This window comes from Streptomyces panaciradicis, assembly GCF_023516615.1.
Classification (GTDB): domain Bacteria; phylum Actinomycetota; class Actinomycetes; order Streptomycetales; family Streptomycetaceae; genus Streptomyces; species Streptomyces panaciradicis.
The window spans coordinates 1-85,665 of the sequence record NZ_JAMGBF010000008.1 but is presented as its reverse complement, the minus strand read 5'-3'; the positions used below and the strand labels follow the sequence as shown (position 1 = coordinate 85,665).

General features: G+C 72.6%; 74 protein-coding genes and 1 pseudogene. 39 read left to right on the top strand and 36 right to left on the bottom strand.

Annotated features, from left to right (window positions below; all coding sequences use genetic code 11):
- The 15 genes from M8J74_RS04085 to M8J74_RS04015 form a co-directional block, all read left to right on the top strand.
- Window positions 1-2,902: hybrid sensor histidine kinase/response regulator (locus M8J74_RS04085; protein ID WP_249835111.1), on the top strand; the 2,902-nt coding region annotated here is incomplete at its 5' end.
- A 77-nt stretch (window positions 2,903-2,979) separates the two neighbouring features.
- Window positions 2,980-5,433 (top strand): SpoIIE family protein phosphatase, encoded by a 2,454-nt coding sequence (locus M8J74_RS04080; RefSeq protein WP_249835110.1) that lies wholly within the window; start codon window positions 2,980-2,982, stop codon window positions 5,431-5,433.
- Between the two features lie 114 nt (window positions 5,434-5,547).
- Complete coding sequence (locus tag M8J74_RS04075; RefSeq protein ID WP_249835109.1) at window positions 5,548-6,615, top strand: glucose-1-phosphate thymidylyltransferase; 1,068 nt, start codon at window positions 5,548-5,550, stop codon at window positions 6,613-6,615.
- Window positions 6,616-6,685: 70 nt separating this feature from the next.
- Window positions 6,686-7,285, top strand: coding sequence for an acyltransferase (locus M8J74_RS04070; RefSeq protein WP_249835108.1), 600 nt, complete (start codon window positions 6,686-6,688; stop codon window positions 7,283-7,285).
- 251 nt (window positions 7,286-7,536) lie between these two features.
- Window positions 7,537-8,706, top strand: coding sequence for a hypothetical protein (locus M8J74_RS04065; protein WP_249835107.1), 1,170 nt, complete (start codon window positions 7,537-7,539; stop codon window positions 8,704-8,706).
- Window positions 8,703-9,473 (top strand): WecB/TagA/CpsF family glycosyltransferase, encoded by a 771-nt coding sequence (locus M8J74_RS04060; RefSeq protein WP_249835106.1) that lies wholly within the window; start codon window positions 8,703-8,705, stop codon window positions 9,471-9,473. Before M8J74_RS04065 ends, M8J74_RS04060 begins: the two co-directional genes overlap by 4 nt.
- The gene (locus M8J74_RS04055; protein ID WP_058921557.1) at window positions 9,473-10,732 is read left to right on the top strand and encodes a nucleotide sugar dehydrogenase; all 1,260 of its coding nucleotides are present in this window, start codon (window positions 9,473-9,475) and stop codon (window positions 10,730-10,732) included. The genes M8J74_RS04060 and M8J74_RS04055 overlap by 1 nt, the downstream gene beginning before the upstream one ends.
- A gap of 3 nt (window positions 10,733-10,735) precedes the next feature.
- Complete coding sequence (gene wecB, locus M8J74_RS04050; protein WP_249835105.1) at window positions 10,736-11,893, top strand: non-hydrolyzing UDP-N-acetylglucosamine 2-epimerase; 1,158 nt, start codon at window positions 10,736-10,738, stop codon at window positions 11,891-11,893.
- Window positions 11,894-11,944: 51 nt separating this feature from the next.
- On the top strand, window positions 11,945-12,841 hold the full coding sequence (locus M8J74_RS04045; RefSeq protein WP_249835104.1) for a Wzz/FepE/Etk N-terminal domain-containing protein: 897 nt from the start codon (window positions 11,945-11,947) through the stop codon (window positions 12,839-12,841).
- Window positions 12,804-14,357 carry an oligosaccharide flippase family protein gene (locus tag M8J74_RS04040; RefSeq protein ID WP_249835103.1) on the top strand — a complete coding sequence of 518 codons (1,554 nt, stop codon included), beginning with the start codon at window positions 12,804-12,806 and terminating at the stop codon, window positions 14,355-14,357. Before M8J74_RS04045 ends, M8J74_RS04040 begins: the two co-directional genes overlap by 38 nt.
- A 10-nt stretch (window positions 14,358-14,367) precedes the next feature.
- Window positions 14,368-15,465 (top strand): right-handed parallel beta-helix repeat-containing protein, encoded by a 1,098-nt coding sequence (locus M8J74_RS04035; RefSeq protein ID WP_249835102.1) that lies wholly within the window; start codon window positions 14,368-14,370, stop codon window positions 15,463-15,465.
- Window positions 15,462-16,250 carry a glycosyltransferase family 2 protein gene (locus M8J74_RS04030; protein ID WP_249835101.1) on the top strand — a complete coding sequence of 263 codons (789 nt, stop codon included), beginning with the start codon at window positions 15,462-15,464 and terminating at the stop codon, window positions 16,248-16,250. Before M8J74_RS04035 ends, M8J74_RS04030 begins: the two co-directional genes overlap by 4 nt.
- Before the next feature lie 65 nt (window positions 16,251-16,315).
- Window positions 16,316-16,987 carry a class I SAM-dependent methyltransferase gene (locus M8J74_RS04025; RefSeq protein WP_249835100.1) on the top strand — a complete coding sequence of 224 codons (672 nt, stop codon included), beginning with the start codon at window positions 16,316-16,318 and terminating at the stop codon, window positions 16,985-16,987.
- Window positions 16,987-17,970 (top strand): class I SAM-dependent methyltransferase, encoded by a 984-nt coding sequence (locus M8J74_RS04020; protein ID WP_249835099.1) that lies wholly within the window; start codon window positions 16,987-16,989, stop codon window positions 17,968-17,970. Before M8J74_RS04025 ends, M8J74_RS04020 begins: the two co-directional genes overlap by 1 nt.
- Window positions 17,971-17,982: 12 nt before the next feature.
- The gene (locus M8J74_RS04015) at window positions 17,983-18,336 is read left to right on the top strand and encodes a VOC family protein (RefSeq protein ID WP_249835098.1); all 354 of its coding nucleotides are present in this window, start codon (window positions 17,983-17,985) and stop codon (window positions 18,334-18,336) included.
- Window positions 18,337-18,346: 10 nt separating this feature from the next.
- Here M8J74_RS04015 and M8J74_RS04010 read toward each other — a convergent pair whose 3' ends face one another.
- Both M8J74_RS04010 and M8J74_RS04005 read right to left on the bottom strand, forming a co-directional pair.
- Window positions 18,347-19,246, bottom strand: a complete 900-nt coding sequence (locus tag M8J74_RS04010; protein ID WP_249835097.1) for a glycosyltransferase family 2 protein — start codon at window positions 19,244-19,246, stop codon at window positions 18,347-18,349.
- Window positions 19,243-21,267 (bottom strand): O-antigen ligase family protein, encoded by a 2,025-nt coding sequence (locus M8J74_RS04005; protein ID WP_249835096.1) that lies wholly within the window; start codon window positions 21,265-21,267, stop codon window positions 19,243-19,245. The genes M8J74_RS04010 and M8J74_RS04005 overlap by 4 nt, the downstream gene beginning before the upstream one ends.
- 68 nt (window positions 21,268-21,335) lie before the next feature.
- On the opposite strand from M8J74_RS04005, the gene M8J74_RS04000 reads away from it, so the two are divergent.
- Window positions 21,336-22,007: a hypothetical protein gene (locus tag M8J74_RS04000; RefSeq protein ID WP_249835095.1), complete on the top strand. Its 672-nt coding sequence runs from the start codon at window positions 21,336-21,338 to the stop codon at window positions 22,005-22,007.
- A 17-nt stretch (window positions 22,008-22,024) separates the two neighbouring features.
- Here M8J74_RS04000 and M8J74_RS03995 read toward each other — a convergent pair whose 3' ends face one another.
- From M8J74_RS03995 to M8J74_RS03960, 8 genes are all read right to left on the bottom strand, one after another.
- Entirely contained in the window at window positions 22,025-23,071 is a 1,047-nt protein-coding gene (locus tag M8J74_RS03995; protein WP_249835094.1) for a glycosyltransferase family 2 protein, read from the bottom strand.
- An 88-nt stretch (window positions 23,072-23,159) separates the two neighbouring features.
- Window positions 23,160-26,708 carry a DUF4082 domain-containing protein gene (locus M8J74_RS03990; protein WP_249835093.1) on the bottom strand — a complete coding sequence of 1,183 codons (3,549 nt, stop codon included), beginning with the start codon at window positions 26,706-26,708 and terminating at the stop codon, window positions 23,160-23,162.
- Between the two features lie 118 nt (window positions 26,709-26,826).
- Window positions 26,827-27,945 carry a DegT/DnrJ/EryC1/StrS family aminotransferase gene (locus M8J74_RS03985; RefSeq protein WP_249835092.1) on the bottom strand — a complete coding sequence of 373 codons (1,119 nt, stop codon included), beginning with the start codon at window positions 27,943-27,945 and terminating at the stop codon, window positions 26,827-26,829.
- Window positions 27,942-28,631, bottom strand: a complete 690-nt coding sequence (locus M8J74_RS03980; protein WP_249835091.1) for an acetyltransferase — start codon at window positions 28,629-28,631, stop codon at window positions 27,942-27,944. The genes M8J74_RS03985 and M8J74_RS03980 overlap by 4 nt, the downstream gene beginning before the upstream one ends.
- Window positions 28,628-29,767 carry a DegT/DnrJ/EryC1/StrS family aminotransferase gene (locus M8J74_RS03975; RefSeq protein WP_249835090.1) on the bottom strand — a complete coding sequence of 380 codons (1,140 nt, stop codon included), beginning with the start codon at window positions 29,765-29,767 and terminating at the stop codon, window positions 28,628-28,630. The genes M8J74_RS03980 and M8J74_RS03975 overlap by 4 nt, the downstream gene beginning before the upstream one ends.
- Window positions 29,764-30,738 carry an NAD-dependent epimerase/dehydratase family protein gene (locus M8J74_RS03970; RefSeq protein ID WP_249835089.1) on the bottom strand — a complete coding sequence of 325 codons (975 nt, stop codon included), beginning with the start codon at window positions 30,736-30,738 and terminating at the stop codon, window positions 29,764-29,766. Before M8J74_RS03970 ends, M8J74_RS03975 begins: the two co-directional genes overlap by 4 nt.
- 31 nt (window positions 30,739-30,769) lie before the next feature.
- A complete protein-coding gene (locus M8J74_RS03965; RefSeq protein WP_249835088.1) occupies window positions 30,770-31,819 on the bottom strand; it encodes a Gfo/Idh/MocA family protein in 1,050 nt (349 codons plus the stop codon).
- Window positions 31,820-31,857: 38 nt separating this feature from the next.
- Window positions 31,858-33,264, bottom strand: a complete 1,407-nt coding sequence (locus M8J74_RS03960; protein ID WP_249835087.1) for a sugar transferase — start codon at window positions 33,262-33,264, stop codon at window positions 31,858-31,860.
- Between the two features lie 318 nt (window positions 33,265-33,582).
- Between M8J74_RS03960 and M8J74_RS03955 the strand changes: the two genes are divergently transcribed.
- Genes M8J74_RS03955 through M8J74_RS03945 form a run of 3 tightly spaced genes read left to right on the top strand, consistent with a single transcriptional unit; the run spans window position 33,583 to window position 36,800 of the window.
- Window positions 33,583-34,434, top strand: coding sequence for a glycosyltransferase family 2 protein (locus M8J74_RS03955; RefSeq protein WP_249835086.1), 852 nt, complete (start codon window positions 33,583-33,585; stop codon window positions 34,432-34,434).
- 30 nt (window positions 34,435-34,464) lie between these two features.
- Window positions 34,465-35,745 (top strand): MFS transporter, encoded by a 1,281-nt coding sequence (locus M8J74_RS03950; protein WP_249835085.1) that lies wholly within the window; start codon window positions 34,465-34,467, stop codon window positions 35,743-35,745.
- A 32-nt stretch (window positions 35,746-35,777) separates the two neighbouring features.
- Complete coding sequence (locus tag M8J74_RS03945) at window positions 35,778-36,800, top strand: TolB family protein (RefSeq protein WP_249835084.1); 1,023 nt, start codon at window positions 35,778-35,780, stop codon at window positions 36,798-36,800.
- Between the two features lie 12 nt (window positions 36,801-36,812).
- Here M8J74_RS03945 and M8J74_RS03940 read toward each other — a convergent pair whose 3' ends face one another.
- The 3 genes from M8J74_RS03940 to M8J74_RS03925 form a co-directional block, all read right to left on the bottom strand.
- Window positions 36,813-39,437 carry an alpha-L-arabinofuranosidase family protein gene (locus M8J74_RS03940; protein ID WP_283947759.1) on the bottom strand — a complete coding sequence of 875 codons (2,625 nt, stop codon included), beginning with the start codon at window positions 39,435-39,437 and terminating at the stop codon, window positions 36,813-36,815.
- 161 nt (window positions 39,438-39,598) lie between these two features.
- The gene (locus M8J74_RS03930; protein WP_249835082.1) at window positions 39,599-40,648 is read right to left on the bottom strand and encodes an alpha/beta fold hydrolase; all 1,050 of its coding nucleotides are present in this window, start codon (window positions 40,646-40,648) and stop codon (window positions 39,599-39,601) included.
- A 119-nt stretch (window positions 40,649-40,767) separates the two neighbouring features.
- Complete coding sequence (locus M8J74_RS03925) at window positions 40,768-42,156, bottom strand: glycoside hydrolase family 43 protein (protein ID WP_249835081.1); 1,389 nt, start codon at window positions 42,154-42,156, stop codon at window positions 40,768-40,770.
- Between the two features lie 245 nt (window positions 42,157-42,401).
- On the opposite strand from M8J74_RS03925, the gene M8J74_RS03920 reads away from it, so the two are divergent.
- The 5 genes from M8J74_RS03920 (at window position 42,402) to M8J74_RS03900 (ending at window position 46,846) form a co-directional block, all read left to right on the top strand.
- The gene (locus M8J74_RS03920; protein WP_249835080.1) at window positions 42,402-43,826 is read left to right on the top strand and encodes an amidase; all 1,425 of its coding nucleotides are present in this window, start codon (window positions 42,402-42,404) and stop codon (window positions 43,824-43,826) included.
- Between the two features lie 26 nt (window positions 43,827-43,852).
- The gene (locus tag M8J74_RS03915; protein WP_203237631.1) at window positions 43,853-44,080 is read left to right on the top strand and encodes an NfeD C-terminal domain-containing protein; all 228 of its coding nucleotides are present in this window, start codon (window positions 43,853-43,855) and stop codon (window positions 44,078-44,080) included.
- A gap of 158 nt (window positions 44,081-44,238) precedes the next feature.
- On the top strand, window positions 44,239-45,726 hold the full coding sequence (locus M8J74_RS03910) for an SPFH domain-containing protein (protein ID WP_249835079.1): 1,488 nt from the start codon (window positions 44,239-44,241) through the stop codon (window positions 45,724-45,726).
- A 131-nt stretch (window positions 45,727-45,857) separates the two neighbouring features.
- Window positions 45,858-46,304 (top strand): type II toxin-antitoxin system PemK/MazF family toxin, encoded by a 447-nt coding sequence (locus M8J74_RS03905; protein WP_249835078.1) that lies wholly within the window; start codon window positions 45,858-45,860, stop codon window positions 46,302-46,304.
- A gap of 188 nt (window positions 46,305-46,492) precedes the next feature.
- Window positions 46,493-46,846, top strand: a complete 354-nt coding sequence (locus M8J74_RS03900; RefSeq protein ID WP_249835077.1) for a carboxymuconolactone decarboxylase — start codon at window positions 46,493-46,495, stop codon at window positions 46,844-46,846.
- A 67-nt stretch (window positions 46,847-46,913) separates the two neighbouring features.
- Here the strand turns inward: M8J74_RS03900 and M8J74_RS03895 are convergent, their stop codons facing one another.
- Both M8J74_RS03895 and M8J74_RS03890 read right to left on the bottom strand, forming a co-directional pair.
- Window positions 46,914-47,345, bottom strand: a complete 432-nt coding sequence (locus M8J74_RS03895) for a hypothetical protein (RefSeq protein WP_249835076.1) — start codon at window positions 47,343-47,345, stop codon at window positions 46,914-46,916.
- Window positions 47,345-48,025 (bottom strand): helix-turn-helix transcriptional regulator, encoded by a 681-nt coding sequence (locus tag M8J74_RS03890; protein WP_249835075.1) that lies wholly within the window; start codon window positions 48,023-48,025, stop codon window positions 47,345-47,347. Before M8J74_RS03890 ends, M8J74_RS03895 begins: the two co-directional genes overlap by 1 nt.
- Window positions 48,026-48,150: 125 nt before the next feature.
- Between M8J74_RS03890 and M8J74_RS03885 the strand changes: the two genes are divergently transcribed.
- Entirely contained in the window at window positions 48,151-48,537 is a 387-nt protein-coding gene (locus M8J74_RS03885; RefSeq protein ID WP_372500104.1) for a cupin domain-containing protein, read from the top strand.
- A gap of 130 nt (window positions 48,538-48,667) precedes the next feature.
- Here M8J74_RS03885 and M8J74_RS03880 read toward each other — a convergent pair whose 3' ends face one another.
- Window positions 48,668-49,495 (bottom strand): TIGR02452 family protein, encoded by an 828-nt coding sequence (locus M8J74_RS03880; protein ID WP_249835073.1) that lies wholly within the window; start codon window positions 49,493-49,495, stop codon window positions 48,668-48,670.
- A 290-nt stretch (window positions 49,496-49,785) separates the two neighbouring features.
- On the opposite strand from M8J74_RS03880, the gene egtA reads away from it, so the two are divergent.
- From egtA to egtD, 4 genes are read left to right on the top strand one after another with little or no spacing between them, the layout of a single operon-like run.
- Window positions 49,786-51,096: an ergothioneine biosynthesis glutamate--cysteine ligase EgtA gene (egtA, locus tag M8J74_RS03875; protein ID WP_249835072.1), complete on the top strand. Its 1,311-nt coding sequence runs from the start codon at window positions 49,786-49,788 to the stop codon at window positions 51,094-51,096.
- Window positions 51,093-52,427 carry an ergothioneine biosynthesis protein EgtB gene (gene egtB, locus M8J74_RS03870; RefSeq protein ID WP_249835071.1) on the top strand — a complete coding sequence of 445 codons (1,335 nt, stop codon included), beginning with the start codon at window positions 51,093-51,095 and terminating at the stop codon, window positions 52,425-52,427. The genes egtA and egtB overlap by 4 nt, the downstream gene beginning before the upstream one ends.
- Complete coding sequence (egtC, locus tag M8J74_RS03865; RefSeq protein WP_249835070.1) at window positions 52,427-53,218, top strand: ergothioneine biosynthesis protein EgtC; 792 nt, start codon at window positions 52,427-52,429, stop codon at window positions 53,216-53,218. The genes egtB and egtC overlap by 1 nt, the downstream gene beginning before the upstream one ends.
- Window positions 53,215-54,177 carry an L-histidine N(alpha)-methyltransferase gene (gene egtD, locus M8J74_RS03860; protein WP_249835069.1) on the top strand — a complete coding sequence of 321 codons (963 nt, stop codon included), beginning with the start codon at window positions 53,215-53,217 and terminating at the stop codon, window positions 54,175-54,177. Before egtC ends, egtD begins: the two co-directional genes overlap by 4 nt.
- A gap of 43 nt (window positions 54,178-54,220) precedes the next feature.
- Here the strand turns inward: egtD and M8J74_RS03855 are convergent, their stop codons facing one another.
- Entirely contained in the window at window positions 54,221-55,471 is a 1,251-nt protein-coding gene (locus M8J74_RS03855; RefSeq protein ID WP_249835068.1) for an extracellular solute-binding protein, read from the bottom strand.
- A gap of 230 nt (window positions 55,472-55,701) precedes the next feature.
- On the opposite strand from M8J74_RS03855, the gene M8J74_RS03850 reads away from it, so the two are divergent.
- Entirely contained in the window at window positions 55,702-55,920 is a 219-nt protein-coding gene (locus M8J74_RS03850; RefSeq protein ID WP_249835067.1) for a dodecin, read from the top strand.
- Window positions 55,921-55,972: 52 nt separating this feature from the next.
- On the opposite strand, the gene M8J74_RS03845 is transcribed toward M8J74_RS03850, so the two are convergent.
- On the bottom strand, window positions 55,973-56,464 hold the full coding sequence (locus M8J74_RS03845; protein WP_249835066.1) for a phosphatase domain-containing protein: 492 nt from the start codon (window positions 56,462-56,464) through the stop codon (window positions 55,973-55,975).
- Window positions 56,465-56,627: 163 nt separating this feature from the next.
- Here M8J74_RS03845 and M8J74_RS03840 point away from each other — a divergent pair, with 163 nt between their 5' ends.
- Window positions 56,628-57,122 carry a hypothetical protein gene (locus M8J74_RS03840; RefSeq protein ID WP_249835065.1) on the top strand — a complete coding sequence of 165 codons (495 nt, stop codon included), beginning with the start codon at window positions 56,628-56,630 and terminating at the stop codon, window positions 57,120-57,122.
- A 55-nt stretch (window positions 57,123-57,177) separates the two neighbouring features.
- Here M8J74_RS03840 and M8J74_RS03835 read toward each other — a convergent pair whose 3' ends face one another.
- The 3 genes from M8J74_RS03835 to M8J74_RS03825 form a co-directional block, all read right to left on the bottom strand.
- Complete coding sequence (locus M8J74_RS03835) at window positions 57,178-57,468, bottom strand: DUF1876 domain-containing protein (protein WP_249835064.1); 291 nt, start codon at window positions 57,466-57,468, stop codon at window positions 57,178-57,180.
- Window positions 57,469-57,588: 120 nt separating this feature from the next.
- On the bottom strand, window positions 57,589-58,290 hold the full coding sequence (locus tag M8J74_RS03830) for a CBS domain-containing protein (protein ID WP_249835063.1): 702 nt from the start codon (window positions 58,288-58,290) through the stop codon (window positions 57,589-57,591).
- Between the two features lie 54 nt (window positions 58,291-58,344).
- Window positions 58,345-59,292, bottom strand: coding sequence for a universal stress protein (locus M8J74_RS03825; RefSeq protein ID WP_249835062.1), 948 nt, complete (start codon window positions 59,290-59,292; stop codon window positions 58,345-58,347).
- 547 nt (window positions 59,293-59,839) lie between these two features.
- Here M8J74_RS03825 and M8J74_RS03820 point away from each other — a divergent pair.
- Window positions 59,840-60,262 carry a (2Fe-2S) ferredoxin domain-containing protein gene (locus M8J74_RS03820; RefSeq protein WP_249835061.1) on the top strand — a complete coding sequence of 141 codons (423 nt, stop codon included), beginning with the start codon at window positions 59,840-59,842 and terminating at the stop codon, window positions 60,260-60,262.
- Window positions 60,263-60,272: 10 nt separating this feature from the next.
- Here the strand turns inward: M8J74_RS03820 and M8J74_RS03815 are convergent, their stop codons facing one another.
- Entirely contained in the window at window positions 60,273-61,064 is a 792-nt protein-coding gene (locus tag M8J74_RS03815; protein ID WP_249835113.1) for an SDR family oxidoreductase, read from the bottom strand.
- A 94-nt stretch (window positions 61,065-61,158) separates the two neighbouring features.
- Here M8J74_RS03815 and M8J74_RS03810 point away from each other — a divergent pair, with 94 nt between their 5' ends.
- Both M8J74_RS03810 and M8J74_RS03805 read left to right on the top strand, forming a co-directional pair.
- Window positions 61,159-62,199: an LLM class flavin-dependent oxidoreductase gene (locus M8J74_RS03810; RefSeq protein WP_249835060.1), complete on the top strand. Its 1,041-nt coding sequence runs from the start codon at window positions 61,159-61,161 to the stop codon at window positions 62,197-62,199.
- A 49-nt stretch (window positions 62,200-62,248) separates the two neighbouring features.
- On the top strand, window positions 62,249-64,591 hold the full coding sequence (locus M8J74_RS03805) for an ATP-binding cassette domain-containing protein (RefSeq protein ID WP_249835059.1): 2,343 nt from the start codon (window positions 62,249-62,251) through the stop codon (window positions 64,589-64,591).
- Here M8J74_RS03805 and M8J74_RS03800 read toward each other — a convergent pair.
- The 5 genes from M8J74_RS03800 to M8J74_RS03780 form a co-directional block, all read right to left on the bottom strand.
- A complete protein-coding gene (locus M8J74_RS03800; RefSeq protein ID WP_249835058.1) occupies window positions 64,555-64,956 on the bottom strand; it encodes a hypothetical protein in 402 nt (133 codons plus the stop codon). The genes M8J74_RS03805 and M8J74_RS03800 overlap by 37 nt on opposite strands.
- A 90-nt stretch (window positions 64,957-65,046) precedes the next feature.
- Complete coding sequence (locus M8J74_RS03795; RefSeq protein ID WP_443744575.1) at window positions 65,047-66,213, bottom strand: right-handed parallel beta-helix repeat-containing protein; 1,167 nt, start codon at window positions 66,211-66,213, stop codon at window positions 65,047-65,049.
- A 126-nt stretch (window positions 66,214-66,339) separates the two neighbouring features.
- Window positions 66,340-67,536: an alanine--tRNA ligase-related protein gene (locus M8J74_RS03790; RefSeq protein WP_249835057.1), complete on the bottom strand. Its 1,197-nt coding sequence runs from the start codon at window positions 67,534-67,536 to the stop codon at window positions 66,340-66,342.
- Between the two features lie 736 nt (window positions 67,537-68,272).
- Complete coding sequence (locus M8J74_RS03785) at window positions 68,273-69,196, bottom strand: lysophospholipid acyltransferase family protein (RefSeq protein ID WP_249835056.1); 924 nt, start codon at window positions 69,194-69,196, stop codon at window positions 68,273-68,275.
- Window positions 69,193-69,966, bottom strand: a complete 774-nt coding sequence (locus M8J74_RS03780) for a GNAT family N-acetyltransferase (RefSeq protein ID WP_249835055.1) — start codon at window positions 69,964-69,966, stop codon at window positions 69,193-69,195. The genes M8J74_RS03785 and M8J74_RS03780 overlap by 4 nt, the downstream gene beginning before the upstream one ends.
- Window positions 69,967-70,123: 157 nt before the next feature.
- Here M8J74_RS03780 and M8J74_RS03775 point away from each other — a divergent pair, with 157 nt between their 5' ends.
- The 3 genes from M8J74_RS03775 to M8J74_RS03765 are packed head-to-tail and all read left to right on the top strand — an operon-like array spanning window position 70,124 to window position 70,994.
- The gene (locus M8J74_RS03775; protein WP_308405999.1) at window positions 70,124-70,459 is read left to right on the top strand and encodes a GvpL/GvpF family gas vesicle protein; all 336 of its coding nucleotides are present in this window, start codon (window positions 70,124-70,126) and stop codon (window positions 70,457-70,459) included.
- Window positions 70,456-70,704 (top strand): gas vesicle protein, encoded by a 249-nt coding sequence (locus M8J74_RS03770; protein WP_249835053.1) that lies wholly within the window; start codon window positions 70,456-70,458, stop codon window positions 70,702-70,704. Before M8J74_RS03775 ends, M8J74_RS03770 begins: the two co-directional genes overlap by 4 nt.
- Complete coding sequence (locus M8J74_RS03765) at window positions 70,701-70,994, top strand: gas vesicle protein K (protein WP_249835052.1); 294 nt, start codon at window positions 70,701-70,703, stop codon at window positions 70,992-70,994. Before M8J74_RS03770 ends, M8J74_RS03765 begins: the two co-directional genes overlap by 4 nt.
- Before the next feature lie 132 nt (window positions 70,995-71,126).
- On the opposite strand, the gene M8J74_RS03760 is transcribed toward M8J74_RS03765, so the two are convergent.
- Genes M8J74_RS03760 through M8J74_RS03750 form a run of 3 tightly spaced genes read right to left on the bottom strand, consistent with a single transcriptional unit; the run spans window position 71,127 to window position 74,492 of the window.
- Window positions 71,127-71,876: a succinate dehydrogenase/fumarate reductase iron-sulfur subunit gene (locus M8J74_RS03760; protein ID WP_249835051.1), complete on the bottom strand. Its 750-nt coding sequence runs from the start codon at window positions 71,874-71,876 to the stop codon at window positions 71,127-71,129.
- On the bottom strand, window positions 71,873-73,819 hold the full coding sequence (locus M8J74_RS03755) for a fumarate reductase/succinate dehydrogenase flavoprotein subunit (RefSeq protein WP_249835050.1): 1,947 nt from the start codon (window positions 73,817-73,819) through the stop codon (window positions 71,873-71,875). The genes M8J74_RS03760 and M8J74_RS03755 overlap by 4 nt, the downstream gene beginning before the upstream one ends.
- A gap of 1 nt (window position 73,820) precedes the next feature.
- A complete protein-coding gene (locus tag M8J74_RS03750) occupies window positions 73,821-74,492 on the bottom strand; it encodes a succinate dehydrogenase (RefSeq protein ID WP_249835112.1) in 672 nt (223 codons plus the stop codon).
- A 120-nt stretch (window positions 74,493-74,612) separates the two neighbouring features.
- On the opposite strand from M8J74_RS03750, the gene M8J74_RS03745 reads away from it, so the two are divergent.
- Complete coding sequence (locus M8J74_RS03745) at window positions 74,613-75,500, top strand: LysR family transcriptional regulator (RefSeq protein WP_249835049.1); 888 nt, start codon at window positions 74,613-74,615, stop codon at window positions 75,498-75,500.
- Window positions 75,501-75,732: 232 nt separating this feature from the next.
- Here M8J74_RS03745 and M8J74_RS03740 read toward each other — a convergent pair whose 3' ends face one another.
- From M8J74_RS03740 to M8J74_RS03715, 6 genes are all read right to left on the bottom strand, one after another.
- Window positions 75,733-76,512, bottom strand: coding sequence for an SDR family NAD(P)-dependent oxidoreductase (locus M8J74_RS03740; RefSeq protein ID WP_249835048.1), 780 nt, complete (start codon window positions 76,510-76,512; stop codon window positions 75,733-75,735).
- Between the two features lie 36 nt (window positions 76,513-76,548).
- Entirely contained in the window at window positions 76,549-77,373 is an 825-nt protein-coding gene (locus tag M8J74_RS03735) for an alpha/beta hydrolase (RefSeq protein WP_249835047.1), read from the bottom strand.
- A 122-nt stretch (window positions 77,374-77,495) separates the two neighbouring features.
- The gene (locus M8J74_RS03730; RefSeq protein WP_249835046.1) at window positions 77,496-80,192 is read right to left on the bottom strand and encodes an ATP-binding protein; all 2,697 of its coding nucleotides are present in this window, start codon (window positions 80,190-80,192) and stop codon (window positions 77,496-77,498) included.
- A gap of 672 nt (window positions 80,193-80,864) precedes the next feature.
- Window positions 80,865-83,000 (bottom strand): putative bifunctional diguanylate cyclase/phosphodiesterase, encoded by a 2,136-nt coding sequence (locus M8J74_RS03725; RefSeq protein WP_249835045.1) that lies wholly within the window; start codon window positions 82,998-83,000, stop codon window positions 80,865-80,867.
- On the bottom strand, window positions 82,997-83,809 hold the full coding sequence (locus tag M8J74_RS03720; RefSeq protein WP_249835044.1) for an SAM-dependent methyltransferase: 813 nt from the start codon (window positions 83,807-83,809) through the stop codon (window positions 82,997-82,999). The genes M8J74_RS03725 and M8J74_RS03720 overlap by 4 nt, the downstream gene beginning before the upstream one ends.
- Before the next feature lie 250 nt (window positions 83,810-84,059).
- On the bottom strand, window positions 84,060-85,022 hold the full coding sequence (locus M8J74_RS03715; RefSeq protein WP_249835043.1) for an SCO0930 family lipoprotein: 963 nt from the start codon (window positions 85,020-85,022) through the stop codon (window positions 84,060-84,062).
- Window positions 85,023-85,282: 260 nt separating this feature from the next.
- Here M8J74_RS03715 and M8J74_RS03710 point away from each other — a divergent pair.
- Window positions 85,283-85,665 (top strand): annotated as a pseudogene (locus M8J74_RS03710) (hypothetical protein); the annotation flags it as partial.

Genomic DNA, 85,665 nt, shown 5'->3' with positions numbered 1-85,665 from the left:
GGCCGGCACCTGGAAGGACCTGACGGACAACGTCAACTCCATGGCCAACAACCTCACCGGGCAGGTCCGCAACATCGCCCTGGTGACGACCGCGGTGGCCAACGGCGACCTGTCGAAGAAGATCGACGTCGACGCCCGCGGCGAGATCCTGGAGCTGAAGACGACCATCAACACGATGGTCGACCAGCTGTCGTCGTTCGCCGCGGAGGTCACCCGCGTCGCCCGCGAGGTCGGCAGCGAGGGCCGGCTCGGCGGCCAGGCAGAGGTGGAGGGCGTCGAGGGCACCTGGAAGCGGCTGACGGAGAACGTCAACGAACTGGCCGGGAACCTGACCCGGCAGGTCCGTGCGATCGCCGAGGTCACCAGCGCCGTCGCCGAGGGCGACCTGACCCGCTCGATCACCGTGGTGGCCTCCGGCGAGGTCGCCGACCTCAAGGACAACATCAACTCCATGGTGGAGTCCCTGCGCGAGACCACCCGGGCCAACCAGGAGCAGGACTGGCTCAAGACCAACCTGGCGCGCATCTCCGGCCTGATGCAGGGCCACCGCGACCTGCCGGTCGTCGCCGAGCTGATCATGGACGAGCTGACGCCGCTCGTCGCGGCCCAGTACGGCGCCTTCTACCTCGCCGAGGACACCGAGGCCGGCCACGACCTGCGCCTGGTGGGCTCCTACGGCTTCCCCGACGACGACGAGCGGCCCACCCGCATCCCCGTCGGCCGCTCCCTGGTCGGGCAGGCGGCGCGCAACCGCCGGACCATCACCGTGGAGGACCTGCCGGAGGGCTACGTCAGCATCTCCTCCGGCCTGGGCCACGCGCTCCCCCGCGCCCTGGTGGTTCTGCCCATCGTGGTCGAGGAGCAGGTGCTCGGCGTCATCGAACTGGCCTCGCTGACCCGCTTCACGCAGATCCACCAGGACTTCCTGGCCCAGCTGATGCCGACCATCGGCGTCAACCTCAACACCATCGTCGCCAACGTCCGCACCGACGAGCTGCTGGAGGAGTCCCAGCGGCTGACCGTCGAACTGCAGGCGCGGTCCGGGGAGTTGCAGGTCCAGCAGGTCGAGCTGCAGCGCTCCAACGCCGAGCTGGAGGAGAAGGCCTCCCTGCTGGCCTCGCAGAACCGCGACATCGAGGCGAAGAACCTGCAGATCGAGCAGGCCCGGCAGGAACTGGAGACCCGCGCCCAGCAGTTGGCGCTGGCCTCCAAGTACAAGTCGGAGTTCCTGGCCAACATGAGCCACGAACTGCGCACCCCGCTCAACAGCCTGCTGATCCTGGCCCAGTTGCTGGCCCAGAACCCCTCGCGCAACCTCACCCCGAAGCAGGTCGAGTACGCGGGGATCATCCACTCGGCCGGCTCCGACCTGCTGCAGCTGATCAACGACATCCTCGACCTGTCCAAGGTCGAGGCGGGCAAGATGGACGTCTCCCCCGAGCGGGTCCCGCTGCGCCAGCTGCTGGAGTACGTCGAGGCGACGTTCCGCCCGATGACGACGCAGAAGAGCCTGGAGTTCACCGTCGCCACCGCACCCGGCACGCCCGCGGACCTGCTCACCGACGACTCCCGGCTGCGCCAGATCCTGCGCAACCTGCTGTCGAACGCGGTGAAGTTCACCGAGCAGGGCGGCGTGGAGCTGCGCATCGAACCGGCGGCCGACCGGGAGGTGCCGCCCGGCGTGCACCGGGGCGGTCCCGTGGTGGCGTTCCGGGTGAAGGACACCGGCATCGGCATCCCCCAGCAGCAACTGGAGACGATCTTCGGGGCGTTCCAGCAGGCCGACGGGACGACCAGCCGCAAGTACGGCGGCACCGGCCTGGGCCTGTCCATCACCCGGGAGATCGCCCACCTGCTCGGCGGTGCCGTCACCGTCGACAGCACTCCCGGCCAGGGCAGCACCTTCACCCTCTATCTGCCCGTCGCCCGCGCCGACTTCGAGGAGCTGGCGGACGGCGGCAGGCCGGCGGAGCAGCACCGGGACCAGAGCCTCCCGGACGCGGCCTCGCCCCGGGCCCTGTCCGGTCCCACACCGCCGCCCGGGCACCGCAGGCGCCGCCTGCTGGTCGTCGAGGAGCGCCAGCGCGGTCTGCTCTCGCTCGTCGCCGAGCGGGCCGTCTCGGACATCGCGCACGACCCGGCCGACCCGCACGGCGAGATCGACATCATCACCGCCGTCGGGGCGGAGGAGGCCGCGAGCACGCTGGCGGCCGAGCCCTGCCACTGCGTGGTCCTCGAACTCGGCATGCCGCACGCCGAGGGCGCGGACTTCCTGGAGGCCATGCGCGGCGACTCCGCGCTGGCCAGCGTGCCCGTGCTGGTGCACACCGGGCACCGGGTCGACCTCTCCCAGGAGCAGGCGCTGCGGGCCCTGGCGGGCGACCGGCCGCTGGACTTCCTCTCCAGCCTGGACGAGCTGCGCGAGCGCATCACCCTGCACCTGTCCGCCGAGCAGCCGGGCGACGTGCTGTCGCTGGTGCGCGCCGAGGAGACGCAGCACACACCGGCGCAGGTCGTGGACGACTCGTTCATCGGCCGCACGGTCCTGGTCGTCGACGACGACGCGCGCAACCTCTTCGCCCTCAGCGGGGTGCTGGAGCTGCACGGGTTCGAGGTCCTGCACGCCGACAACGGCCGCAAGGGCATCGAGATGCTGCTCGCGCACCCCGACATCTCGCTGGTCCTGATGGACGTGATGATGCCGGAGATGGACGGCTACGCGGCCACCGCGGAGATCCGCTCGATGCCGCAGTACGCGGAGCTGCCGATCATCGCCGTCACCGCGAAGGCGATGCCGGGCGACCAGGAGAAGAGTCTGGCGTCGGGAGCGAACGACTACATCACGAAGCCCGTCGACACCGGCGACCTGATCGCCCGCGTCCGTCAGTGGCTGCCCTCGTGACCGGGTGCCGCATCCGCCGAGTCCCCCAGCCGACCGCGTGACGTCGCCCGGCGTCGCCGCCGCAGAACAGGCCAACCGTGAGTGATCTCCGTCAGCCGCAGGCATCACCCGCCACCGAGCACGTCCAGGCGCCCGGCGACTCCGGCACGTCCGTCGCGGAGACCGCCGGCGCCGACGGTCCCGAGCAGACGTCCCCCGTCGGGCGGCTCGCGGCGACCGTGGACCGGCTGCGCCGCGAGGTGCGGGCGGCGCAGGCCGAGGCCGACGGCCGCGCCCTGATCGAACTGGCCAAGGGCATCCTGGTCGAGCGGCTGGGCTGCGGGCCGGCGCAGGCGGCGCGGCAGCTCGCCGAGCTGACCGAGCAAGCGGGCGTGACGCCGCTGGAGTTCGCCGTCGAGGTCATCAACCAGGCCTCACGCGACCGGGTCTCGGAGGTCACCAGCGCCTTCCTCGCCGCCACCGCGGCCCGGTCCGACGCCGAGGCGTCGGCCGCGGGCACCTCGTCCGCCGTACGGCTGCGCACCGCCGAGAGCGGCGCGCTGGCCGCCGACGACACCCAGGCCGTGGCCGACTCCCTGCTGGAGCACGCCCTGACACCGCTCGGCGCGGAGGCGGTGGCGATCTGGGGGCTGGGGGCCGACGGCTCGCTGAGCCTGGCGGGCAGCGCCGGGTTCTCCACCGCCGAGGCCGGACGCTGGCGGCATGTGCCGCCGGGGGTGACGACGGTGGCGCGGCGCGGTCTCACCGAGGAGGGGGGTGAATGGATCCGCAGCCTGGCCGAGACCGGACTGCCCTCCATCGGCCAGCACCATCACCCCGAGGGCGGCCGGGTGGCCGTACCGGCGGGGACCGGCGGCCGGATCCACGGCGTGCTGGAGATCGCCTGGCCGGAACCGCTGGATCAGCTCTCCCCGCCGATCGTCCGGCAGATCGAGGCCCTCGCGGAGCTGTGCGCGCACACGCTGCAGACCTCGGCGCCGCCGGACCCCGCGTCGGACACGGGCCCGCGCATCCTGCCGGACGTCGCCGAGCTGATGGACCTCACCGACGGGCTGCACGACCCGGCCCTGGTGCTGATGCCCCACCTGGACGCCGAGGGACGGCTGGTCGACTTCCGCATCCAGCACGTCAACGGCCGCTTCCTGGACCCCGCCGGCCGGCCACGCGGCGTCATCAACGGCGCCCTGCTGCTGGAGACCTATCCCCTGGCCGCGGGGCAGAGCGAACTGTTCGAGCGGATCGAGCGCGTCTACGCCACCGGCGAGCCCTACCGCGCCCACCGCATGCGGCTGACCGCGCTGGTGGACGACGTGCACCTGACCGCGGTCGCCGACATCAACATCAGCAGGCACGGCGGCAGCGTCCTGCTGATCTGGCGCATCGAGGACGAGACGGCCCGGCTGGCCAATCTGCTCCAGCACGCCCAACGCCTGGGCCGCATCGGCGGGTTCGAGGAGAACCTGCTCACCGGCGAGATCACCTGGAACGGCCAGCTGTACGACCTCTACGGCCGGTCCGCCTCCAGTTCCCCCGTGCCGCTGGAGGACCTGGCCGCCCACGCGCATCCCGACGACGCCGTGGCCATCGGCCGGTTCCTGCGGGCCGTGCTGCACCAGCGCCGGCCCGCGTCGGCCGCCTTCCGGCTGCAGCGGCCCGACGGGGTCACCCGCCACATCCGGGTCGTGGCGGAGCCGGTCCTCGACTCCGACGGCCAGCTGTACGTCGTACGCGGCGCCTACCAGGACATCTCCGCCCACCACTGGACGGAGGTGGCCCTCGCCGCGACCCGTGACCAGCTCGCCCACACCGAGCAGCAGGCCAGTGAGCGCAACCGGCTCGCGCTGCAGCTGCAGCACGCCATCATGCCGCCGACGCAGGCCCCGCTGGAGGCGCCCGGGCTGCGGGTGGCCGTGCGCTACCGGCCCGCGGAGACCCAGCACCTGGTCGGCGGCGACTGGTACGACGCGGTCGTGCTGCCCTCCGGGCTGGTGCTGCTGTGTGTGGGCGACGTCGCGGGGCACGGCATAGAGGCGGCCACCAGCATGGTCGTGCTGCGCAACGCGCTGCGCGGGCTCGCCGTCACCGGCGCCGGGCCGGGCCAGGTGCTGACCTGGCTGAACATGGTGGCCCACCATCTGACCGGCTCGATCACCGCCACCGCGGTCTGTGCCCTGTACGACCCCGAACGGCGCACCCTGCGCTGGGCGCGCGCCGGCCATCTGCCGCCGGTGCTGGTGCGCGGCACGGAGGCGACGGCGCTGCCGCTGGTCAAGGGGCTGCTGCTGGGCGCCGTACCGGAAGCGGGCTACGAGGAGCAGGAGGTCCAACTCGCCGTCGACGACACGCTGTTGATGTACACCGACGGCCTGATCGAGCGCCGTGACCGGTCCGTGGAGGAGTCCCTGGCCCAGCTGCTGACGGCGGCGCGCGCGGTTCCGCCGACGCTGGAGCAGCAGCTGGACCGGCTGCTCACGCACAGCAGGTCCGACACGGACGACGACACCTGCATCGTCGGCATCCGGGTCGACTGACCCGTCGAGCGGTCGCCGGCGACGGACCCGGCGGCCCGGAGTGAACCGGCGGGCACCGGCCACACCTGTGCGGAATCCTTTCCTCTACAAGTGTGGCGTAAGTATGGTGATCGCGTGAAGGCACTCCTGCTGTCAGGCGGCTCGGGCACTCGTCTGCGTCCCATCACCCACACGTCGGCGAAACAGCTCGTACCGGTCGCGAACAAGCCGGTGCTGTTCTACGGCCTGGAGGCGATCGCGCAGGCCGGCATCAGCGAGGTCGGGATCGTCGTCGGGGACACGGCCGAGGAGATCCGGGCGGCCGTCGGCGACGGGAGCGCGTTCGGCCTGGACATCACCTACATCCCGCAGTCCGCCCCGCTGGGGCTGGCCCACGCGGTGCTGATCGCCCGGGAGTTCCTGGGGGAGGACGACTTCGTGATGTACCTGGGCGACAACTTCGTCGTCGGCGGCATCACCTCGCTGGTGGACGCCTTCCGCGCCGAACGCCCGGACGCGCGGATCCTGTTGACGCGGGTGGCGGACCCGTCCGCGTTCGGCGTGGCCCAACTCGACGACTCCGGGCGGGTGGTGGGCCTGGAGGAGAAGCCCCGGCAGCCCAGGAGCGACCTGGCGCTGGTCGGGGTCTACCTGTTCACCCCGGCCGTCCATGAGGCCGTGCGCGCGATCAAGCCGTCCGGGCGCGGCGAGTTGGAGATCACCGACGCCCTGCAGTGGATGATCGACGCCGGGCGGGACGTGCGCTCCACGACGATCTCCGGGTACTGGAAGGACACCGGGAACGTCACCGACATGCTGGAGGTCAACCGCTCGGTGCTGGAGAGCCTGGAGGGCCGGATCGACGGCACGGTCGACGGGCGCAGCGAGCTCATCGGCCGGGTGCGCGTCGGGGCCGGGGCGCAGGTGACCGGCAGCCGGATCGTGGGCCCGGTCGTCATCGGAGCGAACACCGTGATCGCCGACTCCTACGTGGGCCCCTTCACCTCGATCGCCGAGGACTGCCGGATCGAGGACAGCGAGATCGAGTACTCGATCGTGCTGCGCGACTCCTCGGTGCGCGGCGTCGGGCGGGTGGAGGCCTCCCTCATCGGCCGCAACGTCGAGGTCACTCCCGCTCCCCGCAAGCCCGCCGCCCACCGTCTCGTCCTCGGCGACCACAGCAAGGTGCAGATCTCCTCATGACGACCAGGACGACGGATCCGCGACGAGACGGGCCCGCGGTCGTGTGCGACGACAAGAGAGGCCCAGCCCGGTGAGCTTCAGGAAGCAGCCGACCGCCCAGGTCGACGACAAGGCCGAGATCGGCGACGGCACGACGGTCTGGGACCTGGCCCAGATCCGGGAGGACGCCCGGCTGGGCAGCGGGTGCATCGTGGGCCGGGGGGCCTACGTCGGTCCCGGCGTGCGCATCGGCGACAACGTCAAACTCCAGAACTACGCGCTCGTCTACGAGCCCGCGGTGCTCGCCGACGGGGTGTTCGTGGGCCCGGCGGCGGTCCTCACCAACGACTACTTCCCCCGGTCGGTGGACCCGGGCGGGAAGCTCAAGCGCGGCGACGACTGGGAGGCCGTCGCCGTCGTGGTGGACGAAGGGGCCTCGCTGGGCGCCCGGTCGGTGTGCGTGGCGCCGGTGCGCGTGGGGCGGTGGGCACTGGTCGCGGCCGGCGCGGTGGTGACCCGGGACGTGCCGGACTTCGCGCTCGTGGCCGGTGTTCCGGCGCGCCGCATCGGCTGGGTGGGACGGGCCGGTGTACGCCTGGTGGAACGGGAGGGCGAGCCGGGTGTGTGGGAGTGCCCGGAGACCGGTGCGCTGCACGACGAGAAGGACGGCGGGCTGGTCGAGCGCGCATGACGCGTCTTTCCGCCAAATCGCAAATCTTCGAACATTCACCGGCATAACATGTGTGCGAACTGTGCAGAGACAGCACAATGAGCACACGAACCAGTGCCCAGGGGGGGTTACCGGGTGAGGAAACCTGTGCCTGAAGCGAGGAGCGGCGTCCGCTCCGTCGCCTGACGTCCGTTGTGTCTTCCACGTCCGGCCGTGCGTGCCGCGACGCTCTCAAGTCTGCGCAAAAACAGGGGGGTTGGTGTGTCCAACCGATGACCAGTTCACGTCTCGCGGCACTCGGTGACGAGGACCCGCCGCTGCTCGCGCTCGCCCGACGCCTGCTCGCCGTGGCCGAGTCGGGGCTTCCGTCGATGCTGCTTCCCGGTGGGGAGGCCTTCGTCTTCACCATGGCCGGACAGCAGGCCCCCGACGGCTCCTGGACCCTGGAGCGGCGCGGTACCAGCACCCGCTACGCAGCCATCACCGTGCTCGGGGCCCGGTTCCTGCCGGAGGACCGCCAGCGCGCGGTGCTCGGCGGGCGCACCGCCGAGGAGTTCGCGGGGCTGCTCATCGAGTCATTGCCGGCGGTGACCAACCTCGGTGACGCGGCGCTCATCGCCTGGGCCGCCGCCGAGACCGGGCACCCCAAACTCTCCGACGCCCTGGCGCGGGTGACGGAGCTGGACGTGGAAGGGCGCCCGCAGTACACCGTGGAGGCGGCCTGGGTGCTGTCCGCGTTCGCGGCGGCTCGCGACACGGTCGACGTGGAGAGACGTTTCACCGCAGCTCGCGACCGTCTGCTTCGCTGCCGGATCGGCGACAGCCCGCTGTTCCCGCACGCCACCGCTCCCGGCCTGGTGCCCTGGTACCGGGCGCACGTCGCCTGCTTCGCCGACCAGACGTACCCGCTGCAGGCGCTGGCCCGAGCGCACGCCGGCGGCGACGGGGACGGCGACCCCGAGGCGCTGGCCGCCGCCGACGCGTGCGCGGCACGCATCTGCGAGCTGCAGGGCGAGGGCGGTCAGTGGTGGTGGCACTACGACGCCCGGACCGGCGCGGTGATCGAGGGCTACCCCGTCTACAGCGTCCACCAGCACGCGATGGCGCCGACCGCCCTGTTCGACCTCGCCGACGCCGGCGGCACCGACTTCGGCGCGGCGATCCGCAAGGGTCTGCGCTGGATGACGGACGTACCCGAACTGACCGGCTCCCGGCACCGGGAGCCGATGATCCTGGACGACCTCGGGGCCACCTGGCGCAAGGTGTACCGGGGCGATCCGAAGAAGGCCGTACGGGCCGCCCGCGGCCTGTCCACCCGGCTCGCTCCGGGCCTGCGGCTGAAGACCCTGGACCGGGTCTACCGTCCGCTGGCCGTGGACCGCGAGTGCCGGCCCTACGAGTTCGGCTGGATGCTCCACGCCTGGCAGGCGGGTGGCATATGAGCGCGAGACGCACCCTGTTCGGGGTCGAGCTGGACCCGCTGACCATGGACGAGACCGTCGCGCACTGCCTGGAGGCCGTACGCGAGGGCAGACAGCTGGAGATCGGCGTGGTCAACGCCGCGAAGCTGGTGAACATGCGCCGCGATCCGCGGCTCGCCGCGGCCGTGTCCGGCTGCGACCTGGTCCTCGCCGACGGACAGGCCGTGGTGTGGGCCGGGCGGGTGCTGCGCGCCCCGCTGCCCGAACGGGTCGCCGGCATCGACCTGTTCCTGCGGCTGCTGGGCGAGGCGGAGGCCGCGGGCATCTCCGTGTACTTCCTGGGCGCCCGGCAGGACGTGCTGGACCGGATGCTGCTGCGGGTCGCCGACCGCTTCCCCGGTCTGAAGGTCGCCGGCAGCCGCAACGGCTACTTCGACGACTCCGAGCAGGAGACGATCGCCGACGGCATCGCCCGCAGCGGCGCGCAGATGCTGTTCCTCGGCATGACCTCCCCGAAGAAGGAGATCTTCACCGCCGCCCACGGCGCCCGCACCGGCGCCCGCGTGGTGCACGGCGTCGGCGGCTCCTTCGACATCCTCGCCGGGGTCACCAAGCGGGCCCCCGCGACCTGGCAGCGGTGGGGACTGGAATGGCTCTACCGCGTGCTGCAGGAGCCGCGCCGCCTGGGCCGGCGCTACCTCACCACCAACGTCTCCTTCCTCCTCATGACGGCACGCGAGCTCATCCGGCTCACCCCGTCGACCGCTCCCGCGAACAGGAGTCACTGATGCGTGTCGTCGTGGTTGGACAGGGATACGTCGGCCTGCCACTGGCCGTCCGGGCCGCCGAGGTCGGACACGAGGTGATCGGCTACGACGTCGACGCCCGCCGGATCAAGAGCCTCGCCGCGGGCGAGTCCTTCGTCGAGGACGTCTCCTCGGAGAGAATCCGCGCAGCGCTGGACGACGGCACCTACAGACCGAGCGAGTCCGCGCGCGACTGCGGCGGCTTCGACGTCGCCGTGGTGACCGTGCCGACCCCGCTGCACGAGGGCACCCCCGACCTCCGCTACATCAAGGAGTCGGCGATCACCCTCGCCCGCTATCTGCGCCCCGGCGCGACGGTCGTCCTGGAGTCGACCACCTACCCGGGCACCACCCAGGAGCTGTTCGCCCCGATCCTGGAGGAGGGCTCGGGCCTGACCGCGGGCGCCGACTTCCACCTCGGCTACAGCCCGGAGCGGATCGACCCCGGCAACGCCGTGTGGGGGTTCAAGGAGACCCCGAAGGTCGTCTCCGGTGTCAACGAGGCCTCCCTGAAGGCGGTTCAGGACTTCTACGGCCAACTCGTCGACACCACGGTGCCGGTGCGCTCGCCCAAGGAGGCCGAGCTCGCCAAGCTGCTGGAGAACACCTTCCGGCACGTGAACATCGCGCTGGTCAACGAGATCGCGATGTTCGCCCACCACCTGGACATCGACGTCTGGCAGTCCATCGACGCCGCCTCCACCAAGCCCTTCGGGTTCATGAAGTTCACGCCCGGACCGGGGGTGGGCGGCCACTGCCTGCCCATCGACCCCTCCTACCTGTCCTGGCGGGTGCAGCGCGAACTGGGCCAGAGCTTCCGGTTCGTGGAGCTCGCCAACGACATCAACAACCACATGCCCGAGTACGTCACCCGGCGGATCACCGACCACTTCAACGCCCGACGGCGTTCGGTGAACGGCTCGCGCATCCTGCTGCTGGGCCTCGCGTACAAGAAGAACACCGGCGACGCCCGCGAGTCGCCCGCCCTGCGCATCTCCCAGCTGCTGCTCGACATGGGGGCCCAGGTCAGGGCGGCGGACCCGCACGTCGTCGAGGGCCTGCCGGCCGACACCCGGCTGGTGCGGGTCGAGCCGACGCGCGAGGAACTGGCCGAGGCCGACGTGGTGGTGCTGCTCACCGACCACGACGGCTTCGACTACGAACTCGTCGCCGAGCACGCCCCGTTCGTCCTCGACTGCCGCCGCCGCCTGCCCTCCGGACCCACGATCGAGGTGCTCTGAACCATGCCGCGCATCGTGTGCGTCGCCGGCGCCCGCCCCAACTACATGAAGATCAAACCGGTGATGGACGCCCTGGAGAGCCGGGGCGCCGAGGTCCTCCTCGTCCACACCGGCCAGCACTACGACCCGGCCATGAACGACGTGTTCTTCGCCGACCTCGGCATCCGTCCGCCCGACCGCTTCCTCGGGGTCGGCTCCGGCACCCACGCCGAGCAGACCGGCCGGGTGATGACCGCGTTCGAACCGCTGCTGGACGAGGTCTCGCCGGACATCGTGGTCGTCGTCGGCGACATCAACTCCACGCTGGCCTGCGCGCTGGTCACCGCCAAGGCCGGGCCGCTGCTGGCCCATGTCGAGGCGGGCCTGCGCAGCCGGGACTGGAGCATGCCGGAGGAGGTCAACCGGGTCGCCACCGACCGCGTCGCCGACCATCTGCTGGCCCCCTCCCCCGACGCCGTGGAGAACCTGCGCGCGGAGGGGTACCGGGAGGACCAGATCCACCTGGTGGGCAACGTCATGATCGACACACTGCTGACCAACCTGGAGCGCGCCCGCGCCTCCGACGTGCTGGCCCGACACGGGCTCACCCGCGGCGAGTTCGGCCTGGTCACCCTGCACCGCCCGGCCAACGTCGACGATCCCGCCGTACTGACGGGGCTGTTGAAGGCCCTCGGCGAGATCGCCGGGCGCTGCCCGCTGCTGCTGCCCGTGCATCCGCGCGCGGCCGGACGGCTCGCCGAGATCGGTGTCCCCGGCGGCATCCGGCTCGTACCGCCCGCCGGTTACCTGGACTTCATCGCCCTGCAGGACGCCGCCCGGGTCGTGCTCACCGACTCCGGCGGGGTGCAGGAGGAGACCACCGCACTGGGCGTGCCCTGCGTGACGCTGCGGGACAACACCGAACGCCCCATCACCGTGGAGCAGGGCACCAACGTGCTGGCCGGCCGTGACCCTTCGCGGATCGTGACCACCGTCAACCGGGTGCTCGACGCTCCGCCCGCCCCCCGCCGGCCCGCGTTGTGGGACGGCCGCGCCAGCGACCGCATCGCCGACGTACTGCTGGACGGAGGCACCGCGAGCACCCGGCCGCGGCCCACCGACCTCCCCCGGCCGAAATCCGCCGACCGGCCCAGACCCGAGGATCGAACGCTCCCCATATGATCCGCTTGCAACTGATGCTCGTCGAACGTTTGGCCGCTAGGGGGGACCGTCATGGATCTCGCTGAGATCTTCCGGGTGTTGCGCAGGCGCTGGTACGTCCTGCTGCCCGGTCTGCTGCTGACCGCCGCCCTGATCGTCGGCGTGGTCGTGCTGGTGCCGGTCAGCTACCAGTCGCAGAGCACGGTGGTCCTGCTCAACTCCCAGAAGGCGACGGTGGCTTACGACGGCAACCCCTTCCTCAGCACGCAGACCTCGCTCACCGGCATGGCCGACAGCCTGGCACGCAACCTCAACTCCGACGACTCGCTGCGGGACCTCAAGGCCCGTGGCGCGACCGGCACGTTCGAGGCGAAGCTCGCCGACAACGCGCAGGGGCCGCTGCTGTGGCTCACCGTCACCGGCACCGACAAGGCGGCCGTCCTGTCCTCGGACAAGATCCTGACCGCCTACGCCAAGGAACGGCTGGACCAGTTCCAGAAGCAGCAGTCGGTCGCGCCGAAGGCCATGATCCGCATGACGACCATCGTCTCCCCGCAGAACCCGGTGGCGCAGACCAAGACCCGGCTCGAGTACCTGATCATGGCGGGCGCCCTGGGCCTGGTCGTCACCCTCGTCGCCGCGTTCTACATGGAGGCGCGCAAGAGGCCCCGCGCGCCGGAGCAGCAGGCCCCGCCCGCCGGTCCGCGACAGCCGGGGACGACCGCCGCGGCCGGCGCCGCGTCCACGGAGGAACCGGCGGTGGAGGAGCCGTTCACGCAGGAGGGGGCCGTGGAGGAGACGCTCGCCATCCGGCGCCCGCCGAGCTGGTCACGGTCCGCCGGGGACGGCCGGGCCGCCGCCGAGACCGACGCGCCCCGGCCCGCCATGGCCGTGGCGTCCGCCGCCGAGCCGCTCGACGAGGAGTCGACCCATGGACATCGCCCGCGCACCGGACAGCGCGACCGGTGAGACGGGCGACGTACCCGCTGCTCCCGTCCCCGCACCTCAGCCCACTGCCTCCCTCGGCCGCAAGGTCCGCTCCGCGGCCCGCTGGAGCCTGATCAACACCGTCGTTCTGCGCCTGGGCAACTTCGCCACCGGCATCGTCCTGGCGCGCTTCGCCCTCGGCCCCGCGGAATGGGGCGTGTACGGCATCGCCCAGACGGTGCTGTTGGTCCTGCTGTCCGCGAACGAACTGGGCGTGGGCCTGGCCATCGTGCGCTGGGAGGGGGACGCGCGGCGGTTCGCGCCGACCGTGCTGACCCTCAGCACCCTCTCCAGCGGCCTGCTGTACCTGGCGCTGTTCGCCGCGGCCCCGACGGTGGCCGGCCTGCTCGGCTCGCCGCACGCCGCGGGCGTGCTGCGGGTGATGTGCCTGTGCGTGGTGATCGACGGGGTGGCGCAGGTCCCCGGGGGCTTTCTGACCCGAGAGTTCGCCCAGGGCAGGCGGATGGTCATCGACGGGCTCAACTTCGTGCTCGGCACGGCGGTGACCCTGCTGCTGGCCTTCGAGGGCTGGGGCGCGATGAGCTTCGCCGTCGGCGCCGTCGTCGGGAACGTCGTCACGCTGATCGGCTGCGCGCTGGCGGCGCCGGGGACCCTCAAGTTCGGCTGGGACGGCGAACAGGCCCGGGCGCTGCTGCGATTCGGGCTGCCGCTGGCCGGGGCGAGCATGCTGGCCCTGGCGGTGGTCAACGTCGACACCATGGTGGTGGGCGCGACGCTGGGCAGTGTCTCCCTCGGCTTCTACGTCCTCGCCTTCAACATCTCCGGCTGGCCCGTGCGGATCATCTCCGAGGCCGCCCGCCGGGTGTCCTTCGCCGGGTTCTCGCGGCTGGCCGACTCGCCGCAGGCGCTCGCCCAGGGCTTCAGCCGTGCCCTGGGCGTGCTGATCACCGGCACGGTCCCGCTGTGCGTCCTGCTGGCGGGCCTCGCCGAGCCGCTCATCCGCACGGTCTACGGCGACCGTTGGGCCCCGGCGGCAGCGGCCCTGCCGTGGCTGATGGTCCTCGGCCTGATCCGCATCGGCAGCGAACTCGCCTACGACTGCCTGGTCGCGGTCGGACAGCGCCGCTCGCTCTTCCTGGTGCAGGGCCTGTGGCTGGTCTCCCTCGTGCCGGTGCTCCTCGCGGCCGCCCACCTGGGCGGCATCGTCGGCGTCTCCCAGGGCCATGTCCTGGTGGCCGGCGGCCTGGTGGTGCCCGTCTTCCTGTTCGCCCTCGGCCGGGGCGGCATCGGCCTCGGCCGCATCGCCCGGGCCTGTGCCTGGCCCTTCCTCGGCGGGGCCGTGATGGCCCTGGTCGTCCTCGGTCTGGAGCGCCTGCTGGGCGACGGACGGCTCGCGCTCCTCGTCAACGGCACGGTCGCCCTTGCGTGTTACACGCTGTGCGTCCTGCCCAGCCGCCACTTCCTGCGCGGCGTGGAACGGCCCCACCGCGGACGGCACCGGTCGGCCGCACCGTCCGCCCTCCCCGACAGGACATGAGGTGAACCGCATGTCACGGCGTATCCGCCGGAGTTCGCTCGTCTGGCTGCTGCTGGCGTCCCTGCTGGCGGTGGTGGGCGCCGCCTGCTCGGGATCGCACGACTCCGCGCTGCCGGACTGCCCGGACGACGCGCTGACCTGCCCGGCGAGCGGCTCCTCGGCGGCACCGAGCGGCAGTCCGGCGAGCTCGGCGCCCGCCGCGACGCCGACGAGCCCCACCGCCTCGCCGTCCCCGTCGGGCACGCCCTCGGCGAGCGGCACATCCGGCTCCCCCGCGGCGAAGGCCGCCTGCTCCTCGCCGAGCGCCTGCGGCTTCCCCGACGCCCGCACCACCGGCCCGCGCATCGCCCTCACCCCCCACAAGACCGGCTACAAGGCCATCCGTACCAACGGGCTGACCATCCGGGGCTGGGACATCACCGGCTCGCTCGACATCTACGCCAACGACGTCACGGTCATCGACACGAAGATCACCTCGGACAACTGGTGGGGCATCAACCTGCGCCCCGGCTACCACGGCCTGCGCGTGCTGCACTCCACCATCACGGCCGTACCCGGCAAGGGGCCGGACAACGGCGGGGTGGACTACGCCGTGTCGAACATGGGCGGCAGCTCCGTCGAGGTCGGCTGGTGCGACGTCTCGGTCTTCGGCGACGCGCTGTCCATGGGCCAGGGCGACATCCACGACAACTACGTGCACGACATCGAGCCGTTCATCAACCAGGGCGGCGAGTGGCAGCACACCAACGCGGTGATCAGCGGCGGCGGGAACACCGGGCACCTGGTCATCCGCCACAACACCCTGCTGAACCCGACCGGTCTCAAACAGGGGGCCTCGGGGAGCATCGGCCTGTTCGCCGACACCGGCGTGGTCCGCAACGTCACCGTCGACCACAACTGGATCGCCGGCGGGGCCTACGCCCTGTACGGCGGGGACACCGGCGCCACCGGGATCAAGGTCACGAACAACGTGTTCTCGACGCAGTACCACCCCGCCGCCGGCGGCTACGGCGTGGTCGCCCACTGGAACCACGGCGGCGCCGGCAACGTCTGGCGCGACAACCGCATGTCCGACGGCCGCCCGATCGCCCCCGAGCCCGCCTCATGACGCGCCGCCTCGCTCGGGCGCCCTGGACGCTGCTCAAGGCGCTGTTCGGGTGGCTGGTGCTCTTCGAGGCCCGCAACAAGGTCCTGCTGGCGCCCTCGGCGCTGCGGCTGCGCCGTGTCGAGGACGCCGAGACCCGGCGGCTGTCCGCCGCGCTGCCGACGCCACCGTCGGCGCTCGTCGCCACCGTGATCGCCACGCACCGGCGCCCGGAGGCACTGCGTGCCGCGGTGCGCTCGGCCCTGGGGCAGACGGTGCGCGACCAGGTCGTCATCGTGGTCGACGACGGCGCCGGGCTGCCCGAACTCCCCACCGACCCAAGGCTGTTCGCCGTCTCCCTGGCGCACAACACCGGCGTCGCGGGCGTGGTGCGCAACGTCGGCATCCGCCTCACCCGCTCGCGCTACGTGGCCTTCCTCGACGACGACAACCTGTGGGAACCCGACCACCTGGAAAGGGCGTTGGCGGCTCTGGAGGCCCCCGGCGGGCCCGACGGCGTCTACACGGCGCTGCGCCGCGTCCTGCCCGACGGCAGCGAGAAGGACGTCCTGTCGGTGCCCTTCGACCGGCGCCGGGCGGCCCGCGAGGCCTTCCTGGACACCAACGCCTTCGTCGCCCGCCGGAACCGCTCCCTGCGCTTCAGCCGGCTGCGCCGCACACCGGAGGTGCTGCCCCGGGAGGACTGGGAGCTGATCCGCCGGTACGGCCGCGGGCACCGGGTGCTGCACCTGCCGCACCCCACCGTCCGCTACCTGGTGAACCCGGCCAGCTTCTACACGGACTGGTGACGGCCCGTGCGCCTCCGCTCCTCTTCCTCGTTCCCGTTCCGCTCCGACGTCAGGTGGTTGATCCGATGCCCCGATCCCGCGCACTGAGAAACAAGTTCGTCGACGCACCGGGCTCCCTGGGCGAACGCCTGCGCATCGCCCGCTGGGAGCGGTTCCGGCGCTGCTTCCCCGGCATCGAGAACATGAGCGTCGTCGACCTGGGCGGGACGGCCGAGATGTGGCTGCGCGCGCCGGTGCGCGCCAAGCACGTCCATCTGATCAATCTGGAGGCCCACCCGGCCGACCTGCCCGACTGGATCACCGCGGAGAACGCCGACGTCACCGACCCGGCGGTGGCCGCCGAACTGAGCGACGCCGGCGGCTACGACCTGGTGTTCTCCAACTCCACCATCGAGCACGTCGGCGGCCACAGCCAGCGTCAGAGGTTCGTCGCGGCCGTCGAGCGGCTGGCGCCGCTGCACTGGATCCAGACGCCGTACCGCTACTTCCCCGTCGAGCCGCACTTCGTGGCGCCCGGCTTCCAGTTCCTGCCGCTGGCCGCCCGGGCCCGGCTGGTGCGGCACTGGCCGCTCGTGCACAGCCGCCCCGACAGCCCTCAGTCGGCGATGAACGCCGTGATCAACATCGAGCTGCTGACCCGCACCGAGATGCGCTATCTCTTCCCCCGGTCCGAGCTGCTCAGCGAGCGGGTACTCGGCGCGCCGAAGTCGCTCATCGCCGTACGGACGGAGCGCTGATGCTGAACAACCTGGTCAACCGACACGACGCGGACCGGCTGCTGCGCAAGGTGCGCAAGCTGGACCTGGACCCGGTGCTGGCCAAGCTGCGGGTGCGCGGCGGCGCGCGGGTGGTCCAGCACTGGTCGCGGGTCGACCCCTCGCTGACCGAGTGGTGGGCGATACCGGCGGTGATCAAGCGGTGGAACCTGCTGATGACGGGAGACGCGGACACGTCGTTCCCCGAGTACGTCGCCGCCAAGCACTTCGCGCCCCGCACCGACCTGCGCGGCCTGTCGCTGGGCTGCGGCACCGGCGGCAACGAGCTGCTGTGGGCGAGGACCGGCGCGTTCTCCCTGCTGGAGGGCGTGGACGTGGCCCCGGAGCGCATCGACTTCGCCACCCGGACGGCCGCCGAGGAAGGGCTCGGGGACGTGCTGCGCTTCCGGGTCACCGACGTCAACCGGATGACCGCCGACGGGGAGCGCTTCGACGTCCTGCTGGGCCTGCAGTCCCTGCACCACTTCGACCACCTCGACGAGACCCTGCCGCGGCTGGCCCGACTGATCGAGCCGGACGGCACGTTCGTGGTCGACGAGTTCGTCGGCCCCACCCGCTTCCAGTGGACCGACGCCCAGCTCGACGCGGCGAACGCCCTGCTCGCCCTGCTCCCCGAGGAGCGGCGGCGGCTGGCCGACGGCCGGATCAAGCACCGTGTGGTGCGGCCCAGCCGGCTCTCGATGGTGCTGGACGACCCCTCGGAGGCCGTCGACGCGGCGGCGCTGCTGCCGGGTCTGCGACGGCATTTCGAGGTCGTCGAGGAACGGCCCTACGGCGGCACCGTGCTGCACATCGCGTTCTCCGGCATCGCGCACCACTTCCGCGACCAGCGGCCGGAGACGCTGGAACTGCTGGAGCGGTGCTTCGCCGCCGAGGACGCCGTGCTGCCGGACGTGGGACACGACTTCATGGCCATGGTGTGCCGGCCGCGGGGCACCGGCTGACAGGATGCCCGTATGGAACGAGTGCTGGGAATCGGCGGCTGCTTCCTGCGGGCCGCCGATCCGGCGGCCCTGACCGCCTGGTATCGCGACTGCCTGGGCCTGGACGCCGACGAGGTCGGCCTGTGGCGGCAGGAGGCGGGGCCGACGGTGTTCGCGGCGTTCGAGTCCGACACCGACTGCTTCGGGTCCCCCGCCCAGCAGACCATGCTCAACTTCCGCGTCCGCGACCTGGAGGCGATGCTCGCCCAGCTGCGTGCCAAGGGCGCGGACGTGGCCGACGAGACGCAGGACATGCCGGACGTCGGCCGGTTCGGCTGGGTCACCGATCCGGAGGGCAACCGGATCGAGCTGTGGCAGCCCGCCTGATCGCGCCCCGTCACGGCCCCGGCGTGACGTCCAGGGACCCCGGCCGGGCGAGGGCGGCCGCCGCCGCGCGGCTGGCCGGGCGGCCCAGCGCCGCCCGTGAGGTCTCCCGCAGCAGCACGGCCGCGCGGAAGGCGGCCGTGGCGAGCGGGCCGTGCCGGCGCCGGTAGAGGCGGACGCGGTTGAGGGTGAGCAGGGTCCACAGACGGGGTGACACCTGGGAGTCACCGCCCAGATGCACGGCCTCGGCGGTCGGCTCCAGCTGGGTGGCGTAGCCCAGGTCCCGGGCCCGCAGGCAGTACTCGGTCTCCTCCGAGTACAGGAAGAACGACTCGTCCCACCGGCCGCACGCGTCCAGGCACTCCTTCGACAGGGCCATCAGCGCCCCGGTCGCCCAGTCCGCGCGCGTGGGCCGCCGGTAGGCGGCGGGATCGGTGACCAGTTCGCTCAGGGCCGGGAAGCGTCCGGCGCGGGTGTTGCCGATGACGGCCTCGCCCAGCGCCCGCAGGACACTCGACTCACGGCGCAGCGAGCGGTGCGGGGTGTCGTGGCCCTCCTCGTAGAGCAGGGGTACGGCGATGCCGACGCCGTGGCCGAGGCTGTCGAGGAGGCGCTTGGCGCAGCCCTGCCGCATCCGGATGTCGGGGTTGCAGATCAGGACGGCGTCGTACTCACCCGCCGCCGCCAGCGCCGCGTTGATCCCGGCCGCGTACCCGGCGTTGCGGCCGGTCTCGACGACCGTGGCGTTGGGGGCCAGGGTGCGCAGCACCTCCACGGTGTCGTCGGCGGAGTCGTTGTCGGCGACGACCAGCCGGTGGTCGAGGCCGGCCATGCCGTCGGGCAGCGCGGCGAGGAACCCGGGCAGCACGCCGGCGCTGTTCCAGGTGACGACGATGACGGCGACGGTGCTCATCGGGACTCCGCGAGTTGGGGGACCTTGACTTCGGACGTCGTACGAGGGGCGGGGACGGCGGCAGCGGCGGCCTCGCGGCGGATGAAGCCCAGGTAGCTGCCGCCCGCGCCCAGGGTCAGGAAGAACATCCCGGCGTACATGGGGAAGCTGAGGGCGTCGAAGGTGGCGCTGATGACGAGGGCGACCAGGGCCGAGGCGAGGAAGGCCTGCCCGAGCTCCCGGTCCGTCTCCGTGCGGGCCAGGCGCCGTACGGCACCGCCCTGGTGGATGCCGGTGACGAACAGGGCGAGCAGCGCGACCGTCCCCAGGGCGCCCGTCTCGGCGAGGGTCAGCATGTACTGGTTGTCGGTGAAGAAGTACAGGTCCGGGGTGAAGGTGCCGAACCCCCGCCCGAACCAGGGGTGTTCCTCCAGGTAGGGCACGATCGCGCTGTACTTCACGGTGCGGGCCTGGGTGCTGCTGTCGGAGTTGGACAGGAAGCTGGCGAACAGGTTGGTGATGGTGCCGATCAGGCCCGGGATGATCACCTTGAAGCCGGCCACGGAACCCAGGATCAGTGCGATCGCGGCCCAGCGGCGCTGCGGCTTCCAGCGGGGCACCATCACCAGGATCACGATGAAGGCGCCGATGATGGAGGTCCTGGACACCGTCAGCGGAAGGGCGCCTCCCATGATCGCGACGGGGGCCCAGCGGCGCATCGCGCCCGCGTGCCGGCGTACCGGGTCGAAGGCCTGGTGGACGGCGAAGGGGAGCAGGATGGCCAGCATCCCGCCGAACTCCAGCGGATGGGCGGTGGTGGAGCGCGGCCGGGTGAACGAGCCGCGGTCCATGGCGCTGATCCCGGCGGTGCTGGAGTGCAGGCCCGGGATGTGGATGGAGTCGGCGATGTTCGTCGCGGCGAAGAAGTCGTAGTAGCCGATCAGGGCGACGACGGTGCCCAGGACGACGAGCCGGCGCATCAGCGTCTCCAGCCGGCTGCGCTCCTGGATGCCGGCCGAGGAGAGCACCACCAGCGCCACCCACACCCCCAGCCCGATGAGCCCGCGGTCGGCGCCGAGGACCTCCTCGTGCGAGCTGTCCCGGGTGGCATTGGCGAGGTAGGCCAGCAGCACGGCGGCGGCCAGCAGGCACATCACCACGCGGGGCAGCCTGGTGCCCTCGGCCGGCAGGATCCGGCCGCCCAGCCAGGTCGCGAGGTACCAGAGAAGTCCCAGCAGGGCGAAGACGTTGGCGGGTGTGCCGACGCCGCCCAGCGCGGGCAGGGTGAGGTTGGAGGGCACGAAGAAGGCCAGCACGAGATAGCCGGTGAGGACCGTGGTGGCGTCCAGGCGGCGCACGAGCAGGCCCTTGGGCCGCTCGGGCGGCCGGGCACGGTGGCGCCGGGGCACGTATCCGGCCAGGGCGCGGCCGCGGCGGCGGACCACCGCGACGCCCTCGGCGAGGATGGACAGCAGGAACGCCGCGACCATGCCGACGATGACCACCGCCGCGATGCCCTGGTAGCGGCCCTTGGACTGGGAGACCGGGGTCTGCGGCAGGACGACCGGCGCGGACTGCACCGCGTACACGGCCGGCACCTTGGACGCGGCCTGCAGGGCCTTGAGCTGCTCGCCGGTGAACTTGGTGAGCGTGGTGGTCTCCCGGAGCACCTTCTGACGGTCGGTGCCGGTGACGCTCAGGGTGAGCAGCGGGCTGTCGGCCTGCGGCGCGAAGCCGACCGTGTACTGGTCGGTGACGCCGCGGGAGCGCAGCTCCTTGGCCGAGTCGCTCGACTGGAGCGTCCTGATCAGCACGTCGGCGGTGACGACCAGCGAACCGCCCGCGTTCGACAGGGGGTTGCCGAAGGTCGGCGCGAGATCGGCGATCGCCGTGGAGTCCAGGAGGGTGACGGAGCTCTGCGACTCGTAGGAGACCGGGATGGTCCGGTACAGGTAGCCGCCGGCGAGGACGCTGAGCAGGGTGAGGGGCACCATGAAGTACCAGCGCCTGCGCATGATCGCCAAAAGGTCGGCAAGGCTCATGAGAACTCCCTTTTGGTGGCGAACCGCCCGTGCGCCTGCGAGGATCGGTGCCGACGGAAGGAATCCCCGTGTCGCCTCGTGACGTCGCCGAAGCGCTGCTCCGCCGCTGGTACGTGCTGCTGCTCGCGCTCCTGCTGACGGCCGCCGGAGCCTACAAGGTGCTGCACCCGGCCCCGCGCTGGCTGAGTTCGGCGGTGGTCGTGCTCAAGCCGCCGGTGACCGGCTCCCAGCCGAACCAGCTGACCAACCTCCAGCCGCCGCTCGCCACCCTGTCGTACGGCGTCATCCAGCAGGTGGAGTCGCCCGCCGGGCGCAGGGAGCTGGCGGCCGCCGGAGTGCACGGGACGTACCAGCTGATCCCGCGCAACAGCGGCACCAGCGCGACGCCGCGCTATCTCATCCCCTCGGTGCAGGTGCAGGCGCGCCGCGGTGACGCCGTCGCGGCCGACACGGCGGTCCAGCGGGTCATCGAGGTGTACTCCCGGCATGTGGCGGCCGTGCAGGAGAAGGAGGGCGTGGCCCCCGGCGCGCGGATCACGGCGTCCGTCCTGGTCGCCCCGAGTGCCGCCCCGGTGCAGGGCAACAGGTCCCGCGCCCTGGCGGGTACGGCGCTGCTGGGCGCGACCGCCGGGCTGCTGGGCGCGCTGTGGCTCGACCGGTTCGCGCTGCGCCGCAGGCGGCGCGAGGCGGAGGCGCCGGGCACGGTCCGCCGCGCCGACGAGGTCGTGGTGGCGGGCTGAGCTGAACTGATCGCGCATCAGATACCGCGGCGCTTCCAGGACTCCCACCACAGCCACTCCCGTCCGCGCTCGGCCACGGCCGACCACACCAGCGGCTGCAGGTACGGCATGGCCGTCGGCCCGATCCGTCTGCGCAGCCGCAGCGCGCGGTACTCGGGCAGCTTGCGGTAGCCGGGCAGGCACTGCTCGGCGAACGCGACGCACTCGTCGACCGGTACGACGGCGGTGCGGCCCCGGTCGTAGGCGCGGTAGGCGCGGCGCAGGGCGTAGCGGGCGAGGCGGGTGTGGACCTGGTCGGCGAGGCGGTCGGCGTGCGGCAGCCGGTCGGCGCACTTGGTGAGCACCGAGTCGAAGGCCACCAGGCGCTGGCGCAGGTCGTCCAGCTGGCCGCCGAAGTCGACGGTGGACATGTTGTTGCCGTGGACGCGGTAGAAGGCCTGGTCGGCGCCGCGGACGTAGCCGACGTCGGCGTGGGCGGCCAGCCGCATCCACATCTCGATGTCGCCGGCGTGCGGCAGGGCGGGGTCGTAGCCGCCGACCTTCCGCTGGAGCCCGGTGCGCACGACGACCTCCGGCGAGGTGATGCAGCCGGTGCCCTCGCGGAAGCGGCGCTCCAGCCACCACTGGCCGGGGTAGACGACCGAACCGGTGCCGCGTGTCCGGGCCTTGGGCAGCGGTCCGCCGTGCTGGAAGCGCAGGGGCCGGCCGTAGGCGAACCCGGCCTCGGGGTGGGCGTCCAGAAGCCGGGCGGCCCGGACGAGCGCGCCGGGGACCAGCCGGTCGTCGGCGGACAGCAGGGCCACGTAGTCGCCGTCGGCCCACTCCAGGAGGCCCTCGTTGTAGGTGGCGATGTGGCCCTTGTTGGTCTCGTGGACGTGGACCTCGATCCGCGGGTCGGCGGCGGCGAGTTTCCGCGCCACCTCCGCCGAGTCGTCGGGCGAGGCGTCGTCGATGATGAGGACGCGGACGTCAACGCCGTCCTGCTCGTCCAGGACGCTGCTCACGCAGTCGGCGAGGAAGTGCCCGTACTTGTAGCAGGGGATCACAACACTGACGCTGCTCATCGGTGGGGAAGCCAATCCCCGCCGGTGGTCCGCGCCGTGCTGGCGCGGACCACCGACGGTGTGTGGGGACGGGTCGGTGCCGGCTCCGTCAGTTCTTCTTCTTCTTGAACGTGGTCTTGCCGGTCAGCGTCCAGCTGCGGGACTTCACCGTGTGGTGGTGCTTGTCCCGGGCCGTGACCGTGACCTTGAACCGGGTGCCGTCGGGCAGCGGCGAGGACAGGTGCACGGACACCTTGTGCGTCGACCGGTTGTAGGAGACGACGGCCGTGACATGGAGCTTGCGGGCGGCCTTGGAGCCGCTCAGCACGGTCACGGTCGCGTTCACGGTCGCCACCGGGGCCTTCTTCTGCACGGCCATGACGAGGGCGTGCGCCGCGTCGGCGGTGTGCGCCACCGAGGAGGCGGTCACCTCCGAGGCCGCGGTCTCCGACGCCAGGGACGCGGTCGGGTTGTCGGCGGTGAAGACCGGGCCCACCCAGTAGTTCGAGGATCCGTAGGAACCGTTGGGGAAGGCCGAGGTGCTGCCGTACTTGTACAGCCCGTTGTGGTGGGTGGTGGTGTCGGCCGTGGCCGTGAGCGGATAGGACTTGTGGGCCGCCGCGAAGTAGCCGCCGTCCACCGCGTAGTTGCCGTTCGGCGCGTGGTAGGAGACGACGTACCCGGTGTCCGCGGTGATGGCCACCGGAGTGGCGAAGGTCAGGGTCTGCCAGCCGGAGGCGGTCTCGCCCGTGAAGGTGCCGCTGGCGAGCAGGGTGCCGTCGTCGGTCCACAGGCTGCCGGTGTGGGTGCCCGTGTTGCCGGTGCCCTTGTAGAAGGTGACACCGGTGACCCAGCCGGCCGCGGAGGACGTGAACCGGGTGCCCAGCTCGACGGAGTTGGGGTCGGCGGTCATGTCGGGAGTGGCCGGGACCGCGGAGGAACTCCACAGCGTGCAGGGGCAGGTGACCGCGGGCGGCGTGGAACTGGTGGTGAACGACCAGGCCACCGGGTCGGCCATGGCGTTGCCCCACACGTCGGAGGCCTGGACGGACGCGGTGTACGCGGTGTGCAGGTCCAGTTCCGTCGACGGGGTGAAGGTCGCCTTGTTGGAGGCGGGGAAGGTGACGGCTCCGGGCACGGTGGCGCCGCTGGAGTCCTTCAGGGTGAACGTCACGCTGTCGGTGTCGACGGCCGAGCTGAAGGTGGCCGACACCGGTGCCGTGATCGAGGCGTCGGTCGCCCCGGAGGTCGGCGAGGTGGAGGTGACGGTCGGCGGCGTGGTGCTGGCCGTCGAGGTGTCCAGGACCACGTCGACCCAGTAGTTGCTGCCGGAGGTCTGCGAGGACGGGAAGGCGCTGCTGGAGCCGTAGTGGTAGACGCCGTTGCCGCCGTCGGTGCCGGACTTCAGGGCCGTCAGCGGGGCCAGTCCGGCGTCGCCGGAGGCGAAGGTGGTGTCGTAGGAGTAGCCGCCGTTGGGGGCGAAGTAGGAGGCGACGTAGGTGGTGTTGGCCTTGACGGTGACCGGGGTGGAGAAGTTCAGCTGCTGCCAGCCGGAGGCCGTCTCGCCCGTGAAGGTGCCGGTCGCCAGGCGGGTGCCGGACGCCGTCCACAGGTTGCCGATGTGGGTGCCGGTGTTGACCGGCGACTTGTAGAAGCGGACCCCGGTGATGGAACCGGCCACCGTGGTACGGAACTTGACGCCGAGCTCGACCGAGCCGCCGTCGCCGCCGTTGACGGTGCCGGGCACGGCGGAGGCCGGCCAGATGGTGCAGGGGCAGGCCTGGGGGCCGACGGTCAGCGGGACGGTGGTGACGGCGCCCATGTTGACGCTGTCGTCGACCGCGCGGACCTTGACGGACGCCGGACCAGGAGTGGTCGGGGTCCAGCTGAAGCTCCAGGACGTCAGGCCGGTCGCGGCCTTCCAGGTGGTGCCGCCGTCCGTGGACACCTCCACGCGGGCCACGACGCCGCCGGAGTCACTGGCGGTGCCCTTGACGGTGACCGGCTTCAGGGCGGGCACGGTGACCCCGGAGGACGGGCTCGTCACGGTGACGGACGGGCCGGTGGTGTCGGTGGAGGCCGTGCCGGCGACGAGGTTGCTCTGCCGGGTCAGCGGCTGGACGCCCATGTCGGCGAGGATGTTGACCGTCGCCTGCTGCATCCGGGAGTCCTCGGTGACCACGGTGTCGGCGGGGTTGTAGGTGGGGACGTTGGTCAGGCCCCACGACCACTGCACGGTCCCCGCGCCGAACACCAGCGCCCCGGAGTCCTGGTCGCGGAACTCGACGAGGTTGTGCGTCGCGGTGCCGTTGCCGTAGAGGTTGCCCCAGTCCTGGCGGAGCTTGCCGTCGTTGATGTCGACGGTCGTGGACGACACGTCGATCGCGCCGGCGGGCCGGGTGCTGTTGTCGAGGTCGCTGTCCCACTCGTAGCCGAGGGTGCCCGTCGGGAAGGTGGCGGTCTGGCCGGAGGTGAGGTTCGCGATGGAGGTGTTGCGCCAGATGCGGTTCTTGCCGTACGAGCCGGGGACGGTGATGGCGTCGGCGCGGTAGCCGTTCACCGTGAACATGGAGCCGGTGAGGATGTTCGGCGGCTGGTAGGTCTGGCCGTAGTCGGTGCTGGCCGGGTCCATCCAGGTGCCGGTCCACACCCCGCTGGGGTCGGCGATCCCGTTGTTCTGCGCCATCTTGGTCATCTTGTAGCAGACCAGGGTGCGGTCGGCCGTGCTCGTGCCGTCGATGCTCGGCGCGAGCCGCGTCTTCCAGAACACCTCGTTGCCGCTGAAGAAGGCCTCCCGCACACCGGCCTTGCGGGCCGCCAGGACGTTGGAGTACTGGCTCTGCGTCCAGTACTCGTCATGGCCGGACGACATGTACACCTTGTGCTTCTTCAGCAGGGTGGCGCCGCCCGAGGACGACACCTGCACCCCGGAGGTGTAGCTGACGTCGTAGCCGTTGCGCTCCAGCCAGGACAGCATCATGTACTCGGAGCCGTAGATGCCGTTGTCGCCGCCGATGTCCAGCGGACGGTTGTAGCTGACCTCGTAGGCGCGGCCGTCGGGCGCGGGCCCGGTGCCGCCGTACAGGTCCTGGCCGCCGTAGTCGTTGTACGCCTGCCAGGTCTGGTCACTGGTCTGCACGACGATGTCGGAGGTGCTGGCGTCGTTGCGCACCACGAACGGGTATGGCATCAGGCCGTCGCCGTCGGTCTGCGTGATGTTGGCGATGTACAGGCCGGACACGGCGTCGCTGGGCACGGTCCAGGTCGCGGTCACCGGCCAGTTGCCGCAGTCGACCAGGCCGGTGCTGCTCTTGGTGGTGCAACCGGCGGCCTTGGAGGTGTAGTTGGCGGGGTAGGTCTGGGCGGCCTGGGCCGCGGTCGACATCTGCCGGGCGCCGTCGCCGCCGTACCAGCCCAGCCGGTAGATCTGGATGTTGTACGACACCGGCGACTGGACCTTGAACTGGACGGTGTCGCCCGCCTGGACGCTCTCCTTGGTGGTGAAGCCCTTGATGTCACCGTAGGCGTTGGGCGAGAACCAGTCGGACTTCGGGCTGCCCGTCTTGGAGTTCTCGCAGACGACGGCGTTGGAGCCCGACCCGCAGGGGTCGGATGCCGCCTGGGCGGACCCGGCCAGCGGGAGCACCGCCAGTATCAATGCCGCTATGACGGCGAGGCGACCGCCTCTGATCCGTCTGCTCCATCTTTTCATGCGTACCTCTCAGCGGTGCTGTGCAGGACCGGCCCGCGGGCCGGCGGTAAGGCGTGGGGGGCGGTCAGATGCCGAGCGCGTCGGCGAGCGCGTCGACGACCCGCTGCTGCTGCTCGGGCGTGATCTGCGGGTAGAGCGGCAGCGAGAGGATGCGGTCCGCTGCCTGCTCCGCGTTCGGGAAGTCGCCCCGGCGGTGGCCGAGATGGCGGTACGCGGGCGTGAGGTGGACCGGGGCGGGGTAGTGCACGCCCGCGCCGATGCCCTCCGCGTTGAGCTTGCCGACGATGTCGTCCCGGTCGGCGCCGACGACCTGGACGACGTACAGGTGCCAGACGTGGACGTTGCCCGGCGCGGTCACCGGCAGGACGACCCGGCCGGCGTCGGCCAGGTGGGCGAGCAGCTCGTCGTAGCGGGCGGCGGCCGCCCGGCGGGCCGCGTTGCCGTCGGCCAGCCGCGCCAGCTTGGCCCGCAGGACGACGGCCTGCAGCCCGTCCAGCCGGCTGTTGAACCCGGCTACGTCGTGGCGGTACTTGGCGACTCCGCCGTGGTTGGCGATCGCCCGCACCAGCCCGGCGCGTTCCTCGTCGTCGGTGAGCACGGCGCCCGCGTCGCCGTAGGCGCCGAGGTTCTTGCCCGGGTAGAAGCTGGTGGCCGCGATGCCGCCGCTGCCCGGCGCACGGCCGTCGCGGGTGGCGCCCTGGCACTGGGCGGCGTCCTCCACCACCGTCACGCGGTCCGGCAGTCGGTCGGTCAGGGCCGTCACGTCGGCCATCTGGCCGTACAGGTGCACGGGGACGACGGCGCGGGTGGCCGGGCCGACCGCGTCCAGCGCCGCCTGCGGGTCGAGGAGATGGCTGCCGGGCAGGCAGTCGGCCAGGACCGGGCGGGCGCCGATCCTCGCCACGGCGCCGGCGGTGGCGATGAAGGTGTTGGCGGGCACCACGACCTCGTCGCCGGGGCCGACTCCGCTCGCGCGCAGGGCGAGTTCGACGGCGTCGGTGCCGTTGGCTACGCCCACGCAGTGCGTGACGCCGCCGAACGCGGCGTACTCGCGCTCGAATCGGCGGACCTCCTCGCCGCCGACGAACGCGGTGTTCGCCAGGACCCGGTCGAATCCGGCCCGTACCTCGTCGGCGACCTCCTCATGGGCCGCCTTGAGGTCGACAAGCGGAATCTGGTTCATGTCAGCGGTCCCCCCACTGTCGGTACTGCGAGTTCGTCGAGCGCGGGCCCCTCCGCCGCGCGCAGCCGCCGGGCCGGGCTCCCCACCCAGACCTCGCCCGGCGGAACGTCGCCGAGCACGGCACTGCCCATCCCGATCAGCGACCAGGCGCCGACCGTCGTGCCCTCCCTGACCAGCGCGCCGGAGCCCACATAGGCCCCCCGCTCCAGCCGCGCGCCGCCGCCCAGGCGTACCCCGGAGGCGAGCGTCGCGAAGTCCTCGACCACGTCGTCGTGGGTGAGGACGACCTGCGGCATCACGGCGACGTGCGCGCCCACCCGGACGGCGGCGGTCAGCGCGCAGTGCGCGAGCAGCACCGAGCCGGGGCCGACCCGGGACGAGCGGGCCACCGACGCCGTCGGGTGGATCACGGTGGCGTAGCGGTCCGCGGGCAGGGCGAGCCTGCGGACCAGGCGGGCCCGGGCCGCGTAGTCCCGGGGGTTGCCGACGCAGACCACGGCCCGGGCCGCGGGCAGCCGGTGGATGAGGTCGCAGCCGCCGAGGACGGGGACGCCGTCCACCTCGGTGCCGTGCAGGGCCGCCTTGTCGTCCAGGTGGCCGAGCAGCTCGAAGCCGCCCGCGTCCCGTACGGCCTGTGCGGTCTCCCGGGCGAAACCGCCCGCGCCGATGATGACAAGTCCGGTCATCTTCGCGCCTGTTCGCGCAGGACGGCCACGACCCGGTCCTGCTGGTCCTCGGTCATGGTGTGGAACAGGGGCAGGATCAGCGAGTCGCCGGTGAGGCGTTCGGTGACCGGCAGCGGTGCGCTCGGGTGGTCCGCGTAGGCGGGTTCGAGGTGGGCGGCCATGATCCCGCGCCGGGCGGAGACGCCGGCGGCGGCGAGCGCGGCGAGGAGATCGTCCCGGCCGACGGGGAAGTCCTCTTCCAGCAGCACCCAGTAGGACTGGAAGTTGCTCTGCCCGTGCTCGGGGTCGCGTACGGGGGTGAGGCCGGGGATGTCCTGGAGCAACGCGGCGTAGCGGGCGCCCAGTTCGCGGCGGCGGGCGATCATCGTGTCGAGCTTGCCGAGCTGGACCAGGCCGACGGCGGCCTGGATGTCGGTCATCCGGTAGTTGAAGCCGACCTCCAGGTAGCTCTCCAGGACCGGCTTGTCGCTCGCGTGGCGCTGGGCCGCCGAGGCGTTCATGCCGTGCTCGCGCAGCCGGCGCAGCCGGGCCGCCCAGTCGGCGTCGTCGGTGGTGATCATGCCGCCCTCGCCGGTGGTGACCACCTTGCGGGGGTGGAAGGACCAGGCGGCGAGCAGCGCGCCGTGCCCGACGGGTTTGCCGCCGACCGTGGAGCCGATGGCGCAGGCCGCGTCCTCGACCAGGGGCAGGTCCCACTCGGCGCAGGCGGCGCGCAGGGCGTGCACGTCGGCCGGGACACCGCCCTGGTGGACGGCGAGGACGGCCCGGGTGGACGCGGTGCGCACCGCGTCCACGGTGGCCGGCGTCAGGTTGCCGGTGGCGAGGTCGACGTCGGCGAACACCGGCTCGGCGCCGACGTACCGTACGGCGTTGGCGGTGGCGATGAACGACAGCGAGGGGACCACGACCTCGTCGCCGGGGCCGAGGCCGAGCGCGACGAGGCAGAGGTGCAGGGCGGTCGTGCAGGAGCTGACGGCGATGCCGTGCTCGGCGCCCACCCGCTCGGCGAAGGCCCGCTCGAACTCGGCGACGCGGGGGCCCTGGGCGACCCACCCGGACAGCACCGCGTCCGAGGCGGCCTTGGCCTCCTCCTCGCCGAGCCAGGGGATCATCACCGGGATGCGGTCGGTGCTCACCGGGCGGCCTCCCGCTCCGCGCGCCACCACTCGACCAGGTCTCTGAGGCCCGTCCGCAGGTCGATCCGCGCGGTGAAGCCGAGGCGTTCGGCGGCGTGGGAGGTGTCGGCGAGGCGCCGGACCACGCCGTTGACCGCGCGGGCGGGCCCGTGCTCGGGCTCCAGGCCGTGGGCGCCCATCGCCTCCAGCAGGCCCTCGGCGAGTTCCTTGAGGGAAGTCTCCGTGCCGCTGGCGATGTTGAAGACCTCGTCGGTGAGATCCGACTCCGCCGCGAGGACGTTGGCGCGCGCGATGTCGCGGACGTCGACGAAGTCCATGGTCTGCGTGCCGTCGCCGAGGATCAGCGGCGCCTCGCCCGCCTCGATGCGCTCCATCCAGCGGATGAGGACCTCGGTGTACAGGCCGTGGATGTCCATGCGGGGGCCGTAGACGTTGAAGTAGCGCAGGGCCACGTAGTCCAGGCCGTACATGGCGTGGAAGCTGCGCAGCATGCCCTCGTTGAAGGCCTTGGCCGCGCCGTAGAAGGTGTCGTTGTTGTACGGGTGGTGGCGCTCGGTCGTCGGGAACTCCTCGGCCATGCCGTACACCGAGGCCGAGGAGGAGGCGACGACCTTGCCGACGCCGGCCTCGGCCGCCGCCTCCAGGACGTTGAACGTGCCGTCGACGAGCACCTCGTTGGCGAGCCGGGGCTCCTCCGCGCACTGGGTGATGCGGATCGCGGCCAGGTGGAAGACCAGGTCGGCGCCCTCGGTGACCTTCCGTACGGTCCCGGCGTCCCGGACGTCGCCCTCGACGACCTCCACGACGCCGCTGGGCAGGGCCTTGGCGAGGTTGGCCCGCCGTCCGCGCACGAAGTTGTCGAGCACGACGATCTCGCGGGCGCCGCCCTCGGCCAGGAGGTCCACCAGGTTGGAGCCGATGGTGCCCGCTCCCCCGGTGACCAGGATCTTCTTGCCTCGTACGCTGCTCAAGTGCTGTTACCTCTCAGCGAATTGGGTTCCGTCAACGCCCGGCGCGCAGGCCGACGACCGCGCCCTTGAACTCGAGGCTCCGGGACGCGGCCTCGAGGATGTCCAGCACCCGCAGGCCGGCCCGGCCGTCGGTGAGCGGCGCCCGGCCCGTCCTGATGGCGTCGCCGAACTCGTCGACCATGCTGCGCAGCGCTTCCTTCTCGCCGATCGCGGGGGCGACCATGTCGCCGGAGCGGTACGAGACGAGCATCTCCCGGCGCTCGTCGGCGCCGATCTCCTGCGGTGCGGCCATCTCCACGCCGCGGTCGTAGACGGCCACCCGCTGCAGGGGGTTGAGGTCGTCCCAGAGCAGGGTGCGCTTGGAGCCGCCGACCATGGTGGTGCGCACCTTGGTCGGGGAGAGCCAGTTGACGTGCACGTGGGCGATGGCCCCGGTGCTGAGCGTGAGCGTCAGATAGGCGACGCAGGCCTGTCCGGCGCCGATCGGGTCGGCGCCGTGGGCGGCGACGGCGACCGGCTCGACGCCCGCGGGCAGGATGAAGTCCAGGATGGACAGGTCGTGCGGGGCCAGGTCCCACAGCACGTCGATGTCCTTCTGCACGAGCCCGAGGTTGATGCGGACGGAGTCGACGAAGTGGATCTCGCCGAGGTCGCCGCCGTGGACCATCTCGCGGATACGGCCCACCGCGGGCGTGTAGCAATAGGTGTGGTCGCACATCAGGGTCAGGCCGCGTTCCTCGGCCTCGGTCACCAGACGCAACCCGTCGGCGTAGGTCGCCGCGAGCGGCTTCTCCACGAGGACGTGCTTCCCGGCGCGCAGGGCGGCCAGGGCGATGTCGAGATGGGTGCCGGCCGGCGTGGCCACGGCGACGGCGGCCACCTCGGGGTCGGCGAGGACGGCTGCGTAGTCCGCGGTGGCCTCGACCGTCGAGTAGCCGCCGAGGACCCGGCGGGCCCGCTCCACGTCGAGGTCGCACAGCCACCGCAGCCGGAACCGCTCGCTGGCCTGGAAGTTGCGTACGAGGTTGGGGCCCCAGTAGCCGGCGCCGACGACGGCGACCCCCAACGGCTCCTGCGTCACTGTCTTCCTCTTCCTGTGGTCCTTCAGTGGGCGGTCCATCAGTAGGCCCCCGTTCCCCGCACCACCGCGGACCCGGTGCGCGCCAGGATCGACAGGTCGAGGCCCATCGACCAGTTGTCCACGTATCCGAGATCGAGCCGGACGGCCTCGTCCCAGGGCAGGTCGGAGCGGCCGCTGACCTGCCACAGACCGGTGAGGCCGGGCTTGACCAGCAGCCGCCGCTTGATGTCCGAGGTGTACTCCTCGACCTCCTCGGGCAGCGGCGGGCGGGGGCCGACGAGCGACATCTGGCCCCGCACGACGTTGATGAGCTGCGGGAGTTCGTCGATCGAGCTGTGCCGCAGGAAGGAGCCGACCCGGGTGATCCGGGGGTCCTTCTTCACCTTGAACAGCAGGCCGTCGCTGTTCTGGTTGAGGTGCTCCAGTTCCGCGCGCAGCGCCTCGGAGTCGGAGCGCATCGTGCGGAACTTGAACATGGTGAACTGGTCGCCGTACCGGCCGACCCGCTGCTGCCGGAAGAGCGCGGGGCCGGGGCTGTCCAGCCGGACGACCAGGGCGATCAGCAGCATGGGCAGGGCGAGGAACAGCAGCAGCGCGGCCGCGAGGGAACGATCCAGCAGTTCCTTGGGCAGCCGGGCGACCCGGGAGAGGTTCGGGGGCTTGATCCGCATCAGCGGCACCCCGTTGGTGGGCCGTACGGCCAGGCGGGCGGCCGAGACGTCGGTCAGCACCGGGGCGAGCAGGAAGTCGACGCCCTGCACGGCCGCGGTCCAGGAGATCCGGCGCAGGACGGAGGCGTCGAGCTCGGGGGCGGGCAGCACCACCACGGTGCTGATGCCCAGGGCGCGCACGACGTCGTTCATGTCGCCGACCCCGCCGAGCGCGGGGACTCCCAGCCTGCGGATCTGCGAGGCGTTCTCCGGGTCGGTCAGGCAGACCCCGGCGGCCTGCAGCCGCGGGGTGCCGCCGCGCCGCAGGACGGCGATCAGCTCGGCGACCGCGTGGGCCGGTCCGACCAGGAGCGTCGCGCTTCCGTCGGGACTGCGCGCCCATCGCCGGTGCAGTCGGCGGCGCAGCCAGTACCGGCCCGCGAGGGCGAACACGGCAGCCGGTGCGGCCGCCATGATCATGTCATGGAGGAGTCCCGCGTCGTGCCGGAACAACCCGTACGCGAGCGCGGCCAGGGCCGGCAGCGCGACGGCCCCGCGGAGCACCCGTCGGTACTCCTCGGCGCCCAGGCCGAGCACCCCGCGGTCGTAGGACCGGTGGGCGAGCATGGCCACGATCCAGGTCGGCGGCAGCACCAGGGCGACCGCCCACCGGCCGTAGACCGCGTGGACCAGGAAGGCCGCGGCTGCGGCTGCGAAGCCGTCCGCGGCCAGGAGAAGAATCCGGTGCTTCTGTTCCCCACGTCTTCGGCGAGCTGGTGGACGTCTGTGATCCACACCAACTTGCTCATGCGTGACCTCAATGGTCATGCGCCCCCCACCACATGCGCGGTACCCCTGACCGAAGCACCCTCGAAGAGAGGGCGCTGGAAAGCGATGGGAGCTTCGGCGGTTCCCCAACCGCCTCATGCACCCAGCATGCTGGCTACTGATTGATCAAAACGTGTCACTCAGCCGTACCGTGACATGCAGTCAAGAACAAGTTCCCCACCCAAACCGGTCCGGCGGCCATCAATCTAGACCACGCGGCGCAGTGTCGGGAACAGTTGGACGAAACACATGTCGCAATAGTGACACCGGCGGCATACTGCCCGCGTGACGAGCATCGTGATCCCGGCCCACAATGAGGCGCCTGTCCTCGGCAGACTCCTCGACGCACTGTTGGCCGATTCCCTCTCCGACGACGCCCCGGACATCGTGGTCGTGTGCAACGGCTGCACGGACGACACCGCGAGCGTCGCGGCCGCCCGGGGCCCGCGAGTGCGGGTGGTGGAGATCCCCGTGCCGTCCAAGCACGCCGCTCTGCGCGCAGGTGACGACCACGCGCGCGGCTTCCCGCGCGTCTACGTGGACGCCGACGTCGTGATCACCGGCGCCGACGTGCGGACACTGACCGAGCCGCTGGAGGACGAGACCTCGGGCATCCTCGCCACCGCTCCGGAACGGCGCATTCCGCTCGCCGGCTGCGCCTGGCGGGTGCGCGCCTACTACCGGGTGTGGCAGCGACTGCCCGCCGTCCGCGAGGGGTTGTTCGGGCGGGGGGTCATCGCCGTCTCCAAGGCCGGGCACGCGCGGATCGCCGCGCTGCCCCCGCTGATGGCGGACGACCTGGCCGCGTCCCTGGCGTTCAGCGCGCCGGAACGGCGGGTGGTCGACGCCGCCGGTGTCGTGATCCGGCCGCCGCGCACCTGGCCGGATCTGATCAGGCGGCGGATCCGGGCGGCGGTCTCCACCGCCCAGGTGGAGCAGCATCGGGGACCGCAGGAGGCCTCGGCGCGCACGAGCAAGGCGGATCTGAAGGCCATCGTCCGCGAGAGACCGGGGCTCCTGCCGAGCGTCGTGGTCTTCGTCGCGGCGGCGCTCACCGCCCGGCGGGCGTCCCGAAAGGCCATCCACGCCCAGGACTTCGGCACCTGGCTGCGGGACGAGAGCAGCCGGCAGAACTGATCGCACGACCGTCGTACCAGGAGCCACCACTTGTACCTCACCGATCGCTCCGCGCCCCCGAAGGCGGGCGCCGCCGACCAGGGCCGAAGACGCGGACCGGTGTCCGGAGTCGCCCCGGTCGTCCTCGTCCTGGGCACGGTCAGCCTGATCACCGACATCTCCTCGGAGATGGTCACCGCCGTCCTGCCGCTGTACCTCGTCACCACGCTCGGCTTCAGCCCGCTCGGCTTCGGCACCCTCGACGGCGTCTACAACGGCGTCAGCGCACTGGTCCAGCTCACCGGCGGGCACCTCGCCGACCGGGTGCGCAACCACAAGCTGATGGCGGGCCTCGGCTACGGCCTGTCCGCGCTGTGCAAGCCGCTGCTGCTGCTCGCCGGCAGCGTCGGCGCGCTCGGCACGGTCCTCGCCCTGGACCGGACCGGCAAGGGCCTGCGCACCGCTCCGCGCGACGCGATGATCTCGCTGTCCACGCCCGCCGGGAGACAGGGCCGGGCCTTCGGCGTGCACCGGGCGATGGACACCACCGGCGCGCTGCTCGGCCCGCTCACGGCCTTCCTCATCCTGCGCGCGGCGGCCGACGGTTACGACGCCGTGTTCGGCGTGAGCGCGTGCGTCGCCGTCCTCGGCGTACTGGTGCTGGTGCTGTTCGTGCCGGGCAGGCGGCGGGCGCCGGACGCCCCGGGGGCACCGGAAGAGGGCACCGCCGGCCGGCAACCCGTCCGCGTCCGCGAGGCGTTGGCGCTGCTGCGGCTGCCCCGGCTGCGGGCGCTCGCCGGGTGCGCGGCCCTGCTCGGACTGACCACCGTCAGCGACGCGTTCGTCTATCTGCTGCTGCAACGGCGCGCGGGCATCGCCGAGGAGTGGTTCCCGCTGCTGCCGCTCGGCACCGCCGCCGTGTTCCTGCTGCTGGCCGTGCCCGTCGGCGCGCTGGCCGACCGGATCGGGCGCCGCACCGTGTTCCTCGCCGGGCACGCGGTCCTGCTGACCGGCTACGCCCTGCTGCTCTGGGCGCCGGCCGCACCGGCCCTTCCCTTCCTGGTCCTCGCCCTGCACGGCGTCTTCTACGCGGCCACCGACGGCGTGCTCCCGGCCGCGCTGGCCGGTGTCGTGCCGGACCATCTGCGCGCCAGCGGCCTGGCCATCGTCGGCACCAGCCAGGCGCTGGCCAGATTCTGCTGCTCCCTCGCCTTCGGCGCCGCCTGGACGCTGTGGGGACCCGGCCCGGCGCTGGCCGGCTCGGCGGCCGGCCTGCTGTGCTGCGCGGTCGCCGCCGGCGTCGTCCTGCGACCGGCCGACGAGGCCCGATGACCACCTCAGCGAACCGAACCACGGGGATCCACATGACATCGACGCGCCGCCGCCTGCTCGTACTCGTCGCGGCGGTCCTGGTGCTCGCGGGCGTGGGCACCGGCGTGGTGCTGCACGCCGCCGCCCGCGCGGACCGCCAGAACCAGCCACAGACGGGCGGACCCGCGGTGGCCGACGGTCAGTTGACGCTCCATCAGAAGAAACGGCTGGTTTTCGTCAACGGCGCCGCCGGCCCGCACCGCACCGCGGTCGCCTCCGTCGCCTCCGCCGATCCGAAGGGCCGGCGCACCGCCTCGGACCTGAAGTGCGCGCGCTTCTACGCGGCGGCCGGCACCGGCGTCTGCCTCCAGTCCACCACCGGCGTCCTCAAGCAGAGCAACCGGGCCCTGCTGCTGGACGCGAACCTGCGCACCCGGCACACCTTCGCGCTCGCGGGCACCCCCAGCCGGGCCCGGGTCTCGCCCAGCGGCCGCTTCGCCGCCTGGACCGTGTTCGTCTCCGGCGAGTCCTATTCCTCGGCGTTCTTCTCCACCCGCACCTCGGTCCTGGACACCCGCACCATGAAGCTGACCCCGAGCCTGGAGACGTTCTCCGTCGTCAGGGACGGCAAGCCCTACCACGCCTCGGACATCAACTTCTGGGGTGTCACCTTCGCCGCCGACGACGACACCTTCTACGCCACCCTCAACACCGGCAACAAGACGTACCTGGTGCGGGGTTCGATGTCCCGGCGGACGGTGACGACGCTCGTCGAGAACGTGGAGTGCCCCTCGCTCTCCCCCGACGGCACCCGCGTCGCCTTCAAGAAGCGGATCCTTTCGCGGACCGACCTGTGGCACGAGTACGTCCTCGACCTCAGGACGCTCAAGGAGACACCGCTGGCCGAGCGCCACAGCGTCGACGACCAGGCCACCTGGCTGGACGACCACACCATCGCCTACGCGCTTCCCAGCCAGGGGAAGGTCGGCACCAGCGACCTGTGGAGCGTGCCCGCGGACGGCACGGGCACGCCCCGTCTCCTCATCGCGGGGGCCTCCTCCCCCGCACCGCTCTAGCCCCGGGTGCGATCAGGTCAGGCGGAGCTCCAGAACGGTCACCGACAGCGGCGGCACGACACTGGTGAAGGACGCGGCCGCGCCGGAGACGGTGCTCGTCCTCGGGACCAGGGTGTCGGGGGCGGTCAGGGTGTTGGTGGCCGTGCGCGAGGCGCCCGTGAGGACCGTGGCGGTGGCCCGGTTCCTGACCCCCTTGGCCAGTCCCTTCAGTTCGACCGGCACCCTCAGCTTCTCCGCACCGGAGTTGACGACCGCGAGGTAGACGCGGTCACCGGAGCGGGTGGCCACGGTGGCCAGGCCCGGCAGCGCCCGCGCGGTGGCCGGCAGCACCGTCTTCCCGAGCCTGCTCGTCAGCATCTGCTGTGCCCAGTAGCTGGGCGACACATAGCTGTCGAGGTTGTCGTAGGCGATCAGGTTGGTGGCCCACACGTTGTTCTTGACGTGTGAGAAGAGCGGCGCGTAGCACTCCATGAGGACCTGGTCGGAGTTGCGGATCAGTCCGGCCAGCCAGGCGGCGTCGCCGAGCGCCGCGTTGAGGTCGGGCGTGGGGCGGCCCTCCTGCGCGGCCCACTCCCCCACGAACACCTTCGTCGAACCGCGGTCCCGGTTGTCGTACTTGTGCGTGGAGGCCTGGGCGGCGGACGGCGCGAGGTAGTAGTGCTCGTCGATCAGGTCCGGTGTGCGGCTGTGCACGGTCGTCGTGGCGATCAGCTTCAGGTGCGGGTACTTCGCCTTGATCGCGTCGTGGAAGGCCGCGAAGCGCTCGTCGTACGAACCCGAGGTGTCGAACCAGTCCTCGTTGCCGATCTCCACGAACTCCAGCGGGAACGGCTCCGGATGGCCGTCGGCCGCTCGGCGCGCGCCCCACTTGCTGGTGACCGGGCCGGTGACGTACTCGATCTCGTCGAGCGCGTCCTGGACGAACGGCTTCAGCGCGTCGCCGGTGACGTGCTCACCCCTGAGCGAGTAGCCGGCGAAGACGGCGAGGACGGGCTGTGCGCGCAGGTCCTCGGTCCACTGGAGGTACTCGAGGAGTCCGAGGCCGTCCGTGGACCAGTAGCCCCAGGCGTCGTCCATGTGGCCGGGGCGCTCCCAGACCGGGCCGATGGTGGTCTTCCAGTCGAACCGGGTCGCGATCGTGTTGCCCTCGAGGAAGTTCCCGCCGGGGAAGCGCAGGAACTTCGGCTTCAGGGCGGCCAGTTTCTCCATCAGGTCGATGCGCAGGCCGTTGGGCCGGTTGCGGTAGGTGGGCGGGAAGAGGGACACGTGCTGGAGCCACAGCGTCTCGCCCGCGGCCTTGGGGTCGGCCGTGGTGACGGTCAGCCTGGCGTCGCCCGTCACGGGCGCGCCCGGACCGGTGCGCAGGGTCAGTTCGAGCGGGCGGCCGGTGAAGGCGGTGCCGATGTGGGGCACGTGGGCGGAGGCGTACACCGTCGCGCCGTCCGCCGACTCAATGGCGACGGTGAGCGGCCCGATGCGCCGCGAGGCCTTGGCGAACAGCCGCGCGGTGTAGGTGGTGCGGGGTCGCACCGGGATGCCCCAGAAGCCGTCGTTGGCGACGCCGGCGCGCTGTCCGGCGCCCGTGCCGCCCGGCAGGACGACCTTCAGGGAGCGGTCGAGGGCGGCGTTGAGCGGGGTGGTGGTGTCCAGCGAGAGGGTGGTTCCGCCGACGGCGGACCAGTGGACGGGTGCGGTGTCGTCGGCCATCATCGAGCGGTTCTGCACCAGTTCGGCGTAGATGCCGCCCTCGCCGGAGTGGTTGATGTCCTCGAACATCAGACCGGGCAGGATCGGGGAGACGGCGTGCGCGGGGTTGCCGACGTCGACGCTGAGCAGCGGCGTCGTGTTCTCCACGGGCACTCCGGCGAGCGCCGCCACCTGCTCGGCGGTCAGGGCGGCCGGGAACAGCTGCACGTCGTCGATCAGGCCGTGCCACTGGTCGACGTGGCCGCCGCCGTAGAGGGCCCGGCCGACGGCGGTGTCGCCGCTGCCGGCCCAGCCCGCGGTGTAGGCGGTCTCGCCATCCAGTACGCCGTCGACGTAGAGGCGGATGACGCCGGCGGCGGGGTCGCTGACGCCGGTCAGGTGGGTCCAGGTGCCGGTGGTGGGCGCCGAGGCGGCGGCCGCGACCGCGGCGTTCTGGGTGGCGTCGGAGTCGAGCCGGGCGAAGGCGAAGGTGCCGGTGTCGTCCCGCAGCCCCAGGTAGAAGGAGCTGACGACCTTGCCGTCGATGCTCACGGCGGTCTGGTAGCCGCCGAGTTGGGCGAGGTTGACCCAGGCGCCCACCGAGAACGCCCGGGAGGTGTCGAGGGCCGGCCCGGAGGCGGTGGCGTTGCCGCCCGCGGTGAGGCTCAGACTGTGGGGGCCGGTCTTGCCGGTGTCCCAGCCGGCAGCGCCCTGGAGCGTGGCGGTACGGCCGTTGCCCGACGAGTCGGCGGCGGAGGTGCCGGAACCCTCGTCGAAGGTCCAGTGGGCGGCAGCGGCGGGGAGGCCGGCGGACGCGGCGCTCGCGGTGGTGCCGGTGAGTTCGGCGGCCCCGGCGGGGGCGGCGGCGAAGGTCCCGGCGAGGGAGGCGGCGGACGCGGCCCCCAGGACGGTGAGGACGGTTCTGCGGGGCACTCCGGCTTCTGAAGACATGCGGCTCTTTCCTTGGCGACAGACCGTTCGACATTTCGTACAGTGGTCGGTACTTCGAGCAGCAGGGATCTTAGGGTGTTCCCTCGGACCGTCAACACCCCTCGTACGGCAATGCTTCGGGCCGGCCGCGGAGCCCGGGACGAACCTGGTGGCGGGTGCCGTCACCCTCGACGAGGAGCCTCCGTCCCGGCACGCGCGAGGGATTCCACGGCGGCCGCGACCTGGTGCGGGCTGGAGATCATGGTCAGATGGCGGGCACCGGGGACGAGGGTGGGCGGTGGTGCGCCGATGCGCCGGGCGGTCTCCTGCGGGGTCCCCTTGCCGAACACGTCGTCGTGCGCGCCGAACACCACGGACTTGGGGATGCGGACGGCCGCCAGGCGGGCGACCCGGCTCGCCGGGAGGCCGGGTACGCCCTCGCCGAGCATGTCCCACAGCGCCGTCTCGGCGCCCGGTACCCGCAGCGGCCGCCGCCACTCGTCCACTCCGGCGGCGTTCAGGCGCGGGCAGGCCGGTCCGCACTGGGCGTCGTACACCGCGCGGATCAGCCGGTCGGTGCTCAGGCCGAGGCGCAGCAGGCTGGTGCGGTAGGGGTCGATCAGGAGGTACTTGAGGGCGGGCGGCGGTCCGGCCCCGGTGTCGAGGGCGTCCCCGTCGAGCAGCATCACGCTCCCGATCCGCCCCGGGGCACGCAGCGCCGCCTCCGTGACGACCGCGGCCCCGCTCGAATGACCCACCAGCAGGGGACGCTCGCCCGGTCCACCGAGGTGCAGGGCGCCGAGGAAGCCCAGCAGCTGCCGGGCGAAGTGGTCGACGGTGTAGGGGCCGCGGCGCCGGCTGTAGCCGTCCCCGGTCAGATCCAGTGCGTAGACCCGGTGGTCGCGTGCGAGCAGCGGTGCGAGCCGCGACCAGGTGTCGGCCTGCTCGAAGGCGCCGTGCACGAGCACGACGGGCGAGCCGGCCGTCCCCCATTGCCGGTACCGGGTGCGGATGTCGGCCGCCTGGACGTACCGCAGCCCGGCGGGCGGCGCGGCACGTCCCGCGGTGCACGCGTTGTAGGTCAGGGAAGCCGTGGTGACGACCAGCAGCAGCACCGACAGGACGAGCACCGCGCGCCGCGTCCACCGTCCGAGCCGCAGGGTGGCGCGGGGCACGGCGCCGGCATCCGCCTGCGGGGGCTCGGTCGGCCCGGTCTCGGGGTGGGTGTCCACGTGATCTTCCATTCTGCCCGGTCTCTCCGGTCACAGGATCGCCCGCCCCGGGCCCGAGATCATCCACCCACGGGCGTGTGCGCACGTACACCCACGGAAGTAGCTCCGGCCCGCCGTCCTCAGGCCCAGGCGCTCACCGGCACGAACGAGCTGTCCTGCCGGAAGAGGTCCGTGCCGTCGGTGACGTCGAGCCGCAGCTGGTAGTCGTAGTGCCGCAGGTAGTGGCCGGGATAGTTGTACGACTCGAATCTCACCGAGCCGGTCGCCGCGCCCGTCCTGGCGACGAAGGTGGCGTCCTCGGCGAACGTCGACGTGCCGTCATCGGCGTCGAACCGGCCGCGGAAGTCGTAGTGGCGCAGGTAGTTGCCGGACGCGTCACGGAAGGAGAAGGCGCCCGAGTCGGCCAGGCCGGGGACGACCGTGAAGGACGACGCCTGCTTCGCCGCGGTCGTGCTGGAGCCGGTCACCACCGGGAGGTTCAGCAGGGACGACTGCTCCTGCCAGTACCGGGTGGTGTAGTTGGCGGACCGGAACGAGCGCGAGACGTTGGCCGGGAGGGTCACGCCGCCCGGCACGGTCTCCTTGACGACCGTGAAGTGGCGTGCCGTCCCGGAGATGACCGGCAGCGCCTTGGGGGCGGTCCAGGTCGCGAACGTGTCGCGGCTGTCGCTGTAGTAGTAGGTGCCGTCTCCGTAGCCGTCGAAGAAGATCCGCCAGGCGCCGTTGTCGAGCCGGACGACCGACGGGCCCTCGCGGTAGCTGCCCCAGCCGGCCCAGTCGCCGGTCTTCGAGATCGTGTACGGGCCGGTGAGGCTCGACGCCGTGCCGTACTCGATGTACTTGGCCGTCTCGTTCTTCGTGAACGCGTGGTAGGTGGTGCCGATCCGCACGATGTACGTGTCGATGTGATTGGCGCCGATCCCCGACAGTGCGGTGGGTGAACTCCACGCGGTCAGGCCGGAGTCGGTCGCCTTCATGACGTACGGCGTGAAGATCCACTCGTTGTCGGCCGTCGAGCAGGACACGATGACGTTCACGCTGCCGTCGCCGTCGACGAACCACTCCGGTGCCCAGGCCCGGGACAGGTTGGCGATCGGCACCGTGTAGTCGTACAGGAAGGTCCAGTTGACCCGGTCGGAGCTGCGCGCGAAGCCGATCGTGGTGCTGACGTCCTGCCACGTGTGCGTGGTGTACGTCAGGTAGTAGGAGCCGTCGGTGTGCTTGAAGACGCTCGCGTCGCGGATGCGGTTGGCGGGCGGGGTGTAGGCGGAGGACCGCACGAGGCGGAAGTCGGTGGCATCGTCGGACTCGTAGACGTTCACCGTGCCGTCGTCGCTGTCGAGGAACGGCACGATGGTGTAGCGGGTGGCCGAGCCGCTCGGGGGTGCGGCGGCGGCCGCCGTTCCGAGCAGGCCGGGGAGTTCGCCCAGGACGAGCGCCGAGGCGGGCAGGGCGGCCATCGCGCGCAGCAGGGCGCGGCGGGACGGGGTGGGGGGTCGTGTGCTCACGTGCGGCTCCTTGGTCCAGCCGACACCATGGGATACGGGATTTCGAACATGGTTCGGCAAGTCGGTCAGAAAGTAAGGGTGAGACGTGAGCACGTCAATGCTTTGAACGGGGCTCGGCGATACCTGTGTGACACATGTGCCGCTGCCCGGCCGTCGCCTCGGCCGGTGATGTTCGGCATCCCGTACCGGGGCGGCCCGACAGACGTTACCGTTCAGTAGACAACCCGCTTCCGGAGGTGTCCCGTATGACGCTCGACCGTGCCGAAGGCCTGGCGGAGTCCGCGCGAGCGCTGGCCGCGGGGGAGGTGACCTCGCGGGAGCTGGTGGAGCGCGCGCTGGCCCGCATCGAGGCCACGCAGGGTTCGCTCAACGCCTTCCGGATCGTCCGTGCGGACGCCGCGCTAGCCGAAGCCGACGCCGCCGACGAGGAGTTGGCGGCCGGGGTGCGGCGGCCGCTGCTCGGCGTGCCGGTCGCCGTCAAGGACGACATGGACGTCGCCGGTCTGCCGACCGCGTTCGGCTGCGCCGGGGAGTTCCCGCCCGTCGCCCGGGACGGCGAGGCCGTACGGCGGTTGCGGGCGGCCGGGGCGGTCGTCGTCGGCAAGACCAACACGTGCGAGTTCGGCCAGTGGCCGTTCACCGAGGGGCCTGCGTTCGGCGCCACCCGCAACCCGTGGAACACCGAGCACACGCCGGGCGGTTCCTCCGGCGGGTCGGCCGCCGCGGTCGCCGCCGGACTGGTGCCCGCCGCCCTGGGCTCCGACGGCGCCGGATCCGTGCGCATCCCCGCCGCCTGGACCCACCTCGTCGGCATCAAGCCCCAGCGCGGCCGCATCTCCACCTGGCCGCGCGGCGAGTCCTTCCAGGGCATCACCGTCAACGGCACGCTCGCGCGCACGGTCGCGGACGCCGCGCTCCTCCTGGACGCCGCGAGCGGCAACCACGAGCTCGATCCGCACCGCCCGCCTGCCATCCGGGCGTCCGAGGCCGTCGGCCGCGACCCCGGCCGCCTGCGCGTCGCCCTGTCGCTCAAACCGCCCTTCACCGCGGTGCCCGCCCGCCTGCGGCCGGAGGTCCGCGCGAAGGTCGTCGAACTCGCAGAGAAGATGAGCGAGTCGGGGCACATCGTGGAGGAGGCCGATCCCCCGTACGGCCGGATCGGGCTCACCTTCGTGCCCCGGGCCACCGCCGGCATCGCCGAACGCGCCCTCGAGGCCCCGTTCCCCGCGCTCCTGGACCGGCGCACCCGTGACGCGGCACGGCTGGGACGCCTGCTCGGCGGGGCGCCGTTGCGGGCGGCGCGGCGGGCGGAAGCGGTGCTGCACCGCCGTATCGGCGGGTTCTTCCAGTCGTACGACGTCGTCCTCGCGCCCACGACCGCCGCTCCCCCGCCGCGCGTCGGGGCGATGCTGTCGCTCGGCGGTTTCGCCACCGACCGGGCCATGATCGCCGCCTGCCCCTACGCCTGGCCGTGGAACGTGCTCGGCTGGCCGGGCGTCAACGTGCCCGCCGGGTTCGTCGGCGACGGACTGCCCGTCGGAGCCCAGCTCCTGGGCCCCGCGGGCAGCGAACCGCTGCTGATCTCGCTGGCCGCGCAGCTGGAGGCGGAGCTGCGCTGGCACGAGGCGTGGCCGCCGCAGCGCCTTGCCACGAACTCCCCGGCGGCGTAGGCGGGTTCGGTGCGTACCCTGTGACCATGGACGATGCGTCGATGGTCGGGCTCATGGGGCGGGTCACCGGGACGGTCGGGCCCGGGCTCGTCGGCGAGGTGATCGTCCGGGTGCGCGGCGGCGCCGAGCACTTCCTCGCCTACCCGGCCCAGGGGACCGCGCGGATCGAGCGGGGCACGGTGGTGATGGTGGTGGAGTACCTGCCGCCGAGGACGGTCTACGTCACCGAGGCGTACGACGGCCCAGCCGTCTGACGCGGCGACAGGTGAGCCCGCTTCCGCCCAGGTGAGAGGCGTGTCGGGGGCCGCGCGTCAAGATTGCGACAAGGATGCGCCGGCGTCTTCACCCCGCGGTCGCGCGGGAGCACACTCCCTTCGTTCGGTGCCGAGAGGGCACCATTCAAAGGGGGCGTATGCCGATGATCGTCGGCGTCGTTGCGGGAGTGGTGGTCGCCGCCGTTCTCGTTCTGATCGGTCTGTTCAAGATGATGTGGCGGGTCGCCGAGCCCAACGAGGCACTCGTCATCTCCGGTTCCAAGCACCGCACCGAGGGCCTCGAGGAGGGCATGGGATTCCGCATCGTCACCGGGCGCGGCACGCTGGTGCTGCCCGGGGTGCAGGCGGTGCGCAAGCTCTCGCTCGATCTCAACGAGACCGAACTGCACGTGGACTGCGTGACGCACCAGGGCATCCCGCTGAAGGTGCGGGGCGTGGTCATCTTCAAGGTGGGCGACGACTTCGTGTCGATCGCGAACGCCTCCCGCCGGTTCCTCGACCAGCAGAAGCTGATGGCGGAGCGCGTCCACAACGTCTTCGCCGGTCATCTGCGGTCCATCGTGGGCGGGTTGACGGTCGAGGACATGATCCGCGACCGGGAGAAGCTGACCGCCCAGACCCGGGCCGCCTGCGGCACGGAGATGGAGAAGCTCGGGCTGATCGTGGACTCGCTGCAGATCCACGAGATCGAGGACCCCACCGGATACATCCAGAACCTGGCGATGCCGCACGCGGCGGCCGTCCAGCGGGACGCGCGCATCGCGCAGGCGGAGGCGAACCGGCTGGCCACCGAGGCGGAGCAGCAGTCGTACGCGCGGATGGCCGAGGCCACCCGGGACAGCGAGATCCTCCAGGCCGGCTATCAGGCCGAGCGGGACAAGGCGGCGGCGAAGTCCCGTCAGGCCGGTCCGCTCGCGGACGCCGCGGCGCGGCAGGAGGTCGTCGTGCAGGAGACGCGGGTCGCCGAACTGGAGGCGCACCGGCGCGAGCAGCAGTTGCAGGCGGACGTCCGCAAGCCGGCCGACGCCCAGGCCTACGAGAAGCGGACGCTGGCCGAGGCCGAGCGTGACGCGCGGATCTCGGCTGCGCAGGCCAAGGCCAAGGAGACGGAACTAGCGGCGGCCGCCGAGGCGACCCGGGTCAAGACGGCCGCCGGTGCCGAGGCGGAGGCCACCAAGGCCCGCGGTGCCGCGACCGCCGCCGCCACCCGGGCCACCGGTGAGGCCGAGGCGGCGGCCGCGCAGGCCAGGGGGCTGGCGCAGGCCGAGGCGGCCAAGGCCAAGGGACTCGCCGAGGCGGAGGCCATCAAGGCACGGGCGGCCGCGCTCGCCGAGAACCAGGAGGCGGTCGTCGCCCAGCAACTCGCCGAGAACTGGCCGGAGATCGTACGAGCCGGCGCGTCCGCCTTCGGCAACGTCGACAACATGGTGCTGCTCAACGGCGCCGACGGCATGACGGACATGTTCACCAAGGCGCTCACCATGGGCGGCGCGGGCCTCGGGCTCGCTCGCCAGCTGCTGGCGTCCATGAACCAGAACGGGCAGACCCAGAACGGCACTTCACCGTCCCTGAACGGGGTCACGCCGCCGCCCTCGCAGAAGGTGCCGGTGGACCGGGAGGCGTAGGCGCGAGACGGACGTCCGTCCGGGCGGTACGCCCGGGGGCCTCGGTTCCGAGAGCTCCCGGGCTCGGCCGCGTGCAGCATGGGGCGCAAGCTCCCGAACGGCCCGGCGGCGGCGACCACTAAGGTGCCTGCGTGACTGCGTTTACCGATGAGAACGTCCCGGGCCGCTTCGGCCCCACCGCCACCACCGAGGCCGACCCCCGCCGGGTCGGCCCGGTGCGCACCGAGTACTCCCCCGCGCACGACGGCGACCCCGACCCGGGCGAGATCGTGTGGACGTGGGTGCCGTTCGAGGAGAACGACGGCCGGGGCAAGGACCGTCCGGTCCTGGTGGTCGCCCGCGAGGCCGCCGGCACCCTGCTCGCGGTGCAGCTGTCCAGCAAGCGGCACGACGACGACCGGGAGTGGGTCGCGATCGGCAACGGGCCGTGGGACCGGTCGGGGCGCGACTCCTGGGTCTCCGTGGACCGGGTGCTCAGGCTGCACGAGGACGGGATGCGCCGGGAGGCGTGCGCGCTGGACCGGGGCCGCTTCAACCTGGTCCGCCACCGCCTGCACGAGCGCTACGGCTGGCGCTGAGCGCCCCCGGCCTTGCCCGTCAGGAAGTTTCACCCGCCTCGGGTGATTGAGGCTCTCGCCGTGCGGTGGATTCTGCTGTTCGGAAGCTCAGTCCAGCAGCTGTGCCCGGGCACTGGACGCTCAACTGCGCGACGAGAGCCCGGCGTGTACCCGGGGCGGCGCCTGACGACACAGGAAGGCGGTGCGCGATGACCGCTGCACCCGACACTCCCGTACTCGACACCCTCACGGCCATGACCCTCGACTCCGTCGAGCGCTGCCACATGGAACCACGCTCGCTGATCCTCGCCCGGATCTCGGCACTCGTCGCCATGGACGCACCCGCGATCTCCTACCTGGCGCACATCGACCCGGCGATCAAGGCCGACTTCACGGTCGACCAGCTGCAGGACCTGCTCGTCGCCATCGCTCCCGTCGTGGGCACGGCACGCGTCATGTCGGCCGCGGGTCACATCGCCCAGGCCTTCGGCGTCGCGATCGCCCTGGCCGAGACCGAGGCGGAGGCCATGGCCCAGGCCGAGGCGGAGAGCCGTAAGGCCTGACCGACGGCTGACAGCCGTCACCGGGCGCCCGGCGCGCCCACCGTCCGCCGCTCGTGGCCTCCGGCCGTCATGAATGGGTGAGCAGCCCGATCCCCAGTGCCACCAACGCGGCGACCTTCGCCACCTCAAGGCCGACGTAGGAGAGGTGCTCGCGGGAACGGGGTACGTCCTCGCCCGCCAGGACCCGGTCGGACCTGCGGTTGAGCCGCGGCCGCACCACGAGCAGCTGGGCCAGGAGCAGGACGACGGCCGCGACGACCGGTCCCACGACACCGACGGGCCGGTCCCCCGTGGCCACGGCCACCGCGAGCGCGAGGGCGAGGACGGCCTCGACGAGGTTCAGGGCGCGGAAGACCAGCCGCCCGATCCCCAGGCCGATGGGAACGGTCACGCCGGGGGCGCGGAACTTCAGCGGCGCCTCGAGGAAGGAGATCGCCAGCACCATTCCCAGCCAGAGGAAGGTGACCGCGACCGACGTCACGGCCCATGTGGGGTGCATCAAGGGTGCCTTTCCGCTGTCAGGTGCGGTGCGGGCGCCAAGTGGGCCAGGCACGCGCCGGGTTCGGCGAAGGGTTCGAGGCCGGTCGCGGTCAGTGGCGCCCGCAGCTCGTCCAGGGCTCCCTGCATCAGGGCGAGATGCAGGGGACAGACCAGCTGGCCGTGCTCCTCGGCGAGTTCGAGGAAGGGGCAGTGGCGCAGCCGGATGCGGGCGGGCGGTGTGCCGTCCTCGGCGTCCGGGGCGAAACCGAGGTCGTCCAGGAGGCGGACGAGACGGGCGGCCGCGTCCTCGGGGGTGGGCCGCCGGTACGGCTCCGGCTGCTCGACCAGGAAACGGCCCCAGGCCCGGCCCGTCTCCATGGCGGCGGAGCGCCCCTCGGAGCCGGTGCCCGCGAGCCGGCTCAGCAGCATCCGCGCGAGCAGCCGGTAGCCGCGGGATCCGCCGCGGTCCATGCCCGGGCGGGGCGTGTAGACGGTGCGCGGGCGCCCGCGGCCGGAGGGCTGCTGCGTGCGCCGCTCGACGGCACCTTCGTCGACGAGGGCGTCCAGGTGGAACCGCACGGTGTTGGGGTGGACGCCGACGCGCTCGGCCGTCTCGGTGACGCCGAGCGGAGCGTCGGCCGCCCGCAGCACGGCGAGGACCTCGCCGCGGCGCGGGCTGGTGGTGCGTGAGCCGGCCACGCCTCCTCACCCCTCTTCCGTCTCTGCCGCCGTGCCATTTTCTCCAAATACTACCTGTAATAATTGAGGAAACTGGAGGCGGGTCGGGAGCCGAAAGGCCCGGACGGCCGGGAGCGGAGAGAGCGATGGCGGGAGTCCCACAGGCGCACGAGGAGGAGCCGATGCCGGCTCCTCTGTGCGACGTCGAGGCGTTGGCGACGGCATCCGCGACGGGGGTGCTCTGGAAGCTCACGGAGAGCGGGCGTCAGCTCGACGCCAACCTGGTCCGGCTGGCGCCCGGCCACCACATCGCCCCGCACGCGGAACCGGACCTGGACGTCCTGGTGCTCGTCGTGTCAGGCGCCGGCACGCTCGGGGCAGGCGTCGAGGGCGAACCGCTGCCCCTCGCCGCGGGCTCCCTGTTCTGGCTCCCGCACGGCTCCACCCGCAGCATCACCGCGGGCGACGACGGCCTCGCCTACCTCACCGTCCACCGGCGCCGCCCCGGCATGCGGATCGGCCGGGCACGCTGAGGCGAAGGCCCCCGAAACAACTCGGCCGGACGGGAACGCGGACGGCCCCTCGTCCGTCTTTCTGAGTGAGGTCCCCGCGGCATCCCCCGTCCGTGGGGGCCTCACCACCTCCCGGGTCCCGCCCCGCGGCCTACGACGGCTGGAGCCGCCCCGCCGGGAACGCCCGCGCGAACGCCTCCCGTGCCGCGCTGTCCGGCCTGCGGTCGAGCACCCCGAACACCACGTGCTCGAAGTGCGCCGCGAACCGTCCGCCCGGTCCGAGCAGCGCCCGGAAGGCGGCGGCCACCTGCACCGGGTCGTTCTGGAACACGCCGCACCCCCAGGCCCCCAGCACCAGCCGCCGGTAGCCGTGGGCGGCGGCCGTCTCCAGCACCCGCTCGGCGCGCACCGCCAGGGCCCGCGGAAGCTCGGCGGCCCGCTCGGGCGCCGTGCGCCTGATGACGCCGGCGTTCGGTGCGGCGGCCGTCAGGAACCCCGCCGTGTACGGCTCGTCCAGCAGGCGGCCCCGGTCGTCGCGGAAGACGGGGACGGCCGGCGAGTGGATGACGCGGTCCGAGTAGAACGGGTCGCGGTGGGCGCGGTGATGGTCGTAGAACCCGGGGACCTCGAGCAGGCACCGGTACAGCGCGGAGGAGCGGCACAGCGCCTCCTCCTGGGCCTGGGCGCCGTTGAGGAAGCCGCCGCCCGGGTTGCGGGCGGAGGCGAAGTTCAGCACGGCCGGGCCACCGCCGAGGCGGCGCGCCGCCTCGAGGCTGCTCTCGCCGGTGACCTCGAAGAACGTCTCGGCGGGCGCGGTCTGCGGCACGGGGACGGGCTCCGGCCCGTACACGCGCGTGCCGGCCCGGGCCGCGGCCACGGGCTCCGCGATGGACACCTCGCGCCCGCCGGGCGTGCGGTAGCCGCCCGCCTCGACGATCTCCTCGGTCTCGCGCGCGATGCCGCGCAGGCGCGCGCTCATGGCGCCACCCCCGTGGACGCCATGCTCGCGCGCCGTGCGCGCTCCCCCGTCGTGCTCATGCACCGATCGTGGGTGATGCTGGAGTGACGGTGCAACAGAGTTTTCGTGTCCGAAAACGCGCAGGAAAGCCCCGGGAAACCGGGGGAAGGAGGAGATTACCGAGCCGGAACGTACCGGTACGCACCCTTGTGCGAATCGGCACGAAGGTCTTGGGTGGGACGAGTGCCGCCGTCCGGGCGCCTGACGGGCCGGGCCGGCGGCACGGTGGAATCTCAGAAAGGGATCCCGGAATGTCCGATTCAGCCACTGACTGCGGCGAGTGTACGGAGCCCCGTACCGCCCTGTCCGAAGCCGAGGTGGAGGCCCTGGTCCGGGGCATCTGCTTCAAGACCGGCCCGCCCCGGGGCATCGGGGTCGAAGTGGAATGGCTCGTCCACGAGCTGCGCCGGCCGCAGCTCCCCGTCACACCCGAACGACTCGACGCGGCGTACGCCGCACTGCGGACCGTGCCCCTGAGGTCGGCGCTCACCACAGAGCCCGGCGGCCAGCTCGAACTGAGCTCACCGCCCGCCACCTCCCTGATGGAGTGCATCGGTACCGTCTCCGCCGACCTCGACGCCGTCCGCACGGCGCTCGCCCGGCAGGGCCTCGGCCTCGTCGGCATCGGCCACGACCCCTGGCATCCGCCCCGCCGCTTCCTGCGTCAGCCGCGCTACGACGCCATGGAAGTCGCCCTGGACCGCGCCGGCCCGGCCGGGCGGCGCATGATGTGCACCTCGGCCTCCGTCCAGGTGTGCCTGGACGCCGGGTACGAGGAGCCCGGACCGCTCGGCCACGGACGGCGCTGGTGGCTCGCGCACCAGCTGGGCGCGGTGCTGCTGGCCGCCTTCGCCAACTCCCCGCTGGCCTGCGGACGGCCCACCGGCTGGCGTTCCACCCGGCAGCTGACATGGATGGAGATCGGCGCCGGCCGGGCGGGCGGACCCGTGCTGAACGGCGATCCGCGCGCGGCCTGGGCCCGGCACGTGATGGACGCCCCGGTGATGTGCGTCCGGCGCGAGGGCGGCCCCTGGGACGTCCCGGACGGGCTCACGTTCCGCGAGTGGGTCCGCTCGAAGGCGCCCCGGGCGCCGACGCGCGAGGACCTCGACTACCACATCACGACACTGTTCCCGCCGGTCAGGCCGCGCGGTTTCCTGGAGCTGCGCATGATCGACGCACAGCCGGGAGACGACGGCTGGATCGTGCCGCTCGCCGTGACCACCGCGCTGTTCGAGGACCCGGAGGCCGCCGAGACCGCCTACCGGCTGGTCAAGCCGCTGGCCGAACGCTCCACGGGGCGTCCGGCGCCGCACAACCCGCTGTGGACCGCCGCGGCCCGCGACGGCCTGGCCGACCCCGAGCTGCACGAGACGGCCGTCGGCTGCTTCACCGCGGCGCTGGAGGCACTGCCCCGGACGGGGGCCACCGAGCGGGTCACGGACGCCGTGGCCACGTACCTGGAGCGCTACGTCCGCAGGGGCCGGACCCCTGCCGACGATCTGCTGGACCGCCTGCGCGAGACGAGCCCTCGCGCCCACGGGAAGGACCCGAGCTCATGACCGACCCCGCCATCGACGAACCCACCATCGATGCGGAAGCACTCCGGGAGCGGGCGCTGACCACCCTCACCACCGCCCGTACCCGCACCACGCTGCTGACCAGTTGCGTCGAGGACCCCGACCTGACCGCCCAGCACTCCCCGCTGATGTCACCGCTGGTCTGGGACCTCGCGCACATCGGCAACCAGGAGGAGCTCTGGCTGCTGCGGGCCGTCGCCGGCCGGGACGCGATGCGCCCCGAGATCGACGGCCTCTACGACGCCTTCGAGCACCCCCGCTCCGAACGCCCCACGCTGCCGCTGCTGCCGCCCGCGGAGGCCCGCGCCTACGCGGCCGAGGTACGCGGCCGGGTGATGGACGTACTGGAGGGCGCCGACTTCCACGGCACCCGGCTGACCCAGGCGGGCTTCGCCTTCGGGATGATCGCCCAGCACGAACAGCAGCACGACGAGACGATGCTGATCACCCATCAGCTGCGCAAGGGCCCCCAGGCCCTGACCGCCCCCGAACCCGAGCCCGTGGCCCTGTTCACCGGCCCGGCCGAAGTCCTCGTCCCCGGCGGCCCGTTCACCATGGGCACGTCCACCGAACCGTGGGCGCTGGACAACGAACGCCCGGCGCACCGCCGGGAGGTGGCGTCCTTCCACATCGACACCACACCCGTGACGAACGGCGCCTACCAGGCGTTCATCGAGGACGGCGGCTACGACAACGAGCGCTGGTGGACGCCCGAGGGCTGGGCCCATGTGCGCAAGAACTCCCTGCACGCACCGCTGTTCTGGCACCGCGACGGCAAGCAGTGGCTGCGCCGCCGCTTCGGGGTCACGGAGGTCGTGCCGCCGGACGAGCCGGTCGTCCACGTGTGCTGGTACGAGGCCGACGCCTACGCCCGCTGGGCCGGCCGGCGGCTGCCCACCGAGGCCGAGTGGGAGAAGGCGGCCCGCCACGACCCGGCGACCGGCCGCTCGACGCGCTACCCGTGGGGCGACGCCGACCCGGCGCCCGAGCACGCCAACCTCGGTCAGCGGCACCTGCGCCCCGCCCCCGCCGGCAGCTACCCAGCCGGTGAGTCACCGCTCGGCGTACGGCAGTTGATCGGTGACGTGTGGGAGTGGACGGCGAGCGACTTCCTGCCCTACCCGGGCTTCCAGGCCTTCCCGTACAAGGAGTACTCGGAGGTGTTCTTCGGGCCGGAGTACAAGGTGCTGCGCGGCGGCTCGTTCGCCGTGGACCAGGTCGCCTGCCGGGGGACGTTCCGCAACTGGGACTACCCGATCCGGCGGCAGATCTTCTCCGGGTTCCGCACCGCGCGTTCCGCGGCGGACGTCTGATGTGCCGTCACCTGGCCTACCTGGGGCCCCCGGAGCCGTTGGGCACCCTTCTCGTGGAGCCCGCGCACAGCCTCTACCGTCAGTCGTGGGCGCCGCGGCACCAGCGCTACGGCACCGTCAACGCCGACGGCTTCGGCGTGGGCTGGTACGCCGACGGCGACCCGGTGCCGGCCCGCTACCGGCGTGCCGGACCGGTCTGGGCGGACCTGTCCTTCGCCGACCTCGCCCGGGTCGTGCGCACCGGCGCCCTCCTGGGCGCCGTGCGCGACGCGACGCTGTCGGGCGCCGACGCGGAGGCCGCCGCGGCGCCGTACGCCTTTGGGCCCTGGCTGTTCAGCCACAACGGCGCCGTCAGGGGCTGGCCGCAGTCCCTCGCGCCCCTGGTGCAGGGGCTGCCGGCCGTGGACGTGCTGTCGCTGGAGGCCCGCAACGACTCGGCGCTCGTCTGGGCGCTGGTCCTGGCGCGGCTGCGCGACGGCGACGACGAGGCGCAGGCGCTGGCCGACACGGTGCTGGAGGTCGCCGAGGCGGCCCCCGGCTCCCGGCTGAACCTGCTGCTCACCAACGGCGAGACGATCACCGCGACCACCTGGGGCGACACCCTCTGGTACCTGTCCCGGCCCGGCCGCAGCACCGTCGTGGCCTCCGAGCCCTACGACGACGACCCGCACTGGCAAGAGGTCCCCGACCGCACCCTTCTCGCGGCGAGCCGCACGGACGTGCTGCTCACCCCGCTCAAGGAGCCGAGCGACACCTCGGCCACCGCACTGCCGAAGGAGCCCCGTACGTGAGTCCGTTCCTTCTCACCCGCACCCTGCCCGAGGACGCCACGGACGCCGCACTGCGCGCCGACGTCCTGCACGGCCTGACCGGCAACCCGAAGACGCTGCCGCCGAAGTGGTTCTACGACGCGCACGGCAGCGAGTTGTTCGAGCAGATCACCGAACTGCCCGAGTACTACCCCACGCGCGCCGAGCGCGAGATCCTCCTCGCGCGCGCCGGCGAGATCGCCGCGGCGACGCGGGCCCGCACCCTGGTCGAACTGGGCTCCGGTTCGTCGGACAAGACGCGGCACCTCCTCGACGCGCTCACCGGACTGCACACGTACGTCCCGGTGGACGTGAGCGAGAGCGCGCTCACCCAGGCCGGTCAGGCGCTCGTGGCGGAGCGTCCCGGACTGAGCGTGCACGCCCTGATCGCCGACTTCACGGCCTCCCTGGCCCTGCCCGACACCCCCGGGCCGCGCCTCGTGGCGTTCCTGGGCGGCACGATCGGCAATCTGCTGCCCGCCGAACGGGCGGTGTTCCTGACCTCGGTCCGCTCCCTGCTCTCCCCCGGCGACGCGCTGCTGCTCGGCACCGACCTGGTCAAGGACGAGAGGGTGCTCGTCGAGGCGTACGACGACGCGGCCGGTGTGACGGCCGCCTTCAACAAGAACGTCCTGACCGTCGTCAACCGCGAACTCCACGCCGACTTCGACCCCGACGCCTACGACCACGTGGCGCTGTGGGACACGGAGAACGAGTGGATCGAGATGCGGCTGCGCTCGCGCGCGGAACAGACGGTGAAGATCCCGGCGCTGGACCTGGCCGTGGACTTCGCCGAGGGCGAGGAACTGCGCACCGAGGTGTCGGCGAAGTTCCGCAAGGACGGCGTACGCGCCGAACTGGCCGCCGTGGGCCTGGAACTGGCCCACTGGTGGACGGACGAGGCGGGACGGTTCGCGCTGTCGTTGAGCGTCGCTCGCTGAGCGACGGCAGAGGGGGGTGACGGTGACGTCACCCCCCGGCGGTTCAGCTGAGGCTGTTCAGCACGTCCGTGATGCGCCGGGAGGCGCGGCGGGCCTCGGTCGCCGGGTCGGCTCCGGTGAGCACCTTGGTCATGTACGGCTTGATCGGGTTGTCGGCCTCGACCGCGCCCCACTGGGGCGTGGCCGGGGTCGCCCGTCCCTGCGCGGCCCCGGCCGCCATGGCGGCGACGCCCTCCTCGCCGGCGACGGCCTTGGCGAGGGCCTTGCGGTTGGGCACGTAGTTCATGGTCCGGGCCAGGTCGGTGTCCCATCGGGCGCCGGTGAGCGCGGCGACGACGGCCACCGCGCCGTCCCGCTCGCGCGTGTTGTTCGGTACGACGAGGTCGGAGCCGCCGGTGAAGACGGCGCCGGGGCGGTGCGGGGTCCGGCCGGGGACGGGGAAGAAGCCGATCTTCCCCTTCAGTCCGGGATTCCGCTGGACGATCGCCCGGGCCTGTCCCGGCACCGCGACGATCTGTGCGACGCGCCCTTCGGCGAACACGCCCGCCTGCGGCGGGTGTTCCTCGTCGGAGCCGACGGGACCGCGGCCGAGCGACTGCAGGCGCCGGTAGAAGTCCATGCCGCGCAGGGCCGCCGGGGTGTCCAGGGCGCCCCGCCAGCCGCCGCCCTCCCGGTCGTCGGCGAGGTCGCCGCCCTCGTCCCAGATGAAGCCGGCCAGGGTGTACCAGTCCTGTCCGGCGAGGTAGATGCCCTGCACCGCGCCGGAGTCGAGGTGCCGTGTCGCGGCGAGCCAGTCCTCGCGGGTGCGCGGCGGAGCCGTGACGCCGGCCCGGGCGAACAGGTCCTTGCGGTAGATGACGACCCGGTTGGCCGCGTACCAGGGGATGCCGTACTGGTGGGAGGTCTGCTGGCCCGGCTCGGCGAGGCCGGGCAGCCAGTCCCGCCTGCCCCAGCGCAGGGACTCCAGCGTCAGATCGAGCAGCCGGTCCCCCTCCACGTACTGCGGGACCTGGGTGTTGCCGACCTCGATGACGTCGGGTCCGTGACCGGAGGCGGAGTCGAGGGCGGCCTGCACCTTCTGGCCGATGCCGGTCCACTGCTGGATGCGGATGTCGAGCCGGAGATCGGCGTGTTCCTGCTCGAACCGCTCGGTGAAGCGGCGCAGGAAGTCCTGGGAGGCGCTGTCCTTCATCAGCCACACGGTGACCGTGCGCCGGTCGGCCCCGCCCGGGACGAGTCCACAGGCGCCGGTGAGGCCGAGCGGGGCCAGGGCGAGCAGGCTGCGACGTCTCACGAGGGGTCCTGTTCTGTCTGCGGACAGGGAAGGGGGCCCGGCGTGGGGGGACGAGCGCGGGGCTCGTTCGGGTGTGCCCGGATTTTGGTATGGACCAATGCGGGGGGTCAAGAGGGGCAAGGGCCCCGAAGCAGACGTCTCGCGCTCCGTCGCAGCTTGGGGCACCGTGGAGTGACGCGTGACACACGTGACACTCCGGTCATCACGGCCGTACGGAGAGGAGCACCCGCATGTCGAATCACACCTATCGGGTCACGGAGATCGTCGGCACCTCCACCGACGGTCTCGACGAGGCGATTCGCAACGGCATCCGCCGTGCCTCGCAGACCCTGCGCAACCTGGACTGGTTCGAGGTCACCCAGGTGCGCGGGCAGATCGAGGAGGGCGAGATCGCGCACTACCAGGTCGGCCTGAAGGTGGGTTTCCGGCTGGAGGAGGAGTCGGACTGACGGCTTCGCGGACGACGCGGAAGGTCACCCCTTCGGCCCGGTGGGCGGGCGCTCAGGTCCGCCCCTCGCGCTCCTGTGCCACCTTCAGCTCGGTCGACGGGGTCGCCCACCGCGCCCGTACGACCCTGAACCCCGCCCGTTCGGCGTCGTCGCACACCAGCTCGTCGTCGTCGACGAACAGGCGGATCTCACGGGTGCGGGCGAGGCGGCGCAGGATCTCCAGCTTGGTGCGGCGGGCCGGCCTGCGGTCGTCGTTGCGCCGCATGTGGACCCGCCCCTCGGGCAGTGCCTGCGCGGCCAGCCAGTCCAGCGTGTCGCGCCGGCACCGCTCGGGACGTCCGGTGAGGTAGACGACCTCGCACTCCTGCGCGCTCTCCAGCACCAGCGCGATGCCCTCGGCGATCGGCGGATCGTCGGGGGCGGCCGCGAAGAAGCCGTCCCAGTCGCGCGGTGCGCGCTCCAGGAACCGCTGACGGTGCGCGGTGTCGGCAAGGGTGTTGTCCAGGTCGAACACGGCGAGGGGGCGTGCACTGCTGTCGGTCACCCGTCCACCCTAGGGCGTGCACTTCGGGGGCCGGCGTGAGCCGCCGCCGAACGGCCCCTGTGCGCAGGCCGGTCGGCCCGCGACGCGCCCGACTCGGGCCGGTAGCAAGGAAAGGGGGGAGGCGATCCCCCGTGCTTCCCGCGGGGAAAAGGAGGGGAACATCATGACGACCAGCCGTACCGCCTTACGGCGCCTGGCGCTGGGCGGGATGGTTCTGGCGCTGGGGCTGCCGGCCCCGGCGACCGCGGCCGGCAGCCGTGCGGACGCCGGCCCGACCGCCACGAGCGGCGCCCCGGGACGCAGCGGCAGTCCGCACTCCGCCGTCGACCGCGTCGCCGACTTCTACGGCAGCTACGTCGACGTGCTGCACGACTCCGGCCGCGGACAGCTCGCCGACGCCCTGCGCCGCCACTACCTCACCGCCGGCCTGCGCGAGAGCCTGGCCCGCTGGGAGGCCCGCCACCACCAGGACGGCATGCTGCGCGCCGAGGGCGTCCCGCTCGAGTGGAGCGTCGTCGTCAACGACAGCGGCATGGGTCACTGCTGGAGCCGGGTCACGCTCACCTGGAAGGCCGCCGGCCACTCGCACACCACCCACCTGATGGTGCAGTCCGACCTGTCGACCCTGCTCATCTCCGGCATCAGGACCGACGAGTAGCGGGGGCCTCGGGCGCGGAGCCCCGCGCCCCAGGCGTCGCGCGGGTGTGCGCGGCTCACATGGCCCAGCCGAGGGACGGACGGGGCTCCCGCTCGGCGCCGCCGGCCGCCGTGCCCTCGACGTCGTGCTCGGCGAGGGCCACCAGCTGCCGGCCCAGATCGTTCAGGGCCCTGCCCGCGGCCAGCTCGTCGCCGATCTCCGGCACGTCCGTGTCCACGGGGTTGCGGTGCGCGACCCCGTGGCCGGTGAGCGCCGTCGTACCGGTGTCCAGCACGGCGTGCGCCTTGGTCGTCCGCTCCTCCTCGAAGAGGTGGAGCCGTATCTTCCACTCGCTCGTGTGCGCCATGGCGTCCCTCCTCGGCCCGGCGGGCGCCGCACGGTGCGCGGGCCGCCCGCCCCGCACCTCCATGGTCGGACGCCCGCGGGAGCCTGTCACGCCGATGCCTCGCGCAGGCGACGCCACCGCCTACATGTGACCGGGCGAGACACCGGCCGGCAGCGGCCGGGAGTCGTCCAGGCGGTAGCCCAGAGCCTCGGTGACGGCCACGACCCCGTCGACACGGCGGGCGACGAGCACCGCGAGCCCGGTGTCGCTGCGCCGCTCCACGTGCCCGCGCAGCCTCACCACACCGCCGGCGACACCGACGTCCACCAGGTAGCGGGGCTGGCAGAGCGCCGCGGCCACCTGGTCGCCGACGTCACGGCGGATGTCCTCGTCCGGGCGGAGGAACACCCGCAGCAGGTCGCCGCGGGTGACGATGCCCGCGAGCCGGCCCTGCCGGTCCACCACGGGCAGCCGTTCCACGGCGTGCCGCCGCATGGTGCGCGCGGCCTGCGCCACCGACGCGTCGAGCGTCGTGGTGACGGCGGGCCCGGTCATGAGGTGTTCCGCGGTCGTGGCCCGGGCCTTGGCCGCCGCCACCCGTGCCGAGCGGCTCAGCCGGGGCAGCCTCGGGCGCCTGCCCCGCCGCGCGTCGGACTGGGCGGCCTGTCGATGGAGCAGGTCGGTCTCGGAGACCACCCCGAGGACCCGCCCCCCGTCGTCCACCACGGGCAGCCCGCTGATGCGATGCTCCGCCAGCAGCCCGGCCACCGTCTTGAACGACGCGTCACGTGGTGCGCGCACCACCTCCCTGGTCATCACGTCCTCGATCGTGCGGTGCCTCATCGTCTTTCCTCCTGCTCCTTCCGGACTTCGGTTCGGGACCTCCGCCGTCCTCGCTCAGCCGGCGGGGACGAGGTAGACCGGGCAGTGCGCGCGGTGCAGCAGCGCGTGGGTGACCGGGCCGAGGCGCGGCGCGGGCCGCCGGGCGTGCGGACGGTGCGCCGTGATCACGACGGCGTCGGCCGCGCGCGTGGCCTCCACCAGGGACTCGGCTGCGCCGCCCCACACGGTGTCGGTCTCGACCACGACCCCCGGGAACTTCTCCCGCAGCGTGGCCACGGCCCTCTGGGGCACCGCCGACTGCTTGCGGCCCTTGGTCTCCAGCTCCTCCTGCAGCCGCTCGGCGGAGACCACGGGACCGGCGCCCGACGTCGCCGGCAGGACACAGGTGTGCAGGACCCGCACCCGGGCACCGCGCTGCTGCGCCTGTTCGAAGGCGAACCGGGCCGCCTCGGTCTCGGTGTCGGTGCCCACGCCCACAAGGACCACGCCGTGGTCCAAGCCGCCGTAGGCCGCCTCGCCCCGGACCACCAGCAGCGGGCTCGAGCAGCTGCCGGCGAGCCGGCGGCTCACCGAGCCGGACACCAGTGCGGTGATCTCGCCCAGGCCGCGGCTGCCGATGACGGTCAGCGCGGCGTGCTCACCCCGGCGCGTCAGCTCCGCCACGGCCGGGTGCGGGCTCAACGTCGCCGTCACGTCCAGTTCCGGAGCCTGCTCGTGCACGCGCGCGACGGCGGACTCCAGCACGGCGTGCGCCCGCTCGAGGAGCGAGGACGTCTCCGGCTCCGGCCCGCCCGGGCGCACCTCGTGCGCGCCGTGCTTGGCCCACGGCCAGCCGTGCAGGATCTCCAGCGCGGCCCGGCGCGCCGCCGCCTCCGCGACCGCCTGGTCCAGGGCCCGCAGCGCCTCGTCGGACCCGTCCACGCCCACCAGCACATGCCCGTGCAGGGCGGGACGGGGCGCGTACCTGCCGTAGTCCCACAGACTCTCGCGCTCATGCGTCATGACCACTCCTCTCCCGGCCCCTCGGGCCCTCGAGCGCGTCCGGCACGCACCTGCCCACGCGTTGGTCCCTCTCGTCACTTCCAGCCTTGTGAGGAGGCGGCACGCCGTGCTTGGGCCCAACGGGCACGAGCCGAGCCACTCGGCCCAGGCCCGTGCGCGGACCGGCCGGGCGCCGAGCCGAAGGGGCCCCGTCGACGCCGGCGGGACGCGCGCCGGACGCAGAAGAGGGCCGAACGGCCCTCGGGGACGGCCCCCTTCGGCCCTGGTACACCCCGCGGGCAGCCGTAGGCTGGAATCAGCCTGCGGGGCGAGCGAGGGAGCGCATCCGGGACACCACCTTCAACAAGGGACACGAGCCCTTGTCAACGGAAGGGGTGACGGATGGGCTGAGAGGCCGGAAGGTCTGAGGACCGGACGGCGACCTCCACCACCTGATCCGGACCATACCGGCGAAGGGAGCCCACCTCGCAGGTTCTGTCGTGTCCAGGGGGCAACCCCGGGCGACCCGGTGGGTCGGGGTCCCGGGGCGATGGATCATGCTTCTCCCATGGCATCCCGGTTCTCCGCCCCCCGCACCACATTGATCGGCGCGGCCCAGCAGCGCCCCTGCACGCTCGTCGTCTGCCGGGGCTGCTGCTGCGGCGACCCGCGCAAACACCCGGGCAGCGACCACGCCTGGCAGCTGGAGCGGCTGCGCGCCGCGGCGGCCGAGTCCGGCTTCCAGGTCCGTACGACCGACTGCCTCGGCCCCTGCGACCAGGCCAACGTCATCGTCGTCCAGCCGTCGGCGGCCGGGCGGCGGGCCGGCGGCCGCGCCACCTGGGTCGGCTTCGCGATGGACGACGACTGCACGCAGGAGGTCATCGACTGGGCGGCAGCGGGCGGACCCGGCCTCGCCGAACCGCCGGTGACCCTGGAGCTGCAGTTCATCCGCCCGCCCCGCGACGCCCGGACGCCCGGCCGCCGCTGACGGCCGTCCGCTAGGCGAATCCGCCGTTGCTCATCAGCAGCTGGCCGTTGATCCAGCCACCCTCCGCGGAGCACAGGAAGTCCACCAGATGCGCGGTGTCCCGTGGGGTGCCCAGCCGGCCGAGCGGGGTGGCGCGCACGCACTGCTCCCGGACCTCCTCCGCCATCCAACCGGTGTCGACGGGGCCGGGATTGATGACGTTGGCGGTCACCCCGAGGCCGGCGAGCTCGTGGGCGGCGGCCAGGGTGATGCGGTCGAGGGCCCCCTTGCTCGCCCCGTACGGCAGGTTGCCGACGGTGTGGTCGCTGGTGAGGGCGATGATCCGGCCGCTTCCCGCGCCGCCGGCGAAGCGGCGCCCGAACTCGCGGATCAGCAGCCAGGTGGCGCGGGCGTTGACCGCGAAGTGCCGGTCGAAGCTCTCGACGGTCGTGTCGAGCAGTCCGGAGTCGACCGACTCGCAGTGGCACATCACCAGCGCGGCGACCCCGCCCAGCCGCCGCTCGGCCTCGTCGAAGACACGGGCCGGGGTCTGCGGATCGGCGAGGTCCGCCTCGATCGCCGCCGTGGACGCGCCGCGTCCGCTCAGGTCCGCGGAGATCGCCGCGGACGCGCCGGATTCCCGCCCCCAGGTCATGCGGTCGTCGTAGGGACTCCAGAAGGTGAAGGCGACGTCCCAGCCCGAGGCTGCGAGGCGGCGGGCGACCCCCGCGCCGATGCCGGCCGTGCGCCCCACGCCGGTGATCAGCGCGACGGGACGGGCCGCGGCCCCGCCGGGCGCGGTGTGCTCCTGATCGCTGCGCATCGTCACGGTGGGAGATCGTCCCGGGGCGGACCGTGGGCGTCAATCGCTTTTCCCGCGCAAGGAATCTCGGGGGCCGCCCGGTGTTGAACCCTGTATGAGCTCCCTGATCGCCCGGACCCCGTTCTCCGTGCTCGACCGCTCCCGCACCCGCGAGGGCCACACGCATGCCGAGGCGCTGCGGGACACCGTGCGGCTGGCGCGGGAGCTGGAGGAGCTCGGCTACCGGCGGCTGTGGGTGTCGGAGCACCACGGTGTGCCCGGGGTCGCCGGGTCCGCGCCGACCGTGCTGGCCGCCGCCGTCGCGGCCGCGACGCGCACCCTCCGGGTCGGCACCGGGGGCGTGATGCTGCCCAACCACCGGCCCCTGGTCGTGGCCGAGCAGTTCGGGGTGCTGGAGTCCCTCTTCCCGGGGCGCGTCGACATGGGGCTGGGGCGGTCGGTGGGCTTCACCGACGGTGTGCGCAGGGCGCTGGGCCGGGACAAGGAGGCGGCCGAGGACTTCGCGGGGCAGCTGGACGAACTGCTCGGCTGGTTCCGCGGCACCTCTCCCACCGGCGTCCACGCCCGCCCCGCCGAGGGCCTGACCGTGCCGCCGTTCGTGCTCGCGATGGGCGAGGGCGCCGACCTCGCCGCCCGGGCGGGCCTGCCGATGGTGATCGGCGACCTGCGCAACCGGGAGAAGATGCTGCGCGGCATCGACCGCTACCGCGCCGGATTCCGCCCCTCCCCCTGGGCGGCGGAGCCGTACGTCGTCGTCTCCGGCACGGTCGCCGTGGCCGCCACGCCCGAGGAGGCCCGCCGCCTGCTGATCCCGGAGGCCTGGTCCATGGCGTACTCCCGCACCCACGGCACCTTCCCGCCCCTGCCGCCCGCCGAGCGCGTGGAGACGCTGACGATGACCGCGAAGGAGCGCGGCTTCTACGAGGCCGGGCTCGCCGGACACGTCGCGGGCACCGAGGAGCAGGTCGCGCACGAGCTGGAGACGGTGCTGAAGGAGACGGGCGCGCAGGAGGTGCTGGTCACCACCAGCACGTACGACCGGGCGGCGCTGGTGGACTCCTACCGCAGGCTGGCGGGGATCTTCGGCGCACCGGCGGCGGGGCGTCACGCGGCGGCGCCCGGCCCGGCCGCGTAGGATCGCGGGGTTTGTCCTCTCAAGTGACGGAGCAACGGAGTTCCCGCTCATGCCCACCCCCCACGATCCCTACGTCCGTGTCCGCGGCGCCCGCGAGCACAATCTCCAGGGCGTGGACGTCGACATCCCGCGGGACGTGGTGGCCGTGTTCACCGGCGTCTCCGGTTCCGGGAAGTCGTCGCTGGCGTTCGGCACGATCTACGCGGAGGCGCAGCGGCGCTACTTCGAGTCCGTCGCCCCGTACGCGCGCCGTCTGATCCACCAGGTGGGCGCGCCGAAGGTCGGCGAGATCACCGGTCTGCCGCCCGCGGTCTCGCTCCAGCAGCGCCGCTCCGCCCCGACGTCCCGCAGCTCGGTCGGCACGGTCACCAACCTCTCCAACTCGCTGCGCATGCTCTTCTCCCGCGCCGGCACCTACCCGCCGGGTGCCGAACGCCTGGACTCGGACTCCTTCTCTCCCAACACCGCCGCCGGCGCCTGCCCCGAGTGTCACGGCCTGGGCCAAGTGCACCGGACCAGCGAGGAGTTGCTGGTCCCCGACGCGTCGCTGTCGATCCGGGAGGGCGCGATCGCCGCGTGGCCCGGTGCCTGGCAGGGCAAGAACCTGCGCGACATCCTCGACGCCCTCGGGTACGACGTGGACCGCCCCTGGCGCGAGCTGCCCGCCGAGCAGCGCCGGTGGATCCTGTTCACGGACGAGCAGCCGGTCGTCACCGTGCACCCGGTCCGCGACGCGGACCGCATCCAACGCCCCTACCAGGGCACGTACATGAGCGCCCGCCGCTACGTCATGAAGACGTTCTCCGACTCCAAGAGCCCCGCGCTGCGCGCCAAGGCCGAACGCTTCCTGGCCGCCGCCCCCTGCCCGGCCTGCGGTGGCGCGAGGCTGCGTCCGGAGGCGCTGGCGGTGACCTTCGCGGGCCGCACCATCGCGGACCTGGCGGCCGTGCCCCTGGTCGACCTCGCGGGTCTCCTGGTCGGCGAGGACGAGCCCGCCCGCGCCCTCACCGACGATCTGCGCTCGCGCATCGCACCGGTCCTCGAACTCGGCCTCGGCTACCTCAGCCTGGACCGCGCCACCCCCACCCTCTCCGCGGGCGAGCTTCAACGGCTGCGCCTGGCCACGCAGTTGCGCTCCGGGCTGTTCGGTGTGGTGTACGTCCTCGACGAGCCGTCCGCCGGCCTGCACCCGGCGGACACCGAGGCCCTGCTGACCGTGCTGGAGCGGCTGAAGGCGGCCGGGAACACGGTGTTCGTGGTCGAGCACCACCTCGACGTGGTCCGCGGCGCCGACTGGCTGGTGGACGTGGGCCCGCGGGCCGGGGAGCACGGCGGGCGGATCCTGCACAGCGGCCCCGTCGCGGAGCTCGCCGACGTCGCGGAGTCGGCCACGGCCCGCCACCTCTTCCACCGCACGTCCACGCCGGAACGCCCACCGCGCGCCGCTCAGGGGCAGTTGACCGTGGGCCCTGTCACCCGGCACAACCTGCGGGCGGTCACGGCCGAGTTCCCGCTCGGGGTGTTCACCGCGGTCACCGGCGTCTCCGGGTCCGGGAAGTCGACGCTGATCGGCGAGATCACCGAGGACCTGCCGGGCGTGCGACGGCTGGTCTCGGTCGACCAGAGGCCCATCGGCCGCACCCCGCGCTCCAACCTGGCCACCTACACGGGCCTGTTCGACGTCGTGCGCAAGGAGTTCGCGGCCACCGAGGCGGCTCTCAAACGCGGGTACGGTGTCGGGCGCTTCTCCTTCAACGTCGCGGGCGGGCGCTGCGAGACCTGCCAGGGCGAGGGGTTCGTCAGCGTGGAACTGCTGTTCCTGCCGAGCACCTACGCCCCGTGCCCGGACTGCGGCGGTGCCCGCTACAACCCCGAGACGCTCGAAGTGACGTACCGGGGACGGAACATCGCGCAGGTGCTGGACCTCACGGTGGAGAAGGCCGCGGACTTCTTCGCCGGGACCCCGGCCGTGGCGCGCAGCCTGAGCACGCTCCTCGACGTCGGGCTCGGCTACCTTCGTCTCGGCCAGCCCGCGACGGAGCTGTCCGGTGGCGAGGCGCAGCGCATCAAGCTCGCGGCCGAGTTGCAGCGCGGGCGCCGCGGCCACACCCTCTACCTCCTCGACGAACCCACCACCGGCCTCCACCCCGCCGACGTGGAGGTCCTCATGCGCCGGCTGCACGGTCTGGTGGATGCGGGCCACACGGTGATCGTCGTCGAGCACGACATGGCGGTCGTGGCGGGCGCGGACTGGGTCATCGACCTGGGGCCGGGCGCCGGGGACGCGGGCGGGCGGATCGTGGCGGCCGGACGGCCGGCGCGGGTGGCGGCGGTGCCGGGCAGCGCCACGGCGCCCTACCTGGCGCGGGCGCTCGTCCCCCACACCCGCTGAATCAGGGTGGCCAGGACCGCGGTCGCGGCCAGGCTGCCCACCATGACCATGATCACCCCGACCATGAACAGACCGCTGGAGTCGTCCGACCAGTCCAGGTAGGCGGCGAGCGTCAGCCCGGCCGTGGTGCCGGCGACGGCTCCCGCGATGTGGCCCCGGGAGGCCGCCCAGAACAGCGGCACGAGCAGGGTCAGCACCAGCCCGATCACCTGCCACGGCTGGTAGGGGCCGGTCGTCGTGCCGTCCGGCCGGACGTCGTAGTGCTGGTCCCAGCCCAGCCAGGCGGCCCAGAGCGCGAGCGCTGCACCGGCCGGCACGAGCACCGGCAGAAGTCGGGACACGGGGTTCGGGAGTCCTTGGCTCATGGCGCAAGCGTTCCGCCGCGGCCCCGTCCCGGCACAGAGCGCACGTACTCAGATCCGTCCGAGTACGTGCGCCCCGCCCGGCGAGTACGGCTACGGCGTCACCCGGACGCCGCCGAACGTCACCGCCAGGTTGCCGTCCGACGCGAAGGACCAGCCGAGAGCCCCCGAGTAGGAGGAGCAGCGGGAGCCGTTGGAGCCGGTCCAGAACTGATTCGAGCTGTCGGTGTTGCCGACGGTCTTGTCGTTGGAGCCGCTCACCGCGAAGCGGCACGAGGTGTTGTTGCGGAAGACCGAAGTGCCCGCGTCGAAGGAGAAGTTGCGCTGCGCGTTGTCGACGCTCGCGTTGTTCGAGATGGTCATCGTGCCGGGGTTGCTGTTGTACGTGAACCCGTGGTGGCCGTTGCGGTAGGCGATGCTGTGCTGGACGACGTGGTCGACCGCGATGTCGTCGCCGCCCAGCTTGTAGCCGTTGCGGTCGCCGTTGGAGTTCACGGTGCCGTTGCTGAGCGTGCCGTTGGTGTAGGACAGGGAGTACTCGATCGTCACCGGCCCGATGGCACCGGTGTCGGTCTTGGTGTACAGGTCCCAGCCGTCGTCGATGTTGTTGTGCGAGACGTCGTAGCGGAACACGTTCCCGGTGCCGGTGGTGAGCTTGGCGGCGAAGCCGTCCGCGTCCTCACCGTCGGAGTCGGCGTTGTCGTGCGACTCCGAGCTGACGATCAGGTTGTTCGACGGCCACTGGCTGCTGGGCGTGCTGGAGGAGATCCGGCCCAGCTGCAGGCCCGTGTCGCGGTTGTACGCCGTCACCACGCGCTCGACGACGTTGTTGCTGCCGCCGACGAAGATGCCGTTGTCCCCGGCGTGCTGGACGGTGATGCCGTACACCCGCCAGTAGTTCGCGTTGAGCTGCAGGCCGCGGTTGGACGAACTCTCGCTCTGCGCCGCGAAGTCCAGTACCGGCTTCTCGCCCGGATAGGCGGTCAGCGTGGTCCGGGCGCCGGAGGTGCCGTTGCTGCCCGCAGGGATCGTGACCGTCGAGGCGTAGTTGTAGGTCCCGCCGCGCAGGTAGATGGTGCCGCCCGAGGCGATGCGGCCGATCGCCGTGGCCAGCGTCGTGGGGGCGGACTGGGTGCCGGCCGCGCTGTCAGTGCCGCTCGGCGACACGTACTGCGTGGTGCTCGCGGCCTGGGCCGGCGTGCCCGACAGAGCGACGAGCGCGCCGGCCAGCAGGCTGACTGACGCGAGGACGGATCTCATGTGCATGGTGGTTCCTCCGGTTCGTCCGTGACCAGGGGTGCCGTGCATGAGAAAGCGCTTTCTCCTGTTTCCAGACGGGAACGTAAGCGCTTGCCGTGATCGCGTCAATAGCTGCGTACTTGATTCTTATTCACGGACATGAACCGGGGTGGGTTCGAGCAGACCCAGGACGAGGTCGCGGGGCAGGCCGTGGGTGTCGTGCAGGTAGCCGAAGTCCTCCTCGCTCAGCGGGTGCCGGAACTCCGGGCGGGACAGCAGGCGGCGACCGCGTTCCAGAAGCCTCGTGAACTTCCGCTCCTCCTCCAGGAGTTCACTGCGGACCAGGTCGGGGTCGCAGGTCTGGCGGAAGTGGTCGAGGGTGTGCAGAAGGGGGTGCGAGGGCAGGTCGGACAGGCCGCGGGAGGGGTCCTCGCGCCGCAGGGTGGTCAGCAGGCGGCGGATCAGACGGCGCAGGACGTATCCGCGGCCGGTGTTGGACGGTCGTACGCCGTCGCCCAGCATGACGACACAGGCGCGCAGATGGTCGCAGACCAGCCGTGTCGACGGCTCGTCGCGCAGGTCCCACAGGCCGGGCACCGTGGACGTCCACGGCTCGAACAGGTCCGTGTCGTAGACCGACCGGCGGCCCTGCAGGACCGTCACGAGCCGCTCCAGGCCCATGCCGGTGTCGACGGCGGACCGGCCGAGGGGTTCGAGGCTGCCGCCCTCGTGCCGGTGGTAGCGCATGTGAACGTGGTTCCAGATCTCCACCCAGCGGGGGTCGGTGGTGGGCGTGCTCTGGGGCGGGGTGCCCTCGTCGCCGGTCCACACGAAGATCTCCGAGTCGGGGCCGCACGGGCCGACGGGACCGTTGGACCACCAGTTGTCCTCGGTGGTCGCCTCCACCGGCAGCCCCAACTCCTCCCAGGTGCACAGGGATTCGGCGTCCGGGCCGACCTGCCCGTCGCCGCCGAAGACCGTGACGTGCAGCCGCTCGCGCGGGATGCCGAAGCCGTCACGCAGCAGCTCGTACCCCCAACGCAGGCTCTGTGGATGGCCGTAGTCGCCGAGCGACCAGGAGCCGAGCATCTCGAAGACGGTCAGATGGGTCGGATCGCCCACCTCGTCCAGGTCCGTGGTGCGCGGGCAGCGCTGGACGTTGACCAGGCGCCGGCCCCGGGGGTGGGGGCGGCCCAGCAGGTACGGGGTGAGCGGGTGCATGCCGGAGGTGGTGAACAGCACCGGGTCGCCGGGCGGCGGCAGCAGCGTGCTGCCGGTGACGGGGCGGTGGCCGCGTTCGCGGTAGAAGTCCAGGAAGGTGCGGACGGTCTGCTCGGTGTTCATCGCGGTGGTCCTTCGGTCGGGGGACCGGAAAGGACCGCGGGGCAGACGGGCGATGACGCGAGAAGGTCCCGGCGGTCCGTTTCCGGCCGCCGGGGAGAGAGGGGGAGGTCAGGCGTCGGCAGCCGGGGAGCTGGTCGCTCGCGCGGCTGCGGTACGGGTTCGCCTGATGACCTTCATGAACCCGACGCTAACAGCGCCGGGCGGGACCGTCGCGCGAATTTCCCTCGGCACCCGTCGCGTCCGCGAGCTGCGGGCGCGCCACCGCCGACCCGCGGCGTACGGATGCGGCGCCCTCGCCCCCGCGGACCGCGGCCGGTACTTCGCCGTCGCGTCCCCGGACTGCGGACACGCCTCCCCCGACCCGCGGCGTACGGATGCGGCGCCGTCGCCCCCGCGGACCGCGGCCGGTACTTCGCCGTCGCGTCCCCGGACTGCGGACACGCCTCCCCCGACCCGCGGCGTACGGATGCGGCGCCGTCGCCCCCGCGGACCGCGGCCGGTACTTCGCCGTCGCGTCCCCGGACTGCGGACACGCCTCCCCCGACCCGCGGCGTACGGATGCGGCGCCGTCGCCCCCGCGGACCGCGGCCGGTACTTCGCCGTCGCGTCCGCGGACTGCGGGCACGCCTCCCCCGACCCGCGGCGTACGGATGCGGCGCCGTCGCCCCCGCGGACCGCGGCCGGTACTTCGCCGTCGCGTCCGCGGACTGCGGGCAGGACTCCCCAGACCCGCGGCTTACGGATGTGGCGCCGTCGCCTCCGTGGACCGCGGCCGGTGCTTCGGTGGCCGTCTCGTGGGCTGCGGGTGGAGGTCCGCGTTTCGCTCGGACGGGGGCGGCAGGGGCTGGGCCGGGTGGGTCAGTAACACCGTGTGGGGCCAGGCGGGTTGGGCGGCCGTGGACGGTTGGGCCGCCTGGGCCAGGGCGCGGCGGTCGGGGTGGGTGTCCGCCGGGATGGCCTCGTGGATCTCGACCTCGGCCACCAGGCCGCGCGTCATCACGACCCGCCACACCGACGCCAGCAGCGAGTCCTCTCCGATGAAGGCGGGGGCCGTGCTGGGGGCGCCGGCGATCCGGTAGCGCAGGCGCACGGGCTGGACGGGGACGTGCGCGTCGAGGGCGGCCTGGAAGACGGCCCGGCGGAAGCTGCCCTGGGCCCGCCCGCACCAGGTGCTGCCCTCGGGGAAGACGCCGACGGCCTGCCCGGCGCGCAGGGCGTCCGCGATGCGGGCGACGGTGCCGGGCAGGGCGCGCAGCCGGTTGCGGTCGATGAACAGGGCGCCGCCCCGGGCCGCGAGGGGGCCGGCCACGGGCCAGTCACGGATGTCGGACTTGGCGAGCATCCGGGCGGGGCGGACGGCGGCCAGCAACGGGATGTCGAGCCAGGAGATGTGGTTGGCGACGAGGAGCAGCCCGCCGGCCGGCACGTCGGCGCCGGTGATACGCACCCGTACCCCGGCGGCCCGGACGATCCACCGGCACCACCGCTGCACCCAGGCGGCGGGAATCCGTCCGCCGAGCGGCGACAGCGCGATCCCCACGAGCATCAGGGCCACGACCGCGCTGATCCGGGCGAGGGCGCGCGGCAGTGCCGTCGTGCCTCCCCGCTGCTCGATGCACGCCCGCGGGGTGCAGGGCGCGCCCGGCGTCCAGACGCTCATGAGGCCGGGACCAGGGAGAGGAAGTGCCGCAGATAGCGCGGGTTGACCCGGCGCATCGACAGCAGCACGTACAGGTCGGCGACGCCGAAGTCCGGGTCGTGGGCGGGCTCGGCGCACACCCAGGCGCCGAGGCGGAGATAGCCGCGCAGCAGGGCGGGCAGCTCGGCTGCGGCGGCCGGCGCGGCGGCGGCCGGAACCCAGGGCAGCAGCGGCCGTACGCGGTACTCCTGCGGAGCCAGGTGCTTGGCCCGCACCCGGTCCCAGGTGGCCGAGGCGAGCGCGCCGCCGTCGGCGAGCGGGACGGAGCAGCAGCCGGCCAGCCACTCGTGGCCGCGGTCGATCATGTAGCGGGCGATGCCGGCCCAGATGAGGCCGATGACGGCGCCGTCGCGGTGGGCGGGGTGGACGCAGGAGCGGCCGACCTCGACCAGTCCGGGGCGGATCGGGTCGAGCGCCGTGAGGTCGAACTCGCCCTCCGAGTACAGCCGTCCGGCGACCGCGGCGCGTTCGGGCGGCAGCAGCCGGTAGGTGCCGACGACCTGCCCGCCGGTCTCCTCGCGGACCAGCAGGTGGTCGCAGTAGGCGTCGAAGGCGTCGATGTCGTACCCGGGCTGCGCGGTGGTCAGCAGGGCGCCCATCTCCCCGGCGAACACCTCGTGGCGCAGCCGCTGGGCGGCACGCACGTCGGCCTCGTCGCGGGCGAGGGAGACGGAGTAGCGGGTGGGGGCGGCGGGCTGGGCGGGACGGTCCAGGGTGGTGACGCCGGTCATGTGCTCTCTCCAGGTCGAGGGCCGGGGACGGCGGAGCGGGAGCAGACCGCTGGCGTGTGATCTGCCGCCCCTGTTCTTCCGACGCGCGCTGTCCTTCGCGTGACCGGAGCGGAGAGAACGCGTGTGAGGTTGCTGAACGGCTCGGGCGACACCCGGCATTTCGCCGGCGCGCGGTCCCGCGTCCATCCGCGGGACCCCGGCGGACCACCGGCGCGCGCGGCGTCATGCGGAGTTGCGGCGGTACGCCGTCGCCGCGACACGGCACCGGCCGCAGAGCGAGCAGCTGACCGGCAGGAACGTGCCGCAGCTGCTCAACGCGGCCTATCTGGTCGACGACGGACGGCGGGCCGAGTTCGTCCGCGCCGTCGGCCGACTGGCCCGCGAGGCCCTCGGCAGCGCCGTGCAGGTCACCATGTCCGGGCCCTGGGTCCCGTACTCCTTCGCCCGGCCGGACGAGGTGGAGTGCGGCGCGTACGAGGAGCTCCGCGCATGAGCGGGCCGGCCGCGGACGGTGGGAACCGCGCGGCGGTGCCGTGGGAGGACCCGGAATCGTACGCGCCCGTCGGGGTGCCGCTCGTCGACCTGCTCGACCGGGTGCTGGCGACGGGTGTCGTCGTCAGCGGCGACCTGGTGCTGGCCATCGCCGACGTGCCGCTGGTGCGGATCTCCCTGCACGCGCTGCTGGCGTCGGTCAGCGACCGGGTTCCCGCGCCCTGGCCGGACAGCGGGCCGCTGTGACCGCGCCGCGCGCCCACGCGGTGGACCTCGATCCCGAGCGGGTCACCAACGACCTGGCGGCCCTGGTCCTGACCGTGGTGGAACTCCTGCGGCAGCTCATGGAACGCCAGGCGGTACGCCGTTTCGACGAGGGGACGCTCAGCGACGAGCAGGAGGACCGGCTAGGTACCGCGCTGATGCTGCTGGACCGGCGCATGGACGAGCTGTGCGCGCAGCACGGTCTGCGGCGCGGCGATCTCAACCTGGACCTGGGCCCGCTGGGCCCTCTCCTCGCCGATCCCGGGCCGTGACCCCGTGGCGGGGCGGGGAGTTCGCAGGACGTGGTCCAACGGTCATGCCCCGCACATGGGGCGGGGCCGGAGAGCACCACTCCCGGCCCCGCCCGTCCGCCCCTTGTCGGCGGACGTCTTCTGTGCACCGCGCTAGCGCTTCGCAACCCTCCGAGTGGCCCGCAGCCACTCCTTGTTCATGCTCGTGATGGACACCAGCGGGATGCCCTTCGGGCAGGCGGTGGCGCACTCGCCGGTCAGCGTGCACCCGCCGAAGCCCTCCTCGTCCATCTGCGCGACCATGTCCAGCACGCGCGTCTCCCGCTCCGGCGCTCCCTGAGGGAGCACGTTGAGGTGGTTGACCTTGGCGGAGGTGAACAGCATCGCGGCCCCGTTGGGGCACGCGGCCACGCACGCCCCGCAGCCGATGCACTCGGCGTGCTCGAAGGCGAAGTCGGCGTCCGGCTTGGGCACGGGGGTGGCGTGCGCCTCCGGGGCGGACCCGGTGGGCGCCGTGATGTAGCCGCCGGCCTGGATGATCCGGTCGAACGCGGACCGGTCCACGACAAGGTCCTTGATCACGGGGAACGCCGACGCCCGCCACGGCTCGATGTCGATGGTGTCGCCGTCCTTGAAGGACCGCATGTGCAGCTGGCAGGTGGTGGTCCGCTCGGGTCCGTGCGCGTCCCCGTTGATCACGAGGGAGCATGCGCCGCAGATGCCCTCGCGGCAGTCGTGGTCGAAGGCGACCGGGTCCTCGCCCTTGAGGATGAGCTCCTCGTTGAGGGTGTCGAGCATCTCCAGGAAGGACATGTCGGAGGAGATGCCGTCCACCTCGTACGTGGACATGGCGCCTTCGGCGTCGGCGTTCTTCTGCCGCCAGACGCGCAGGGTGAGCCTCATGCGTAGCTCCGCTGGGTGGGGTGGACGTACTCGAAGACGAGGTCTTCCTTGTGCAGGGTGGGCGCCTGGCCGGTGCCGGTGAACTCCCAGGCGGCCGCGTAGGCGAACTCGTCGTCGCGGCGGGCGGCTTCGCCGTCCGGCGTCTGGGACTCCTCGCGGAAATGGCCGCCGCAGGACTCGGCGCGGTGCAGGGCGTCGAGGCACATCAGCTCGGCGAGCTCCAGGTAGTCGACGACGCGGTTGGCCTTCTCCAGCGACTGGTTGAACTCCTCGCCGGTGCCGGGCACCTTGATGCGCCGCCAGAACTCCTCGCGGATCTCCGGGATGCGCTCCAGCGCCTTGCGCAGCCCGGCGTCGGTGCGCGCCATGCCGCAGAACTCCCACATGAGTTCGCCGACTTCGCGGTGGAAGGAGTCGGGCGTGCGGTCGCCGTCGACGGACAGCAGCAGGTTCAGCCGGTCCTGGGTCTCGGCCAGCACCTCCTGGACGACGGGGTGTTCGCCGGTGACCTCGTCCTGGTGGGGGTTGCGGGCGAGGTAGTCGTTGATAGTGGCCGGCAGGACGAAGTAGCCGTCGGCCAGGCCCTGCATCAGCGCGGAGGCGCCGAGGCGGTTCGCGCCGTGGTCGGAGAAGTTGGCCTCTCCGATGGCGAACAGGCCGGGGACGGTGGTCTGCAGGTCGTAGTCGACCCACAGGCCGCCCATCGTGTAGTGCACGGCCGGGTAGATCCGCATGGGCACCCGGTACGGATCCTCGTCGGTGATCCGCTGGTACATGTCGAAGAGGTTGCCGTACTTGGCCTCGACGGCCCCCCGGCCCATGCGCTCGATGGCGTCGGCGAAGTCCAGGTACACGCCCTGTCCGCCGGGGCCGACCCCGCGGCCCTCGTCGCAGACGTTCTTCGCGGCGCGGGAGGCGATGTCGCGCGGGACCAGGTTGCCGAAGGAGGGGTAGATGCGCTCCAGGTAGTAGTCGCGCTCGTCCTCGGGGATCTCGTTCGGCGGGCGGGTGTCGCCCTTGGCCTTGGGCACCCAGATCCGGCCGTCGTTGCGCAGCGACTCGCTCATCAGGGTCAGCTTGGACTGATGGTCGCCGGTGCGCGGGATGCACGTCGGATGGATCTGCGTGAAGCAGGGGTTGGCGAAGTAGGCGCCGCGCCGGTGGGCCCGCCAGACGGCCGTCGCGTTGGAGTTCATGGCGTTCGTCGACAGGTAGAAGACGTTGCCGTAGCCGCCGGACGCCAGGACGACGGCGTCCGCGAAGTAGCTGGAGATCTTCCCGGTGACCAGGTCGCGGGCGACGATGCCGCGCGCCCGCCCGTCGACGACGATCAGGTCGAGCATCTCGGTGCGCGGGTGCATCTCCACGTTCCCGGCGGCGATCTGCCGGCTCAGCGCCTGGTAGGCGCCGAGGAGAAGCTGCTGGCCCGTCTGGCCGCGGGCGTAGAAGGTCCGCGAGACCTGTACGCCGCCGAAGGAGCGGGTGTCGAGCAGGCCGCCGTACTCACGGGCGAACGGCACGCCCTGCGCCACGCACTGGTCGATGATCTCGACGGAGATCTGGGCGAGGCGGTGCACGTTGGACTCGCGTGCCCGGAAGTCGCCGCCCTTGACGGTGTCGTAGAACAGCCGGTGCACGGAGTCACCGTCGTTGCGGTAGTTCTTCGCCGCGTTGATACCGCCTTGCGCGGCGATGGAGTGGGCGCGGCGCGGGGAGTCCTGGTAGCAGAACTGCACGACGTGGTAGCCCTGTTCGGCGAGCGTGGCGCCGGCGGAGCCGCCCGCGAGGCCGGTGCCCACCACGATGACCGTGTGTTTGCGCCGGTTGGCGGGGTTGACCAGCTTGGCCTCGAAACGGCGCTTGTCCCAGCGCTCGTTGACGGGTCCGGCCGGGGCCTTGGTGTCGGCGACGGGTGCGCCGGTGACGTAGTCGGTGTAGGTCATGTCAGCTCACCACTCCGGTCATGACGCCCACGGGTACGGCGATGAAGCCGGCCGTGAGCAGCAGCGCGAGGACGTTGGCGACGGTCTTCAGGGCGCGGTCGCGGGTGCGGCTGCCGACGCCGAGGGTCTGGGCGGCGCTCCAGAAGCCGTGCCGGATGTGCAGGCCGAGCGCGAGCATCGCGACGATGTAGATGACGTTGCCGTACCAGGTGGAGAAGGTGTCCACGACGTTCTGGTACGGGTGGCCGGGCTGGAAGCCGCCCGAGTGCACGGTGCCGGTGGTCAGGTCCAGGATGTGCCAGACGATGAAGAGGCCGAGGATGATCCCGCCCCAGCGCATGGTGCGCGTCGCGTAGCTCGCCCGGGCCTTCGTGTGCACGTACTTGCTGGGGCGCGCCTTGATGTCGCGGCGGCTGAGCTGGTACGCGGAGACGGCGTGCGCGACGACGGCGGCGATCAGCACGACGCGGATCAGCCACAGCGTCCACTCGTAGTGCATGAACGGTTCGCCGACGGTGCGCAGCCAGTGGGCGTAGTGGTTGAACTCGCCGGGGCCGAAGAAGATCTTCAGATTGCCGATCACATGGGCGACCAGGTACAGCAGCATGATCACGCCGCTGACGGCCATCACCGTCTTCTTGCCGACGGAGCTGTCCCACACCGTGCGCGCCATCGACGGCCGTCGGTCCGTCCGCGTTGCCAGAGCCATGAGTCCTGACGTTAGGGCCGTTCGGCCCCATCGGTCCAAGACATGATCGAGCTTGTTTCCATAGGCCACGGCTATCGTACGAGGATGCAGTTCCAGCAACTCCAGTACTTCGTGGCCGTCGCCGAGACCCGGCACTTCACCCGGGCCGCCGAACTCATCCACGTCGCCCAGCCGTCGCTGTCCCAGCAGATCAGGGCGCTGGAGCGGGAGCTCGGGGCCGATTTGTTCCGGCGTGCGCGGGGCAACATCACGCTCACCGACGCGGGCGAGGCGCTGCTGCCGCTGGCCCGCCGGATCCTGGCCGACGCGGACACCGCCCGGCACGAGGTGCAGGAGCTGGCGCAGCTGCGCAGCGGCCGGGTGCGGCTGGGCGCCACCCCGAGCCTGTGCACCGGTCTGCTGCCGGACGTGCTGCGCGCCTTCCACGACCGCTATCCCGGTATCCGGCTGCTGATCGAGGAGGGCGGCTCGCACGACCTCGTACGGGAGCTGGCGCGCGGCGCCCTGGACCTGGCCCTGGTCGTCCTGCCGCTGCCGACGCCGTCCCCGGCGCTGACCACGGTGGAGCTGCTGCGCGAGGACCTGGTGGTGGTGTCCTCACCGGAGTCCCCCGCCCCCGGCGGCGCCCGCCGGCGCACCGTGCGCGTCTCCGATCTGGAGGGCGAGCGCCTGGTGATGTTCCGGCACGGCTACGACCTGCGGGAGCTGACCGTGGCCGCGTGCCGTGCCGAGGGGTTCGAGCCGGAGTTCGCGGTGGAGGGCGGCGAGATGGACGCGGTGCTGGGGTTCGTGCGGGCGGGGCTGGGTGTGGCCGTCGTACCCCGGATGGTGGCGACGCGGACCGGCCGGGGGCTGCGGGTCACTCCCCTCGCCCGGCCAGGCCTGTATCGCACGATCGCGCTGGCGCACCGCAGCGACGTCGCTCCGCCGCGGGCGGCGCGGGAGTTGCAGCGGATGCTGCTGGAGCGGTGAGCGGCGCCGGCCTGGAAGCCGCCCGCCCACCGGGCGGGGACGGGCCCGCCGTCGACCGGCCTGTCGATCACCGGATCGCTGCCGGAAGGTCGCCAAGCGGTGAGCGGCCTGCCCCGAGCACCGGAATCGGCCCGCATGACCGGGGCCCCGAGCCGGAATCCGCCCGAACGACCGGCGCCCTGAGCCGCAATCCGCCCGGGTCACCAGTGTCCCGAGCCGCAATCCGCCCGGGTCACCACGTCGGGATGAACCCGCCGTCGATCACCAGGTCGCTGCCGGTGATGTTGCGGGAGTGGTCGCCGGCGAGGAAGAGGACCAGGTCGGCGATCTCGGCGGGCTGGGAGAAGCGGCCGGTGACGGCGGCCTTCGAGGCCTGTGCGACCACGTCGTCCGGGGTGATGCCGGCGGCGGCCGAGACCGTCTGCGCCACTCCCCCGCCGCCCAGCCACAGCTCCGTCTCGACCGGGCCGGGGCTGACGGTGTTGACGCGGATGCCCTTCGGGCCGACCTCCTTCGACAGCGCCTTGGAGAAGGCGACCAGGGCGGCCTTGCCCGCGCTGTAGTCGATGACCAGCGGGTCCGGGAGGGTGGCGTTGACGGAGGCGACCGTGATCACCGAGCCGTCGCCGGCGTCCAGCATCACGGGCAGCGCGGCCCGGGTGACCCGTACCGCCGACAGCAGGTTGAGGTCGATCGTGCGCCGCCACTCCTCGTCGGTGACCGACAGGAAGCCGCCGGTGCGGGCGGGTGCCGAGCCGACGTTGTTGACCAGGACGTCGATGCGTCCGCCGGCCGCCGCGACCAGTTCCCCGGCCGCGTCCGGCTCGGCGAGGTCGACCGGCACCCAGGTCACCGAGCCCTCCTTCACCAGCGTGTCCAGCCGTTCGGAGGTCGTGCGCGATCCCGCCACGACCTGGGCGCCCGCCTGGGCGAGGGCCTCCACGATCGCCAGTCCGATGCCCTTGCTGGCGCCGGTGACGACGGCGGTCCTGCCCTGCAGTTCGGTGCTCATACTGTCCAACTCCCTTGATGCGGCGGAAAAGCGTTGTCAGGCGTGCGCGGTGTCGTGGCCCTGGATGTTCTGCCGGTCCAGCCAGTCCAGGGCGTACTCGGCGACGGTCCGCCAGCCGTGGTCCACGGTGAGCGAGTGACCGCGGTCGGGGAACTGCTTGAGCTCGGTGACGGCCGGCGAGTCGCCGTAGAGCTTGTAGGCGGAGCGCGTCACCACGTCCGGGACGGTGTGGTCGGCCTGCCCGGAGATCAGCAGCAGCGGGCCCCGGTCGGGGTTGCGGACGGCGACCTCGGCGGCCGAGTGCCGGGTGAAGTTGGCGAACGCGGCCTCGAACAGCGGGCGGCCCGGCGAGGGGACGGTGAACCGCTCGTGCAGGGCGTCGGACTCGGCCTGCTCCAGCGCGTTGCCGAAGCCGTAGCGGAACTGCGCGGGCGTCAGGGACACCGAGCGCCTGCGGTTGGCCGGGTTGCCCAGCACGGGGAAGCCGGCGCGCAGCTGGGCCGGGGGAAGCGCCTTGACGCCCTTGATCTGTGCCGGGTCGACGGCGACCGCCGCCCGGGCCAGGCCCTTGCCGAGCAGCTTCTGCGCGATCAGCCCGCCGAAGGAGTGCCCGATCAGCACGGGCGGGGTGTCCAGGGAGCGGATGATGCCGGCGTAGTGGTCGGTGACGTCGTCGATGCCGAGCCCCGCGACGGCCTCCGGGTGCCGGCGCGCCTCGGCGACGGTGCCGGCCTCGCCGGGCCAGCCGGGGGCCACGGGCGCGTACCCGCGCTCGGCCGCCAGGTCGATCCAGGGCTGCCAGGACGAGGCGTGCAGCCACAGTCCGTGGATGAGGACGAGAGGGACGCGTGGTGTGGCCATGGCCGTTTCTCCTGGGCTTCGGGACCGCAGTGGGGCGGTGCGTTGCCTTCACGGTGCCGCGGCAGTCACCCCCGCCGATTGAGTCGAATGACTGTCGTCGGCGACGGCGGCCGCGCAACGCCTCAGGTCCCCTCCAGGGCGTCCCGCAGGGAGGCGCGGGAGGAGATGCCGAGCTTCGGGAAGATCCGGTACAGGTGCGCGCCGACCGTGCGCGGGGACAGGAAGAGCCGGGCGCCGATCTCCTTGTTGCTCAGGCCGCTCGCCGCGAGCTCGGCTATCTGCCGCTCCTGCGGGGTGAGCGCCGCGCCCGTCGCGGTGGGCTGCCCGGGCAGCCCGGAGGCGCGCAGCTCGGCCTGGGCGCGGCGCAGCCAGGGCGTGGCGCCGAGCCGTTCGAAGGTCTCGGCGGCCCGGCCGAGGGCCGTGCGGGCGGTGGTGCGGTCGCGGGTACGGCGCAGCCACATGCCCTGCTCCAGGCGGACCCGGGCCAGCTCGAAGGGGAAGTCGACACCGGCGGGATGGGCGACCGCCCGCTCGAACAGCGGCCCCGCCTCGGGGTCCTCCGCCGTCATCGCCAGCGCCGCCGTGGTCAGGAAGTCCAAGCGCGGGGAGACGGCCGGTAGCCCCTGGTCGCGGGCCGCCAGGGCGTGCCTCCGTGCCTGGTCGGGGCGGCCGGTGTGCACGGCCGCCTCGACCAGGTCCAGCAGTGTGCGCAGGGACTGCTGGGAGTACGGCGTGAAGGTGCCGGGCGCGGTGAGGCCGCCGGCGTAGGCGTACGCGCTCTCGTAGTCGCCGGTGGTCAGGCCGAGGGCCGCGCCGGTGGCCTCGGCGAGCTGGGTGAGGTAGCCGACGCCGCGCGGGCGGGCCCAGCGGTCGACGCGGTCGAGAGCGGCGCGGGCGGTGTCGGCGTCGCCGCGCCAGGCCGCGAGAAGGCCGAGGAAGCCGTGGTACTGGTACTCGAACAGCCGGTAGCCGTGGGCGACGGTGAGGGCGAGTCCGCGGCGGCCGGTCTCCTCGGCGGCGTCCCACTCGCCGCTGGAGATCTGGTCGAGCATGACGAGCTGCTGCAGCGTCATCGCGTTGGTGACGGCGCCGCTGCCCGTCTCCCGGTCGGCGACCCGGCGCACCAGCGTCCGGTGCTCGGCGAGCGCGTCCAGGAAGTACGCGGCCACGCCGAGCCGCATCACGTCCCAGGGCTGGCCGTCGCCTAGCTCGCCGAACGCGGCCAGCACCCGCTCGCGCGCGCCGGCGCCCCTGCGGGCGACATCGCCCCAGGCGTCCCGGTAGAGCGGGGTCGGGCCGCCGACGCGCTCGCCGTCCCGGTCGGTCAGCGCGTCGCTCACCCGCCACAGGGCGGGGTCGGCGGAGAACACGCTGATGGCCAGCAGCAGGTTCAGCAGGCGTGCGCGGATCTCGTCGTCGGCGTCCGGCGGGAGCGCCCGGAGTTCCGCGGCGACCCTGCGGTGGGCGGAGCGGACGTCGCCGTCCTCGTAGAGCGCGGTGTAGGCGTACGTGATCACGGCCGTCGGCGACTGGCCCGTCCCGGCCAGCCGGTCGGACGCCTCGCGCAGTTCGTGCGCCTGGTCCAGCAGGGCGGACTGGGCGGCGACGAAGGCGGCCTCCCCCAGGCGGCGGGAGCGCCGGGCCGCGGTGGGGCTGAGTTCGGCGGCCCGGGTCAGCAGGGTGAGGGCGGCCGCCGAGCCGCCGCGCGCGGTGGCGGAGCGGGCGGCGCGCTCCAGGACGACGGCGACGGACTCGTCCGGGTCGACGGTGGCCGCCGCGAGGTGGGTGGCGTGGCGTTCGAGTTCCTCGCGGTGCAGCCGGGCGAGGTCGGCGTGGGCGGCACGGCGTTCGTTGGGGGTGGCGGACTGCAGCAGGGCGGAACGGACGAGGGGGTGGCGGAAGACCAGGTCGCCGGTGCCGGCGTCGGTGGTGAGCAGGCCGCGGGCGACGGCGCCGTCGACGGCGCGCAGCGGATAGCGGGTCCGGCCCGGGAGCGCGGCGGCCCCGGTGCCGTCGAGGGCGGCCCGCAGCAGCTCGGCGCGCTCGGCCGGGTCGAGGCCGGCGATACGGTCGCCGTACAGGCGCTCCAGCCGCCTGGGCAGCGGCAGTTCGGGCCGGTCGGCGGAGCCGTCCACGCCGGCGGGCAGCTCCAGCAGGGCGAGGGGGTTGCCGCGGGCCTGGTCGAGGATCCGGGACCGGGCCGGCTCGGCGAGGCCGGGACTGCTGGTGTCCAGCAGCAGGGCCGAGGCCTCGGCCGACAGCGGGGGCACCGTCAGCTCGGGAAGCCCGGAGCTGTCCCACGGCGACGGCGTGTCGGCCCGCACCCCCACCGCCATCCGCACGGCGTGTCCGGACAGCCGCCGCGCGATGAACCGTGCCACCTCCCCGCTCTGCGGATCGAGCCACTGCGCGTCGTCGATCACGAGCAGCAGCGGTACGTCGCCGGAGGCCAGGGCCAGCAGATCCAGTACGGCGATGCCCAGGGCCATCACCGACGGCGGCTCACCGGTGCTCCGGCCGAAGACGATGTCGAACGCCGCCCGTGTCGCCGGGTCCAGGGCGTCGGCGCCGGCCAGCAGTGGGTGCAGCAGCTGGTGCAGTCCCGCGAACGCCAGTCCGGCCTCCGCCTCCACCCCGGCCGCCCGCACGACGCGCTGCCCCAGCTCGGCCGCGTGTGCCGCCGCCAGGTCCAGCAGCGCGCTCTTGCCCACCCCGGGTTCGCCCCGCAGCACGAGCGCCCGCCCCTCGCCGGAGGCGACGAGCCCGCCCAGCTCACCGACCTCCCCCTCCCGCCCCACGACCGTCCCCACACTCACCATGCGCACATGCTCCCCCTTACCGGCCGCAGCCGCCGCCGGAACCCCGACCACGGCCCCGCACTGCGTCCGCCGAGGAACGTCGTCCACCGCCCGGCTCCACGTCCGCAGACCGAGAGGCACTGATCCGGACCGCCCCTGACCGGCGGACCGTTCAGCGAGAAACGACCGCCGCCCCTGGACGAGCGGGGCAATGGCACGCGTGCCACCGCCGGCCGGACGAGCCAGGTGGACGAGAACAGAGTCCGTGGCCGTGCCGCGTGCTCCCGGAGCCGGGCACGGGCCACCGCCGGCCGGAGAACCGGGCGGAATCACACCGCCGTCGAACGGAAAACTCACCGCGCTGCCACCTGAGCAGGCACGGCAGCCGCCTGCGGTCCACAACCGGGAGACGGGATCAGCCCCAAATCCCATCGGGCATGGCACCGGCCCACCGTGGGCACAGCCCCGCCAATCCGGACCGGCCGAGGGACGGAGGCGCTCGCCGCTGCGCATGGGCCGCCGCCCGGCCAGAAGAACCGGGGCAGCGCAGACTGCCGCCCGGTCGGGAGGGCCGAGGGGCGCCGGGCCGTCCCGGCGGGCCGGGGGGTTCCGTCCCCGGGGCCGAGAGGCGGGGACGGCCCCCCCGGCCTCGCGCTGAATCGTCCGGCGGCGGCCCCCGATCCCGCCCCCCCCTCAGCCCGTCGCGTCGACCAGGGCCAGTTGGTGCAGGCGGTCCGGGGGGCCGGGGCGGGCGTAGTACCAGCCCTGGGCCGTGTCGCAGCCCAGTATCCGCAGCTGCTCGGCCTGGGCGCCGGTCTCCACGCCCTCGACGGTGACCGCGAGGTCGAGGCTGTGGGCGAGCGAGACGATCCCCTCGACGATCTTGAGGTCGACGGGGTCGGCCGGGAACTGCTGCATGCCCTGGGTGAAGGAGCGGTCCAGCTTCAGGATGCTCACCGGCAGGCGGCGCAGGTTGGCCAGGTTCGAGTAGCCGGTGCCGAAGTCGTCGAGGGCGATGTCGACGCCCATCTCGGCGAGCCGGCGCAGTGGCTTGAGCAGGTCGTCGTCCGCGCCGATCAGCGCCGACTCGGTGACCTCCAGGCACAGGGCGTCCGGCTCGACGCCCGCGCGTTCCAGGATGTCGACGGTGTCCTGCACCAGCCCGGGGTGGGTGAGCTGGCAGGGCGAGAGGTTGACGTTGATGCGCAGCGGCCCCGCCTGGTCGTGCCGTTCGCGCCACTTGCGGGCCTGCCGTACCGACTGCTCCAGCACCCAGCGGCCGAGCGGCACGATCAGACCGGTGTGTTCGGCGAGCGGGATGAAGCGGTCCGGGCCGAGGACGCCGTGCTGCGGGTGCAGCCAGCGCACCAGGGCCTCGGCGCCGCGGACGCTGCCGTCGCCGAGGTGGACCAGCGGCTGGTACTCGATGAAGAACTCGTCCCGCTCCAGCGCGGCCGGCAGGGCGGTGGTCAGGCCGTGCCGGGTGATGGCGCGGGCGTCGGCCTCCGGGTCGGCGAGCTCGAAGCGGTTGCCGCCCGCCGACTTGGCCCGGTACATCGTGATGTCGGCGCTGCGCAGCACCTCCGCCGGGCTGCGCTCACCGGCCGGGCCCTCGACGATGCCGATGCTGCCGCGCACGGTCAGCTCACGGCCGTCGATGCTGATGGGGGCGAGCAGCGCGCTCATGATGCGGGTGGCGAGGTCGTCGACCTCGCGCTGGGTGTCGGGGCCGGTGGTCAGCGCCACGAACTCGTCGCCGCCGAGCCGGGCCACCATCTCGCCGGGCGCGGTGGCGCAGGACTGCAGGCGGTCGGCGACCTCGACGAGCAGCCGGTCGCCGGCCGCGTGGCCGAGGCTGTCGTTGACGGTCTTGAAGCCGTCGAGGTCGAGGTAGCACAGGCCGAACCGCTGACCGCTGCCTGCGCCGAGGGCCTTCTCCAGGCGCTCGAAGAAGAAGGTGCGGTTGGGCAGCCCGGTGAGCGCGTCGTGCGTGGCCTCGTAGCGCAGACGGAGGTTGAGCAGCCGGCGCTCGGTGGTGTCCTCCATGAGCGCGAGCTGGTACTGCGGTTCGCCGTCGGCGTCGCGCAGCAGGGAGACCGTCAGGTTGGTCCACAGGACCGTTCCGTCAGGGCGGTAGAAGGCTTTTTCGAGGTGGTAGTGCTCGCGCTCGCCGCGGACGAGCTCCTCGTACAGCGTCCAGGTCTGGGGCGCGTCCTCGGGGTGCGTCCACTCCTTGACGTTGCGGGTGCGCAGGCTGTCCTCGGGGATGCCGAACATGCGCAGCAGGGCGCCGTTGACCTGGAGGATGTTGCCGTCGAGGTCGGCCATGCCGATCCCTATGGCCGCGCCTTCGAAGACCGCGCGGAAGCGGGCCTCGGTGGCGTGCAGCGCCTGCGCCACCACGCCCTGCGCCTTCAGGGCGGCGGCGGAGATGGCCTCCTGCTCGGCGAGGGTCCGCTCGCGCAGCTCCTGGGCGAACCCGGCGGCCATGGCGTGCTGCAACCGCGAGCAGCGGGCCCGCAGTTCCTCCCGGTCGCCGTCCTCGCCGCAGTACAGCACCAGGTAGGCGTCGACGCAGTCGAGGGTCCGGCTGAGCGCCTCGGGGTCGGTGCAGTGGACGGAGACGAGGGTGGCGCCCACCGCCCTGCCCTCGTCCGCGTCGAGCGGTCGCGCGTGCAGGGCCCGGCTCAACCGCCTTGCCAGCGGCAGGAGTTCCCGCTCGAACTCCGGCCGGGTCAGCGACGTGGAGGTCACCGGGAACACCGCCCGGCTCCAGATCGTCGCGAACCGACGCAGTCTGTCCTCCGGCCCGTCCGGCTCCGCGGTCACGCCGTACGCCCCACGCCGGCGAACCCGGAGAAGGCATAAGGATCCTCGTCCTCGGGCGCCGCGTCCGGCCGCCAGTGCGGCATCGGCACCAGTCCCGGTTCCACCATGTCGTACCCCTCGAAGAACCGCGCGATCTCCTCGCGCGAACGCATGATCAGCGGGTTGCGGATGTCCTTGTACACGTCGACCGTGCCCGCGGCCCGCTCCGGGGAGAGCGGGATTCCCTCGTACGAGGCATGCGTGAGGATCAGCATGCTGCCGGGCGCGAGCGCGTCGCGCAGCCGGGCCACCGCCTCGTACGGGTCGTCCTCGTCCTCCACGAAGTGCAGTATGGCAACGAGAAGCAGCGCCACTGGCCGATTCAGGTCGATCAGGCGGTCCACTTCGGCGCTGGCGAGGATCTCCTGCGGCTTGCGGAGGTCCGCGGCGACGACGCCCGCGTTGTCGTGGCCCTCGAGGACCGCCTGGCTGTGCGCGACGGCGACGGGGTCGTGGTCGACGTAGACGACGTGCGCGCCGGGGCTGGCGCTCTCGGCCACCTCGTGGACGTTTCCGAAGGTCGGGATGCCGGAACCGATGTCCAGGAACTGGGTGATGCCCTCACCGGCGGCGAACCGCACGGCGCGGCGCATGAACGCCCGGTTCGCCTGCATGATCTTGGGCAGGCCCGGCATGAACTCCATCGCCTTGCGGGCCGCTTCCCGGTCGACCTCGAAGTTGTGCGAACCGCCCAGGTAGTAGTCGTAGATCCGGGAGACGCTCGGCACCGAGATGTCGATGCTCCGTGGGGCCCAGGCGGGACGTTCCATCTATCTCTCCAGGGGCGTAGGCGATCCGGTGTTCGAGCTGAGGCTACTGATCGCCTGCCAACGGGGCGAGCCGAAACGGAAATTGACCGTCCGTTCCCGGTCACTGCCTGCGGCACGTGCCGCATTCGCCGGTCGAAAAGCGGCAATTCGCCGGGCACACACAGCGGTCCGCCCCCTCCGTGCGGTGCGGAGGGGGCGGACCTGCGATCGAACGCGCGTGGAGGTGCGGTCAACCCTGGGGAGGTGACGCCTACTTCTTCGGCGCGCCGATCGGCTTTCCGGAGGGAGCCATGACGTACCAGGTGCCGCCGACACCCTGGCCGTTGGTGTCGCCCGGCTTGGTGTCGCCCGAGAAGGTGTACGCCGGCCAGCAGTCGACGGTCATCTGCTTGACGCCGTCGGGGCGGGTGAAGCCCATCAGGCCCTTCTTCTCGATGCCCTTGGTGTCGTTGGGGGAGACCGGGGCCACGGCCGGCCACTTCTCCAGGCAGGCGCCGGCGCAGTTGGAGATCACCTTCGGCCAGGCCACGTCCTTGATGAAGCGGTAGACCGTCATGCCGTTCTTGTCGACGACGATGTCGCCGAGCTTGGGGTCCTTGCGGACGGAGAGTCCGGGCAGGCTCGCCAAAGACGCCTTCTTGCCGGTGGGGGCCAGGGCGAACCACTTGCCGCCGACGCCCTGTCCGCTGACGTCCCCGGCCTTGGCGTCCTTCGCGTAGCGGTACGCCGGCCAGCCGCCGATGGTGAGCTGCTTGCTGCCGTCGGCCCGGGTGACCTCGCCGAGCAGGGACTTGTCGATACCGGCGCCGGCGGCGGCGTCGTCGGCGGGCACGGGCGGCCAGGCCTTGGCGCAGTCGCCGTCGCAGTTGGACTTGGGCGGCTCGGCGGTGTCCTCGTCGTAGCGGTACAGGGTCAGGCCGGCGGAGTCGGTGAGGACCTTGCCGAGCTCGGCGTTGTCGCTGACGGCGAGCTTGCCGGCGGAGGTGCTCTGGCCGCCCGCGGCCTGCTGCCCGTCGGCGCCGTAGCCGTTGCCCGGGCTGGCGCTCGCGCTCGTCCCGGCGCCCACGCTGCCGTATCCGCCGGCCGGGGCCGTGGCGCCGACGTTCTGACTGCCGACCGAAGAGGTGCCGCTTTCCTGGCCGCACGCGGTCGTAAGGGCCAGCAAGGCCGCGGCGCCCACCACGAACGAGGCGCTCCGCCAGGAGGTCTTCATCGTCAACAACTCCCCATAGTCACAAGGGTGTTGCAGCGCCCTGCTGCGCCGCCGCACGAGCATGGGTACGCACGGGAGGTGCGGTTGTGTTCAATCGCGTCACATATTTCTTTCCGGAACCCGTGTCACCCCCACCCCAACTCGCACATACATGCGCATTCATGGCCGTCAGGGTGACGCCGATCAAGCCACCGCACGCCGCCGTCCCCCGTTCGGGCCAACCTGCGCACACGTCGGCGTGTGACGGCCCGGAAAGCACCATGATCCTCTTCGTGCACGGACCCGAACCGACCCAAACCGCCCTGATGGCGCGGGTGTTGGCGCTGGCCGCGTTGACCTGGCTGCTCGTCGGGGCCCCGGCCGGCACCGCGGCCGCCGACGCCTGCGCCTACGCGTCGACCGGCCCCGACGGGACACAGGCGGTGGCGGTCGCCGGAAGCCTCTCCTGGCCGACGCCCCCGGCCTGCCCGAAGCCCACTCCCCCGCCGCCCGAGCCGCCGACCCCGCCCTGCCCGACGCCGGCCCCCACACCGCCCCCGGCTCCGAGCCCGCCCCCGGCCCCCAAGCCCCCGCCGCCCCGGCCGAAACCCACGCCGAAGCCGGTCCCGCCGCCACCTCCGACCCCCACCCACGCCGCCGCCCC

Coding starts and splice junctions, on each gene's coding strand:
- M8J74_RS04065 (WP_249835107.1), top strand. CDS start 7,537: ATGACCAGTTCACGTCTCGCGGCACTCGGTGACGAGGACCCGCCGCTG.
- M8J74_RS04060 (WP_249835106.1), top strand. CDS start 8,703: ATGAGCGCGAGACGCACCCTGTTCGGGGTCGAGCTGGACCCGCTGACC.
- M8J74_RS04055 (WP_058921557.1), top strand. CDS start 9,473: ATGCGTGTCGTCGTGGTTGGACAGGGATACGTCGGCCTGCCACTGGCC.
- wecB (WP_249835105.1), top strand. CDS start 10,736: ATGCCGCGCATCGTGTGCGTCGCCGGCGCCCGCCCCAACTACATGAAG.
- M8J74_RS04045 (WP_249835104.1), top strand. CDS start 11,945: ATGGATCTCGCTGAGATCTTCCGGGTGTTGCGCAGGCGCTGGTACGTC.
- M8J74_RS04040 (WP_249835103.1), top strand. CDS start 12,804: ATGGACATCGCCCGCGCACCGGACAGCGCGACCGGTGAGACGGGCGAC.
- M8J74_RS04035 (WP_249835102.1), top strand. CDS start 14,368: ATGTCACGGCGTATCCGCCGGAGTTCGCTCGTCTGGCTGCTGCTGGCG.
- M8J74_RS04030 (WP_249835101.1), top strand. CDS start 15,462: ATGACGCGCCGCCTCGCTCGGGCGCCCTGGACGCTGCTCAAGGCGCTG.
- M8J74_RS04025 (WP_249835100.1), top strand. CDS start 16,316: ATGCCCCGATCCCGCGCACTGAGAAACAAGTTCGTCGACGCACCGGGC.
- M8J74_RS04020 (WP_249835099.1), top strand. CDS start 16,987: ATGCTGAACAACCTGGTCAACCGACACGACGCGGACCGGCTGCTGCGC.
- M8J74_RS04015 (WP_249835098.1), top strand. CDS start 17,983: ATGGAACGAGTGCTGGGAATCGGCGGCTGCTTCCTGCGGGCCGCCGAT.
- M8J74_RS04010 (WP_249835097.1), bottom strand. CDS start 19,246: ATGAGCACCGTCGCCGTCATCGTCGTCACCTGGAACAGCGCCGGCGTG.
- M8J74_RS04005 (WP_249835096.1), bottom strand. CDS start 21,267: ATGAGCCTTGCCGACCTTTTGGCGATCATGCGCAGGCGCTGGTACTTC.
- M8J74_RS03995 (WP_249835094.1), bottom strand. CDS start 23,071: ATGAGCAGCGTCAGTGTTGTGATCCCCTGCTACAAGTACGGGCACTTC.
- M8J74_RS03985 (WP_249835092.1), bottom strand. CDS start 27,945: ATGAACCAGATTCCGCTTGTCGACCTCAAGGCGGCCCATGAGGAGGTC.
- M8J74_RS03980 (WP_249835091.1), bottom strand. CDS start 28,631: ATGACCGGACTTGTCATCATCGGCGCGGGCGGTTTCGCCCGGGAGACC.
- M8J74_RS03945 (WP_249835084.1), top strand. CDS start 35,778: ATGACATCGACGCGCCGCCGCCTGCTCGTACTCGTCGCGGCGGTCCTG.
- M8J74_RS03940 (WP_283947759.1), bottom strand. CDS start 39,437: ATGTCTTCAGAAGCCGGAGTGCCCCGCAGAACCGTCCTCACCGTCCTG.
- M8J74_RS03920 (WP_249835080.1), top strand. CDS start 42,402: ATGACGCTCGACCGTGCCGAAGGCCTGGCGGAGTCCGCGCGAGCGCTG.
- M8J74_RS03915 (WP_203237631.1), top strand. CDS start 43,853: ATGGACGATGCGTCGATGGTCGGGCTCATGGGGCGGGTCACCGGGACG.
- M8J74_RS03910 (WP_249835079.1), top strand. CDS start 44,239: ATGCCGATGATCGTCGGCGTCGTTGCGGGAGTGGTGGTCGCCGCCGTT.
- M8J74_RS03900 (WP_249835077.1), top strand. CDS start 46,493: ATGACCGCTGCACCCGACACTCCCGTACTCGACACCCTCACGGCCATG.
- M8J74_RS03895 (WP_249835076.1), bottom strand. CDS start 47,345: ATGCACCCCACATGGGCCGTGACGTCGGTCGCGGTCACCTTCCTCTGG.
- M8J74_RS03885 (WP_372500104.1), top strand. CDS start 48,151: ATGGCGGGAGTCCCACAGGCGCACGAGGAGGAGCCGATGCCGGCTCCT.
- M8J74_RS03880 (WP_249835073.1), bottom strand. CDS start 49,495: ATGAGCGCGCGCCTGCGCGGCATCGCGCGCGAGACCGAGGAGATCGTC.
- egtA (WP_249835072.1), top strand. CDS start 49,786: ATGTCCGATTCAGCCACTGACTGCGGCGAGTGTACGGAGCCCCGTACC.
- egtB (WP_249835071.1), top strand. CDS start 51,093: ATGACCGACCCCGCCATCGACGAACCCACCATCGATGCGGAAGCACTC.
- egtC (WP_249835070.1), top strand. CDS start 52,427: ATGTGCCGTCACCTGGCCTACCTGGGGCCCCCGGAGCCGTTGGGCACC.
- M8J74_RS03850 (WP_249835067.1), top strand. CDS start 55,702: ATGTCGAATCACACCTATCGGGTCACGGAGATCGTCGGCACCTCCACC.
- M8J74_RS03840 (WP_249835065.1), top strand. CDS start 56,628: ATGACGACCAGCCGTACCGCCTTACGGCGCCTGGCGCTGGGCGGGATG.
- M8J74_RS03835 (WP_249835064.1), bottom strand. CDS start 57,468: ATGGCGCACACGAGCGAGTGGAAGATACGGCTCCACCTCTTCGAGGAG.
- M8J74_RS03830 (WP_249835063.1), bottom strand. CDS start 58,290: ATGAGGCACCGCACGATCGAGGACGTGATGACCAGGGAGGTGGTGCGC.
- M8J74_RS03825 (WP_249835062.1), bottom strand. CDS start 59,292: ATGACGCATGAGCGCGAGAGTCTGTGGGACTACGGCAGGTACGCGCCC.
- M8J74_RS03820 (WP_249835061.1), top strand. CDS start 59,840: ATGGCATCCCGGTTCTCCGCCCCCCGCACCACATTGATCGGCGCGGCC.
- M8J74_RS03815 (WP_249835113.1), bottom strand. CDS start 61,064: ATGCGCAGCGATCAGGAGCACACCGCGCCCGGCGGGGCCGCGGCCCGT.
- M8J74_RS03810 (WP_249835060.1), top strand. CDS start 61,159: ATGAGCTCCCTGATCGCCCGGACCCCGTTCTCCGTGCTCGACCGCTCC.
- M8J74_RS03805 (WP_249835059.1), top strand. CDS start 62,249: ATGCCCACCCCCCACGATCCCTACGTCCGTGTCCGCGGCGCCCGCGAG.
- M8J74_RS03800 (WP_249835058.1), bottom strand. CDS start 64,956: ATGAGCCAAGGACTCCCGAACCCCGTGTCCCGACTTCTGCCGGTGCTC.
- M8J74_RS03795 (WP_443744575.1), bottom strand. CDS start 66,213: ATGAGATCCGTCCTCGCGTCAGTCAGCCTGCTGGCCGGCGCGCTCGTC.
- M8J74_RS03790 (WP_249835057.1), bottom strand. CDS start 67,536: ATGAACACCGAGCAGACCGTCCGCACCTTCCTGGACTTCTACCGCGAA.
- M8J74_RS03785 (WP_249835056.1), bottom strand. CDS start 69,196: ATGAGCGTCTGGACGCCGGGCGCGCCCTGCACCCCGCGGGCGTGCATC.
- M8J74_RS03780 (WP_249835055.1), bottom strand. CDS start 69,966: ATGACCGGCGTCACCACCCTGGACCGTCCCGCCCAGCCCGCCGCCCCC.
- M8J74_RS03770 (WP_249835053.1), top strand. CDS start 70,456: ATGAGCGGGCCGGCCGCGGACGGTGGGAACCGCGCGGCGGTGCCGTGG.
- M8J74_RS03760 (WP_249835051.1), bottom strand. CDS start 71,876: ATGAGGCTCACCCTGCGCGTCTGGCGGCAGAAGAACGCCGACGCCGAA.
- M8J74_RS03755 (WP_249835050.1), bottom strand. CDS start 73,819: ATGACCTACACCGACTACGTCACCGGCGCACCCGTCGCCGACACCAAG.
- M8J74_RS03750 (WP_249835112.1), bottom strand. CDS start 74,492: ATGGCGCGCACGGTGTGGGACAGCTCCGTCGGCAAGAAGACGGTGATG.
- M8J74_RS03745 (WP_249835049.1), top strand. CDS start 74,613: ATGCAGTTCCAGCAACTCCAGTACTTCGTGGCCGTCGCCGAGACCCGG.
- M8J74_RS03740 (WP_249835048.1), bottom strand. CDS start 76,512: ATGAGCACCGAACTGCAGGGCAGGACCGCCGTCGTCACCGGCGCCAGC.
- M8J74_RS03735 (WP_249835047.1), bottom strand. CDS start 77,373: ATGGCCACACCACGCGTCCCTCTCGTCCTCATCCACGGACTGTGGCTG.
- M8J74_RS03730 (WP_249835046.1), bottom strand. CDS start 80,192: ATGGTGAGTGTGGGGACGGTCGTGGGGCGGGAGGGGGAGGTCGGTGAG.
- M8J74_RS03720 (WP_249835044.1), bottom strand. CDS start 83,809: ATGGAACGTCCCGCCTGGGCCCCACGGAGCATCGACATCTCGGTGCCG.
- M8J74_RS03715 (WP_249835043.1), bottom strand. CDS start 85,022: ATGAAGACCTCCTGGCGGAGCGCCTCGTTCGTGGTGGGCGCCGCGGCC.